Source organism: Gordonia sp. NB41Y (assembly GCF_030718915.1).
Classification (GTDB): Bacteria; Actinomycetota; Actinomycetes; order Mycobacteriales; family Mycobacteriaceae; genus Gordonia; species Gordonia desulfuricans.
This window is the reverse complement of sequence record NZ_CP132196.1, coordinates 4838345-4953687: the sequence shown is the minus strand read 5'-3', so window position 1 is coordinate 4953687 and position 115343 is coordinate 4838345. Positions and strand designations below refer to the sequence as shown.

Sequence of the window (115343 nt, the reverse complement as noted above, 5' to 3'; positions counted from 1 at the left end):
TGGGATTCCGGGGAATGTGCCACCAATGTTCAGCCGCGACTCAGGCGTCTGCCTCGTGACGGCCCGCACCGGCCGCGACCGGTGCGTGGTCACCACCGTTGTGGCCTGGACCCACGTGTGCTTCGGCACGCATCCGATCGATCATGTGCGGATAGTGCAACTCGAACGCCGGACGCTCCGAACGGATTCGGGGCAGCTCGGTGAAGTTGTGGCGCGGCGGCGGGCAGCTGGTGGCCCACTCGAGCGAGTTGCCGAAGCCCCACGGATCGTCGACGGTCACGACCTCGCCGTAGCGGTAGCTCTTGAAGACGTTCCACAGGAACGGCAGGGTCGACAGGCCGAGGATGAACGCACCGGTCGTGGACACGATGTTCAGCGTGGTGAACCCGTCCGACGGCAGGTAGTCGGCGTACCGACGCGGCATACCCTCGTTACCCAGCCAGTGCTGCACCAGGAAGGTGGTGTGGAAGCCGATGAAGGTCAGCCAGAAGTGCCACTTGCCGAGGCGCTCGTCGAGCATGCGTCCGGTCATCTTGGGGAACCAGAAGTACACGCCGGCGTAGGTCGCGAACACGATGGTGCCGAAGAGCACGTAGTGGAAGTGGGCGACGACGAAGTAGCTGTCGGACAGGTGGAAGTCCAGCGGCGGGCTGGCGAGCAGGACACCGGTCAGACCACCGAACAGGAAGGTGACGATGAAGCCCACCGAGAACAGCATCGGTGTCTCGAACGTCATATGACCTCTCCACATCGTTCCGATCCAGTTGAAGAACTTCACACCGGTCGGGACCGCGATCAAGAAGGTCATGAAGGAGAAGAACGGGAGCAGAACGGCACCGGTCACGTACATGTGGTGCGCCCACACGGCCACCGACAGGGCGGCGATCGCCAGGGTCGCGTAGACCAGACCGGAGTAACCGAAGATCGGCTTGCGTGCGAAGACCGGGAAGATCTCCGAGACGATGCCGAAGAACGGCAGCGCGATGACGTACACCTCGGGGTGACCGAAGAACCAGAACAGGTGCTGCCAGAGGATGACGCCACCGTTGGCCGGGTCGTAGAGGTGTGCACCGAACTGACGGTCGACCTCGAGGCCGAGCAGCGCCGCGGTCAGCAGCGGGAAGATCAGCAGGATCAGCACGGTGGTCACCAGGATGTTCCAGGTGAAGATCGGCATGCGGAACATCGTCATACCGGGCGCACGCAGGCAGACCACGGTGGTGACCATGTTGACGCCACCGAGGATGGTGCCGAGGCCCGAGACGCCGAGGCCCATGATCCAGAGGTCACCGCCGACGCCGGGCGAGTGGATCGCGTCGGTCAGCGGGGTGTAGGCGGTCCAGCCGAAGTCGGCGGCGCCACCGGGGGTGATGAAGCCGGCCAGGGCGACGGTCGAACCGAACACGAACAGCCAGAAGCCGAAGGCGTTGAGGCGCGGAAACGCCACGTCCGGTGCACCGATCTGCAGCGGCAGGACGAAGTTGGCGAAGCCGATCACGATCGGGGTCGCGTACATCAGCAGCATCACCGTGCCGTGCATGGTGAACAGCTGGTTGAACTGCTCCGTCGACAGGAACTGCATTCCCGGGTGGGCGAGCTCGGCGCGCATCAGCAGCGCCATCAGGCCACCGATCAAGAAGAACGCGAAGCACGCGACGATGTACATCATGCCGATCAGCTTGTGATCGGTCGTGGTGATCAGCTTGTAGATGAACGATCCCTTGGGCTGATAGCGCTCCGGGAATGGTCGCACTGGTGCCACTTGCGTGGCTGGCTGGTCTACCGCAGTCACAGATCCTCCTCTTGCCCGACCGGATCGGGACGCCTATTCCCGGGTCGGCACATGAAACAACCGAGCGCTGGTTACCGATCCTAAACCCTTCCCCCCGCCCCGGCCGAACGGGTCCTACGATCTGTCGTACTCAATTTTCCGTGCACCTCGTCAGGCCAGGTCAGGACCGGTGCCCGGGTGCGCCACGCCGTGCCGGAACGGCCTGTCGGGTGCTCCCGGAGGACGCATCGCACCGTCACGCCGAGGCACCACGGTCACCGACGGCTCCCCTGCTAGGTTGTCCACGTGCAGGACGGTGGCGAGAAGCAGGGTGCGACGGGCATGCGACGCGGTGGCAGGACAGGTCGCGGACGTGCGGTGCTCGTGACCGCGGGGGCGGCATGCGCCGTTGCGCTGGCGCTGAGCGGATGCTCCGACGAGCAGACCGCACTGACCACCCCGGACGGCAAGACCATCTCCACCTCCACCACCCGGGTGGCCGAGGTCAACATCGTCTCCGCCGACCGTGACTACGCGCGCACGTGCCTGGCACCGACCGCGGTGGACGATGCCCGCGCCGATGCCGCCCGGATCGTCGTCACCGATCCGGCACTGCTCGACGACCTGTGTGCGCTCGGCCTGGGCCCGCGGGTCACCGCGGTGACCGCCGCACCCGGGTCGATCCCGGCCTATCTCGGGCCGCAGCTGACGGCGGTGCCCACGATCGGCACCTCCCCCGACGCCGCGGCGGTGCGCTCGGCAGCACCCGATCTGGTGCTGACCACCGCGCAGACCGCCGGATCCGCCGGTGCGTTCACCGGCACCCGGTCGGTGACCATCCCGGCCGGCGACTGGCGGTCCCGGTTCCAGTCGGTCGCCGACGCCGTCGGCCGGTCCGACGAGGCCAGGCGGCTGCTGGGCGAGTTCGACACCGAGGCCACCAAGACCGGTCGCCGGATGGATGCCGCGCACACCCAGGTCTCGCTGGTGCGGTTCACCGCCGACGCCGAGAAGATCGCCGGTACCGGCAGCTTCGCCGGCCAGATCCTGGCGCAGGTCGGGGTGCAGCGTCCGGCATCGCAGCGTGGCGCGGAGGGCTTCACCGTCACCGACGCCGACTTCACCGACGCCGACGCCGACCTCATCTATGTGAGCTTCGAGGGCGAGGGCGGACTCGAACACGGCAAACAGGTGCTGCTCAGCGACCGCTGGCTGGACATGGGCGCACCCACCTGGAAGCGCGTGCTGTCGGTGGACGACGAGGTCTGGTACGGCGGCGACGGGCTCGCCGCGGCATGGCTGGTGCTCAACGACATCAAGGGATCGTTGAACGGCAACTCCTGAGTCCGGGTGCCGGCCTCACCACCGGTGACCGGACCAATGGCCCGACGCGCATGAATCGGCCGGGCACGCCAGCATTGTGGTCCCGGCGAATCCAACCCTCACCGGACCCCGCCCGGCTCGGCACGGTGGAACCATGACCGTCACCGACGAATACCTGGCCAACAACGCCGAATACGCCACGACCTTCACCGGTCCCCTCCCCCTGCCGCCGAGCCGCCACGTCGCCGTCGTGGCATGCATGGACGCACGCCTCGACGTCTACCGCATCCTCGGTCTCGCCGACGGTGAGGCGCACGTCATCCGCAATGCGGGCGGCGTCGTCACCGACGACGAGATCCGATCACTGGCGATCAGCCAACGTCTGCTCGGCACCACCGAGATCATCCTGATCCACCACACCGACTGCGGCATGCTCACCTTCACCGACGATGCCTTCAAGCGGGAGATCCAGAACGAGACCGGACAGAAGCCGGCCTGGTCGGCCGAGTCGTTCCCCGACGTCGACGAGGACGTGCGACAGTCGCTGACCCGGATCCGCACCAGCCCGTTCATCACCAAGACCAGTTCGCTGCGCGGCTTCGTCTTCGACGTGGCCACCGGCAGGCTGAACGAGGTCGCCGGCTAGGACGACGCGGCCTGGCGGCGGCCCGTCGCGATCACGGCCAGCCGGGTGCCGACGGGATGGACCCGTCGGCCACGGCAGCCGCCAGCTGCGCATGGTCGCGCTCGGTCTGATCGGCGTAGGCGTGGGCGAACCCCACCACCGACTCCTCGGCCTTCACGGACTTGCCGAGGTAGTCCGCGATCGCGCGGGCGTCACCGCTGCGGGCATGGGCGCGCGCCAGCACGTGCCCGCAGGCGGTGGCGAACTGTGCCAGGATCCCGGACACCAGGGGACCGTTGGGGATGAGCTTGCCGTCGCGGAACTGCCGGACGTAGAAGTCGAGGTCGCCGATCCGGGTCCACCCCAGGAACCGGTCGGAGGCACTCTGGATGAGCTGCTGTCCGTTGACCACGCGCTGACCGTGGTTCTCGTAGCCAATGGGTGCCAGGAACTGCTCGTAGACCGACGGCCCGGCCTGCTTGACCTGGAAGAACAGCGGATCACCGGTGGCATGCTCCTCCACCAGGTTGAGGAAGACACGCATCCCCACACTGCCCACGCCCACCACCTGCTGGACGGCGTCGACCAGGTCGAAACGACGCAGCAGGGCGGCGACGTTCTCCGGGACCGAGGAGTAGTAGGCCACGATCACGTCGTCGAGCAGTTCGCCGTAGTCGCTCAGCGCGTGCACCCGGTACGGCGGCGCCTCGATGATCTGGCGGCGGCCGTCGACGAGATGGGTCAGCTTCTTCGACGCCCCGCGGCTGGTCCGCTTCTTGGCGCGCTTCTCCAGGTAGGTGTCGATCCGGTCCTCGTTGTCGGGGGTGGAGAGATAGGTGACGAGTTCGTCGACGGCGATCTTCTCCCCCCAGACGTCGAGGATGGGCCAGTCGGCATAGGTGCGGATCCACGTGCGGTAGCCGCGGAATCCGGCACGCACGGCGTCGGTCGCGGTGGCGGCGTCGACGCCGTTGTCGCGGGCGAGCACCACCAGGCTGGCCAGGAAGCGCAGGAGGTCCCACTCGAACGGACCGGGCAGCGTCTCGTCGAAGTCGCGCAGATCGAAGGCGAGGGTGCGTTCGGGGGTGTTCCAGAGACCGAAGTTGAGTACGTGTGCGTCACCACACATCTGGACGGTGATCCCGGTGTTCGGGCGCGACGCGAGATCGGCGGCCATGACCGCCGCGGCACCCCGGTAGTAGGTCCATGGCGACGCCGACATCCGGCCGTGCCGGATCGGCAGCAGACGCTCGTCACGAATGTCGTTCTGCGCCAGGATGGTCTGCAATGCGTCGTGTCCGCGCGCGTCCGGGTTCCAGTCTCCGAGTGCCGAACGCGGCACGATCTTGCGGGCGGCGCGCCCCGCCGAACGCTCCTCGTCCGGGTACTCCGTGGGACCGGCGGCGAGGGCCTCGCCGTAGGTCGGCGGCGGCGGTACGAGCGGATCGGTGATCGTCATCCCGACAGTCTTACCCGCCCCGGTCCCGCTCGCGACGCAACCCGGCCCCGTGTCCCGGGGTCGTGTCGGGGTCGGTCGCTAATCTGGATGCCATGCCGACACCGCTCCCGACGACGCAGGTCGGCCTGCACGCACTGTGGCGCCCGGGGGTCGGACTGGCGGTGTGGACCACATCCTCACCCGACCCCGGGTCCGAGCCCGATCCCCGGCCGGAGTCCGAGTCCGGCCGGGTCACCGGGCCGGGGCCCGAGCCGGGTCCTGACGAGATCCCGGAGCCACTGCGGTCGCTGTTGTCGGGCAAGCGATTTCGCCGTCAGGTGGGAGTCATCGACGCCGACGGCCGGCGGCGGTTCGTCGCGACCCTCACCCTGGGCACCGCGTCGGCGGTGTCGTTCCTCGATGCGACCCGCTCGGTGGCGGTGCCCGGTGACATCGTCTGGTATCGGCATCTGCTCGACGGCGTCCGGCGCTTCGTGGTGTCCGGGTCGGTGGTGCCCACCCTGGCCGAGGTGGCCGGCGAGACCGTGATGCGGTGGCAACCCGCGACCACCTCGGCGTGGCGGGCGTGGTCGGCGGTGATCACCGGTGGCGCGCCTGCCGCGCTCACCGAGAACGGCGGTGCCGCAGCGCTGATGGACTTCGCGGTGGAGCTCACCGACCACGAGTGCCGGGCCCGGATCGCCGCGTCGCCGGCCGCCCTGGGACCGATCGGGGTCACCGCGCCCCTGCTGCGTGCACTGGTCGCCGACGCCACGGTGCCCGCCGAGGCCACCGCCCCGGCGGCGATCGCGGCCTGGGCGGCCTGGGCGGCGAGCGTCCCCGCCGCCGACTCGGCCCTGGTCTTCCGGCTGCACGAGCCGGACGACCCGGATGCACCCGATGCCCGGTTCGACGATGACGACGACTTCATCTCGGCGGCACGGCCTTCCGTTCCGGTCGACCCGGAGGTGCTGCGCTGGCGGCTGCAGGTGTGCCGCCGCGCGGTGGACGGGCATGTCGAGCCGGTTGCACCTCAACGTCTCGACGCCGAGGCCCTCGACGAGATCACCACCGATCTGGCCTCGGCCGTGCGCGCCTTCCCCGATCTCGCCCGCGCCGATCCCGATCGTGCGACGCTCGACTTCCTGCTGCCGACCCCGATGGCCGAGACACTGTTCGCCACCGGCGCCAGTGCGCTCGCCGATGCCGGATTCCCGGTTCTCCTGCCGCGCACCATCGCCGAGGTACGCCCCACCCTCGGGGTGCGCGCGCGGCCGGTCCCGGGCGGCGGCGCCCCCGCCCGCATGGTGGGGCTGCGGGAGATCCGCGAGTTCGAATGGCGGCTGGCACTGGGCGACGGACCCGACGCCCTCACCCTCGGTGAGGCCGATCTGGACGAACTGTCCAGGCAGAAAGGCGATCTCGTCCGCATCCGAGGTGTCTGGGTGCGGGCCGAGGGGGCTGCGCTCACCCGAGCCGCGTCGTTCGTCACCGCGCAGCGGGCACTCTCGGGCAACGGACACGAGGTCGACATGGGTGAGCTGTTCGGCATGATCACCCATGACAGCGAGAAGCCCCCGGTGCCGGTCACCTCGGTACAGGGCCTCACCTGGCTCGACGAGATCGCCGAATCCGGTGCGCTACGACCGGTTCCGATCCCCCGGCCGCACCTGCTGCACGCCTCGCTGCGCCCCTATCAACAGCGCGGACTGGAATGGCTGGCGCATCTGTCCGGACTGGGGATCGGCGGTGTCCTCGCCGACGACATGGGTCTGGGCAAGACGGTGCAGGTGATCGCCCTGCTGTGCCACGAGGCCGGGCCCGACGACGGACCCGTGGACACATCCGATCCCCGGTCGGCGCCGCCCTCCCGCCCCGACGGGCTCGCGCCGCACCGGCCCACGCTGATCGTGTGCCCGATGTCGGTGGTGGGCAACTGGGCGGCCGAGATCGCACGCTTCGCACCGTCGTTGCGGGTGGCGGTACACCACGGCGCCGACCGCGCGAAGGGTGAACGGTTCCGCGAGGTCCACCACGCCCACGACGTGGTGCTGACCACCTTCGCCCTGGTCACCCGCGACCGCGATGCGCTGGCGGCGCAGGCGTGGCACCGCGTCGTCGTCGACGAGGCGCAGCATGTCAAGAACGTGAGAACCGCTGCGGCACGGGCTCTCCGGGCGATCCCGGCCGACCATCGGATCGCGTTGACCGGTACGCCGGTGGAGAACCGGCTGGAGGATCTCCGGGCGGTGATCGATCTGGTCAACCCGGGTCTGCTCGGGTCGGCCTCCACCTTCCGCAACCGGTTCGCCGAACCGATCGAACGCGACCGCGATCCGGCGACGATCCGACGGCTGGCCGGGTTGACCCGACCGTTCATCCTGCGGCGCGAGAAATCGGATCCGAGCATCATCTCCGACCTGCCGGAGAAGAACGAGATCACCGTCCGCGCCAACCTGACCGTCGAGCAGGCCGCGCTCTATCGTGCCGTGATCGACGACCTGATGGAGGCGCTGCGCGACCGGCAGCAACGCGCGCTGCGGCGCCGGACCGTGCTCGCCGCGCTCACCCGGCTCAAGCAGATCTGCAATCATCCCGCGCACTATCTCGCCGACGGAACGCCGGTGACCCGCCGCGGCCGACACCGCTCGGGGAAGCTGGAGTTGCTCGAGGACATCGTCACCACCCTGGTCGCCGAGGGCGATCAGGCGTTGATCTTCACCCAGTTCGCCGCGTTCGGGGAACTGTTGTCGGGGTGGCTGACCGAGTTGCTCGACACCGAGGTCCCGCTGCTGCACGGCGGTGTGTCGCGCGCCGACCGCGATGCGCTGGTGCAACGCTTCCAGCACGGTACGGGTGGCGCCCGCCCGCCGGTGCTGCTGGCCACCCTGAAGGCCGGGGGCACCGGACTGAACCTGACCGCCGCCAATCATGTGGTGCACGTGGACCGGTGGTGGAATCCGGCGGTCGAGGACCAGGCCACCGACCGTGCCTACCGGATCGGGCAGAAGCAGCGGGTGCACGTGCGGCGTTTCGTGTGCGTGGGAACCCTCGAGGAGCGGGTCGACGACCTGATCGCCAAGAAACGGGAACTGTCGCGTCTGACGGTGTCCACCGGGGAGAACTGGATGGGTGATCTCGGCGACGAGGAGCTGTTCGACCTGTTCCGGCTGCGCGAGGAGGCGGTGAGCGAGTGAGCGCCCGGCGCGGCACGGTCCCGGTGCGGGGATACGCGGTGACCCCCTGGTCACGCGCCCTGATCGACGTGGTGGAGGGCCGCAACACCGGAGACGGCGGCGTACCGGTGGTGGACAGCACCCGGATCACCAAGGCCCGCAGATACTTCCGGGATCGCCATGTCCACCAGCTGACCATCCGGCCGGGAACCGTGACGTCGTCGGTGCAGGGCAGCCAACTCGACCCGTTCGAGGTGATCGTGTCGATGCGGACCGTCGACACCCCGACGGTGGTCACCCTGCTCAGCGCCCGCGACGGGGTCACCGAGGTGATGTCGCTGGCACGGGGTGAGCAGCCCCGCACGCTCGGTGAGCTGATCCTGCCGACCGAGTCGGCCGACGTCGCCGGCGACTGCACCTGCCCGGACGATTCGGGGCGCTGTATCCACGTGCTGTCGACGATGTTCGAGGTGGCCGCCGAGATCGACCGCTCCCCCACCACCCTGCTCACCGTGATGGGGACGTCGTTGCCGGAGTTGCTCGATGCGATCGAGGATCTGTCACCGACGCGCCCGCCCGCCCCGGCCGAATCCGGGCGCACCGAATCGGAGGGCTCCCGCTCGGCAGAGCCCGCCGGGACGCCGCCGCGCGTCGACTTCTTCGGCACCGGCGCCACGGCCCCGTCGCTGCCGTCGCCGCCGCGGATGAGTCCCCTGACCGACCTCGACGGCACCGCCCTGCGCGCCGCGCTGCGGGCCTCGGGTATCGCACCCGGTGACATCGCCGAGGCGATCGACGATCTCACCGACCTGTACGACCGGATCATCGAGGACTGACCCCGCCGGCGCCCCGGAGCATCCGCGGTGTCGTACCAACAGACGATATCTGCCGTCGGAACGGCGATTCCGGTTTGCGTCCATCGACCGCGATGCCCGGCTTGTGCATAATGTTCCTCTGCCGTCGAGGAGGAAACATGGGACAGACCGCTCCCCGGGTGGGTGAGGTGTTCGGGCCGTATCGGCTCGAATCGCTGCTCGGACGTGGCGGGATGGGCGAGGTGTATCGCGCCCACGACACGACCCGTGACCGTGACGTCGCACTGAAGCTGCTCCCGGCCCACCTCGCCGCGGACCCGTCCTTCCAGGAACGGTTCCGACGTGAATGCCAGAAGCTGGCCCGACTCGGTGAACCGCACATCATCCCGATCCACGACTACGGGGAGATCGACTCCACCCTGTTCCTGGACATGCGGCTGGTCGACGGACGCGACCTGCGGGCCATCCTGACCGACCGCGGTCGCCTCGACCCGGCTGCGGCGATCGGCCTGATCGAGCAGGTCGCCGCCGCGCTCGACGCCGCGCACGCCGCCGGTCTGGTACACCGCGACATCAAACCCGACAACGTCCTGGTGACCGACTCGGGGTTCGCCTACCTCATCGACTTCGGGGTCGCCCACGCCGACAACGAGGCCCACCTCACCAAGACCGGTACCGCGATCGGCTCGCTCGCCTACATGTCGCCCGAACAGTTCGAGAACGCGCCGGTCACCTCGGTGTCGGACGTGTACAGCCTGGCCGCGGTGCTGTTCGAGCTGCTGACCGGCCGACAGCCCTACCCGGGCGATTCGGTGTCGGCGGTGACCCGTGGCGTGCTCTTCGACGAGGTCCCGGTCCCGAGCCAGGTCGTTCCGTCGATCGAGCCGGCCCTCGACGAGGTGGTGGCCTGGGGACTGTGCAAGACACCCGCGCAACGATGCCCTTCGGCCCTGGAGTTCGCCGCTGCCGCCCGGGCCGCGCTGTCGGGTGAACGGCCGCGGGCCGGGGCCGACAACCCGATGGTGTCGTTGTCCAAGGCGCCTCCCACCCTTGCACCCCCGACGCCGGCAGTTCCGGTCGGCGACGGCGCACCGGCCGGCACCGCCGAGCGCGCGCCCGAGACCATCACGGCAGGCTCCCCGCCGGCACCGTCGGCGATCGACCCGACGCTGATCCGTCCGCATCCGCTCCCCGCCCACCAGGTCACCGAGGTCGCCGGACATCTCGCCGCCGGCCACTCGGCGCCCCACCAGGTCCCACCGCCGCGCGTGCCGACGGGTCCGGTTGCCGCCGGGATACCGCCCGCCGGATACCCGCAGGGCGGTTACCCGCCATGGTCGCCGCCGCCGGCATCCGGGGGACGCAGCACCGCGGTGATCGTCCTGGCGACCCTGCTCGGCGTGCTCGTGGTGGGCATTCTCGGGGTGGGCGGCTGGGTGCTCGCCGACTCCCTCGGCAGTTCCGACGACGACGCGACCGCGGCGACCCAGACCCTCGACCAACCGGTTGCCGACCAGCAGACCGGGACCGTGACGGCGCCACCGCTCACCACGATCACCTCCACACCCACCTATGTTCCGGCGGCACCCCCGCCGGACAACCAGCAATGCGCCCCGGGTGTGGGGACCGGCTACCCCCAGTGGACCGGCTGCGAGTTCGCGATCAACGTCCGCGACGCCTACGTGTCCGGCGGGCCACTCGGTTCGGCACGTGTGGTGAACGGATGGGCTCCGCAACAACGGAAGTGGTACGCGATGTCGTGTGACCCGTACGCCGGGATCATCGCCTGCCGCGGCGGCAACCAGGCCGTCGTCTACGTCTACTGATCGCCGCATCCACCCCGGCCGGTGCGAATCCCTTCCGGCCGAACCGAATCCACCCCACCCATCGGGTCGACTCCAGTCGGGAGAACCGTGAAGTTCCTTGAATCGGCCGGTGTCGGTCGCACGGTCGCGACGATCGCGGCCACCGTCGCCCTCGCGACCACGGCCGGATGTTCGTCGACCGCCGACGAGCCCGCCCCCATCGCGCAATCCACGGCGCCGACACCGGTTGCCGCCGCATCCTCGTCCCTGCGACTCGACGACCAGCCGGTGACACCGGCGGCGGCGAAGCTGGCCAACGGATTCCGCCGCCAGGGTTTCGGCCCGGGGGTGGGTGTGGTTCTGGTCCCGGTCGGCGGCTCCGCCACCATCGCCCTCGGCAGCCAGACCCCGGCACGGGTGGCGTGGTCGACGATCAAGGTCCCGTTGGCGATCGCCGCGCACCGCAACGCCGCCGACGACGACGCGGAGATCGGCGAGCTGGTGGAGAGCGCGATCATCAACTCCGACAACTCCGCCGCCCTTCGGCTCCGCAAGTCCCTGGGTTCGCCGACCGAAGCACGCAAGAAGGTGACCGCGGTCCTGCGTGACGGCGGTGACGACACCACCGAGGTCGTCACGATCACCCAGCCCGACGAGACCTTCGGGTTGACCGTCTGGCCGTTGACCGGTTCGGCCCAGTTCACCGCCGGACTCCCCTGCCTCGCGGACAGCGCCCAGGTGGTGCGGTACATGGGGCAGGTCGCAGGCGTCCAGCAATGGGGTGTGGAGGTGATGCGCGGCCCGAAATCCACTGCGGTCAAGGGCGGTTGGGGTCCGAGCGACGACGGCGGCGAGGAGGTCCGGCAGATCGGGCTGATCACCCACGCCGACGGGCAGCGCACCGCGGTGGCCATGAGCAGCTATGTGACCGGCCAGACGATGGGCGAGGGAACCGCAACCCTCGACCGCGTCGCGCGGTGGCTGAACCAGAATCTGGCCCTGCTGCCCCGCGGCCGGTGCTGACGCGCCGTCCGTCGCTGTTGGTCACCGTTGTCGTCGTTGGTCACGGTTGTCGCGATCATTCCCGACGGTGTTGCCGACAGATGAGAGGCGGCCGGTGGGGTGATCCCCACCGGCCGCCTCTCATCTGTCGTCTGGTGACTAGAAGTCCCAGTCCTCGTCTTCGGTGTTGACGGCCTTGCCGATCACATACGAGCTGCCCGAGCCGGAGAAGAAGTCGTGGTTCTCGTCGGCGTTGGGCGAGAGTGCCGACAGGATCGCCGGGTTCACGTCGGTCTCGTCCTTCGGGAACATCGCCTCGTATCCGAGGTTCATCAGCGCCTTGTTGGCGTTGTACCGCAGGAACTTCTTGACGTCCTCGGTCAGGCCGACCTCGTCGTAGAGGGCCTCGGTGTAGTCGGACTCGTTGTCGTAGAGCTCGAAGAGCAACTCGAAGGTGTAGTCCTTGAGTTCCTGCCGGCGCTCGGGCGACTGGGTCTCGAGTGCGCGCTGGTACTTGTACCCGATGTAGTAGCCGTGCACCGCCTCGTCACGGATGATCAGGCGGATCAGGTCGGCGGTGTTGGTGAGCTTGGCGCGGCTCGACCAGTACATCGGCAGGTAGAAGCCCGAGTAGAACAGGAACGATTCGAGGAGCGTCGAGGCCACCTTGCGCTTGAGCGGGTCGTCGCCACGGTAGTAGTCCATGACAATGCGCGCCTTGCGCTGGAGGTTCTCGTTCTCCTCCGACCAGCGGAATGCCTCGTCGATCTCCTTGGTGGAGCACAGGGTGGAGAAGATCGAGCTGTAGCTCTTGGCGTGCACCGACTCCATGAACGCGATGTTGGTGAGCACCGCCTCCTCGTGCGGGGTGACCGCATCGGGGATCAGCGACACCGCACCGACGGTGCCCTGGATGGTGTCGAGCAGCGTCAGGCCGGTGAAGACCCGCATGGTGAGCTGCTTCTCGTACTCGGTCAGGGTGCCCCACGACGGGATGTCGTTGGACACCGGCACCTTCTCCGGCAGCCAGAAGTTCCCGGTCAGGCGATCCCAGACCTCGGCGTCCTTCTCGTCGGGGACGCGGTTCCAGTTGATCGCCGAGACCCGGCTCACCAGCTTGATCGGCGCACCGTCGGCCGGACTATGGCTCTCGGTGGATGTCATCGGTCTTCCCCTACTCGTTCGCTGATTCGGAAAGTGTTGTCGGTCTGTGAGAATCGCATGCCCATCACCTGCTCACAGCATGCAGGACACGCAGCCCTCGACCTCGGTGCCCTCGAGCGCCATCTGCCGCAGGCGGATGTAGTAGAGCGTCTTGATGCCCTTGCGCCATGCGTAGATCTGCGCCTTGTTGACGTCGCGGGTGGTGGCGGTGTCCTTGAAGAACAGCGTCAGACTCAGTCCCTGATCGACGTGCTGGGTGGCCGCGGCATAGGTGTCGATGACCTTCTCGTACCCGATCTCGTACGCGTCCTGGTAGTAGTCCAGGTTGTCGTTGGTCATGTACGGCGCCGGGTAGTAGACGCGACCGATCTTGCCTTCCTTGCGGATCTCGATCTTCGCCGCGACCGGGTGGATCGAGCTCGTCGAGTGGTTGATGTAGCTGATCGAGCCGGTCGGCGGTACGGCCTGCAGGTTCTGGTTGTAGATGCCGTCACGCTGCACGTCGGCCTTCAGCGCACGCCAGTCGTCCTGGGTCGGGATGTGGATCCCGGCCTGCGTGAACAGCTCTCGCACCCGCTCGGTGGCCGGCACCCACTCCTGATCGGTGTAGCGGTCGAAGAACTCACCGGAGGCGTACGTCGAGTCGGCGAACCCGGCGAAGGCGGTGCCCCGCTCGCGCGCGATGGTGTTCGATGCGCGCAGGCAGTGGTAGAGCACCGTGTAGAAGTAGATGTTGGTGAAGTCGACGCCCTCGTCGCTGCCGTAGTAGATCCGTTCGCGCGCAAGGTATCCGTGCAGGTTCATCTGACCGAGGCCGATGGCGTGGGACTCGTTGTTGCCCCGCTCGATGGACGGCACCGAGGTGATGTCGGTCTGGTCGCTCACCGCGGTCAGGCCGCGGATGGCGGTCTCGATGGTCTGGCCCATGTCGGGCGAGTCCATCGTCTTGGCGATGTTGAGCGATCCCAGGTTGCACGAGATGTCCTTGCCCACATGGGAGTAGGACAGATCGTCGTTGAACTCCGACGCGGTGGAGACCTGCAGGATCTCCGAGCACAGGTTGGAGTGGGTGATCTTCCCGGCGACCGGGTTGGCCCGGTTCACCGTGTCCTCGAACATGATGTACGGGTAGCCCGACTCGAACTGCAGCTCGGCGAGGGTCTGGAAGAACTCGCGGGCCTTGATCTTGGTCTTGCGAATCCGCCTGTCCTCCACCATCTCGTGATACTTCTCGGTCACGTTGATGTCGGCGAACGGCACCCCGTAGACGCGCTCGACGTCGTACGGGGAGAACAGGTACATGTCGTCGTTGGCCTTGGCCAGCGCGAAGGTGATGTCCGGGATCACCACACCCAGGCTCAGCGTCTTGATGCGGATCTTCTCGTCGGCATTCTCCCGCTTGGTGTCGAGGAAGCGGTAGATGTCGGGGTGATGGGCGTGCAGGTACACCGCACCGGCGCCCTGACGCGCACCGAGCTGGTTGGCGTAGGAGAACGAGTCCTCGAGCAGCTTCATGATCGGGATGACACCCGAGCTCTGGTTCTCGATCTTCTTGATCGGGGCACCGTGCTCACGGATGTTGCTGAGCAACAAGGCAACTCCGCCACCGCGCTTGGACAGCTGCAGTGCCGAGTTGATGGACCGGCCGATCGACTCCATGTTGTCCTCGATGCGCAGCAGGAAGCAGCTGACCGGCTCGCCGCGCTGCTTCTTGCCCGAGTTGAGGAAGGTGGGGGTGGCCGGCTGGAACCGGCCCGACATGATCTCGTCGACGAGATTGCGGGCGAGTGCGGTGTCGCCGTCGGCCAGCGTCAGCGCCACCATGCAGACCCGGTCCTCGAAGCGCTCGAGGTACCGCTTGCCGTCGAAGGTCTTCAGTGTGTAGCTGGTGTAGTACTTGAACGCGCCCAGGAAGGTCGGGAACCGGAACTTCTTGGCGTAGGCGTGCCCGAAGAGCAGCTTGACGAACTCCCGGTCGTACTTGGCGAGCACCTCGGGCTCGTAGTAGTTCTCCTCGACGAGGTAGTCGAGCTTCTCGTCGAGGTCGTGGAAGAACACCGTGTTCTGGTTGACGTGCTGCAGGAAGTACTGCCGCGCCGCCTCGCGGTCCTTCTCGAACTGGATGTTGCCGTCCCGGTCGTACAGGTTCAGCATCGCGTTGAGCGCGTGATAGTCGAGATCGCTCGGATCGTGGCCCGCCGGACTCACGTGCACGCCCGACTTGCTGGCCGAGGTGGTCGAATCGGTGGTCACGTCGGAAACGGAGGCGGTGGGCGACACGAAGACTTCTCCTGTGCTCGATGGAACTGAGATGTTTGGCGGGATCAGGGCGTATGTCGTTCGGACGACGTGCGGACGGTTCCGAAGACCGACGTTACGCCGGGTGTCCGACAGATCGGCCGCCGCTCGGTGCCGCGGCATCGCGATCACCGAACCGGACCGAGTCGGGATCGTCGAATGCGGGACTGTCGGCGAACTCGGCGAGACCGTCCCGGACCCGGGTGACGTCGTGTTCGGTACCCATCAACTCGAATCGGTAGAGGTAGGGCACGGCGCACTTGCGGGACACGATGTCACCGGCGAGACAGTATTCCTCGCCGAAGTTGGTGTTCCCCGCCGCGATCACGGCACGGATCAGCCCGCGGTTGTGCCGATTGTTCAGGAACTTGATGACCTGCTTCGGCACAAAGCCTCCACCGACCGCCGCCGACGACTTGCCGCCGCCGTAGGTCGGGCAGATCAGGACATAGGGTTCATCGACCTCGAAGGACCCCTCGCGGTCCACCAGCGGGATGCGGCTCGATCGGAGACCGAGCTTCTGGACGAATCGGTGCGTGTTCTCCGACACCGAGGAGAAGTAGACGACCAGTGGTGCCGTCACCATCTCAATCACCTGCCGAAATCAGCTGTTCTCGCTACGCGTATACGGGTCGTCGTCCTCGACGTCTGCCGGATCGGTCCCGACTTCCCCTCCGGACCGATCCCTCGCCTCGACGGGGTGCGACGGTTGAGATGTTCAGGCAGCGGCGGTGGCGAGTGCCTTGATGCGATCCGGGCGGAAACCGGACCAGTGGTCGTCACCGGAGACCACGACCGGGGCCTGCAGGTAGCCGAGCGCCATCACGTAGTCGCGGGCGTCGTCGTCCATGCTGATGTCGACGACCTCGTAGGACAGACCGGCCTTGTCGAGGGCCTTGTAGGTGGCATTGCACTGGACGCATGCGGGCTTGGTGTAGACGGTGATGGCCATCGGTAACGCTCCTGTGGTCGCGGGATGATCAACGGTGCCGCACTGGCGGTCTGTACTGGCTTGTCTGGGTGTCGGATATCGGGCCGGGCGAACGTCGCGTTCGAGAGGACGTCGCCGTCTGTTCTCGGGTCGTCGGACGTGCTCGGCGACCGATTTCCCAGCGTGAAGAACGTGATCCAGGTCACCCCCAGACCCTCCTCCACCGACCCGGCGGAGTCTCGCTCCCCCTCGGTCCTGCCGGTGCTCAGAACACTACACCTAGTGGCCGACGTTTGCCCAAACCACTAGAACTTGTGAATCACATTCATGAAACTCGCAGGTCGCGGGGGTGCAGAATCACAAATCCCGGCGTGTCTCGGCGTGTCGTCTCCGACCACACCGGGAAACGCCGGGATGTCAGTTCGTGAGGGTTCGGTCACACCGATGGCGACCGGGTTGTCGTCACACTCCGACGGCCACCTGTGAGGCCAGCACCGACACCGCAGAACGGACGCCGTCGACGACCTCGGTGGGCAGCGCACCGTCGGCGATCTCGGCGGTCCGCAGACCGAAATCGATGTCCTCCACCACGCGGCCGCCGGCGATACCCACCGACTTGCGGGTGTCCTCGCGCGACCAGGTGCCCGCGTACTGCCCCAGGGCCGCACTCACCACGCCGACCGGCTTGTCCTTGATGGCGCCGGTTCCGTACGGCCGCGAGAGCCAGTCGATGGCGTTCTTCAGGACGGCCGGGGTGGAACCGTTGTACTCGGGGGTGAAGATCAGCACGGCGTCGGCGGCACCGACGCGCTCACGCAGTGCGGCGACGGTCTCCGGAGCCCCGTCGGCGCCCCCACCGTCGATGTCCTCGCTGTAGAAGGGGAGCTTCTCCAGACCCTCGACCAGGGTCACCGTCACACCCTCGGGAGCATTGTCTGCGGCGGCCTGCGCGAGGCGGCGGTTGATCGAAGCCTGACGAAGACTGCCCACGAGAGCCACGACGTCCACGGTCGAATCGGTCACGATGTTCCTCCTGTTGTCGATGAACGAACTGATAAAATAAACCGGACCACGGTCCGAATATTTCCCACCCCGGCTCAGAGTTAGGTAAGTCACGTGTCCGACGAACAGCGCAATGCCATCCCCCTGCGGATCAGTGGCAACGGTGAGGGCGAACGCGCCGACGCCGCGCGCAACCGTCGGCTCCTGCTCGCCGCCGCCAAGCAGCTCATCGACACCCACGGCGCCGCCGCGGTCACGATGGACGCCGTGGCCGCCGCCGCCGGAGTGGGCAAGGGCACGGTGTTCCGCCGGTTCGGTAGCCGCAGCGGTCTGATGCACGCCCTGCTCGACCACTCCGAGTCGGAGCTGCAGCAGGCCTTTCTCTCCGGCCCCGAGCCCCTCGGCCCCGGCGCACCACCGCTCGAACGCCTCGTCGCCTACGGTCGCGAACGCCTCAAACTCACCGCCGACCACCTCGACATCCTGCTCGAGGCAGGTGCCGACAGCGGCGAGTTCATGACCCACCCGGTCTGGCGCGCCTCCACCGTGCATGTGCAGATCCTGTTGCGGCAGATGGGTTTTGCCGATCAGATCGAAGCCGCGGCGATCGCCGTCCAGGCCCCGATCGGCGCGTCGGCGGTCTCCCACCTGGTCAACGTCGTCGGTCTCGACATCGCCGTCATCGGTGATCAGTGGGAGCGGATGGTCCGTACCCTCGCCGCGGGTGCCGCCGACCGCTGAATGCCACACCGGCGTGGGCCCCTGGGCGCACCAGTGTGTGCGCCACCACCGTCCCCACGCCCGCCCTCGCCGCGCACGATGTCCGGATCCGTCCTAGCCTGAGTTGAACTCAGCGGGAAGGAATGTTTACGTGAAGGCTGTCATCGTGGGCGCCGGGATGGGCGGGCTCTCCGCGGCAATCGCACTCAAGCAGATCGGCGTCGACGTCGAGGTCTACGAGCAGGTGACCGAGAACAAGCCGGTCGGTGCCGCGATCTCGGTCTGGTCGAATGGCGTCAAGTGCCTCAACCATCTCGGCCTCGAGAAGGAGGTCGCCGCACTGGGCGGCATCGTCGACACCATGAGTTACGTCGACGCGCACACCGGAGACACATTGTGTCGCTTCTCGATGCAGCCGCTGATCGACGAGGTGGGCCAGCGCCCGTACCCGGTGGCCCGCGCCGAACTGCAGCTCATGCTGATGAACGCATACGGCATCGACGACATCCACTTCGGCAAGAAGATGGTGTCGGTGACCGACGGACCCGACCACGCCACAGTCGAATTCGCCGACGGCACCACCGCCACCGCCGACCTGGTGATCGGCGCCGACGGCGCGAAGTCACTCACCCGCGAGTACGTCCTGGGCGGACCGGTCACCCGGCGCTACGCCGGCTACGTCAACTTCAACGGCCTCGTCCCGATCGATCCGGCGATCGGTCCGGCCACCGAATGGACCACCTACGTCGGCGACCACCGCCGGGTGTCGGTGATGCCGGTCGCCGGAGACCGCTTCTACTTCTTCTTCGACGTCCCGATGCCCGAGGGCGAGCCGTTCGAGCGGGGAACCGCCGGTGCGGTCCTCGCCGAGGAGTTCGCCGACTGGGCACCCGGTGTGCAGAAACTGATCGCCGCACTCGACCCGTCCACCACCAACCGCGTCGAGATCCTCGACCTCGACCCGTTCCACACCTGGGTCAAGGGTCGGGTCGCGGTCCTCGGCGACGCCGCCCACAACACCACCCCCGACATCGGCCAGGGCGGATGCTCGGCGATGGAGGACGCGGTCGCGCTGCAGTTCGCCGTCCAGGATCATCCCGACGACGTCCACGCCGCGCTGGCGGCCTACGCGGCCGCCCGCACCGAGCGTGCCGGCGAGCTCGTGCTCCGTGCCCGCAAGCGCTGCGACGTCACCCACGGCAAGGACCCGGAGAAGACCGCCGCCTGGTACGCCGAACTCCAGGGCGAGGACGGGACCAACATCCTCCGCGGGATCGTCGGCAACATCCTGGGCGGCCCGCTCACCTCCTGACCCCGGACGGTTCACGAGCACACCCGGCCAGAACGCCCCCACCGGCCGCGCCACCCGGCACTCCTCACTCGTCGGGTGGCGCGATCATCTGTCCGTCGGGGTCGGCACCGATGCCGTCATGCGACACCAGCGCCGCGTGCCGGCTCAGGGTGGGCCCGGCCACGAGCAGCGACACCACCGACCACGGCGCGGCATGCGGTGAGTCGCCGAGGCCGAGCACCTGCGCCGTCCCGGTGTCCGGGATTCCGAAACGCACTCCCGAATCACTCAGGTAGAACAGCGATTCCGCACGCGCACTCTCGGCCTCGTCGCCGGTCACCTGCAGATACTCCCCCGATCCCGGCCGGAGATACACCTGGTCGACACCCGGGCCGGCGCCGTCGGCCGCACTGACCCGCACCGGCCGGGCACCCGGCGCCAGCGGCAACCCCGTCCCGACGAGCAGCGCGGTCTCGGCCGGAGGCCGGGCCCCGGAAAGATCTCCGCCTCCGGTCCGCGACCACACCGAGCAGACCGTCGACGACTCACCCGACCCCACCAGATGCGGTGGGTGCGCCGGGAACTCACCGACCGGCAGCGCCTGGGTGCGCGGCACCGACGTGAGGTCCGCCGGCGCCACGGTCACCACGCGTTCGGCGTCGTCGCGTCCGGCCAGCCGCAGCATCTCGGCGGCCACCTCCCCGACTTCTTGCACGCCGTCCGGCAGGACCACGAAGAACGTTGTGGCGTCGTCGATCCCGACGGTGCGGATCACCGACCCCACCCGCACGCCGGGCACCGGGAGCGCCGACGGGGTCCCGACCCGGTCGATCACCGGTACCGCGAGCGGATCGACCTCCGGAAAGGTGTTGAGCAGTCCGCGACTGATCGCCCGGGCGCGGTGATCTTCCAGCCCCAGTGCGCGCATCACCGCGACGTCGTCGGTGTCGACCTCGGCGCGCACCGGCGTCCGGTGTTGTCCGCGCGGCACGGTGTACACCAGAAACGTTGCCGCGCCGTCGGTCACGAGGACGGCGTCGTCGGGACCGGCCTCCGCGATCGGATCGCCGGTCTCCGGTCGCTCGCCGATCACGGTCAACTCCACCGGGGCGGCCGCGGCGTCACCGGCCGACCGGTCGCAGACCGTCCACACCGACTGGCCGGGATGTGCCGAACCGGGCAGCGCGCCCGGTGCGCCCGGGATCCCGAGCAACGGTCCACGCGGATACTTCGCGAGCTTGGCATCGCTCACCGAATTCGGTTGGGCGGCAGTGCCCGTCACCAGCCGCGCCGACGCGAGATTCATCGCCGGATGCAGGGTGCCGTCGAGCAGGACATAGAGCCCGCCGCTGCCCTTGCCCACCAGGATCGTCGAGTCGCCGACCGATCCCTGCGGGCGCACGAGCCCCCAGATCCCGCAACCGGCGAGGACCAGCACGGCCAGCACCGCACCGATCATCAGCCCGCGCGCCTGTCCGCGCATCGGATCGTGCAGCATCCGGACGTCCCGACGGACGAGTGCATGCTCGAGACGCCGCAACAGGAATCGATACCCGTTGACCTGTGCACGCGTCGTCAGCTGACGTGCCACCGCCACCCCCTCCCCATCCGGCGCGATCGGCCGGCACCGAACCCACGCCGGTCACCACATCAGACGCAGCGCAGCCCCCGGCGGTTCCCCAACAGACGAGAATTCCCCACACCCCGCGATCGACGGTGATCAGCGGCAGTGCAGGGGTAGCCTAACCGATACATCGCATCCGCCGGGGGCCGTTGACGTCCCCGGATGCGCTGCCGGCGACGACGATACGGGGGGACCGTGACGATCGGCATCACAGACGAGCGCTCGACCGACGCGCCTGTCACAGACGACACCGACGACGGCCGCACCCGCGGCACCGGTCCCGGCGACCGCCGTGCGGGCGGTCCCGGCCCCACCGGCCGTCTCCGGCCGACCGCACGGCGCCGTGCGGCCACCCCCGGGCTCGCCACCCTCGTCGTGATCGAGGTGCTGCTCGGCGCCGGATTGACCGTCGGGGTGATGCTGAGGTCACCGATCGGGGTGGCCGCACCGCTGATCGCCGCGATCGCGGCACTGACCCTGATCCGGTGGTCCGACCGCGGTTCGCTGCTCGGCCGGCTGGGCCGGCGCGTCGCCTTCACCGCCTCGCGTCTGCACCGACCGCCGGCGACTGTGCCCGCCCCGTTCGACATCCCCACCGACACCCGTCCGGTACCGGGCCGTTCACCACGCACCGGTTCGGGCACCGGTTCGGGCATCGGTCCGGTCATCGGTGCCCGGTGGGCGGGCGACACCCTGATCACGGTTCTGCGGGTGAGTCCCCGGGGCACCGCGCCGGTGTTCCTGACACCGCACGCTGCGGTCACCGAATCAGCACGGGGACAGTCGATTCCACTCGATGTGCTCGCCGGGTGCCTCGACCCGTTCGACATCCCCCTACGGAGCGTCGACGTCGTCTCGGCCGCCCACGCCGTCGGCGGGAACGGCGGACTCGCCCAGACCTACCGGCAGTTGCTCGGGCCACTGCCCGCAACCGCCCATCGCAGCGTGCTGGTGATCCTGCGGCTCGATCCGCGGGACTGCCCGGACGCCGTCGCACGACGCGGTGGCGGCGCGGTCGGGGCGCTGCGCGCGGCCACCATCACCACCACCCGGGTGGCCCGCCGCCTGTCGGCGCACGGGCTGTCGGCGACGCCGCTGACCGCAGGTGAGATCACCACCGCCACACGACGACTCCTCGACGGCACCGAGCCCGGAGATGTCGTCGAGAACTGGGACCGTCTGGCGGTGGGGTCGCGGCAATCGCGGATGTTCGCCGTCGATCCGGCTGCACTGGAGGCGGTACTCGCCGGGGCCTGGACCTCGACGGTACCGTCGGCCACCGTCATCACCCGTCTGACCCGGTCCGCCGAGGGCCGGCTCCGGGTGGCCGCACTGGTACGGCTCGATCACCTGAACGGCCCGGCCACGGGCGTCACCGTCCCGTCGATCATCCCGGGGAACCGGCTGCGCCCGTTGCCGGGTCGGCAACTCGACGCGCTCAACGCCGGATTGCCGGTCGCATCACCGGCCCGTCTCGACCGGCATCTGCCGGGCGTCGACGGCCCCGCCGCCCACCGGCTCCTGCAGCGGGTCCGCATGCCCGCGGCGGGCTGCGGGCAACTCGTCGGCGCCGATGCGGCCGGCCGTGCGGTGTCGGTACGACTCAACGGACCCGACGTCGGGACGGTGGTGGTGATCGGGACGGTGGCGTTCGCGATGCAGACCGTCGCCCGCGCGGTGGCCATCGGGGTCCCGGTGGCGATCCGTACCGCCGACCACCGCCGGTGGCGCACCCTGGTCGCATCCGTCGGCGACCCACACCGACTCGCCTTTGCCGAACAGTCGCCGGTCACCCCCGCGCAGCGGGTCGAGGTGTACGACGATCATGCCCCGGTCGGTCCGCCCGCCCCCGGCCCGTCCGCAGGCACGATGATCGTCGCCCCGGACCCGGCCGCGGCCACCCGCCATCCCGCGGCCACGGTGATCCTCGAGCAGGATTCGGTGTCACCCCAACGGATCTCGATCACGAGCCCGAGCGGCCGGGTGGACGTCACGATGGTCACGACCCCACAGGAATGGGCGTTGGTGGGCGCCCCGGCGGCCGAACCCGCCCAGCGCCGCTGATCGCGTGCCGGGTCGGCCACGCGGCCACCGGTCCACCGCCGCGGTCCGAGCCCGCGGTCTGCGGCGTCAGTCGGTGATCGGTACCAGCGCGCGGAAGAAGACCGCGCGTGCGGAGTCCGCCCGCACCACGACGTCCGGGTCGGCGTCGGTCAGCCACGCCGCCTGACCGCAGGGCACCCGGATCGGTGCACCGCCGACGGGGCGGATCTCGATGGTGCCGGACAGCACCGCCAGGATCTGCGGCCCGGGCATGTCGAAGGAGATCGACGACGGGCCGGTCATCCCGGTGCCGTCGAGTTCGACACGGGAGAGCCGGAACTCGGGGGCCGGTGTCAGGTAGACGCGTTCGGCACCGACCGTACGGATCCGCGGGACCAGATCGGCGACCGCGACCGGGGTGAAGTCCAGGACCCGCAACAGTTCCGGGACGTCGATGTGTTTCGGGGTCAGGCCACCGCGCAGGACGTTGTCGGAGTTGGCCATGACCTCCACGCCGGTCCCGTTCAGGTAGGCGTGCAGATTGCCTGCCGACAGGTACAGCCCCTCACCCGGGCTCAGCCGGACCCGGTTGAGCAGCAGGGACGCCAGCACCCCCGGGTCGTTCGGATACATCTCACCGAGTTCGAGCAGGGTCCGCATCTCCGCGTCGAAGCCACCGGCCCCCTTCTCCAACGACGACACCGCCGCAGCGAGGACCGGCGGCATCAACCGCGCGATCGTGCCCTCGGGCAGGGTCAGCCAGGTGGTGAACAACGCCCGCAGGCCATTCGCATCGGGTTGACCGGCCAGCATCCCCAGATAGGGATCGAGTTCTGCCACTTGCAGTTCCCGCAGCAACGCGATGGTGTCGGCGGGCTCCCGGAACCCGGCGAGGGCGTCGAACTCCGACAACGCGACGATCAACTCGGGTTTGTGCCACGGATCGCGGTAGTTGCGGTGCAGCGCATCGAGGCTCAGGCCGGCGGCGTTCTCCCGCTCGAATCCCTCACGGGCCTGTTCCGACGACGGATGGGCCTGCAACGACAACGGCTCCTCGGCGGCGAGCACCTTGAGCAGGAACGGCAGCCGACCGTCGAACCGGGACGCGGTGGCCGTCCCCAACGCCCGTGCCGGGTCGGCGTCGATCGCCGCCAGCAGATCGGTCGCCGGAGACCCGGACCCGCCGTCGGCGATCCGGGCGGGACCCGCGGCATGGGCACCGAACCACAGTTCGGCCTCCGGATGTGGTGACGGGACGGGTTTCCCCCGCAACGAGGCGATCGCCGTGCGCGACCCCCAGGCATAGGGACGCACGACTCCGTCGAGCACTCTCATTACTGTCCGGCTCCGATCAGACGCAGGTAGACCGCCGCCATCTCGATACGCACCATCAGCACGAGCATCGAGGTGAGGTCGGCGGGAACATCGGTGAGATCCTCGATCCCACCCCATCCCGGCCCGCCACCATCGGGCACAGGGGATGTGGACGACAGGTCGACGTCGGCGACGACCGTCTCGGCCGTCGAGATCGCCGCGATCCGCCTGCGGGTCTGCCATTCCCGGGCCGGAGTGCTCACCATCAGCACCCGCGGCGGCACCTCGCCGATCGGGCCGTCGAGCTCGGGATCGTGGAAGATCGAGTCCACTGCCGTCGTGGCACCCGACCATCGCCGATGCCATCCGCGGAGCAGGTCGGGCAGGTCGAGGGCGGCGCCGGGCGTGCCGGTGAGCGAGAAGACGACGGCCGCGGCCCGGGCCGCGAGCGCCGACGCGGCCGGGGTGTCGCCCGACCAGAGGACCGCGTTCTCGTCGAGCCGTGCGGCCAGCGACTTGGCCTGGTTGTGGAAGCTGTCGTGGGAGGGATGCCCGGCCATGGCCTCGGTGTCCAGGGCGCCGGCGAGATCACCCAGGTCGGGCGGGTTGCCGGTGAACCGGACCGCGCGCAGTGCGGTGAGCGTCGCCAGCAGGGCCGCGACGAACCCCGCGAACCGGAACCGCGGGTCGACGTCGATCCGCGGCGACAGATCGATCCCGTTGCCACCGAGCGCATCCCGCAGCGGACCCTCGATCGGTGCGGCCACCACGACCTCGGCACGCCGACGCAGGGCGCGGGCCGCGGCATCGGCCAGGACCATGTCGCCGCCGTCGACACCGGCGACGACCACCACGTCGAGCGGACCGATCCAGCCGGGGAGCCCGGGGGTACAGACGATCGGGACGTCGATCCCGGTGGCGACCGAAGCAGAGACCACCGCCACCGCGGCCGCGGCCGGGCCCGCCGAAGGGCACACGATGACCACGCTGCGGGGCCGGAGGTCGGCCAGGGGTTCGGTGACGCCCTCACGGACCGCCTCGGCCACCGAGCGCACCTGCGCCCCGGCCATCGCCACGGCGTGGAGCAGTCCGTCGGAATCGGCGGCGATCAGCTCCTCGACGTCGTCGAGATCGGGTGCTCCGGTTCGCATGACACCTACAGTAGTCAGCGGCCCCGACGTCCGCCCGGAGACCACGGAGGCAATTCCCGTGGCGCCGGATCCGGTGGCGGCCGAACTCGTGGAGCCCGCCTCACCGAGTTGCTCGGCCAGAGCGGTCAGTCCACCGGGTCGGGCAGCACGCGCAGATGTCCGCGGCGCCCTGGTCGTGGTTTGGTGGCACCGCGGCGACCGGTCAGTCCCTCACCCGGCGTCGGGGTCACCTCGGGCCGTACCGGCGCGCGATGGCGTCCGGGGGTCATGTCGTCGAAGCCGTCGAAGGCATCCGCGCGGGACCGTTCGGCACCCCGGCGATCCGCGCCGATCCAGTCGGCTCCCATGCGGTCGGCGCCCAGTCGGCTGCGCCCACCGGCACCGACCTCGCGCACGGCCTCGGCCAGTGCGGTCAGTTCGTAGTCCTCGGCCGGAGGTGCGGAGAATCCCCGCTCACTCCGCAGCATCTCCCAGCCGCGCGGCACCGTGATGCGACGGGCATGGTCGTCGCACAGGTCCCAGGAATGCGGTTCGGCCGAACTCGCGAGCGGCCCGATCACGGCGGTCGACTCCGCATACACGAAGGTCAGCGTGGCCACCGCGGAACGCGCACAGCCTGGCCTACAGCACTGACGGGGAAGCTTCACGCCATCGAGGTTATCCCCCCGGGTGCCGATCCCCCGAGTCGACACGCGCGCCGGGCTCCCCGGAGCGAGACATCGGGCCGTCGGGCTCCTACACTCACGCCATGCGCATCGATGGGCTCCGACGATCCCGGAGCGGCGGTTCGGGACGTCCGACGGGTGGCACCGGCACACCCGGCCGTCAGGGTGGGCGCCGGCGTGACCGCCGGGGACGCGGTCTGCGCGCCCCGCTGCTGCCGCCGCAGGTGCCGGCCTGGCGCAGCCGCTCCGACGAGTTCGACGCGGTGGTCCTCGACGCATTCGGCGAGATCGACGTCCGGTGGCATGACGAGCTCGCCGGGCTCGACATCGCGGTGGACGAGATCCCACGGATGCTGCCGCGTGATCCCGACACGATCCAGTGGCCCGACGAGGTGACCGCCGACGGTGCCGTTCCGCTGGCCCGGCTGATCCCGGCGGGCGTGGACGTCCACGGACAGCCGACCCGCGCACGGGTGGTGCTGTTCCGGCGGCCGCTGGAGAGCCGGGCCCGCCGCGACATCGAGCTGGTGGAACTCATCCACGAGGTGCTGGTGCAACAGGTCGCCACCTATCTCGGCGTGGACGAGGACACCATCGACCGCGGACTCGACTGACCCGTCCCCGCCCATCCCGGACCGCCGACGGTGACAGCGCAGCACCCGGTGACATCGCACGCAACCGGTGACAGCGAATGCACGAAGCCGCGGGAACGCAAGAAGCCGCGGGTCGGTGTGTACCGATCCCCGCGGCGTCGGCGAGAAGAATTCCTCTGATCGAAACGTTCAGGCGCGGTGCCGGCCGACGTTCGACAAAGCCGATTGGCTCGAAAAACCGTTGTGGATCAAATGATCCCGCGCTTGAGGCGACGGCGTTCCCGCTCGGAGAGCCCGCCCCAGATACCGAACCGCTCGTCATTGGCCAGCGCGTACTCGAGGCACTCGGCCTTGACCTCGCACCCGGAACAGATCCGCTTGGCCTCGCGGGTCGAGCCACCCTTCTCCGGGAAGAATGCCTCGGGATCGGTCTGCGCACAGAGCGCACGGTCCTGCCACTGCTCCTCGACGGTGTCGAAGAGCTCCTCGAACTCGTTGGAGACCAACGACAGATGCCGCCGTCGGTCCTCGTCCGCATCCGCCTGCGTCGCCTCCGGCGCCGGGATCAGGGCCGACTCGTCCACCGGACCCATGGTCCGATAGAAATCGTCGGACGTGAAGTCGGAATGACCTTGTGATTCAAGGGGATTGCCGATCGGGTCGCTGAATGCCATCGTCGGCGCCTCCTGCCTGGGAAGTCGTTCTTGGTCTACCGTCTCGCGCCACGGCACCACCGCCGCGTCACCCCACTCATCCGCACTCGTTCGATCTTCAACCCAGTGTCCCCGCAGGACGGACTCCATACCCCCGAAATCCGGAGCGACGCCGTTCGAACATGCTGTCGAAGCACCTTCGGGTACAACGATTCTCGATCTCGAACGGAAATGACACTGATGTGATTACACACGGTCACGCCCGCCGGGGTCAAGCCGAGAGACGAATTCCCCTAATACCATCGACCGACACAAACGTGCGCTGCGACACGTCACGTCGGCATTTCGTCGGCAATCTCACACTGCGACATCGTCCGCCACACTCGGTGGCGGATGGTCGGGGAAGGGTATGCATCGCATCGGCGATGCACGTGGACCGGTATACCCGACCACAGGCCACCCCGCCACCTCCGGGCCACTACAGTTGGCGGACGTGAAGGTGACCGTTCTCGTCGGCGGCGTCGGTGGCGCCCGTTTCCTGTTGGGTGTGCGCGAATTGCTGGGCCCGACACCGTTTCCGCCGCCGGCCGACCCCGGCCCGGCCGATGTCGCCGCCGACCACGAGATCACGGCGATCGTCAATGTCGGCGACGACGCCTGGATGCACGGCGTGCGGATCTGCCCGGATCTCGACACCTGTATGTACACCCTGGGTGGCGGGATCGATCCCGAGCGCGGGTGGGGACGACGCAACGAGACGTGGAACGCCAAGGAAGAACTGGCGAACTACGGCGCCGACCCGGACTGGTTCGGCCTCGGCGACCGCGACCTCGCCACCCATCTGATCCGCACCCAGATGCTCGACGCCGGGTACCGGCTCTCCGATGTCACCGCCGCCCTGTGCCGGCGGTGGCAACCGGGCGTGCGACTGATCCCCGCCACCGACGATCGGCACGAGACCCACGTGGTGGTCGCCAAACCCGACGGCGACGAGGGCGACCGCGTCGCCATCCACTTCCAGGAGTGGTGGGTCCGCCACCGAGCGAAGATACCCACTTTCGGTTTCGCGCAGGTCGGTTCGGACGAGACCGCCGCCGCCCCCGGAGTCCTCGAGGCCATCGCCGAGGCCGACGTCGTACTGCTGGCGCCGAGCAATCCGGTGGTCAGCATCGGGGCGATCATCAACGTCCCCGGGGTGCGCAGTGCGCTACGGACCACCACCGCACGCGTCGTCGGCGTCTCGCCGGTGATCGACAACCGGCCGCTGCGCGGCATGGCCGACGAGTGCCTGTCGGTGATCGGGGTCGAGACCACCGCCGAGGCGATCGCCGCCCACTACGGGGCGCGCAGTGCCAACGGAATCCTCGACGGGTGGCTGATCGCCGAGGGTGATCACGCCGCCGTGGACGGTATCGCGATCGGCGCCGCACCCCTGCTGATGTCCGATCCGGTCACCACGGCACAGATGGTGCGTGACGCCTGCGCCCTCGTCGGCGTCGACACCCCCGCGGCGAGCGCATGAGCACCGCGGGGATCGGCGATCACCGCGCGCCCGGCAACATCGAGATCCGCCCGGTCACCGGGCTTCCCGAGTTCGACACGTCCAGCGATCTCGCCGCCGAGATCCTGCGCGCCGCACCGTGGTTGACCTCCGGTGACGTCGTGGTGGTGACCAGCAAGGTGTTCTCCAAGACCGAGGGCCGGATGGTGGTCTCCCCCACCGATCCAGATGAGCGGGATGCGTTGCGGCGCAAGCTGGTCGAGCAGGAATCGGTCCGGGTGGTGGCCCGCAGGAACCGCACCCTGATCACCGAGAACCGGCTGGGCATCGTGCAGGCGGCCTCCGGGATCGACGGCTCCAACGTGCCCGGCGACAGCCTGGCCCTGCTGCCGGAGGACCCGGACGCCAGCGCGCGGGGCCTGCGCGCCGCACTCGCCGCGGCGGGGCGCGAGGTGGCCGTGATCGTCACCGACACGATGGGCCGGGCCTGGCGCACCGGACAGACCGATGTGGCGATCGGGGCCGCCGGTATCGCCGTCAGCCACCCGTACGAGGGCGGTGTGGACGCGCACGGGAACCCGTTGATCGTCACCGACATCGCCGTCGCCGACGAGATCGCCGCCGCCGCCGATCTGGTGAAGGGCAAGCTCGCCGGTGTGCCGGTGGCGGTGGTGCGCGGCCTGACCGTGACCGACGACGACTCGTCGGCCACCGACCTCATCCGGCCGATCGCCGACGACCTGTTCCGGCTCGGTACCGAGGAGGCCATCGCGCAGGGCCGTCTCGAGGCCCTGCTGACGCGTCGGTCCATCCGGTCCTTCGCCGACACCCCGGTCGACGCCGACGACATCGTGGCCGCCTGTGCGGATGCGCTGACCGCCCCGGCGCCGCACCACACCCACCCGGTGCGCTTCGTGTGGGTCCGGGACGGCCGGCGCCGGCACGCCCTGCTCGATGCGATGGCCGCGCGGTGGCGCGCCGACCTGATCGCCGACGGCAAGTCCGCCGAGTCGGTGGACAAGCGTGTGGCACGCGGACAGATCCTCTACGACGCCCCGGAACTGGTGATCCCGTTCCTGGTCACCGAGGGCGCCCACACCTATCCCGACGCGCGGCGCAACGCGTGCGAGCACACCATGTTCACCGTCGCCGCCGGCGGAGCGGTCAACGCGCTGCTGGTGGCGCTGTCGGTGCGGGGGCTCGGTAGCTGCTGGATCGGTTCGACGATCTTCGCCGCCGACATCGTCGGCGATGTCCTCGATCTGGAGGACAACTGGGAGCCGTTGGGCGCCATCGCGATCGGGCATCCCGCCGAGCTACCGCCACTGCGCGCACCGGCGCCGGTCGACGAGTGGCTGGTGCAGCGATGAGCACCGTGTCGTTGCACGCCTCGGCGGTCGAGTTGCTCACCGGGTGGGCGGCCCCCAACGCCGAGCAGGATTCGTTGCGGCACGCCTATCTCGCGTTCCTGGCCGCCGCCCCCGATGCATGCCTGCGGGCCTCCGAACCCGGGCATCTGACCGCCTCGGCCATCGTGTTCGACGCCGACCGCACCCACGTGTTGCTCACCCTGCACCCGCGGGTGGGCCGATGGGTCCAGCTCGGCGGACACTGCGAACCCGACGACACCGACATCGCCGTCGCCGCACGCCGTGAGGCACGGGAGGAATCGGGGATCGCCGATCTCGAGCTGACCGGTGCCATCGCCCGGTTGCACACGCACCCGATCACCTGCTCGCTGGGCGTGCCGACCCGGCACCTCGACGTGCAGTTCGCCGTCGTCGCACCGCCGACCGCCGACGGGTCCCTGCCGGCCATCGAGCGCAGTTCGGAATCGGTGGACCTGCGGTGGTGGCCGGTCGACGGGCTCCCCGACGACGCCGACCTCGACACGCTCCCGGCACTGATCGAACTCGGGTTGGCGACCTAGGGCCTCGGGACACGCCACCGATCGGGTTCGGGTCGGTCACCGATATCGGCAGCTCGTCGCACCGGATCTCGACGGCGCCCCCGTCGATGCCCGGTCGGCGTGGTGCGGGCGCCGGTCGACTCCGGACGGGGCCGGCCCGACCGCGAACGAACGACGGTGCCCGGCCGTCGACACCTCCGCCGGCCGGGCGCACGCACGCGTTCACTGGCCGGTCAGATCTGCACTCCCTTGCCGATGGTGACGACCCCGCCGGCGCTGACCGCGAAGCGCTGGCGGTCGGACTCGAGATCCACACCGAGCTGTTCGCCGTCGCCGACGACGACGTTCTTGTCGAGGATCGCGTGCCGGACCACCGCGCCCTTGCCGATCCGGACGCCGGGCATCAGTACGCTGCCCTCCACGACGGCACCGTCCTCGACGTAGACGTTCGCCGACAGCACCGAGGTGCTCACCGAGGCCGCGGACACGATGCAGCCGGCGCCGACCACCGAGTCCTGGGCGTGGCCGCCCTGCACGAACTTGGCGGGCGGCAGGTGCAGCGTCTCGCTGCGGATCGGCCAGCGACGGTTGTAGAGGTTGAACACAGGGTGCACCGACACCAGATCCATGTGGGCGTCGTAGAACGCGTCGAGGGTTCCGACGTCACGCCAGTAGCCCTTGTCGCGCTCGGTGGCCCCGGGCACCTCGTTGTCCTGGAAGTCGTAGACGTAGGCACTGCCCTGCGCCACGAACGCCGGGATGATGTCGCCGCCCATGTCGTGGTCGGAATCGGCGTCGGCGGCGTCGGCGCGGATCGCCTCCACGAGTGCCTCGGTGGTGAACACGTAGTTGCCCATCGACGCGAACGTGACGTCCGGGTCGTCGGGGGTGCCGGGCGGGTCGGAGGGCTTCTCCAGGAACCGGGTGATGCGGTCGTCCTCGCCGGCGTCGATGCAGCCGAAGGCGCTCGCCTCCGCACGCGGCACGCGGATACCGGCGACGGTCACGTCGGCACCCGAGGCGATGTGCGCCTCGACCATCTGCGACGGATCCATGCGGTAGACGTGATCGGCACCGAACACCACGATGTACTCGGGCTCTTCGTCGTAGATCAGGTTCAGCGACTGGAAGATCGCGTCGGCGCTGCCGGTGTACCACCGCGGGCCCAGACGCTGCTGCGCCGGCACCGGGGTGATGTATTCGCCGTGAAATCCCGACGTCCACCAGGTTTGCGAGATGTGTCGGTCAAGTGAATGCGACTTGTACTGTGTCAGAACACAAATGCGCTCGTAGCCGGCATTCACCAGGTTGGACAGCACGAAGTCGATCAGCCGGTAGGCACCACCGAAGGGAACTGCGGGTTTCGCACGATCCATCGTCAGCGGGTAGAGCCTCTTACCCTCCCCGCCGGCGAGAACGATTCCGAGAACGTGCGGCTGAGATCTCACGCCTTCACGGTAACCGTGAAACAGCGACCGGGCCAGACGAACCGGCAAGGCGCGCCGGATGAGTCGCGAGACCCGCCGCACACCGACTCCGTCTGGCGAACTCGCCGCGCGCACACTAGCGTCTGTAGCCATGCGGGTGGCGATGATGACTCGGGAGTACCCACCCGAGGTCTATGGCGGTGCCGGCGTCCACGTCACCGAGCTGGTTCGGCATCTCGCCGACCTGATCGACGTCGACGTCGAGTGCATGGGAGTCGAACGTCCGGACGCACAGGTCTACGGTCCCGACCCCGGTCTCGCCGGCGCCAATCCGGCCATCACGATGCTGTCCACGGATCTGCGGATGGCCGTCGGTGCGGCCGGCGCCGACCTGGTGCACTCACACACCTGGTACACCGGACTCGCCGGGCACCTGGCCAAGGAACTGCACGGCGTTCCCCATGTCCTCACCGCACACTCCCTGGAACCCCGTCGGCCGTGGAAGGCCGAACAACTCGGCGGCGGATATCGGGTGTCGAGCTGGGTCGAACGCAATGCGGTGGAGTACGCCGACGCGGTGATCGCGGTCAGTTCCGGGATGCGCGACGACGTGTGCGACATCTACCCCCGCCTCGACCCGGACCGGGTTCATGTGGTGCGCAACGGAATCGACACCTCACAGTGGTATCCGGTGGACGATCCGTTCGGCCCCGACTCCGCGCTCGTCGCGCTGGGGGTCGACCCCGACCGGCCGATCGCGGCCTTCGTCGGCCGCATCACCCGTCAGAAGGGTGTCGCCCACCTGGTCGCCGCCGCCCACCACTTCTCCCCCGACGTACAGCTGATCCTGTGCGCCGGCGCCCCCGACACCCCCGAGATCGGCGCCGAAGTCGAGGCGGCGGTCGCCGAACTGTCGGCGGCACGCCCGGGCGTCTTCTGGGTGCGCGAGATGCTCCCACTCCCCCGAATCCGCGAGATTCTCACCGCAGCAACAGTTTTCGTCTGCCCGTCGGTGTACGAGCCGTTGGGGATCGTCAACCTCGAGGCGATGGCGTGCGGGACGGCCGTGGTGGCGTCGGCAGTCGGCGGGATCCCGGAGGTCGTCCAGGACGGCGTCACCGGCACCCTGGTCCCCTACACCCCCGACGACGCGGCGACCTTCGAGCGCACGCTGGCCGCGGCCGTCGACGCCGTCGCCGGTGACCCGGCCGCCGCATCGGCGATGGGTACCGCGGGTCGGGCGCGTGCGGCAGCGGAGTTCTCCTGGGCGACGATCGCCGAACAGACCGTCGCGGTGTACCGGACAGCGCTGGGTTGACCGGCGGTCCGGCCTAGTGCGTGCTCGCGGAACCGACGCGCGACACGGTGAGCGTGACGGCGACGGTGACCTGCACCCGGCCGCCGTGGGCATCGGCCAGTCGCCGCGCGGCCGCATCGATCTCGGCGCGGTCGTGGTGGAACGCCGACGGCCCCATGCCGACGAGGTCGGCGATGGTGGCCGCGTCGACGTCGACGGACGCGACGACCTCGCGGCGATCGATCAGCTCGAAGGCCGGGGCCATGGCCGCATCGAGCCGATCGGTCTTGTCCGGGGTCACCGACAGCATGCCGAGCGGTTCGATGAGTTCGGTGAGGTGCGACGGCAACGGTGTGACCACGAGCAGGTGCCCACCGGGGGCCAGCATGCGGACGATCTCGTCGACGTTGCGTGGTGCGAACACCGACAGCACGACCGCCGCGGCCCCGGATCGGACCGGCACCGCGCGCCAGGCGTCGGCGACGACGGCCGCCGCGGCCGGCTCGCCACGGGTCACCGCACGGGCACAGAACTTCGACAGGTCGATCACCAGGCCCCGCGCCGAGGGCCGGCGCCGCAGGCAGGCACGCAGATAGACGCCGGGACCACCGCCCAGATCCAGGATCAGGGGGTGGTCTCCGGAAGCGTCGGAAAGAACCCGATCGAGTGAATCGGCCAGCGCGTCCACGGCCGCGTCGAGGACTCCGGCCTCGTGCACCCGGAGCCGGGCGGCGACCATGTCCGCGGTGTCGGCGCGAAGGCCGCCGGAGCGGCCGTCGAGCAGCGTGACATGGCCCTGCCGGGCGAGGTCGAAGGTGTGACCCCGCGGGCACCGCAGGGCACCGTGTTCGATGTCTCCGACCAGCGGCTCGGTACAGACCGGGCACCGCAGGTCGTCGATGACGCCGGCCAGCGCCGACGCCCGTGGAGTCGCCGTCAGCCGGTGACCCCGCGCAGCTCTTCGCCGAGTGCGGCGGCCTCGTCGGGGGTCAGCTCGACCACCAGGCGTCCGCCACCCTCGATCGGAATGCGCACGACGATCCCACGTCCCTCCTTGGCCGCTTCGAGGGGCCCATCGCCAGTCCGTGGCTTCATCGCCGCCATTCTCAAACTCCCTTCAGAGTTCTCAGTCGCCGAGTGTTCAGCGCGGCCCCACCGGTCGGTGGCGCCCTGTGACGCCACCTTGTCCCCGGCCTCCCGGCCGGTCACGGTGGTTGCCGCCACAGTAATGATACGTGGCGTTGCGGCCGCAGAGTCGCCGCCGACACGCGGATCCGGTCGTCTACCGCGTCACCCTCGCCCCGTCGGGGGCTCCTCGGGCCCGGTGTCACCGGCCGCATCCTCGGCGTCGTCGGCCGGGAGACCGGTACCGGCCACCGGGATGTCGGGGTCACCGGCCCGGTCGGAACCCTCGCCGAGCGGTCCTTCGCCGGCCGGGCCCTGGTCGGCAGGCTCCTCACCGGCAGGTCCTTGATCGGCACGTTCCCCCTCGGTACGTTCCCCGTCGGCGGGAATCCCGGCCGGGGACACCGGCGACGTCTCCGGTGCCTCGTGCCGCCCGGAGTGGGCCGCGACCTCGGCACCGGCGACCGGCGCCGACACCGCGATGAGCGCGTCCCGCTCCTGGAGTTGCTGTACGAGGGCCCGCAGATCGTCGATCTCGTCGGCGAGCCGGGACAACGCCCAGTCGACCTCGCTCTGCTTGTAACCGCGCAGGGTGGATGCAAACCGCAGCGCCCGGACGTCGTATCCGTAGATACTGCTGCGCGGCAGGCGGGTGAGGGTGGTCGCGTCGTCGAGCGGCGGCAGCTCCTCCCCGCGCCCGAAGACGAACCACACCAGCGCGAACACCACCGCCACGACGACCGCCATGATCAGCAGGTACAGCAAGATGGTCTGCATGGGGACCGAGTCTAGTGCGGCCCGCGCCGTGGGCGCGGGCCGCGATGTCTCAGCGTCTCAGCTGGCCATCTCCTCGTCGTCGACGTCGATGCGGTAGCTGCTGACGGTCTTCATCGGCGGACGGTCCTCGAGATAGACCTCGGTGGTGTGCGGGGTGAAGGTGCCGTCGGATTCCGCGGTGAACTGGGTGAGGCCCACACCGCTGTCGACGATGCCGCAGCGACGCATCAGGGTGCCGACGATCTGGCGGCTCATCACGCCGAGTTCGACGAGCGGACGGTTGCGGTGGGTGCGGACACCGAGATTGACCTGGCCGATCCCGTTGAGCCCGTACATGTCGTAGGTGTCGATCAACAGACCGATCTCTACGCCGTACCCGGGTGCGAAGGGCACCGACGACAGCATCTCGCGGGTGCCGGCGTACTCGCCGCCGAGCGGCTGCAGCACGGCCGTCAGGTCGGGCTTCTGGGAGGCGAGCAGCGGGCGGGCGACGAGTTCGGTGACGCGACCGCCGCCATTGGCCTCCTGGGTGCCACCGGTCAGCAGCGGACGCCGGTAGTAGCCCTTGACCAGGTGGATCTCCGGATTGATCAGCAGCGGGCCGAGCATCTTGGGCACGAACATCGGGTCCGGGTCGATCAGGTCGGAGTCGACGAAGGCGATGATGTCACCGGTGGTGACGGCGATCGACCGCCAGAGCACCTCACCCTTGCCCTTGATCGGCTCGAGCTCGGGGACGGCCTCCTCACGGCTGATCACCTCGGCACCGGCGGCGCGGGCACGCTCGGCGGTGGCGTCGGTGGAGCCGGAGTCCAGGACGATCAGTTCGTCGACGAGGGTGCCGAGCAGTGGACGGATCGTGGCGATCACGTCGGCGACGGTCTCTTCCTCGTTGAGCGCGGGCAGGACCACCGAGACGGTGCGTCCGTCCTTGGCCGCGACGAGCTCGTCGACGGTCCAGTCCGGCTGCTCCCAGGTATGCGTCGTCGACCACGTGCCGCGGGTTCCGGAGGTGTCGGCGGCGGTGGGCCACATGGCGGCCTTGTCCCGGTTGTTGGCTGCGGACGCCTTGCGTCCGGCGACGACTGCCGCCTGTCGACGGGTTTGGGTTCCACGTACCTTCTTGGTCATGCGAGTCCCCTGACTGTTCTGGCTGGAGGCCGTGTGCCCGCTATCGCGGCGACCATGTCGACCACACGCCGGGTGGCGGCAACCTCGTGGACGCGGAAGATCCGCGCCCCGTGCTCTGCGGCCAGAGCTGTCGCCGCGAGGGTGCCCTCCACCCGGTGTTCGAGATCCACCCCCAGAGTCTCCCCCACGAAATCCTTGTTGCTCAGCGCCATCAGCACTGGCCAGCCGGTCTTAACAAGATCTTTCACGTGACGTAACAAGGCCAGCCCGTGGTGAGTGTTCTTGCCGAAATCGTGCGTCGGATCGATCACGATCGAGTCACGGGCCACGCCCGCGGCCTCGGCCTTGGCGGCCGCCGCGGTCACCGCGGCGAGCACGTCGTCGACCACCGCGTCCACCGAGTCGCCGTAGGCCACCCGATGCGGGCGGGTGCGCACCCGCGCCCCACCGGTGTGCGAGCAGACGATCCCGGCGCCGCGCGCGGCGGCGACCCCGACCAGGTCGGGGTCGGCACCGGCCCAGGTGTCGTTGATCAGGTCGGCACCGGCCGCACACGCGCGGTCGGCCACGTCCGCACGCCAGGTGTCCACGCTGATCAGCAGATCCGGGTAGGTGTCGCGGATCCAGCGGATCATCGGCACCACACGGGCCACCTCGGTGGCCGCGTCGACCTCGTCGCCGGGGCCGGCCTTCACCCCGCCGATGTCGACGATGTCGGCGCCCTCGGCCACCACCTGCGCGATCCGTGCCTGGGCAGCGTCGTCGGCGAAGCTGGCACCGCGGTCGTAGAACGAGTCGGGGGTGCGGTTGACGATCGCCATCACCAGGGCCCGGTCACCGGCCACCGGGCGGCCACACAGCGTCGACGGCCGTGTGATCGATGACATGCTCCCGAACCCGTTCCGGGCCGACCCGTTCGGGGCCGACTCCCCACCTGCCGCGACGTCCATGCGACCAGACTACGGAGCGGCGGGTCAGCCCCTGGGTGCACGTCCCGCCGCGACGTCGTCGACGTAGCCGTCGTAGGCCTTGACGTAGCCGTCGGCCCGGCCGGCGAGCACGTACAGCGGGTCGCCGCCGGTCGAGGAGTAGGCCTCCTCGCGCAGTTCCACCTTCCGGTTCTTGAACGTCGAGGTGGCCTCGAGGTGGTCGACCACCCGGATGAACAGCGGGATCGCATACGAGGGCAGCACCTCGTACAGGTGCGCGGCGAGTGCGGCGCCGTCGAGGGGTTCGCCGCCCCGGACGGTGACCGCCGCCATCCCTGCCTTGCCGTCGGTACCGGGGACCGCGACACCGAAGGCCACCGACTGCGAGATCTCGCCGTAACCGTCGAGCCCGGCCTCGACCTCGGTGGTGGCCACGTTCTCGCCCTTCCACCGGAAGGTGTCGCCGAGGCGGTCGACGAAGGCGATGTGGCTGAACCCCTGATCGCGCACCAGGTCACCGGAGTTGAACCAGGCGTCGCCGTCCTTGAAGGCGTCGCGCAGCAGCTTCTTCTCGGTCTCGGCGGGGTCGGTGTAGCCGTCGATCGGCACCCTGTCGTTGACCCCGGTGAGCAGCAGCCCGGTGCCACCGCGCTTGACCCGGGTGAGCCGGCCGGCGGCGTCACGCGCCGGTTTGCCCTCCTCGTCGTACTCGACGATGGCATACGGCAGCGGACAGAACCCGGCGGTGTGGTCGGCGCTGAAGACGTTGATGAAGACCAGGTTGAGTTCGCTGGCGCCGTAGAACTCGACGATCCGGTCGATCCCGAAGCGGTCCTTGAACTCGTCCCAGATGTCCGGGCGCATGCCGTTGCCGACGACCAGGCGCACACTGTGGGCCCGGTCGGTCGGCTTGGCCGGCTGGGCCAGCAGATAGCGGCACAGTTCGCCGATGTAGCAGAACGCGGTGGCCCGGTTGAGGATGACCTCGTCCCAGAATCGTGATGCGGAGAACTGCCTGCCGATCGCGATACACGCCCCGGATGCCAGCACCGACGACAGCGACACCGACAGTGCGTTGTTGTGGTAGAGCGGCAACGGGACGTACATGGTGTCGCTGGCACGCAACCGCACGGCCAGGCCGCCGATCCCCGACAGGCTCGCCAGCCAGCGGTTGTGGCTCATCACGCTCGCCTTGGGCATGCCGGTGGTACCGGAGGTGAAGATGTAGAACGCCTCGGTGGAGGCGGGCAGCGTCGCGGTGACCTCGGGATCGGTCTCGGGGCGGCCGGCGGCGGCGGCGTCGATCCCGGCGAAGTCGTACACGGTCTCGGGGAGCGCGGCGGCGGGGATCGACTCGAAGGCCTCGCGGCATTCGGGGTCGTGCACCAGCACGCGCGCACCGAGCAGCTTCATGCTGTGTTCGATGACGTCGCCGCGCTGGTTGTAGTTGAGCATGCCGGCGATCGCACCGAGTTTGACCGTGGCCAGCATCAGGAACAGGTCGGTCGGGCAGTTCTTGGACAGGATCGCCACGACGTCGCCGGTGCGGACCCCGTCGGCGGCGAGGACCGCGGCATACCGGTTGACGATCCGGTTGGCCTCACCGTATGTGGTGGACTTGCCCTCGAACCGGACGAACGGGCGATCCGGATGTGCCGCCGCGTGTTTCTGGAAGATCGATCCGATGGTCCGTTGCGCGTCGGCCGGTCGCCGGATCAGGCCGGGCGCATGCCGCAGCATCAGCGGCGCCTGCGGCGCCATCTTCAGAACGCCCTTGATCAGGTCGGTGAATCCGACGACCGATGGGGTGTCGTGGGTGGACATCGCGTTTCTCGCTCTCCGTCGCGACGACGACAACGTGTGTCGGGTGATGATGGTCACCGCCACCTTACCCACCGGTAGCCAGATCTCCTTACCCGCCGGTAGTGACCTCGATCGCCTCCTCCACCGTGGCCACCACCCGCAGCCGATCGAGCGACTCCGCGGTGACGAACCCTCGCTCGACAAGACCGCGCAGCCAGCTGAGCAACGGCTCGTAGAAGCCGTCGGGATCGAGCAGCACCACCGGCTTGGCGTGCATTCCGAGGTAGCCGCCGGTCCACGTCTCGAAGAGTTCCTCGAGGGTGCCGATCCCGCCAGGCAGGGTGATGAACGCGTCGGCGCGGGAATCCATGAGCCCCTTGCGTTCCCGCATGGTCTCGGTGACGACGAGCTCGTCGGCGTCGAGATCGGCGACCTCACGCTCCATCAGCGCGCGCGGGATGATGCCGAGGGTGTGCCCGCCGGCAGCGCGCGTCGCCGACGCCACCGCCCCCATCATCGACACATTGCCGCCACCGGACACCAGACTGTGCCCGCCCTTCCCGATCGCGGTGCCCAGCCGGGTGGCGAGGTCGAGATACTCCTCGGGCACGTGACGCCCCGACGCGCAGTACACACAGATCGCGGTCACGGCTACTCCTGTCCGATGTCGGCCCCGGCGTCGGCACGACCCCGGGTCGCGGCCGCGGCCGCGATGATCTCCACGGCCTCCTCCGGCTCGTCGACGACGTGCAACAGGTCCAGGTCGGCCTCGGAGATCACCCCCGCCGACAGCAGGGTCTCGCGCATCCAGTCCAGCAGCCCGGCCCAGTGCGCACGGCCGAGCAACACGATCGGGAACCGCACCACCTTCTTGGTCTGCACCAGGGTCAGCGCCTCGAACAGTTCGTCGAGGGTGCCGAAGCCACCCGGCAGACACACGAAGGCCTGCGCATACTTCACGAACATCGTCTTGCGGACGAAGAAGTAGCGGAAGTTCATCCCGACGTCGACCCACGGGTTCAGATGCTGTTCGAAGGGCAGCTCGATGTTCAGGCCGATCGAGCGTGACCGGGTCTCGTAGGCCCCGCGGTTGGCGGCCTCCATGGCGCCCGGTCCGCCGCCGGTGATCACCGCGTACCCGGCCGAACCCAGCACGCGACCGAGCCGCACGGCGAGGTCGTACTCCCGCGAATCGGGGCGGATGCGGGCCGAACCGAACACGGTGACCGCCTCGGCCACGTTGCTCATCGCGTCGAATCCGGCGACGAACTCCGACTGGATGCGCAACACCCGCCAGGAGTCGCGCATCGTCCGCTCGGCCCGCCGCTGGTCGTCGCGCGGATCGACCCACTCCAGCAGGCGCCGGTCGGTGGTGCGGGCGGTGTCGGTCTCACTGCGCCGCACCCGCATCGGACCGATGTAGGTGGTGCCGCTCTCGTCGTCGGGGATCGGCTCGTGTTCCTCGGTGTGCGGGGTGTCCATGTCCGCAACGCTAGTGCCCGTGACCGACGCCGATCACCTCACCGGGTCACCCGCGCGTGTCCGGCCCGTCATGTCCGGCCCGCCATGTCCCCGGCGCACCCCGGACGACCCGATGGTCAGGACAGGTAGGCGCGGAGCAGTTCGGTGACCTCCCGGATCTGCGACACCGGCACCCGCTCGTCGCGGCGGTGCGCCAGGCTCGGGTCACCCGGACCGAGGTTGACCGCGGGCACGCCGAGGGCGGAGAACCGCGACACATCGGTCCAGCCGTACTTCGCACGGAACCGGCCCGACGCCGCGGCGACCAGCGCCGCGGCCGCCGGATGCGAGAGCCCCGGCAGTGCCCCGGCGGCGGAATCGGTGAGCTCCATCGTGATCTCCCCGGACTCCAGCGGTCCGGCGAACACCTCGCGCAGATGGTCCAGGGCCGAGGTGATGCTGCGGTCGGGGGCGAACCGGAAGTTGACGGTGACCGCGGCGGCGTCGGGCACCACGTTGCCGGCCACACCGCCGTCGACACCCACCGCCGACAGCCCTTCCCGGTATTCGCATCCGTCGATGTCGACGTTGCGCGGGGTGTAGTCGGCGAGGACGGCAAGCACCGGTGCCAGCTTGTGGATCGCGTTGTCGCCCATCCACGATCGCGCCGAGTGTGCCCGGACTCCGGTCGCCGACAGCCGCACCCGCAAGGTGCCCTGGCAGCCGGCCTCGATCTGCCCGGCGGTGGGCTCGCCGAGGATCGCGACGTCGCCGTGCAGCCAGTCGGGCAGATCGCGTTCGATCGTGCCCAGCCCGTTGAACTCCGCGGAGATCTCCTCGCAGTCGTAGAAGATCAGGGTCAGATCGTGTGCGGGTGCGTCGAGGGTGGCCGCCAGATGCAGGAACACCGCGTCACCGGACTTCATGTCGACGGTGCCGCAGCCGTGCAGCACCTCACCCTCCGCGTCGTCGACCGTACGGCGATGCGGCACGTTGTCGGCGATCGGCACGGTGTCGAGGTGCCCGGCCAGGATCACCCGACTCGGCAGGCCGCGGTCGGTGCGGGCGAGTACCTGGTTGCCGTGGCGGACGATCTCGAAACCGGAGGTCTGCGCCCGCAGCGCGGCCTCCACCGCGTCGGCGATCGCGGTCTCGTCACGGGACTCGCTGCGGATGTCGACCAGCGCTGCGGTCAACTCGACGGGGTCGGCGTGCAGGTCGAGCAGGGGTGCATCGGTCACCGTCCCACCGTATCGCCCCGGCGCCCGGGCCCGGCAGCGTCCCGGTCCGGTGGCCGCGGGGCGGGTGCCGCCGGGACGTATGGTCGACGGCGGGGGCTCACCGCCGTCGAAAGGGCCGAACCGCATGCGCGCAACCATCATCCACGCCCCGGGCGACATCCGTCTCGAGGACGTCCCGGATCCCGTCATCGCCCATCCGACCGATGCGATCATCCGACTGTCGGCGACCTGCGTCTGCGGGTCGGATCTGTGGAACTACCGCGGTGTCAACGAGATCGCGAAGCCGTTCGCCATCGGTCACGAGTACGCCGGGGTGATCGAGGAGGTGGGTTCGGAGGTCACCTCGCTGCGGCCCGGACAGTTCGTCGTGGGTTCGTTCATCGCCTCGGACAACACCTGCGACATCTGCCGCGCGGGCTACCAGTCCGGATGCGAACACATGCGCCCGGTCCGTGGCGCGCAGGCGGAGTACCTGCGGGTCCCGCTGGCCGACGGCACGCTGGTGGCCACCCCGGAACCGCCCGATCCCGACCTCGTCCCCGACCTGCTCGCGGCGTCGGATGTCCTGGGTACCGGCTGGTTCGGTGCGACGGCCGCCGAGGTGGGCCCAGGTAAGACCGTCGCGGTGGTCGGCGACGGCGCGGTGGGCCTGCTCGCGATCCTCGCGGCCAAAGAGCTCGGCGCCGAACGGATCATCGCGATGAGCCGCCACGAATCGCGGACCGCACTGGCGCATGCGTTCGGTGCCACCGATGTCGTCGCCGAGCGCGGACCCGACGGGGTGGCCGCGATCAAGGAGCTCACCGGTGGGCTCGGCGCACACTCGGTCATCGAGGCGGTCGGTACCGACGAGTCGATGACCCAGGCGATCGACTCGACCCGGGCCGGCGGGCACGTCGGCTTCCTCGGTGTGGCACACGGCGTGGAGATCTCCGGCGACAAGCTGTTCCGCCGACTGGTGCACCTGCACGGCGGCCCGGCCCCGGTACGACGTTTCCTGCCCCATCTGATCGAGTTGATCCTCGACCGGAAGATCAACCCCGGCAAGGTCTTCGACCTCACTCTCCCGTTGTCGGAGGTGGCGCAGGGGTACGCCGCGATGGATTCACGACAGGCCGTCAAAACCCTGCTCGAGCCCTGAGGCCGCCGGACCGGGATCGGCTCAGGCCGCGGGGCCGGGTTCGGCTCACGCCGCCGGATGCAGTTCTGCCGCACCGAAGGACACGCTGAACCGCACACACCACAGCACCACCGCCGGGTACTCGGCGAGATCGGTGCCGGCGGGGATCGAATAGACCTGATCCCCGCGGTTGCCCTTGATCTTCCCGAGATCGACCCGCGCGGCGTCGCCTGCGGTGTGCCACCCGGACCGGCCCGGGATCACCTCCCCCGCCGACAACCACACGTGGACGTCGGGCCCGGTGGTGGTGTCGAGGTTCTCGATGGCGAGAACTCTCGAGCCGTCGGCCTTCTCGATCACCGACACCGACCCGCTGGTGTCGTGCTCGTGGCTGATGAGATCACCCTGCGACAGGAGTACCGGTGCCGCAACGGGTTCGGTGCCGGCCGGCACCGAGGTGACCGCGGTGGGTATCTCGTCGTCGATCTCGGTGTCGACGAACAGCAGCCACGGCTGGAACACCAGGCCGCCGACGACGATCGCGATCACCAGCGCCACGCCCACCCCGCCGGCGATCCACGGCCAGCGCCGCCGCGGCCGGGGCCCGGGAGTGGGCGTGGGCTGACCACCGGGCGCAGACGGAGGTGGACCGGGCTGATACATGCCCCGACCCTACGAAACCGGCATCGGCGCCGACCAGAGCTCTCCCCTGTTCGGATGATGCCGAGACCACGCCGGCCACCGCCCGCAACAGGGCCCTTGTACCCCTTTCGCCCACACCGGAACAGGGATATGGTCGCAGGTGTAGCGGATCTCACACCTAGGAGATGATCGTCATGACCGCTCACTTCATGCCCCATCACGTGTCGCACGGCGAGCATCCGATCGGCCTCGGCGCATTCTTCCTCGTCATGGTCGGATTCGGGTCCCTGGCCCTGTGGGTGGTGTCCATCGCCGGTGGGCACACCGCTGCGGCCATCACCTTCGGCATCATCACCGTCGCCGCGTTCACGACGTCGGCGATCACCATGACCATCATGGGCCGCAAGCTGCACCACAGCCCGGTGCTGCCGGACAACACTCCGCTCAACGAGCAGCACTACAAGGAGATGTACCGGCACTGACCCACGCCCCGGCACCGCACCAGCGGACCGTCGCGGCACAGGCGTCGGAGTCCACCGGCAGGACACGCGGAGATCGCGTGCGGCCGCTGTAGACTCGACGCCCGTGACGAACAATGGCGCGCATGCAGTTGGTATTGCCACCGTGACCGACGGGGCCGGTGACACCGGTGTGGTCCTCGACGTCTGGTACCCCGAACCGGCGCTGGGCTCCGACGCCCCGGCCGGCACCACCGAACTCGCCGCCGACGCGACGCCCGCGCACCTGCGCGAGCTCGTCGGTGCCGACGATGTCCGGCGGGTCAAGACGGTCGCCGTCGAGACCTCCATCGCCGACCTGTCCGAGGCGCCGGTCGACGCCCACGACGTCTACCTGCGTCTGCACCTGCTGTCGCACCGGCTGGTACAGCCCAACACGATCAACCTCGACGGCATCTTCGGGCTGCTCGCCAACGTCGTGTGGACCAACTACGGACCGTGCGCCGTCGACGGCTTCGAGACCACGCGTGCCGGGCTGAAGGCCCGCGGCGCGGTGACCGTCTACAGCATCGACAAGTTCCCGCGCATGGTCGACTACGTCGCGCCGACCGGTGTACGCATCGGCGACGCCGACCGCGTGCGCCTGGGCGCCCACCTCGCCTCCGGCACCACCGTGATGCACGAGGGATTCGTCAACTTCAACGCCGGCACCCTCGGCGACTCGATGGTGGAGGGTCGGATCTCGGCCGGTGTGGCGGTCGGTGACGGCTCCGACATCGGCGGCGGCGCATCCACCATGGGCACCCTGTCCGGCGGCGGCAAGGAGCGCATCTCGCTGGGCAAGCGCTGCCTGCTGGGCGCCAACTCCGGCTGCGGTATCGCACTCGGCGACGACTGCGTGATCGAGGCCGGCCTCTATGTGACCGCCGGTACCAAGGTCACCGGCCCCGACGGAACCAGCATCAAGGCGCGTGAGCTGTCGGGGCAGTCGAATCTGCTGTTCCGTCGCAACAGCATGACCGGCGCCGTCGAGGTGGTGCCGTGGAAGGGTGACGGGATCGCCCTGAACGCCGCACTGCACAAGAACTGACGTCCTCCGACGACCACTTCGGCCCCGGTGGCCGGCTCGGCGAGCCGGCCACCGGGGCCGAAGTGGTCGTCTGGGATCGAAATGGTCTGGCGTCGAGACGGTCTGGCGCCGAAAGTGTCTGGTCCCGGAACCGAGACGCGGCGCAGGTCAGGACCGGTCAGGCACCGAGGCGTGCGACGGCGGCGTCGATGCGTTCGTCGGTGGCGGTCAGCGCCATCCGGACGTGGCGGACCCCGGTCGGACCGTAGAAATCCCCGGGTGCGGCGAGGATGCCGCGGTGGGCCAGCCACTCGACGGTGTCGCGGCAGGCCTCTCCGCGCGTGGCCCACAGGTACAGGCCCGCCTCGGAGTTGTCGACGGTGAACCCGGCGCCGGTCACCGCCGCCAGCAGCCGCTCACGTCGCGCACGGTAGCGCTCGCGCTGTGCGTCGACGTGTGCGTCGTCGTCGAGGGCGGCGGTCATCGCACCCTGGATCGGGAACGGCACGATCATCCCCGCGTGCTTGCGCACGGCGAGCAGTTCGGCGATCAGTGCCTCGTCACCGGCGAAGAACCCGGCGCGGTAGGACGCGAGGTTGGAGATCTTCGACAGCGAGTGCACCGCCAGCAGACCGGTGTGGTCGCCGTCGGAGACCCGCGGATCGAGAATCGAGATGGCCTCGGCATCCCAGGCGAGCCCGAGATAACACTCGTCGGAGACGACGATGGTGCCGCGTTCGCGGGCCCACTCGACCACCTTGCGCAGATGCTCGACGCCGAGCACCTTGCCGGTCGGGTTGGACGGCGAGTTCACGAACATCAACGCCGGACGGGACGGTCCGAGTTGCAGCACGGAATCGGCACGCACCGGGGTGGCGCCGGCCAGCAGCGCCCCCACCTCGTAGGTCGGGTAGGCGACCTCGGGGATCACCACCGTGTCCCCGGCACCGATGCCGAGCGTCGAACACACCGAGGCGATCGCCTCCTTGGTGCCGATCACCGGCAGGATGCCCGACGGTCCGAGACCGGTCACCCCGTAGCGGCGGCTCAACGCCCCTGCTGCGGCCGTTCGCAGCTCCGGGGTACCGATCGTCGTCGGATAACCCGGGAACTCCGAGGCGCCCGCGAGGGCCTCACGGATCAGCGGGTCCACCGGATCGACCGGGGTCCCCACCGACAGATCGACGATGCCGTCGGCATGCGAGGCGGCCAGCGCCTTGATGTCGGCGATGGTGTCCCAGGGGAAGTCCGGCAGGACCGAACTCAGGCGACGACGGCCCGCGGTGCGCTCAACTGTCACCGGACGGTCAGTCCTCGCCCTCGCCCATCGGGGGCAGGCCCTTGATGAACGCAGGATCGAAATCGGTCTTGCCGACCTTGCTGGCGCCGCCCGGCGATCCGAGATCGTCGAAGAAGTCGGCGTTGGCGCTCACGTAGGGCTCCCACTCGTCGGGGACGTCGTCCTCGTAGAAGATCGCCTCCACCGGGCACACCGGTTCGCAGGCCCCGCAGTCCACGCACTCATCCGGCTGGATGTAGAGACTGCGACCCCCCTCGTAGATGCAATCGACAGGGCACTCCTCGACACATGCCTTGTCCATCACGTCCACGCAGGGCTCCGCGATGATGTACGTCACCACTATCTCCTTCGTTGCAAGCACTCTGGTCGGCGCATCGCTGCGGATACGCACGAAACGGCACGAGGGCTGGTCGCGCCGGTCACGCGCATGTCGGCTCATCCCCGCAGTTCACGCCGCGCACACGCACCCCCTAGAGTATCCGCCCCGTCACCGGGGATTCGACACCCGCCCCTCGCCGACCATCGCGCCGGAGACGCAGATCACATCTGGGCGGCCTTGCGTTCACGGTGAGAACAACCCTGGCGGGGCGACGGCCCGCCCGCCACCCTGGCTTCGTGACCTCACTGCGACGCCGGTCGATCCCGCACTGTCGATGCACCTGCATCCCCGCGATCGACCAGCCGACCCATCGACTTGTGAGGAGACACCTGCCATGACCTCGACCATCTCGCGTCCCGAACCCGCCCTGCGACACACCGCCGCCAACCTGCCCACCCGACTGCGGCCCGCCGATCTGCTGCGGATCACCGACCAGGGTGTCGCCGACGTCCTCGACGGCCACTACGACCATCTGCTCCCGCCCACCTGGGATCCGGTGGAACGGTGGTCGGCCCGTCTGGAGTCCGACGACGATCTCGATCTGTGGCTGATCAGCTGGACCCCGGACCGGTCCACCGATCTCCACGATCACGCCGGGTCGCTCGGCGCGTTGACCGTGTTGTCGGGGGCATTGCGGGAGTACCGCTGGACCGGCCACGATCTGGCCGTGCGCATCCTGGCGGCCGGCGATCAGGCGGCCTTCCCGCTCGGCTGGGTGCACGATGTGCAGCATCACCGGAGCACGCCGCCCCCGGCCGGGCTGGGCGCACCGGACCTCGCCACCGCGCATCCCGCGCCCGGACCCACGCTGTCGGTGCACGCCTACTCCCCTCCGCTGACCGCCATGTCGTTCTACGAGGTGACCGACCAGCGTTCGCTGCGGCGCACCCGCACCGAACTCACCGACGAACCCGAATGAGCGACAGGCAGGTGCCCATGACGATCGACGACATGCTGCTGCGGGCCCGGGACGGACTGCAACGGCTACAACCCGAGCAGGTGGCCGGCGAGCTCGCCGACGGGGCGATCCTCGTCGACATCCGTCCGGCCGCCCAGCGTGCCGCCGAGGGCGAGGTACCCGAGGCGCTCGTCCTGGAACGCAATGTGCTCGAGTGGCGATGTGATCCGGCGAGCGATGCCCGGGTGTCTGCAGCCGTCGACCACGACGTCCGCTGGATCATCCTGTGCTCCCAGGGATACACCTCGAGCCTCGCCGCCGCATCGCTGCAACAGTTGGGCCTGCACCGCGCCACAGACGTTGTCGGGGGATATCAGGCCTTGACCCGGGTCCGACTCCACTCAGACCTCGTTCCGCAGTTCAGCGTCGACGGTTGATCCACCTCGAAGCGAGGCCTTCGACTCGATCACCAAGCACCAGTGGATGGTTGAGCCGATGAGGACCGCAGCGACCAATCGAGCCCTCAGACGGCCGATGTCGGAGCGCAAGCACCTCCGAGATGGTCGCCACCCGACGTCAGCTGCAGAGATTTCGACACGGGTCCTCGCTCCGCTCGGTCCCGGCTCAATCACCGGTGAAGAGCCCCTGCTCAATCTTCGGTGGAGCGTCCAGGATCAATCATCGTGCCGCAGAACAGCATTGATGGTTGAGCCGACGAGGAGCGCAGCGACAAGTCGAGTCGAAACCTCAGACGGCCGATGTCGGAGCGCAACCACCTCCGAGATGGTCACCACCCGACGTCAGCTGCAGAGATTTCGACACGGGTCCTCGCTCCGCTCGGTCCCGGCTCAATCACCGGTGAAGAGCCCCTGCTCAATCTTCGGTGGAGCGTCCAGGCTCAATCATCGTGCCGCAGAACAGCATTGATGGTTGAGCCGACGAGGAGCGCAGCGACAAGTCGAGTCGAAACCTCAGACAGCCGATGTCGGAGCGCAACCACCTCCGAGATGGTCACCACCCGACGTCAGCTGCAGAGATTTCGACACGGGTCCTCGCTCCGCTCGGTCCCGGCTCAATCATCAGTGGAGCGTCCAGGCTCAATCATCAGTGGAGAGCCCCGGCCCAATCATCAGTGGAGAGCCCCGGCTCAATCATCAGTGGGGCATCATCGGTGGAGCGTCGCGGATCGATCATCGAAGAAGTCCCGGCTCGAGAGCCGACCACCGCGCACCCGGGGCCGTCGGTCAGCAGCCGACCAGCGGACGTGCGGTGGGTTTGACGTCGGCGGCCAGACCGGTCTTCGGATCGCACAGTGCGGCGACATGATCGGTCAGAGCAGGGTCGATCCACCCCTGCGGGTCCAACAGGTAGCGGGGCTGGGCGGTCAACCGCTCGGTGAGGGTGAACCCACATCCGGCGGTGATCTCGGCCAGCACATCCAGGTTCGGCCAGGGACGCTCCGGGTTGACATGGTCGGGGGTCAGCGGGCTCACGCCGCCCCAGTCGTCGATCCCGGAGGCCACGAGGGCCTCACATTCGGCCGCCGACACCAGGTTCGGGGGTGCCTGCACTCGCATGTGCGCACCGAGCACCACCCGGGCGGTGGCCACGGCGGCCAGGAACTCGGTCATCTCGGCGTCCGGGGTACCCCGCATGGCGGTGTCGGGCTTGGCCCGGAAGTTCTGGATGATGACCTCTTGGATGTGACCGCCACCGCGCTGGATCTCGGCCAACGCCAACAACGACTCGGCCCGCTCGGTGAGGGTTTCGCCGATCCCGACCAGGATTCCGGTGGTGAACGGGACTCGTTCGGCACCGGCGTCCCGCAGCACCTGAAGACGCACCAGCGGATCCTTGTCGGGGCTGCCGTAGTGCGGTTGACCCTTGTCGGTGAACAGGCGCCTCGAGGTGGTCTCGAGCATCATGCCCATCGACGGTGCGACCGGCTTGAGCTCACGCATCTCCTGTGCGCTCATCACCCCGGGATTGAGGTGCGGCAGCAGGCCGGTCTCGGTGAGCACGGCGACCGCCGCAGCCCGCACATACTCCAGTGTGGAACCGAAACCGCGCTCGGCCAACCATTCCCGCGCCTGCGGCCATCGGTCCTCCGGGCGGTCACCCAACGTGAACAACGCTTCCTTGCAGCCGAGCGCGGCACCCTGCCGGGCCAGCGAGACCACCTCGTCGAGTTCGAGGTACATCCCCTGCCCCGCCCGGCTGAGCTTGCCCGGGATGGTGACGAAGGTGCAGTAGTGGCAGCGATCCCGGCACAGTCGGGTCAGCGGGATGAACACCTTGCGCGAGTAGGTGACCTGCCCGGCACGCCCGATAGCCTCCAGTCCTTCGTCCCGCAGCTGCGAGGCGAGAGCCTGCAAGGCCACGAGATCGTCACCGGCACTGGTCAACAGCGCGGTGACCGACTCGGTGTCCAGCGGCGCACCGCTGCGTGCCGACTCGAGTGCGGTTGCTGCAGAAAGAGTGTGGGTCATGATCCCTCATTCACCGATTCGGGGGTCACCGGGTCGAACTCGAACGGTCCCGGCTCGAACGTCCCGTTGCGAGCCCGGAACGACGCCGCCGTGCCCGGCCACAGCAATGTGAGCCGGCCACTGGCGGGGTCGAGATACCAACTGTTGCAGCCGGCCATCCAGACGGTCTGTGCACTGCGCTCGTCGATCTCACGGGTGTAGCCGGCCTCGGCGTCCGCCGACACCTCCAGCGACCGCACCCCGTCGGCCGCCATGTGATCGAGGGCGCCGATCACATAGTCGAGCTGGGTCTCGATCATGTAGATCGCCGAATTGTGGCCCAGTGCCGCATTCGGGCCGTCGAGGACGAACATGTTGGGGAACCCGGCGACCACCGTCGACGCATACGACGTCATGCCGTGCGACCAGTGATCGCTGAGCAGTTCTCCACCACGGCCACTGACATGCCGCGACACCGGTGGCCGTGCCGCCTCGAAACCCGTTGCCATCACGATCATGTCGAGGTCGTAGGTGGCACCACCGGCGGCACAGGCCTTGGACTCGACCACCGTCGACAAGGCATTCGGCTCGAACACGACGTTGTCACGCAGCAACGCCGGGTAGAAGTCGTCGCTGAGCAGGATTCGCTTGCACCCGATCTCGTAGTCGGGCGTCAGCTGGGCGCGAAGGACCGGGTCGGGTACCTGCCGTTCCAGATGGCCGCGTGCCCGGTCGCGGATCTCGTCGATGTCGGGATGCAGGCCCAGACGTTGCCGGAATGCCTGATCGGCGTTGTGCAACAACTCGTCCCGACGCCGCGCGGCGGTCTCCGGGTCGAGCAGGGCAGCACGTTCGTCGGCGTCGAGCAGCCGGTCGTCCCGCGGCACCACATACGGCGCGGTACGACTGAACACCACCACCTCGTCGGCGACCGCGGCGAGCTCGGGCACCAGCTGGACCGCCGACGCCCCGGTACCCACCACCCCGATCCGCGACCCGGCGAGCGGCAGATCGTCCCGCCAGCCGGCGGTGTGCACGACCGGTCCCGGGAAGGTGTCGAGACCGTCGATGGTGTCGGGGATCTTCGGCTCGGACAGCCGCCCGACCGCCAGCACCAGTACCTTCGCGTCGATCCGGTGCTCGCCGCCGGCCCCCGAGACCGTCAGGTGCCAGCACGCCGACCCCGAATCCCAGACCGCGCCGTCGAGTTCGGCACCGAAGCGGATGTGCGGGAGCAGTCCCTCCTCGGCGGCGGCGAGTTCGAGGTAGTCGCGGATCTCGGCACCGCTCGGATAGATCGACGACCAGTCCGCCGGTGGCCGGAACGAGAACGAGTACAGATGGGCCGGGATGTCGCAGGCGATGCCGGGATAGATGTTGTCGCGCCACGTCCCGCCGACCGCGTCGGCGCGTTCGAGCACCATGAACGATTCATTCCCGCGCCGGGCCAGATGGGTGGCCATGCCGATCCCGGCGAAACCGGCACCGACGATCGCCACGTCGACGTCGAGGTGTCCCGCGGTGGTGCCGGTACTCACCGGCCGACCCGGATGCGATCGAGGTCGAGACACCGATCGGGGTCGGGACGACCATGGGCGGTCGTGCGCTGGCGGGGAACCCGGCCGAGGCGCTCGGCCAGCGCGACGAGGGTCGCGGCGTCGAGCACCCGGCCGGCCTCGGCGCCGGCGGCCGGCATCAGCTCGCCGTCGAGCAGCAGTCCCCCGATGTCGTCGGCGCCGCCACGCAACAGGAGTTCGACGGTGGCCGGGTCGAGTTTGGTCCACGCGACCTGCAGATGGTCGAACGCTCCCAGGGTGATCAGCCGGGCCACGGCGTGGACGGCGCGGGTCTCGCGGGTGCTCACCGTCCGGACCGCCTGGGCCGCCAGATGCGGCGGGGCGTTGGCCGGGAGCATCGGCATCACGATCAACTCGCTGAAACCACCGGTCCGGGCCTGGACCTCGGTCAGGGTGCGGAGGTGGGCGATCTGCTGTGCCGGTGTCTCGAGATGTCCGTACAGCAGGGTCGCGGTGGTGAAGAGTCCGGCCGCGTGGACGGTCTCGATGGTCTCGACCCACGCGGAGACGGGCAGCGCGACACCGTCGGGGGCCAGTGCGGCACGGACATCGTCGTCGAGTACCTGCGCGGCGGTCCCGGGTGCCGACCCGAGCCCGGCGTCCTTGGCCCGTGCCACGAACTCGGCGACGGGGACACCCAGCCGTGCGGCCGCATCCCGCAGCTCCGGTACCCGGTAGGCATGCAGGTGCATCGGCGCCGCGGAGGTGATCCGCGCGATGAGTTCGAGATAGGTCTCGGCCGGCGCATCCGCGGGCACCGGACCCTGCATGCAGATCTCGGTGGCGCCGAGTTCGGCGGCCTCCATCACGAGTTCTTCGAGGGTCGGGCCCGGTCGTGACAGGCCCGCGACGACGGGGGTGTCGAGATTGCGGTTGACCACGAAGGTCAGCGCATCGGGGTCGGTGACCCGACGGCGGGCGTCGTCGGCGAGGGCACACAGTCGCTCGAGTTGCTCGGCGTCGGCGTGCAGCAGGGCGATCCACTCGGGGTCGGTCAGGGCTGCGGGGTCGGCGGCGGCCCGGTCCAGAGCTGCCGTGATCTCATCGGTGCCGACCGGATCGGCGGAGACCACAGAGTCCTCCGCCCATGCGCGCATCACCATTCCCACACTCTAGCCGCGCGGTGTAGACGGCGTGATCGGGCTCTCGCCAGAGGGGCGCCGACGCTCAGTCCGGTTGCGGTAGACGGCCACTCCACACCAGCGCCATCGGGATGCCGAGTCCGAGTAGCACCAGGAACAGGGTTGCGATCGCGGTGGTTCCGTCGATCGACAGGGCCGCGTTGGTGCCCGGGCCCGGGAAGGAGGCGACCAGTAGGACCGCAGCCCAGGCGACGAGCGGCCCGAAACGCAGCGGCGAGTCGGTACTGCGCGCGGCCAGCCACAGCAGTCCGGCGTTGACCAGCCCGGCGGCGAGCGCCACGAACGGCACCGGCTGATCCCAGAACCGCAGGTAGGCGAAGCCGACCGAGAGCAGGCCGACCACCGCACCGTCGAGGACGAGGAAGGCCAGCAGGATCCGGTCGGCCGGGTACATCATCCCGCTGCCCCGCCCGTGGCCCCGCTCACCACCGCACGGGTCACCGGCGCGAACAGGTCGGTGCCGCGGCCCTCACCCGGCGCGAACTCCGGGCTGCGCTGGATGAAGTGTTCGTGGCCGAAGATCGGCTGCAGGATGTTGTTCGACAACGCGTACTCGGTGCCCGACGCCGCGACGGTCACCTGGGTGGCGTGAGCCGCCAGTCCCGCGGCCTTGCGGGCGCCGAAGGCCGCGACGTCGATCTCGGTGGTCACCTCGTCGTCGGGGTAGCTCGGCAACTCGCCGTCGGCGGGCATCCGCCAGCCGTCCGGGACGCGGCCGGCACCTGCGGCCAGTCCCGCGACCAGCGCGCTGTGCTCGGTGACCGACTCGTAGACGACGTAGTCGCGGCCGGAGCGTTCCCGTGCGATCGGCACCGCGGCCACCGACGCCTCGTGCACCGTCTTGTGGTCGGGGTGACCGTAGGTGCCCGCGTTGTCGTAGGTGACGATGACCTGCGGGTCGAAGGCCACGATCTCGTCGACGAGTGCGGCGACCACCGCGTCGAACGGCCCCTGCGCCAGGGCCCGCGGATGGTTCGCCGACGGGGTTCCGGCCATGCCGGAGTCACGCCAGCGGCCCGCCCCACCGAGGAACCGCGGCCGCAGCGGTGCGCGGCCGTCGGGGGTCAGTGCCGACAGTGCCCGGGTGAGTTCGGCGATGCGGTACCCGCCGAGCTGGTCGGCACCGCCGTCGGCGATCAGCCGCGACCATTCGTCGCCGATCACCTCGCCCTCCTCACCGAGGGTGAACGTCACCACCCGCACGTCGACCCCCTCGGCGAGGTAGCGCGCGATGGTGCCGCCGGTCATGATCGTCTCGTCGTCGGGGTGCGCGTGCAGCAGCAACAGCCGCCGGTCGTCGGCGCCGCTCATCGCTGCTCCCACGTCGCCGCGGTCCCGTAGATCGACACCTGGATGGGCCCCGACAACGGGACGCCGGTCACCGAACGGGTCACGCCGACCACCATCGAATCCTGGTAGAGCGGCAGGTAGATGGCCTGTGCGGCCAGCAGCGGTTCTGCTTCATCGAGTAACTCCTCCGGATCCGGGGCCGAGAGTGCCTGCCGCGCCAGCTCGATGAGCTGCGGGTCGCACACCCCGGAGATGTTGCTGGCGTAGACGCTCTCGGCGCCCGCCTCGTCCTGCCCGGGTGCCACACTCGTCGGCGTCGGCGGTGTCGCCAGCGACGGGGCGGTACCCGGTTTGGGCTGATCACAGTCGACCTGCGAGGCCAGCGATGCCGCGGGCGGCACCCCGAGTCCGGTCCAGCCGACCACCAGGTCCACGCGCGACTCGGTGAGCGCGACACCGTAGAGGTCGCTGTTGGGCAGGCTGACCACCGCCGCCCGTACCCCGGCGTTGCGCAGCTGGTCGACGATGTTGGATGCGGCGGCGGTCGACCGCGGATCACCGCTGATCGCACCGACCCGCACCACCAGGTCCTGCCCGTCCTTGCGGTAGGGCTGTACCCCCTCGGGTACCGGCTGCACCGACGGCGACGTCGAGGTCGAGGTCGAGGTCGACGGGACGCTGCTCGACGGGGCCGAACCCGACGGCGTCGCCTCTCCGGTGGTCGACGGCACTCCGGTCGTCGCTCCGCTCGTCGATCCGCTCGTCGACGGCTCCGACGGCGACGTCGACGGTATGCCCGGCTCGACACGCTGGTATCCGGCGTTCGCGAGCAGCCCGGTGATCTCCGCGGCGTTCGGGCGTACCCGGTCGACCGGGGTGTAGCCCGGGTCGGTGGGGGCGAACACCGTGTTGGCGTACTGCTGCACCACCCCGTCCCCGGCACCGGCCTGCGTCGCCAGATGGGTGTCGATCATGCCCAGCACCGCACGCCGCACGTCGATCTGCTGCATCACCCCGGTGCGCGCGTTGACGCTGACGGTCAGCGCACGCGAGGTGGGTCCGCGCTGGGTGGCGATCCCCGGCACCGCCGCGAGTTCGGCGGCGGTCGCCGGACCGGCACCGACCGTGGTGATCGCCGATCCGCCGGAGCGCACCGAATCGATCATCTGCGATGCGGTGCCCGCCCGCCGGAGCACCACCTGGTCGAGTTTCGACGGTGTCATCCAGTAGCGGTCGTTGCGGATCAGCCGCACCTCGTCGCGGGTGGTGTCGATCGAGAACACCGAGAACGGGCCCGCCGACACCGGCTTGCCCGAGTCCATCCCGGTCTGGAATCCGGCGGGCGCCCCACGCAGTACGTGGCTGGGCAACAGCCCGGAGAACAGTTCCGGCCAGCGCGGATAGGGCTGGGCGAACCGCACCTGCACCACCTTGCCGCCGGAGCTCGACGTGACCGAGTCGATCAGTCGGTATCCCGCCGGCGCGACGGTGTTGGGCTGCCGCGACATCTGCTGCCACAGGTACGCGAAGTCGTCACCGGTGACCGGCAACCCGTCGGACCACTGCGCGTTGGTGTGGATCTTGTAGGTGACCGTGAACGGTTCGGTCGAGCTGACCTCGGCGGAGGTGAGCAGCGCATCCTGGCGCTGCCACACCACCTGACCGTTGGGCAGCTGCACGGGTGCGAAGGCACTCGGCAGCGTCATCGCCGCGATTGCCGTCGTCACCGGACTCTGATCGGCACCGATGTGCGGATTGAAACCGGAACCGATCGAGTCGGTGGCGACGTAGATCGTCTTCTCGTTCGGGTACTCCGCGGGTGTCGGCGGCTCCACCGTCTCCCGGACGGGTGGCGGCGGGTTGGCGGTGCACGCCGACACGGCGAGCACCGCGGCCACCACACTCACCGCCGGCCACAGCCGGTGTCGGCGAGCACCTCCACGACCCCGACGGTCACGAGCACGTCTCTGACGCCGTGTCGCCTCGTCGTTCACGTACGGTCTCACCCCCTGCGGTCACTCACCCGATCAGCTGACGGACGCATCGCGTGTCTTGGCGCGCGAACGCTCCCGGGCGCGTGTCGTCGAATCCAGGTGCACCTTACGCACCCGGACCACCTCGGGGGTCGCCTCGACACACTCGTCGGCGGCGCAGAACTCCATCGCACCCTCGAGTTCGAGGTGCATCGGCTTGGCGAGGGTCTCCATCACGTCGGCCGAGGACTGCCGCATGTTGGTGAGCTTCTTCTCGCGGGTGACGTTGATGTCGAGGTCCTCGGCGCGCGGGTTGATGCCCACGACGTGGCCCTCGTAGGTGTCGTCGCCGGGGTTGACGAAGAAGGTTCCGCGGTCGGCGAGCTGGATCATCGCGAACGGGGTGACGGTGCCGGCGCGGTCGCTGACCAGCGATCCGGTGTGGCGGGCGCGGATCTCGCCGGCCCACGACGCGTAGCCGTCGAACACCGCGTTGGCGATGCCGGTGCCGCGGGTCTCGGTGAGGAAGTCGGTGCGGAAACCGATCAGGCCGCGCGAGGGCACGGTGAACTCCATGCGCACCCAGCCCGACCCGTGGTTGTTCATCTGGTCCATGCGTCCCTTGCGGGCGGCCAGGAGCTGGGTGACCGCACCGAGGTACTCCTCGGGGACGTCGACGGTGAGGTGCTCGAACGGCTCGTGGACCTTGCCGTCGACCCGACGGGTGACCACCTGCGGCTTGCCGACGGTGAGCTCGAAGCCCTCACGACGCATCTGCTCGACGAGGATGGCCAGCGCCAGCTCACCACGGCCCTGCACCTCCCAGGCGTCGGGCCGGTTGATGTCGACCACGCGCAGCGACACGTTGCCGATGAGTTCGGAGTCGAGGCGGTCCTTGACCATGCGGGCGGTGAGCTTGTGGCCCTTCACCCGGCCGGCCAGCGGCGAGGTGTTGGTGCCGATGATCACCGAGATGGCGGGCTCGTCGACGGTGATGCGCGGCAGGGCCACCGGGTTCTCGGCGTCGGCGAGGGTGTCGCCGATCATGATCTCGGGGATACCGGCGATGGCGACGATGTCACCGGCGACGGCGGACTCGGCCGGGGCGCGGTCGACGCCGACGGTGGCCAGCAGTTCGGTGATCTTGGCGCGCTCGATGACGGGCTCGCCGTCGACCTCACGGCACCACGAGACGGTCTGACCCTTGCGCAGGGTGCCGTTGTGGATGCGCACCAGGCCGAGGCGGCCGAGGAACGGCGACGCGTCGAGGTTGGTGACGTGGGCCTGCAGCGGCGCCTCCGGATCGCCCTTGGGCGCCGGGACGTGCTCGAGCAGGATGTCGAAGAAGGAGTCGAGGTTCCCGCCCTCGGGCACCTGACCGTTCTCGGGCTGGGTGGTGCTGGCGATGCCGGCGCGGCCGGAGGCGTAGAGCACCGGCAGGTCGAGGACCTGCTCGGCGGCTGCGGCGGCGTCCTCGTCGAGATCGGAGGCCAGGTCGAGCAGCAGGTCGTGGGTCTCCTCGACGACCTCGGCGATGCGGGCGTCGGGGCGGTCGGTCTTGTTGACCACCAGGATCACCGGCAGCGACGCCGACAGCGCCTTGCGCAGGACGAAGCGGGTCTGGGGCAGCGGGCCCTCGGAGGAGTCGACCAGCAGCACGACGCCGTCGACCATCGACAGGCCGCGCTCGACCTCGCCACCGAAGTCGGCGTGGCCGGGGGTGTCGATGACGTTGATGACGACCTCGGTGCCGTCGGGCTGGCGACGGTGCACCGCGGTGTTCTTGGCGAGAATCGTGATGCCCTTCTCGCGCTCGAGGTCACCGGAGTCCATGACGCGGTCGACGAGTTCGGCCCGCTCGCCGAAGACACCGGACTGGCGGAGCATCGCGTCGACCAACGTGGTCTTGCCGTGATCGACATGCGCGACGATCGCGACGTTGCGGAAGTTGGGAGCAGAGCTCACTACGGTTTCTTCTTTCGTGTGCGGAGCGGCGGCTCGACACACTGGGGGCCTACGCTCCCCACCGCCGGTGGCCACCGGTGGACTGACAACGCATAACAGGGTATCGGTTCGGCGAGAGAGACGCCGATCACAATGCCCCGAGTGGGTGCTACGGTCTGTTCATGGGCAAGGTGAAACCGGAGAAAGTACGCGATCTGAAGCCCAAGAAGAAGTGCTGCCGTTCCTCCACCCGATGCCTGCGCTGCCCTGTGGTGATCCATCGGATGCAGAAGCTCGACACCAAGCATCTGAGCAAGAAGGAACTCGGGAAGGCACTCAAGAAGGCCCGCGCCGCCTGATACCCGTCAGGCCCTGATCACCGTTGCGGCAGAGCCGTGTCGACGATGCTGTCCAGCAGGTCGTCGACGTCGATCACGGTCAGTTCCGCGACTGGATCGAGGGCACGATTGGCGACCAGCACCGCCACCCCGTGGATCGCCGACCACAGTCGAATGGTGTTCTGCCACAACGGTTTCGCATCCTGTTGCGCATCGTTCTCCGCAGCCACCACGGCATGTAGTGCCTGCAGCAGCGGCAGCGACAGCCCGCGGAGGTCTCCCCCGGCGCCGTCGAGGATGTCGTGCCGGAACATCAGCTCGAACATGGCGCGGCGCGACCGGGCGAGGCCGACGTAGGCGCGAGCGGCCGCACGCAACCGGTCACGCGGATCGCCGTCGGCCTCGAGCGCCGGCCGGACCGCCGCACCGAGGTCGATCAGCCCCTCTCGCGCAATGGCCGCGAGCAGCGACCGATGCGTCGGAAAGTAGCGCCGGGGTGCACCGTGCGACACGCCGGCCCGCCGGGCGATGGCCCGCAGTCCCACCGCATCGATTCCCTCCTCGTCGAGCAGCGCGACGCCCGCGGCGACGATGCGCGTGCGCGTGTCGTCCACGGCACCCGATGTCGAACTCATGCAGACAGTGTCTACCATCGGACACGTAGACATTGTCTACGGAGGTTGTCGGCGGACGGGGAGGCAGCGATCGATGTGGTGGTACCGGTTCTTCAAACACGTGGTGATCGGCCCGGCCCTGCGGCTGGCCTGCCGTCCTCGCGTGGTGGGCGCCGAGCACATCCCGACGCGCGGGCCGGCGGTGCTGGCCGCCAACCACAGCGCCGTCGTCGACTCGCTGCTGCTGTGCCTCGTCTCGCGGCGGCCGGTGCACTTCCTGGCCAAGCAGGAGTACTTCGACGGCGCCGGGGCCACCGGACGGGCCCGCCGATGGTTCTTCTCGGCCGTCGGGCAGATCCCGGTCGACCGTGACGGCGGCGACCGCGCCGGCGCGGCCCTCGACGCCGCCGCCGCATTGCTGGCCGACGGCCATCTGTGGGCAGTTCATCCGGAGGGCACCCGGTGTGCCGACGGTGCGGTGCATCGCGGCCACACCGGGGCGATCCGGGTCGCGGCGGCGACCGGGGCGCCGGTCATCCCGATCGCGCTGCGCGGGACCGATCGGGTCAACCCACCCGGGTCGGCATGGTGGCGTCCACATCGGGTGTCGGTGGTGATCGGCCGTCCGCTCGAATTCACCGGGACCGACGTCCGAGCCGACACCGACCGCCTGATGGGCGAGATCTCGATCCTCGCCGGGCAGCCCTACGTCGACGCGTACGCGACGCGGTCACGACGGTGACCGGTTCGCAGCGGTTGCGTCGGCGACATCGGCCGCCGGAGGTCTCGACGGCCGTTCCTCGGCTATCGCCTCGTCACTGCTCGACCAGCACAGGGAGCCGCCGGTTCGGGGTCGACACAAACTCCACGCACACAACACAATCGATGGTTGAGCCCGGACCGATCTCGAAGGGCGAGGACCCGTGTCGAAACCCGGCGAGACGAGAATATCCGTCCCCGACACCCGACACAAACCCCACGCACACAACACAATCGATGGTTGAGCCGGGACCGAGCCCGAAGGGCGAGGACCCGTGTCGAAACCCGGCGAGACGAGAATATCCGTCCCCGACACCCGACACAAACCCCACGCACACAACACAATCGATGGTTGAGCCGGGACCGAGCCCGAAGGGCGAGGACCCGTGTCGAAACCCGGCGAGACGAGAATGTCGGTTACCGATCGCCTCGATCTGTCCGTCAGACGGTGAGCGCCGCGAGAAGTTCGGGTACCCAGCCGGTGTCGGCGGGGACGAGTTCCCCGGCGTCGGCCATCCGGACGAGTTCGGTGGCGTCCACCCAGCGCAGCGCACGATGATCATGGGCGACCGGTTCACCGTCGACGATCCGCGCCCACCGTGCCACCAGGACGAGTTCGGCCGACAGGATCACCTGTCCGGTGAGCGGTTCACCCACTTCGGTCTGTACGCCGAGTTCCTCGACGAGTTCGCGGTGCAGCGCCTGGGCATCGGTCTCACCCGCCTCGACCTTGCCGCCGGGCAGTTCCCACAGCCCGGCCACCGCAGCGGGCCGGTCGCGTTGCGCCAGGAGCAGTTTCCCGGCGGTGTCGCCGACACCGAGGACGGCACCGGCCACCACATGCCGCCGGCCCCCATCGTCTCCGGTCCCCCCATCGCGTCCGATCCCCCCATCCCGTCCGATCCCCCCATCCCGTCCGATCACCGTCCGACCACCGCAACCCTTTCCGGGACCAGGCGCAGGCCGACGCGGTCGCCGAGCGCCACCGACCCCGACGCACTCGCATCGATCTCGCCGATCGGTGAGGCCACCCGCAGTCGGGCGCCGGTGGGCAGGTCCGCGACGGCCAGCACGGTTCCCGTGACACCGCCGTCGTGATCGGTCACCGGCTGCACCGCCACCGACTCGGCGCGCAGCCCCAGCCGCGCCATCGTGCCGGGGAGATCGATGGCCACCGGCCCGAGGTCGGTGTGAACGGTGCCGTCGGCATCACGTCGTGCGTCGATCACGGTGGCGCAGCCCAGGAATCGTGCCGTCCACTCGTCGGCGGGCGCCGCCCAGAGCGTGCCGGGCCGCGCGGTCTGCACGATGGCCCCCTCGCGCATCACCGAGATCGAGTCCGCCATCAGCGCGGCCTCACCGTGGTCGTGGGTGACGACGATGGTGGGAGTGCCGGTGGCGCGGACGATCTCGGCGATCTCGATCGCGAGGCTGTCACGCAGGCGCCGGTCGAGTGCCGCGAGCGGCTCGTCGAGCAGCAACAGCCGCGGACGCGGGGCGAGGGCCCGGGCGAGGGCGACGCGCTGCGCCTGCCCACCGGAGAGTTCGTCGACGCGCCGCGACTGCATCCCGGGGAGGTGTACCAGTTCCAGGAGTTCGTCGATCCGAGCCGCGATCTCGGCGCGGGAGCGACGGCGGATACGCAGCCCGTAGGCGATGTTGGCGGCGACGGTGCGCCCGGTGAACAACTGGCCGTCCTGGAACACCACGCCGAAATCGCGCCGGTGCGCCGGGATCGGTGCCAGGTCCTGTCCGGCGAAGCGGATGGCCCCCGCGGCGGGTCGTTCGAGTCCGGCGACCGCACGGATCAGCGTCGACTTGCCGCAGCCCGACGGGCCGAGCAAGGCGGTGACCAGCGAGTCGGTGCCACCGGCGGCCCAGGTCAGATCGTCGATGACGACATCGGAGCCGTAGGCCACGCGGAGTCGGTCGGTCTCGAGCACTAGATCAGTGTCCCCGATCGCGGTCGGAAGACCTCCACGGCCACCACCGCGGCGGTGGTCACCGCGACCAGCAGCATGGACGCCGCCATCGCGGTGGCCAGCGCGTCGGCGCCCGGCCGGTTGAGTGCCGAACCGATCAGCACCGGCATGGTGGTGGTGTCGGCCCGGGCGAGGAAGCTGGTGGCACCGAACTCGCCGAGTGCCATCACGAAGGCGAAACCGCCTGCGGCGGTGACGGATCTGCCGATCATCGGGAGGTCGACGGTGACGAAGACGCGCACCGGACCGGCCCCCAGGGTGGCCGCGGCCTCGCGCAGACGCGGCGGTACCGATTCGAGCGCGGGGATGATGATGCGGATCACCACCGGCACCGCGATCAGCGCCTGCACGCACGGGATCACCAGGGGTGATGCCGCCACGTCGGACGGCAGTGAGGCCAGCACGATGAGATAGCCGAAGCCGAGGGTCACGGCACTGACGCCGAGCGGGATCATCGCGATCAGGTTGCCGATCGCACCGGCGACCCCGTGGGTGTGGTGCAGGGCGATCGCCGCGAGCAGCCCCACCACCACGGCGATCAGCATGGCGAGCACGGCGGTGGTGAGCGAGTAGCGCAGCGTCTCGAGTGGGGTCACCCCGTTGACCGGGTCGGCCAGCGAACGGTATCCGGCGAGGGTCCACGACCCGCCCGCACTCGGTCGTACCGACCGCAACGCGAGCACCACGACCGGTCCGGCGAGGGCGAGGACCGCCCAGATCGTCGCGGCGCCCACCGCGATCCACTCGACGCCGCGGACGGGGGCCGGGCGACGTCCCTCCCCCGACGTACCGCCGGCGGCCCCGCCGACGACGCGCGTCATCACCAGCACCGCCACCACGACGACGATCTGCAGCAACGACAGCGCCACCGCCTCGGGGATGCGGAAGTACCCGATCGCCTGGGTGTAGATCTCGGTCTCCAGCGTCCGCAGGCGGCCGCCGCCGAGGATGATGATCACGCCGAAGCTGGTGGAGCAGAACAAGAACACCAGGGCCGCGGCACCGGCGATCGACGGGATCAGCCGTGGCAGGATCACCGTCCGCCAGGCGCGCCATCGCGTGGCACCCAGAGTGCGGGCGGCCTCGGCGGTCCGGGTGTCGAGCGACCGCCACGTCGCCCCCACCACCCGCACCACCACGGCCACGTTGAGGAAGGCGTGTGCGGCGAGTACCGCGCCCCATCCGTCGCCGATCCCCAGACCGGCGAGCGGACCGGAGAACAGTGCACGGAAGGCCACCCCCACCACCACGGTCGGCAGCACGAACGGCACCGTGACGAGCACGGTGAGCACCACCGAACCCGCTCCGGGCAGGCGCGCGGCCAGCCACACGATCGGTGCGGCGAGGAGGAGGGCGGCCACCGTCGACGCGCCGGCCTGGGCGAGTGTCACCCCCAGCAGATCGAGGGCGCGGGTTCGCCGGAGGAGTTCGGGAACCGAGTCACCGGCACCGGCGACCTCGACGGCCCGGTGGACGAGCGCGCCGACCGGCCAGCAGAACAGGACCCCCAGGAACAGTGCGGGGATCAGCACCAGTGCGGCGTGACCCAGTCGCGCGGACGTCGACGTGCGGCCCACCGGGCCCGACCGACGACGCGCAAGCACCGACCGACGGCGCAGGGTCACCGACCGACGGCGTCGCGCCACTGCCGTAGCCAGGCCTCACGGTTCTGCGCGATGTAGGCCGGCGGGAGGCTCACCGTCCACTGCGGCACCGGCGCCCGCTGCGCCCAGCCGTCGGGCAGCGGGGTCTTCTTCTGCACGGGGTAGACATACATCGATGACGGCAGTGCGCGCTGCACGGTCTGGCCGAGCATGAAGTCGACCACCTTGCGCGCGCCGTCCTCGTTGCGGGCGCCGCGCAGGATGCCGACGTATTCGACCTGCCGGAAGCAGCTGTCGAGCAGCGCGCTGGTTCCCGGGGTGGCCGCGGGCGACGACGCATACGACAGCACGATCGGCTTGGGCCCTTTGCCCTCGCCCGCGCTGAACAGCTGGTTGTAGGCGATCTCCCAGCCGGCGACGATGGCCGCGCCACCGGCGGAGACCTGACGCCAGTAGTTCTCCCAGTCGTCCCCGAAGACGCCGACGGTGGTGAGCAGGAAGGCCATGCCCGGCGAGGAGGTCCCCGGATCCATCAGGGCGGCCTGTTCGGCATAGGTGGGATCGCGCAGGTCCCGCAGGCTGGTCGGTGCCTTCAGATTGCGGCTGGAGTACCAGTTGTCGTCGACGTTGAGGCACACGTCACCGCGGTCGACGGCGGTCAGTTCGTGATTGGAATCAGGGATCGCATATTCCGCCGCACCATCGGCGGCGGCCGGCGCCTCGTACGGTTCCAGCGCTCCCGCCTCGATCGGACGGGACGCGAAGGTGTTGTCGATACCGAACACGACGTCGGCCTTGGGCGAACCCGGTGTCAGCGAGATCGTCGACGCGAGCTGCCCGGCGTCACCGGACTTGACGATCTTGAGGGTGAGGCCGGTCTCCTTGGTGAAGGCGTCGAGCACGTCCTGCGGCAGTTCGAAGGAGTCGTGGGTGAGCATCGTGACCTCGGTGGTCGAGCTCGTGTCGTCCCCACAGGCGGTCAGCAGACCGGCGCCGATCGCGAGTGCGCCGGCGAGCACCCCGACCCTGATGCCGAACCGGGCGGCGGCCGCGCGGGCCGGACGGACCATGGACTGTGGTGCGCTCACTGGACTCCCTGGACGGTGAAGTTTGCGGACGGGTTCATCGGGACGCGCGTCCTGTCGAACGGGCCCCGACCTTCGAACGTGGTCGGTCTGTCGAACTTGCTCCGTCGATCTAACCAGGTGGTCCGATCGGGCGGGTGTCGCCGTCGCGCCGGAACCCGGAGACGAAAAACCCCCTGCATAACAATTGCATCACCAGTCACATCCGTAACACGATGGCGGCGTTAGGCTGCCTGGACAGCGACCCTCCCGCGGGGCTTAGAATGACCCGCGACGTCCGCGGTGTGCCCATCCGGGCACAGGACCGGGTGACCGGGACCGCCGATGTGCTCTCAGGGTGTCGGGGGGACGTCCGCAGTATGGAGAACGCCAGCGTGCGCCGCGAAGCCCGCGGTACACAACGACAATCGATAGGACGAGACCTCGTGCGCCTGCAAGCACCGATGAGCCGATCACGCCGCCTGATCGCCGCAACCGCGGCCGTCGCAGCGTTCGCCATCCCCGCCGTCGCCCTGCCGTCGACCGCCTCCGCGGCCCCGGCGTCGACCGCGCCCGCGGCAACGACCTCCCCCGCCGACCAGGGCCTCACCCCGAGCACGGTGCCCGCCCCGGACCAGCGCACCCTCGACTCGCTGGGTGCGCTCGCGCCGGCCATCATCGGCTCGGTGACCACCCCCGGACCCGACGGCCGGGTGAACTCGGACCTGCTGCGCCAGGCCTCCACCCTCGCCGAGAACCCCACGCTGCCGACCGAGGTCCAGCAGATCTGGAAGTCGGTGATCGACTTCCTCGGCGAACCCGGCAAGCAGCAGCTCGCCGCCCATCAGGTCGCCGAGCGCAAGGTGGTCAAGCCCGGCGAACCCGAGATCCCCAGCGGCCCGAATGCCCCGAAGATCCAGGAGTTCCTGTACCCGACGCTCGGCTTCGGCTGCATGCCCGGCAACGGCAGCCAGACCGGCGGCAACTCGCTGGGCCGCGCCCTGGTGACCGCGGGCCCGCAGCAGGCACCCGCCCCGGGCCCCAAGCGCGGCCAGGCCGGGTACGTCTACACCAGCCTGGGTACCGGTCCCGCGGTGAACAACTCGGCCCGCGCACTGTGGGTGAGCTGGCTGAACATCGACAACGGCCGCACCGGCCAGCTGCAGCTCAAGCGCAACGCCAAGGTCAACGCCACCTCCGGTCCGGGAACCTTCACCGGTATCGCGACCACCGGCAAGGGCCGCGTGATCTCGACCATCTACGGCGATGTGACCACCAAGAACAAGGGCAAGGTGACCTCCTGCCCGATCGCGCCGACGATCGGCATCGCGATCATCTGATCCGCGCCCACCCGTTTTCCGACGAGACCCCGGCCCCACGGCCGGGGTCTTGTCGTCTCGGCAGCATCGGCGTCCGACGGCACCGCCCCCGAGGAGGCTGCCCGAGGCCCGGCCGCCGCGGTCCCGTCCCCGAGACACGCCCGGTCCCGGCACACCGCAGTCCCTGGCGCCACAGCCCCTGCGGGCCCATAGGCCCTGTACGCCATCGGCCCCGCAGACCACAAGCGCTGGGCACCAAGGGGTCTCCCGCTGATCGCGGGGATGTCACAGCTCGGACACTCGGCTTGCCAGGCTCGCATCAAACATGTTCTCGTTTAACACAAGCAACATCTGTCACATCCGTCCCACCCTGCCCGGTGGGACGATTTGCCGTTGAGGAGACATCATGGCCGCCGCACCGAACACCCCGTCGACGGGGATGCCGCAGACCCGCCGACCACGGCCCGGGCGCCTCGGTGTGGGCATCGTCGGACTCGCCGTGGCCACCGGCGTCGCATTCGGTGGCGGGTTCGCACACGCGGCACCCACGGCCCCCGCCTCCCCGGCCGCTCCCGCCACACCCTCGACGCCGGCCACCCCGAGCTCCCCCGAGTCGCTGCTCGAGCAGATCCAGCTCGGTGCGGTCCCCCTCGACAGCCAGCTCGCCGAGGCCGTCCGTTCCCTCAAGGCCGCCGGCGCCGACCAGATGCTGATCCAGGCCGCCCAACTGGTGCAGGGCAGCATCGGCCAGATCTCCCCCGACCAGATCACCGGCCTGCTCGGCCAGCTGGGCCTCGGCTCGGGAACCACGGTGTCCGCCGCGACCGCCGCCCACCCCGTCGCCGAGACCGATCCGCTGGCCCTGCTCAAACTGGCCGGGATCCAGACCTTCACCCCGTCGGTCGCACCGTTCTGCACCACCCCCACCGACGACAACCCGCTCGGCATCGTCACCGCCGGCGCCGGCGCGGTGGCCGGACCGTGGCCCCTGCAACAGGACCCCACCACCCCGCTCAACGATCTGCTCGGCATGATCGGCCTCAAGCCGGTCGCACCGCTCAACATCGTCGACGACGGTGAGACCGGCTATGCGTTCGTGCCCGCCTCCGCCACCACCGGCGGCAAGATGCAGGTCGCGTGGTTCAACGTGAACACCTTCCAGGGCGGCGCGGTCGATCTCGAGCCGCTCCCCGGCACTGAGAACGCCGCGCTCACCAGGATCTTCCCCGCGCTCGGAGCGATCCGGCTGGCGCCGGTGAAGACCGGTAACGGCACCATCCTGTCCGCGGTCTACGGCACCGCGCAGAACGGCGACCGCACCTGCTACTTCCTGCCCGCGATCGGCGTGGTCGACGCACAATGATCACCGTCAACAGACGCCCTCGGCAGGTCGCCGCCCGCCTCCGCCTCGCCGGCGCGATCCTGGCCGTCACCGTGGTGGCCGCCGCGGCGGTCACCGGGACCGTGATCGCATCCGCCGATCCCACCACACCGTCGGAGACCACCCCCGACACCACCACACCTCCGTCGACCTCGACCACCACCACCCCGAGCACCACCGCCCGGTCGGCGGCGCAGTCGGCGGGTTCGGTGTTCGCCAACCGCCCCATCCCCGGCAACGGCCTGCTCGCCGGCGCCCGCTCGGGCAATCAGTTCACCTACTGGTCCACCGGCGCGGACGGACAGCCGCATCTGACCACCGGATCGTTGTATCTGCCGCCCGGCGCAGCACCGCGCGGCGGCTATCCCGTCGTCGCCTGGGCGCACGGCTCCCGCGGCCTGGCCGACGACTGCGCACCGTCGGTCCGCCCGACCGATGTCGACGTCGACCAGTTGCGCACCTGGCTCTCGCGGGGCTATGCCGTGGTCAGCACCGACTACAGCGGTCTCGGCACCCCGGGAACCCCGCAGTACTACGACCTTCCGACCACCGCACAGAACATCCTCGACGCCGTCCGGGCCAGCAGTGACATCTCCGACGAACTGTCGAAGGCGTGGGTCGCGGTCGGCGAAGGACAGGGCGCCTCTGCCGCAATTCTCCTGGCGCGCAACGCGACCGCGAACCAGGGTCCGAAGCTCGACTTCCGGGGCTCGGCGGCGACGTCGATCCCCGCCGAACTCGCCGCACTGCTGGGCAACCTCGGCCCCAGCACCTCCAACCTGCCTGCCGGACTGGAGACCGAGGCGCTCTACACCCTCGCCGCCATCCGCACCGCCCATCCGACGGTGGGTCTCGACGACTACCTCACCGACGCGGGACGCACCTGGATGACCAAGGCCACCAGCCTGTGTGCCGCCGATCTGACGCGCGCCGTCGGCGGTGTGTCGCTCGGTACGCTGTTCAGCAAGCCGTTGTCGGGGAACCGTGAGCTCACCACGATCCTGAACTCGGCGTCGGAGCTGCCGACCCGCGGCTTCACCCGGCCGGTGTTGATGAGCCAGACGTTGCAGGACCCGAATGTGGTGGTGCCGGTGACCCTGAAGTACCTCAACGACGCCCGGGTCGCCGACCGCCGGGTGACCGCCCGGACCTATCTGACTCCGGATGCGGCGCAGGCACAGACCATGGCCGACAACGACATCCGAGGGTTCGTGGCACGGGTGACGAAGTGAATCGACTGCTCTTCGGTGCGGTGACGGCCGCCGCCACCGCAGCCGGCGCGCTCGGCTCCCGCCGTGCCGCCTCGCTCACCAAGCCCCTGCCGATGCTGCTGGTGGCGGGGGCTGCGGCCCGCGGTTGGCGGGACCGCTCCGTTCTCGACAACGCATTGCTGGCCACGGCGATCGGGACGTCGATGATCGGCGACCGCGCGATGCTGCTCGAAGAGTTCTCCCCCGTCGAATCCGACGACGAGGTACGTCGTCGACCGGTGTCGGCACCGCTGACCGCCAAGGACAGCCGGCTGGCCTGGGGCGCAACGTTCTTCGCCGGTGCGCAGTTGTCGTACTGTGCGCTGATGGCTCGTCGGGGCGCGCGTATCCGTGGACGATCACTCGCACCGCGGATGGCCGCGCTCGGCGAGTCCGCGGCGATCGTCGCCTACCACCGGCCCCGGCTGTTGCCGGTACTCGGCCCCTACGGCAACACCCTGGCGACGATGTCGGCGTTGGCCGCCGACCTCGACCACCGCGGCGATCCGTCGGGCCGGCAACTGCGTATCGGCGGGCTGCTGTTCCTGGCGTCGGATCTGACGATCCTCAACCGACGGCACCTGATCGATCACCCGACACTGCGCATCGCCGGCGAGGTCTGGGTGCTGGCAAGCTATTTCACCGCGCAGGCGCTGTTGATCGACGGGTTGTCGAAGGAGACGCGTCCCGGCCGTTGAGCGTGGACGCCACACGATGGCCGAGTAGCGACGTGGTCGGGCAGAGACGAGGCGGCCGTCCCTACCCCGCGCGCTTCCCGGTGATGTGGGTCAGCTCGGACTCGGCCACCGCGTCCATCTCCTCGAGTTCCATCCCCTTGGTCTCGTGCACCTTGGCACGGACGTAGAAGAACGACGCCGCCGCACAGAAGGCGAAGAAGCCGTAGATCCAGCCGAGCCCGAGCACCTTGGACATCTGTGGGAACAGCATGGAGATGGTGAAGTTCGCCAGCCAGTTGAACGCGGTGCAGACACCCAGTGCCACACCGCGGATGCGGTTGGGGAACATCTCGCCGAGCATCACCCACATGACCGGTCCCCACGTCGCGGCAAAGGCGATCACGAACAGGTTGGCACCGATCAGGGCGATCACCCCCCACGGATCGGGCAGCGTCGTCATGGGTTCGCCCTCGGCGCTGGTGGTGGTGACCGACTGGGTGAACGCCACACACGCCAGGACCAGGCCGATGAACATACCGATCGACCCGCCCAAGAGCAGGATTCGCCGGCCGATCCGGTCGACGAACAGGATCGCCACGAAGGTCATCGCGACATTGATCGCGGCGGTGATCACCGAGGTGGTGAAGGCATCGTCGGTGCTGAATCCGACCGACTCCCACAGTGTCGTCGAATAGTAGAAGATCGCGTTGATCCCGACGAACTGCTGCAGGATCGCCAGCCAGATGCCCACCCACACCAGCGGATGCAGGCCGAACGACGGACCGCGGATGTCGGCGAGCCTCGCCGAGGACTCGCGCTTGACGGTCAGCCGGATCTCCTTGACGCGGTCGAGCGGGTTCGGCTCGCCGGTGACCTCCTGCAGGATGCGGGCGGCCTCCTCATCACGGTTGCGGCCCACCAGATATCGCGGCGACTCCGGGATGGACAGGGCGAGCAGGCCGTACACGACGGCCGGGACCACACCGACGAGGAACATCCACCGCCAGGCCTCCAGGCCCCACCACAGATCCTTCTCCGGGCCGCCCGCGGTGTTCTGCAGCAACGTGTCGGAGAGCAGTGCGGCGAAGATGCCGAGGGTGATCGCGAGCTGCTGCATCGAGGCGAGGGCGCCGCGGTAGCGTGCGGGCGCGATCTCGGAGATGTAGGCCGGTGCGATCACCGAGGCGATGCCGATTCCGAGACCGCCGAGTACACGCCACAGCAACAGATCCCACAGCGTCTGGGTGTAGGCGGTGCCGATGGCGGAGATGATGAACAGCGCCGAGCCGAGCAGCATGACGCGCTTGCGACCCCAGAGGTCGGCCAGCCGGCCGGCGAACCACGCGCCCAGCGCACAGCCGAGCAGGGCGATCGCGACGGCGAATCCGTTGAGCAGGAAGCCCAGACCGAAGGTGTCCTGGATGGAGCTGACCGCTCCGTTGATCACCGAACTGTCGAATCCGAACAGGAATCCGCCGACGGCCGCCGCCACCGACACCCCGATCACCTTGGCGGTGTGCTGGGCCGCGATCTCCGCCCGATGCTGCTCGGATCTGTTGTGCGCTTCTGACATCGAGTTGACCTCATCTGCACGGGCCCGACGTCGGGTGGTCGGACGACTAGGGGTCACGCTACTCGGTGGCCCTGCTCATACCGGGCAGAATCGGCGCACACGCCGGGGCGAGTTGTGGTACGCGGGTTCCACCGAGGGTCGCTACCGGACAGCGGTCAGGCGAGGGCGCGTCCCGAACAGCTCGAATACTGCGGATTGACCATCGGGACGAAGGCGAGTGCCCCGATCTTCTGATGGATGGTGAAGGCCACCGGACCCGAACCCGGATGCAGGACCACCTGCCAGGTGACGACGGGCCCCCGACTCGGCACGGTCACCGTGCCCTGCCGTCCGGTGCGCAGATTGCGCCAGGTGACCCGCACCTCGACGGTGAACTCGAGGACCGCCTGCTTGGCCCGGGACGAGCCGATCAGCGCGATGGCCGGTCCGGGCAGACCGTCGGACGGGAAGGCGATCTGGTTGTAGACGTCCACCCACACCGGAATCCGCGGCGCCGGCCACGGATTGGCACTGTCGCAGCGGATCGTGGCGACATAGTTCGGTTCCGGATTCGGCAACGCCGACGCGGGAGTCGCGGTGGTACCGAGCAGCGCCGACACCGCGGCCACGACCGTCACGAGCACCATGAGCATCCGGTGGCGCCGGCGCCCTGCCGATGACGGATGTGCGACGGCGGACGGCGACGACCCCAGGGACCCGGACTGCGGCATGGGCCACAGTGTAGGGGCCCTAGGATGGAGCTCATGGCGAAACTGCAGATTGCCCAGGATCCCGTCGCCGACGAGTTGCTGTCCACCGACGCGTTCGCACTCCTCGCCGGAATGCTGCTCGACCAGCAGTTCCCGATGGAACGTGCGTTCGCCGGACCCGCGAAGATCAAGGAACGCTTCGGCACCCTCGATCCGGCCGCGATCGCCGACGCCGAACCCGATGCCTTCGCCGACCTGTGCGCCACACCGCCGGCCATCCACCGGTACGGGCGGTCGATGGCCGGACGTATCCAGCAGCTGGCCCGCGTCGTCGTCGACACCTATGACGGTGACGCCGCGAAGATCTGGACCGAGGCCACCAGCGGCAAGGACCTGTTCACCCGGATCCGCGATCTGCCGGGATTCGGCGAGCAGAAGGCCAAGATCTTCACCGCACTGGTCGCCAAGCAGCTCGGGGTCAAGCCTGCGGGCTGGACCACCGTCGTCGGCGACTACGGCAAGAAGGGATACCGGTCGGTGGCCGACGTGACCGACGTGGAGTCGCTGCAGAAGGTGCGCGAGTTCAAGAAGTCGGCCAAGGCGGCGGCCAAAGCCGCCAAGGACGCCGGCGGCAAGGGTTAGGGTTCGGCCATGGGCTCAGACTCCGGTTCCGCCACCCCGAACCGCGGCGGGATCGACATCCGCAAGCTCGCCGAGTTCCCGTTCCAGCTCGGATTCGCCGTCACCGGGGTGACCCTGACCGCGGCCGAGTCGGCGCTCAACATCGCCCGGCTGACCACGAGCAACGTGCAGTACGAGGTCAACCATGCGCTCGGGATCTCCGACGACGAGCTCGCCAACGTCCGGGCGCCGCTGGCCCTGCTCGCCCAGCTCGCCGAGCTCCTCGGCCCGGACCGGCCGTTCGGCCGGATCATCGCCTCGGGCGGTCCGCTGGAGCGGCTGTTGGTGGCCGGCGGTGTGATCGATCGTCTCACCGCCAGCGACGGTCTACTCGAAAAGCTCACCGCCCCAGGCGGAATCCTCGATCGGATGACCGAGGACAACGGCATCCTGGAGCGGCTGACGTCGGAGGGCGGCATCGTCGACAAGCTCACCGCACCCGACGGCGTGCTCGACAAGCTGACCGCACCGGGTGGCGTGCTGGACCGCGCGGCCGAGGACGACGGCCTGCTCGACCAGCTACTCGGTGCCGAGGGTGCCGTGGAGCGGGCCATCGCACCGGGCGGTCCGCTCGACCGGATCACCGAGCTCACCGAGGTGATCGGTCAGCTCGCACCGAGCCTGGTCGCGATGCAGGACACCGTGCACGAGTTGTCGGCGACGGTGGAACTGCTCAACCAGACGGTGTCACCGCTCGGCGGTCTCGCCGACCGCCTGCCCAAGAGGTTGACCCGCGCCCCCAAGGGCCCCAACGAGGTGGTACCCCCGCATGTGGCCGGGCGCACCACCAACCGAGAGCTGCCCTGAGCCGACGCCGGAACCGTTCACCGGGCCCACGATCACGCCGGCCGGGCGCACGAACCCGTCCGCCGGGCACCGGCTACCGTGTCGGTGTGCAACGGATGGAACCGGTGGATGCGCGGGTGCACTGGATGGCGTCGCGGATCGCCTCCGATCAGTTCCTGCTGTACGTCTTCGACCTTCCCGATGCACCGCTCGACGTCGTCGCCGAGATACTCGTGCACCGCGCATCCCGCGTCCCCGACCTCACCCTGCGGATCGGTGAGGTGCCGGGCAACCTCGACCGCCCGTACTGGGTCGACGCGCGACCCGACGCCGGGCAGGTGCGGGTGCATCGCGGCCCGTGGACGTGGCAGGGATGCCTCGATCGGCTCGGCGAACTGATGGCAGATCACCTCGACGCCACCCGATCCGCGTGGCGGATCCACCTGTTCGGTCCGGTCGACGACGAGCACTGCGTGCTGGTCCTGCAGATCGCCCACGCCGTCGGCGACGGCCGGCGGACCTCGTCGATCGCACGAGAGCTGTTGACGCCCGATCCCGCTCCCCGACCCGACGCCCCACGCGAACGCGGCGTCCCCGGGATCGCCACCGCCGCACTCGGCCTGACACGATTCCCGTTCGCCTTGGCCGACAACGTGTTCCGTGGTATCGCCGCCGCCCGGATGGCGTCGTCCCGCACCGCACCGTCGTCAGGTGTGGCACCGGGGGTCCTCAATCGTCCGCCGGGACCGGATCGGCTCCTGCGGACCGTCACCGTCGGGCGTGCCGACCTCACCGCGGGTGGCCACAGCGTCACCGTCGCAGCGCTGCAGGCGATCTCGACCGCCCTGCGAGCCTATCTCGGCGACCCGGGTCCATCCCCCGTCGTCGAGCTCACCATCGGAGAAACCCCGAACGGTGCGTGCCGCAACAACTTCCACAACACCGGTATCGACCTGTCGGCCGACATCGTGGAGCAGATCCGGCGGGCCCGGGTCGTCGATCCCGGACACCGGGCGGCCCGCCGGGCCGAGGACGCCACCCCGGCACCCCTGACCCGGTGGGGTATCGCACTGTTCGACCCGATGCGGCCGCCGACGACGATGACCGGGATCACCGTGGTGTCGTCGGTCGACCGGGGACCCGCCGATCTCGAACTCGCCGGCGCTCCCGTGCGGTTCACCGCCGGGTTCCCGGCGCTGTCCCCCGCCCAGGGGCTCACCCACGGAATCCATGGACTCGGCGACACGGTGACCATCTCGGTGACGACATCACCGCAGATCTGTCCCGACGTCGACCGTTACCTCGCCCTGCTCACCGATGCGCTCTCGGCCACGAACGACGCCGCGCCGACCGAAACCGGCGCCCGGCCGAGGTGATCGAGCGCCGGGCCGACGGAGTTCGGCACCCGCTGAACGGAATTCGGGTCCCGACCGGCGGATGCTACCGCTTACCCGCGCTCCACGCATACGGCAGGTCGGTGCCGTTGAGGACATGGTCGCCGATCGCCTGCAGCTTGTAGATCAGCGGATTGTGCGCGGAGATGGTGCGCGCATTGCGCCAGTGGCGGTCGAGCCGCAACCGCTCGGAGGTGATCGATGCGCCGCCGACCTCGAACAACTGGGTGGTGGCGTCGAGGACGGTGGTGATCACCGCATGCTGGGCGCGGGCGACGTCGAACTCCACCTCGTCGAGCAGCGCCTCGTCGGTGGCCCCCCGGTCGAGGATCCGATCGAGCTTCTCGGCGATGTCGAGGACCAGCGTCCGCGAGGTGTACGCGGCCGCCGACAGCCGGCCGATCACCTGCTGCACCAACGGATCCTCGCGCGGCAGGTCGGCTGCGGCGTGGGTGAAGGTGCGGGTGCGGGCCCGCACCCAGCCGGCGACATCGTCGAGTGCGCGCTGGGCGATCCCGGCGAGAACGGCCAGCTGGACGAGCTGCAGATACGACGTCGAGTACGTGCGACCGGGGGCGCCGTAGCCCGCGCCGAGCACACGGTCGGCGGGCACGTCCACGCCGGCGAACTCGGTGGTGCCGCTGGCCGTGAGACGCTGCCCGAATCCGTCCCAGTCGTCGTGCTGGGTGACGCCGTCGGCGTCGGCGTCGACGAGCACCGACACCCGCTCGCCGTCGCGGTCGGCGGCCACCAGGATGTGATCGGAGTAGAGGCTGCCGGTGCTGTAGTACTTGGTGCCGTCCAGTTTGAGTCCGCCGTCGACCTCGGTGACGGTGGTGCGGTAGCGGTCGACCGCACCCACCCCGGGCTCGGTGATGGCGTTGCCGACCAGCGTGCCGTCGGCCACCGCCCGCAGCCACTGCTCGCGGGCCGGGGTGTCGGTGGACAGCAACTGGTCCTCGACGAACGACCAGTGCACCCGAAGTGCCTGCGGCAGATTCGATTCGGCGGCCGCCAGGTCGATCAGCAGACGGAACAGGGTGCGTACCGACGCGCCGTAGCCACCGAGTTCGACGGGCACACGCAGCGCACCGAACCGCACGTCCTTGAGCCAGCCGATCTCCTCGCGGGCCAGTTCGCGCGTGGACTCCCGGCGCACCGCGCCCTCGGCGATGCGGTCGAAGACCGGACGGAAGATCTCGTCGAGGTCGGTGTCGGTGTATTCACGGGTGGTCGTGGCGGTCACGGTGGTCCTTCCATCGGATTCGGCCACGACAGTCTGTCGATCCGCGGCGGCCCCGCCCACCCTTGAAACCACGCCGGGATTAAAGGCGCTCACCCGCCGAGGATGATTTCATCGCGGTGTACCCGCGATGCCACCTCCCAGGCCACGCACAGGAATTACGATCCAGCCGGGACCGCATCCTCGCGTACTGATCCGGGTTGTCCGGAGGTCCCTCGGACGAGAGGGAGACCATGGCGCGCAGCCGCAAGACCCCCGCCCCCACGGTGGTGCGGGAAGACCCGCCGGACTGGTCCATGCCGCGCGGCACCATCGTGCTGGTGACCCTCGCCGGTCTGGTGGTGGCCGTCGCCGGGATCAAGTCGGTGTCGTCGATCGTCGCCCCGGTGTTCCTCGCCCTCATGCTCACCGTCGCGGTGTCACCGGTGGCCGGATGGCTCCACAAGAAGGGCGCACCGACATGGGTGGCGTTCCTGACCACACTCCTGCTGGTCTACGGCATCCTGATCGGATTGTTCGCATCCCTGGTGTACTCGGCGGCCCGGCTCGCGACGATCCTGCCGACCTACAGCGACAAGTTCAACGATCTGGTGCACGACTTCCAGAACTTCCTCACCTCGCATGGCGTCAGCCACGACAAGGTGCAGGACATGCTCTCGCACGTCGACTCGAGCAAGGTGATCGGCGTGGTCAGCGATGTGCTGCAATCCACCCTCGGTGTCACCTCGGCGCTCATCCTGATCCTCGCCATCCTGTTGTTCATGGCCGCCGACAGCGTCGCCTTCGGCGACCGGATGGACATCCTGCGCGCCGAACGACCCGATGTCGCAGCGGCTTTCACATCCTTCGCGCAGGCCACCCGCAGCTACCTGTGGGTGTCGACGCTGTTCGGCCTGATCGTGGCGGTCTTCGATTCGGTGGCGCTGTGGATCATCGGCATCCCCCTGCCGATCCTGTGGGGTCTGTTGTCGTTCATCACCAACTACATCCCCAACATCGGCTTCGTGATCGGCGTCATCCCACCGGCGCTGCTCGGCCTGCTCGACGGCGGCGTGGGTCAGATGCTCCTCGTGATCGTGATCTACAGCGTGATCAACGTGATCATCCAGTCGGTCATCCAGCCGAAGTTCGTCGGCGATGCCGTCGGACTCTCCACCACGCTGACGTTCATCTCACTGATCTTCTGGGCCTGGGTGCTCGGCGGTCTGGGTGCGATCCTGGCGGTGCCGCTGACCATCATGTGCAAGGCACTGCTGATCGACATCGACCCGTCGACCCGCTGGGCCGATGTGCTGCTCACGTCGTCCACACCCAAACGCGACGCCCCGACGACCGACGACTCCGAGGCGCCCGGGCCGGAGGACGGCGGCTCGGGCACCGGAGGTTCGTCGGTGGCCACCGAGTCCACACCGCCACCGGGGCCCGACGACGGCCCCGACACAACCCCCGACGCCGGGCCCCCTCCTACCCCCGACGGCCCGACCGGCCCGGACACTCCGACAGAGAAGTGAGCCCGACAGAGAAGTGAGCCCGCCGGCCAGGGTGACCCGGGCTCAGCTGTCGGTCCACACCGGGTGACGCTTGGCGAGAAAGGCGCTCATCCCCTCCTGCGCATCGCAGGTCATGGCGTTGGTCGCCATCGTCTCCGACATCATCTGATAGGCGCGCGGCTCGGTCTCGTCGATCTGCCGGTAGAAGGCGCGCTTGCCGATGGCGAGGGTCGCCGCGCTCGACCCGGCGATCGACAGGGCCAGATCCCGCACCGTGCCCTCGAGATCGTCGGGGTCGACGACGTCGTTGACCAGTCCCCAGTCGGCGGCAGTCGCCGCGTCGATCGGGTCGCCGGTGAGCAGCATCTTCATGGCGCGTTTGCGCCCGATGGCCCGGGTGACCGCGACCATCGGGGTGGAACAGAACAGCCCGATCCGCACGCCGGGTGTGCTGAACGTGGCCGCCGACGATGCGACGGCGAGGTCGCAGGTCGCCACCAGCTGGCAGCCGGCGGCGAAGGCCATCCCGGACACCTCGGCGATCACCGGTTTGTCGAGGTCGTGGACGGCGGTCATCATCTCCACGCAGGTGTCGAAGACGGCCTGCTCGTCCTCGAGGGTCCGGTCGACGAGTTCACCCAGATCGTGTCCGGCGGAGAAGGCCGGACCGAGGGCGCGGATGATCACCACCCGTACCGCGGTGTCGTCGGCGAATCCGCGTAGCGCGGCGGTGATCGCCCGCATCGTCTCGCTCGACAACGGATTGCGCCGTCGGGCGTTCGCGAGGGTGATCACCCCCAGCGGCGCGGTGACACCGACCTCGATCGGCCCGGCCTGCTCGACGTTTGCGGTTTGTTCCACGACAATCTCCTCACCACTCGCACACGACGTCACCCAGTCTGCCGGTGCGGAGCCGCTCGACCGATCGGTTCGGCACCGAACCGGCCGGTCGGACAGGTGGGGGCACCCGGCGATCCGGTCGGCCCGTCCACGCGGGGTTTCGGGGCCGGCATCCGACGCCGGGTGACATCGCGGGCCTGGGCCGCACGCGCATTCCCCAGGTCGTCGCCACATCCGACACATTCATCACACGACACGGCAATTGACCAGTGATTCGGCTCACAGTTTATCCGTGGCTTTCCTCACAAATCGGACACTTTCACATTCTCTGCATTCTGGTCCGACACGCCGTAATACGCAGGTAATACACAGTAAATTAACGTTGTTATTCATCCGTGATACTTCCGGCGCAGGTCGCAATGTCGGAAGTGACCTGACCGTTACCAACCCCGTATGGTCGCCACCGGTCCGCGAATCACCCGAATTCGAGGGTGAATCAGAGGAGGAAAACGATGACGACCACCATGAAGAAGCTCGCCGTTCGCGCCGGCCTGATCGGTGCACTGGCAGTGGCACCCTTCGGTCTGGCCACCGCAACCGCCTCGGCCGACACCGGCCACAACTGGGACGCAGTCGCCCAGTGCGAGAGCGGCGGCGACTGGGGCATCAACACCGGCAACGGCTACTACGGCGGCCTGCAGTTCACCCCGAGCACCTGGGCCGCCAACGGCGGCACCGGCAGCCCGGACGGCGCCTCGCGCGAGGAGCAGATCCGCGTCGCCGAGAACACCCTGGCCACCCAGGGCCCCGGCGCCTGGCCGGTCTGCGGTCAGTACCTCTGACCGTCTGACGCAGCCGCGTCCGAATCCGTGTCACCGACGGCGGTGCTGTCTTTCCGGGTGAGCAACCGTGCCACCAGCGGGAAGATCAGCACCGTCGTCGCGCCGGCTGCGACCATGATCGATGCCAGCTGCGCACTCATCAGGTCACCGTCGACGGCGACACTGGTGACCGCCACGATGATCGGCAGGCCGGTCGCCGCATAGAACGCCACCTGCACACGTTGCCGCTCGTCCGGCGGTGTGGCAGCGTGCCCGACGAATCGTTCCGACACCCACACCGGAACCCCGCGGGCCACCCCGATCCCCACCACGAGGATCGCCCACAGTCCGGGATGTTGGGCGACGGCGCCCGGGTCGATGTTCATCCCCGACGTCACGAAGAACACCGGGATCAGCAACCCGAAGCCGATCACCTCGAGCCGACCGGCCACCCCGCTGCCCTCCGGGATCAGCCGACGCAGGATCAGACCGGCCGCGAAGGCGCCGAGAACCACATCGAGGTCGAACACCGCGGCCACCGCCATCAGCGATGCCAGCAGCAGGATCACCACCCGCACCGACAGCTGGAACGTCCCGGCGTCCATCTCGGTGATCGCCGACCGCAGCCCCGGTACCCGCGCCGCATGCTGCGGTACCCGTGCGATGAACACCACCGCGATGGCGAACAGCACCAGCACGATCACCGCACCGAGCAGGTTGCGACTCGTCAGCAACAACGACATCGCGAGGATCGGTCCCAGTTCGCCGATCGCGCCGTGCGCCATCACCGAACGCCCCAGCGGCAGTCGTAGCAGACCGTCGGCCTTGAGAATCGGCAGCAGCGTCCCGAGCGCGGTCGAGGTCATGGCGATCGCGATGGCCACGTGTGCGGTGAAATCCCCGGTGTCGACCAGCAGCGACAGCACCACCGTCGCGATCACCAGACTCACCAGCCACGTACCGCCGGCGACGGCTCCGGTTCGGCCGCGCAGCAACGACGAGTCGAGCTCGAATCCCGCGAGCAGGAACAGCATGCCCAGGCCCAGCTGGCTGACCGGCGCCACCGATCCGGGATCGGCGACGTCGAGGACGTAGGGGCCCACCAGCATGCCGAGGACCAGCAGCACCACCACCTCGGGCACGTAACGGCGGGTCAGGCGGGCCACCAGTGGGGCTAGGACGGCGGCGACGGCGATCCAGAACAGCGTCGTGGCACTGGATGCCTCCGAGGTTGCCTCGGCGAGAACGATCACCTCGATGATCTTGCCGTACCGCCGAGCCGATCAGCTGTCGGCGGGGTCCTCACCCGATTCCAGGGCGGAACCGTCGAGGGCGCTCACCGCGATGCCGTAGGGCAGGAACCGCACCCGACGACTCGGGTCGGTGTTGTACTGGTTGGCGCGCAGCGCGTCGAGTTCGGAGGCATAGACCTGCTCGACCCGCGCCCCGCCGGTGTCGTCGACGACGAACACCGCCCAGACGCCGGAGCCGGTCTGCCCGGTGGTCGCCGGTTCCCGCCGGGTCTCGGTACGGCGGCCGGAAGCGTCGACGAAGCTCGCCCACACACCGGGAGCGGCGTTGCCGGCGAACATCTTCCCGAACACCTCGCGCAGGCCCTCACCGGCCTCGCGAGCGAATCTGTCGAGGTCGTCCGGATCGAATCCGAAGGGCCCGTTCTCACCAGCCATCAGTGGCCTCCCATCGTCGGGTGCGGGCCGCGGGTGGGGCGGCCCTGCCCTCCAGTGTGCACTCGGTCACCGTCAGTGGCCGGTGCGCAAGCGCTCGGCGAGCAGGTCCAGTACACGGAAGGTGACCCGCAGGTCGTCCATGTCGATCGGTTGCGTCCCCGCCGGGGGCGTCTGGTCCAATGCCCCGCCGAGCATCTGGACCCAGAACGCACGCACCTTGGCGATCGAGTCGTCGGCGATCGGCGTGCCGTACAGCCGCACGGATCGGGCGTCGTCGGGGTCGGGGCGACGTTCGATCATCCCCTTGGCCTCCAGCGACCGCAGCGCCGCACTGAGATTGCTGCGTTTGAGCACCGTGGCATCGGCTGCCTCGGCGGGCGTGGTCCCCGGATTGCGGTCGATCCACCGCATCACCGACGCCTCGGTCCCGGACAATTCCACCGCCCCGACGACCCCCCGTGGACCATGCGGTTCCACCTCACGCCCGACCCGCAGGACTCGGTCGGCGATCTCGATGAGCAGATCGTTGCGGTCGACATCCGTCATGTAGATATGTTTTCATAACCAAATGCGCACGTCCACCTCCTCGACCGATTCCACCCGCGAGACCGCGGGTCCGCCGTCGACCGCTCGAGGTGGCGTCACCGGCCCCATCCTGCTGGTCCTGGCCCTGTTGTCGGCAGTGGCGCCGTTTGCCACCGATCTGTATCTGGCGGCATTCCCCGAGATGACCGAGGAACTGCACGCGTCGGAGACCGCGGTGCAGCTCTCGCTGACCGCATTCCTGATCGGTGTCACCGTCGGCCAGTTGACGTTCGGTCCGTTGTCGGACCGGTTCGGGCGGCGCACACCGCTGCTGGTGGGTTCGGTGCTGTGTGTGGCCGCGGGCGTGGTGACGGTGATGGCCCCGACGGTGGGTGTGCTGGTGGCGGCGCGCTTCGTCCAGGGACTCGGTGGTGCGGCCGGCATGGTGATCGGTCGGGCGATCATCGCCGATCTGGCCGTCGGCAAGCAGGCGGCACGCGCCTTCAGCCTGATGATGATCGTCGGTGGGGTGGCCCCGGTGGTGGCCCCGCTGATCGGCGGGTTCCTGGTCGGCCCGTTGGGATGGCGCGGCATCCTCGGTGTGGTGCTGGCGCTGTCGGTGGCCATGCTGGTGTCGATCGTCACCGTCATCCGCGAGACCCTGCCGCCGGAGAAGCGCTCCCGTCGCAAGGGCGACACGTCGAGCGCCGAACAGGCACCGTCGATCCTGCGGAACCGCCAGTTCGTCTCGTACAGTGTGGCCTTCGCTTTCGCCTTCGCCGTGCTGATGGGCTACATCTCGGCGTCACCGTTCCTGTACCAGGACATGATCGGGCTCAGCAGTTCGCAGTACGGCCTGACCTTCGGCGCCAACTCGTTGTGCCTGGTCTGTGTCAGCGCCTTGTCGGCGCGCCTCGTCGCCACCCACGCCGTCCGCGATCTGATGCGGATCGGCCTGCTCGTGATGTCCAGCGCCACCATCGTCTTCGCGATCCTGGTCGCGACCTCCGCACCGTCGTGGTCCTTGGCCATCCCGCTGGTCGCCGTGGTCGGCAGCCTCGGCCTGGTGTTCGGAAACGGCACCGCCCTCGCATTGTCGTCGGCGGGTGCACGGGCCGGCCGCGCGTCGGCCGTCCTCGGTGCATTGCAGTTCGGCATCGCCGCAGTGGTCTCCCCGTTGGTGAGTATCAAGGGTTCGGCCACGGCCGCTCCCCTGGCGATCGTCATGATCGTCGCCGCCGCGGTCTCGCTGTGCGCGTTCACCATCGCCGGCCGTAGCCAGACCGAGATCACCGAACAGCCGGTGTAACTGCGCCGTTCGGGCAGATCGCGGGCACCTCAGTAGGACAGGATCGATCAGCGACGCCCAGTTGATGGTTGTCGAGCCGTTGTCGGCCGAACTCGCCAGAGTGTCCAACTCGGACGTGGTCACCACCCAACGTCGGCTGCGGAGATTTCGACTCGGGTCCTCGCTACGCTCGGTCCCGGCTCAATCATCGTAGAAGTCCAGGCTCAATCAGCCACGCCCAGTTGATGGTTGAGCCGACGAGGAGCGAAGCGACGAGACGTGTCGAAACCTCAGACGGCCGAACTCGCCAACCCGACCACCTCCGACGTGGTCACCACCCAACACACGCTACGGAGATTTCGACTCGGGTCCTCGCTACGCTCGGTCCCGGCTCAATCATCGTAGAAGGCCTGGCTCAATTAGCAACGCCCAGTTGATGGTTGAGCCGACGAGGAGCGAAGCGACGAGACGTGTCGAAACCTCAGACGGCCGAACTCGCCAACCCGACCACCTCCGACGTGGTCACCACCCAACACACGCTACGGAGATTTCGACTCGGGTCCTCGCTACGCTCGGTCCCGGCTCAATCATCGTAGAAGGCCTGGCTCAATTAGCAACGCCCAGTTGATGGTTGAGCCGACGAGAAGCGAAGCGACGAGACGTGTCGAAACCTCAGACGGCCGACGTCGCCAACGCAACCACCTCCGAAGTGCTCACCGCCCAACACACGCTACGGAGATTTCGACACGGGTCCTCGCTACGCTCGGTCCCGGCTCAATCATCGTAGAAGTCCAGGCTCAATCAGCCACGCCCAGTTGATGGTTGAGCCGACGAGAAGCGAAGCGACGAGACGTGTCGAAACCTCAGACGGCCGACGTCGCCAACGCAACCACCTCCGAAGTGCTCACCGCCCAACACACGCTACGGAGATTTCGACACGGGTCCTCGCTACGCTCGGTCCCGGCTCAATCATCGTAGAAGTCCAGGCTCAATCAGCCACGCCCAGTTGATGGTTGAGCCGACGAGAAGCGAAGCGACGAGACGTGTCGAAACCTCAGACGGCCGAACTCGCCAACGCAACCAACGGAGGTCCCGACACACCACCATCTCTATGAAGTTCTCAAAGAACACAAGCTTCTACAAAAGGTCAGGCAGCATTCGGTAGTTCGTCGGCAAACCGCCGGTTATACGCCGGAATCGGACGACGACGCCGATCCACCACCTCCGGCGGGATCAACCACGGATGAGCATCCGGGCCCATATAGACATCCCACCCGTTGTGATGCACATCGGCATGACACGACGCACACAACAAACACCCGTTCGCAAGGTCGGTGGCACCACCCTCCGACCAATGCGCAATGTGATGGGCCTGAGTCCGTGATGCCGGGGCACCGCACTTGATACAACACCGATCCCGCTCGAACAACGCACGCCGCTGCGAGGCGGTGAACAACCGTTTCGACCGGCCCATATCCAACGGAACCCGCTCACCGTCGACGATCGTCATCACCACCACACCGTCACAACTGGTTTCCAGCAAGGTGCTGTGAGTGATCGACCCACCAAACGCCAACCCCGACTTGTCGGGTGCGTCCGCGGGGACCGACAGATTGATCAGCGCCGACGGTAGCGCGGCCACCGACCGTTCCCCCGCACCAGCGGCCATATCCAACACCATCTCCAGGGCGTCAGCCCGACGTCGAGGCGCTTCACGCGGGTCCTTCGAACCATCCGGCTGGGGCACTGGGGCTGAGAGTTTTTCGATCGCCGTCGCCAACTTCTCCCCGACAACAACATCCAGACTCCCGGACACAGCGACCCGCCCATCATCTGTCCGTCCGATATCCAGGGCATTCAGATTGCGGTCCTCTTTCGCCGGTCGTCCACCCTCGGTATCCGACGAGTGATGGTCCCCCAACTGATGTGCTCGTGCCATCACCTCGGACGGTTTCGCCCCCGACAACACTTGCGCCAGCAGATCACCCTCGAACTCGGCCCAGGTCTCGGCAGTCGGCGGTTCCCCGGCACGTAACCCGATCTGGTTGAGTCCGCGCACGATCGCATCCACATGCTCACCCGAGATCGCACCGTCGGCGGCGTGTTTCAGTGTGCGTTCCACGACCGCTGAGGTGCCGATCCGCTGCATCCGCGCGGCGACGGCGGGCGCGTACCCCATCTCTATCAGCAACGCGATCGGTTTGTGCCCGTGCCGTTGTGCCAAACCCAGCCTGTCGAGATGCCCGGCGCCGGCGGCGGTGAGTGAGTCGACGAGGTTGCGTATGGTGACCAGTTTCCGCATGTCCGCGAAGACGATCTGCCCGGTCTGATCGTCGTCGAAACAACAATCCGTGAGTATGTCGATAACGGTGTCCAGATCCCCCTGCATGTGTTCCATTGTAGCGAACGTATAGGCGATGATTTCTCGAATTGGCAAGTAGAACAAGATTTGTGGATAAGTTGTGAAAGCCGTTCACCCTGGGGGTTCGGGTTCACCTGTGGGGCTGTTGGGATGCCGACATCGTCAGCTCACCGGATTGGTTTCGACGTCCGCCCCGTCGTCATTGCTCAACCCAAGCGACGACCGGCCTGGCAGCGAGAGGGTGCCCTGGCCCGCCGGTTGGACATGTCGAAACCAACCAGCGACCCGTTGGTTGCGTTGAGTACCTCGGCCGGCGGTGGTTTCGACACGACTCGTCGCTCCGCTCCACATCGGGCTCAACACCCTGACGCAACAATCACTTTCGAAGACAGAGCAGGGGCCGAGCCGACGTCAGACGAGACCCGCGTCGTGGACGAGGATCGCGACCTGCACGCGATTGGTGGCGTCGAGTTTGGTGAAGATGTGCGAGATGTGGGCCTTGACGGTGGCGACGGACAGGTGCAGGTCGGCGGCGATCTCGGCGTTGGACGCGCCGCGAGCCAGGGCGATGGCGACGTCGCGCTCGCGGTCGGTGAGCGCCGACAACGCATCCTGCGCCGCCGCGGTCCCGCCGGTGTCACCACCGTCGACCACCTGCCGGATGAGGGCGGCGGTGATCGAGGGACTCAATGCGGGCCGACCGTCGAGGACGCCGGTGATGGCGTCGACGATCTCGCCGGGCGGTGTGTCCTTGAGCAGGAAGCCGTCGGCGCCGACGGCGAGCGCCCGGACCACGTAGTCGTCGGCGTCGAAGGTGGTCAGCACGATCACCGCCGGCGGATTCGCCCCTGACTTCAGGGCAGCGGTCGCAGCGATCCCGTCCATCACCGGCATGCGCAGATCCATCAGGACCAGTTCCACCGGTTCGGCGGTATGTGTCTCCAGGGCGGCGCGCCCGTCTGCGGCCTCGGCCACGATCTGCAAGCCGGGGGTTCCGCCGAGCAGCAGTTTCAGTCCGGAACGGACCAACGGGTCGTCGTCGACGATCATGATGCGTGCACTCACCGCGTGCATTCTCCTCTCAGTCCTGCGCCGGTAGCCAGACGTGCAGGATGAACATCGCGTCGTCGGTGCGGGTCACCGAATGCCGGCCACCGCTCAGCGCGACCCGTTCGCCGAGGCCGATCAACCCCAGACCGGACGGCGGCAACGACGTCCGTGCGTCGCCGATCGGCAGCGGATTGACCACCAGCAGGTCGATCCCGGATGCGCGGGCCGGTTCGATCCGCACGGTCACCGTCGACGCCGGCGCGTGTTTGCGTGCGTTGGTCAGGCCCTCCTGGACGCAGCGATACAGGGTGCGGACGGTACTCGCCGACACCGCGTCGAGGTCGGCCGATCGGGTGTACCCGACGCGCATACCGGCATCCCGGTTCTCCTCGATGAGCGCATCGATGTCGGCCGGACGAACCTGCGGGACTTCGGGATCGGCGTCGCCGGGGCCTTCACGCAACACCCCGAGTACCTCCCGAAGCTCGGTCAACGCGAGCCGGGAGTTCTCCTCGATGGTGCGGGCGGTCTGGGCGATCTCCTCCGACGACAGGTCGTCGCGGAACGCCAGCGCACCGGCATACATGCTGACCGTCGAGATCCGATGCGCGAGAACATCGTGCATCTCGCGGGCGATGCGGGCCCGCTCCACCGACCGCGCCTGCGAGATCTTTGCCTGCTGTTCCTGCTCGGCGAGCATCGCCCGCGATTGCCAGCTCGCGAGAAGCTCACGGCGCGAACCGATGTAGAGGCCCCAGGCGATCAGCGCGCCGACGATCGCCACGGTCAGCACCACGATCAGGAACATCGGTTCCGGCGACGGCGCCGTCGGTCCCGGGACGATCCGCTCGGCCAACACCCCTGCGCCGATACCGATGACCGCCTGCGGCACGATCTCTCGCCATCGCCGTCGCGTCGACAACGACACCAGCGCCAGCGCGGCCGGCCCCGACACCGTGATCGACACCGCACTGGCCAGCGCGGTGAAGGTGCACACCACCACCGGATGGGCCCGGCGCCACCACACCGCGATCAGACCGACGACCCCGAGTAAGAGGTCGATCGCCAACCACCACCGTGCATGCTCGATCTGGTACTCGAGCCGACCGGCGGTGGCGACCGCCGAGATCACCAGCATCAGCAGCAGCCGCCAGAGATGCCCCCATCTGGTCAATGGTGGCTGATAGTCCTCCGGGCGCATGCCCCTCACCGTAATGGGGGTCAACCCGGATACGCCTCATCCCCGGGGTGGGGGTGGTATCCGACTTTCGGCTGATCCCGATTCGAGCCTCGTGGCCGATGTGGTGGACCGGCCACCCGCGAAACCATGAATGCCATGATCACCGTGGAGAACCTCACCAAACGATACGGCGACTACGTCGCAGTGGACGACATCTCGTTCGCATGCCGGGCAGGGCAGGTCACCGGCTTCCTCGGGCCGAACGGTGCCGGCAAGTCGACGACCATGCGCATCATGGCCGGATTGACCCCCGCCACCGCCGGCCGGGCCACCATCGACGGCAGCACCTACCGCGATCTGGACAACCCGGCCACCGAGGTGGGCGTGCTGCTCGACGCCTCCGCCCAGCACGCCGGACGCACCGGCGAAGAGATCCTGCGGCTGAGCGCCATGACGATCGGGGTGCCGCGCAGCCGCGTCGACGACATGCTCGAGCTGGTCAGCCTCACCCCCGAGGAGGCCGGGCGCCGTGTGCGCAACTACTCCCTCGGCATGCGGCAGCGGCTCGGCCTGGCCAACGCGCTCATGGGCGATCCGCACATCCTGATCCTCGACGAACCGGCCAACGGTCTCGACCCGGCGGGTATCCACTGGATGCGTGGTCTGCTCCGCGACTACGCCGACCGCGGCGGAACGGTACTGCTGTCTTCGCATCTGCTGCACGAGATCGAGATCGTCGCCGACGACCTCGTCGTGATCGGCAACGGCCGGATCGTCGCGCAGGGCACCAAGGCCGAACTGCTCGCGGGCACCGGCACCGTCGTCCGGTCCACCGACGACACCGCCCTCGCCACCGCCCTCATCACCGCCGGACTCCGGGCACAGGCCGCGACCGGCGGAGGGCTCAACGTGGACGCGCAGCCCGCTGATGTCGGCGCTGTCGCCGCCGTACAGGGCATCGCCCTCACCGAACTACGCGCAGGTGACGGCGCCCGCCTGGAGGAGATGTTCCTGTCCCTCACCGCAGCCGACCAACGTGAACAACCGCTGACCGCAGGAGCCCTGTGATGACCACCCTGACCAACACACGTGATCTGCCCGCCACACCGCGGGCATCCCGGGCGGGCGCGATCCCGATGAGCCGCCTGGTCACCGTCGAACTGCGCAAGCTCACCGACACCCGGGCCGGCTTCTGGCTGGCCGCATCCATCGGTGTGATCTCGGTGGTCGTGGCGGTGGCGATGCTGATCGCCAACCGCAACGACCCCGGCAACCTGTACTTCGGCCAGTTCTTCGGGATGATGAACATCCCCACCGGGATCATCCTGCCGGTCATGGCGATCCTGCTGGTGACCGGAGAATGGAGCCAGCGCACCGCCCTGACGACGTTCACGATGGAACCCCGCCGACAGCGCATCGTGATCGCCAAGCTGCTGACGATGCTGATCGCCGCGGTCGTCGCGGTGGCGCTGTCCCTGCTGCTCGGTGCGGTCGCCAATGTGGTCGCCGGGATCATCGCCGCCGACCCCGCCGGCGCGTGGACGTTCACCGGTGCCGGTCTGGTCAACGCCCTTGTCCTGCAACTGTTCGGGTTGCTGCTCGGGTTCGGGTTCGCCGCGCTGATCCTGAGCACACCTGGTGCGATCGTCGCCTACTTCGCGCTCCCGACGGCATTGTCGCTGGTCACCGAGCTGGTGCCGTGGTTCGGCCGCAACATCGGCGCCTGGGTCGACGTCAGTTCCACCAATGCCGCGTTCCAGACCGAGGACTGGGCCACCGGTGGTGAGTGGACCAAACTGATCGTCTCCGGCATCATCTGGATCGCACTACCGCTGGCGTTCGGGATCGCGCGGATTCTGCGCAGCGAGGTCAAGTAGCCGCCACGGTGAGGCGGCCGGCGACGCCGAGGACACGGTTTGCCCACCGTGCGGGTGGTCGTCAGGAAAAGGTCAGCCGATTCTGTGGACTTCACTGGGATTCTTCTCAGCGACCGTCGGCACCGTGGTGGAGTGACTCATCCCACTCCCCCGGTGCCGCCGTCGTCGTTTCCCCCGCCGCACCCGCAACAGCCGAACCCCGACCAGCCCGACCCGCAGCCCGGCGACCGCGAAGCGCCCGGACCGCAGGCGGCGCAACCGCATCCCGGGCAACCCGGTCCTGGGCAGCCCGGTCCTGGGCAGCCCGGTCCTGGACAACCACGGCCGGGACATCCCTATCCAGGGCAACCACATCCGGGGCAACCACACCCGGGCCGGCCGAACGCCACCCAGCCGATCCCCGGATATCCGACACCCCCGCCGGGATCGCAGCGGACCGGCCGACGCTCGGCCACCCCGATCGTCGCCACAGCGCTGATCGCCGGACTCCTCGGCGGGGCGGTCGCCCTCGGTGGGCAGGCCGTCCTGGACCACACCGCGGTCGGCACGTCGTCGACCGCACCGACCCTCACCACCGCGGCGCCCACCCCGGCCGCACCGTCACAGCCGGGCTCGATCACCTATGCGGCACAGGCGGCGTCGAAGTACACCGCCGACATCCAGGTGACCGGCGCCCAGGGAGTCGCGGTGGGTAGCGGGATCGTGTTGAGCCAGGACGGATATGTCCTCACCAACAATCACGTGGTCTCCGCGCTCGGTTCCGGGGCCACCATCTCGGCGACCACCGCCGACCAGAACTCGCATCCGGCCACCGTGGTCGGTACCGCACCGTCCTATGACCTCGCGGTGATCAAGCTCGGCGGGGTCAGCGGTCTCACCCCCGCACCGATCGGCTCGTCGGCCGATCTCCAGGTCGGCGAACAGGTGGTGGCGGTGGGGAGTCCGGAGAGCCTGTCCAACACGGTGACGTCGGGGATCATCAGTGCCCTGTCGCGGACGGTGACCGCCGGCGACGGGCAGGGATCGCAGGTCACCGTCTACAACGGGCTGCAGACCGACACCCCGATCAATCCCGGCAATTCCGGTGGGCCACTGGTCAATCTGCAAGGGCAGGTGATCGGGGTGAACTCGGCGGTCGACACCGGTTCGGGTGCCTCCGACGGCGTGCAGGCATTCGGCTTGGGCTTCGCCATCCCGATCGACACCGCCAGCCGGGTGGCCAACGAACTGCTGCACAACGGGCAGGCCACCAAACCCGTTCTGGGCGTGACCGGTTCGATCGCCGCCACCAACGCGGCGGCCACCACCCAGACCTCCGGTGCGCAGATCACCGACGTACAGGCCAATGGTCCGGCCGCTGCGGCGGGGCTCTCGTCGGGCGATGTGATCACCAAGGTCGGCGACCAGCGGATCAGTTCCTACGCCGATCTGATGGCGGCGGTGCTGGGCTACTCGCCCGGCCAGAGTGTGCCGCTGACGGTGCGCAGCGGCGGCTCCGAGCACACCGTGACGGTGACGTTGGGCAGTGTGGTGGACACCGAGCAGACCACCGTTCCCCAGAGCACGCTCCCGCAGCGCGGCCTGCACTGATCCGGCCAGGCCCGGTGATCGCGCCGTTCCGGCGATCGGTTGGGGCGCAGAAACGGACCTGCCCTGTGCAACTCGTCCGCGGCGGGTGCTTAGGTGTTGTCCATGAGTCCCGCCCCGCTGCGCAGCCCCGGCGACCCGTTGCGTGCGATGTCCGAGGATGCCGACGACATCGTCGCCGACGCCGGCCGTCTGCGCGCCGCCGTCGCCCAGGCCGACGGTGCCGCGCCGTCCGCGCTCACCGCGGCATCGATCGCCGACGCTGTGGTCGCGGTCCGGCGGACACGGCTCGTTCTCGCGCAAGCCCTCGACGCCGTCGGTGACGTCGTCGGCGGTGACGACGACCCGACCTCCCCACTCGGCCATGCCCGCATGGCCGCCCGACGGCTGGTCGCACGGACCGGGAGCGAGGTGGGTCATGTCTTCGGCGACCGGCCCCATTCGATCCTGATCCGGGTGGTCATCACCCTCGCCACCAGCCTGGCGCTGGTCGTGTTCTACCGGCTGACCGGGTGGGCCGACTACGCCGAACGCGGTTCGCTGTCGCTGTATCTGTTCGGCGCGGTGATCGGCAGTGTGGTGTGCACCAATGCCCTGTGTTTCGAGGCCGACCGCGTGCTCGGTGAGCTCGCCGACGGGGAACGGTTGTGGCGCATCCTGATCGCCAAGAACCTCACCATGGGCGGGCTGGTGACGGTGGCCGCCGCGCCGGTGATCGCCCTGCTCGCGGTGACCACCGATCTCGAGACGATCGCCGTCATCGACCAGTTCGTGGTGATGGTGCTCATCTGGCTCGGGGTGGGCAATCTGCTGTCGGTGATCAGCCCGCTGCGGCACGAGCCGCTCGGCGCCCGCCTGCACGACGGCACCTGGCGGGCCTACCTGCTCTCGTTCGGCATCTCCTACGGGGTCGGCCTGACGGTCAACCTGATGATCTACTGGCGTCTCTGGGCCCGGGAATCGGCGACGGAACGGTTCGGCGCACCGTCGTGGTCGTTGCAGTTGCTGATGCTCGCCAGCGGCGCACTCATCTGGATCCTGTTGTCGGTACTGGCCGTCTCCAGTTCGCGACTGCCGTCGGTCCGGCAGCTCCTGGGTCGGGAGATGCTCAGCCGCGGCGCACTGCCGACGACGGCCGACTAGAGCGCCCCGGCGTCAGGCGCGCGCCAGCCGCTCGAACCGTGCCAGATGTGCATCCGCCGAACCGAATTCGTTCTCGATGACGGTCAGGCGCCGGAAGTAGTGGCCGATCGCGAGTTCTTCGGTCATCCCCATGCCGCCGTGCAGTTGCACCGAGTTCTGCCCGATGAACCGTGCCGCGCGGCTGATCGTGGCCTTGGCCGCCGACACCGCCGATGCCCGCTCGGCAGCCGGGGCGTCGAGGCTCAGCACCGCGAGATACTGTGCGGCCACGGCCTGTTCGAGTTCGATGTACATGTCCACCATGCGGTGTGCGAGGGCCTGGAATCCGGCGAGCGGACGTCCGAACTGCTGGCGCTGCTTGGTGTACTCGACGGTGTCGGCGAGCACCTTGCGCATCAGTCCGACCGCCTCGGACACCACGGCCGCAGTGCCCTCGTCCCAGGCTTGCTCGAGCAGTGCGGTGGCCTGCTCCCCCGACACCACCAGCGCATCGGCCCCCACGCGGACGCCGTCGAAGGCCACATCGGCGGCGCGCCGGTCGTCGACGGTGCGGAAGACCTGAATACCCAGACCGGCCGGGGCGTCGTCGCCGGCCGGCACCAGGAACAGCCCGAGGTCATCGGTGTCGGCCAACCGGGCCACGACGATGAGGTGTGAGGCCAGCGGCGCGGTGGTCACCACCGGCTTGGCGCCGTCGAGCACCCAGCCGTCGTCGGCGCGGGTGGCGGTGGTGGTCACCCGGGTCGGCACACCGCCGGAACCGTCCTCGAGGGCGGCCAGCGCGAGCAGCGCATCCCCGTCGACGACGCGGCGGGCGAGCTGGAGTGCGCCGGGATGCCCGGTGCGGGCCAGCAGGCGCGCCCCGAGGACGACGGTGTCGACGAACGGTTCGACGACCAGCGCCGCGCCGAGCGCCTCGGTCACCACCATCAGTTCCTCGGGTCCGCCGGCGTCGCCGCCCACCGATTCGGGCAGGCAGGCCCCGAGTACCCCGAGTTCGTCGGCGAAGGCACGCCACACCTCGGGCTGCCACCCGGCACCGATCTTGGCGGCCTTGCGGCTCTCCTCGAGACCGTAGCGGGTGGCCAGAAAACGGGAGAGTCCGTCGGCGAGCAGTTGCTGTTCGGCGGTGAGATCGAAATCCATCGGAGGTCCTGTTCGATTCGTGGACGGTGCGGATCAGGCGGGGAGAGACCAGGGTTCGGCGATGGGCGCCGGGATCAGAACTGGGGCAGGCCGAGTGCGGCCTTGGCCAGGATGTTGCGTTGGATCTCGTTGCTGCCGGCGTAGATCGAGCCCGCCCTGTCGTTGAGGTAGAGCAGCGGGGCCACGGCCTGCCAGTCGGCGCCGCTGACATGACCGTCGGCCGGCGGGGTGTAGTCCTCGATCGGTCCGCCGGGTTTGGTGGCGTGCGGCTGGTAGACGCGTCCCCGGGGGCCGGCCGCCTCGACGCCCAGCTCGGTGATGTGCTGACTCAGTTCGGTGGACAGGATCTTGAGCATCGACGAGATGGCGCCGGCATTGCGGCCGGCGTTCATGTCGGCCAGGGCACGGTATTCCAGGATCTCGAGCACCTTGGCCCGGGCCCGGTCGTCGGCGAGTTTCGCGGCGAAGGCCGGCTCGTCGACCATCGGAGCGCCGGACGGGCCGGTGACGGTCGCGGCATGCTCGGCGAGGTTCTCCACCATCACCTGCAGTGCCGGGGCCGCCGCGCCGCCACCGCGCTCGAAGACGAGCAGATACTTGGCGACGGTCCAGCCGTCGTCGATCGACCCGAGCACGTTCTTCTTGGGCACGCGTACCCCGTCGAAGAAGACCTGTGCCTGCACCTTCTCCCCGGAGGCCATCACCAGCGGCTGCACCTCGATCCCCGGTGAGGTCATGTCGATCAGCAGGAAGGTGATCCCCTCCTGCTTCTTGCCCGTGCGAGAGGTGCGGACCAGGCAGAACATCCAGTTCGCCTCGGTCGCATGGGTGGTCCAGATCTTGCTGCCGGTGCACACCAGATCGTCGCCGTCGTCGACGGCGGCCATCGACAGCGACGCGAGGTCGGAGCCGGACTCCGGTTCCGAATAGCCCTGACAGAAGAAGACATCGCCGGTGAGGATTCCGGGCAGGAAGAACGCCTTCTGTTCCGGGGTACCGAACGCCACGATCGCGTGGGCGACCATCCGGATTCCCATGGGCGACAACGCCGGAGCGCCGGCGAGGACCGATTCGCGGCTGAAGATGTAGTGCTGGGTGAGCGTCCAGTCGCAGCCGCCGTGTTCCACCGGCCAGGCCGGTGCGGCCCAGCCCCGGCGGTGCAGGACCTCCTGCCACTGCATGGATGCCTCGTGGTCGGTGTAGACGCTGGTGCGCAGGCGTCCCGCCGACCGCAGTTCCGGGGTGAGTTCGGCGTCCAGGAAGGCGCGCACCTCATCGCGGAACGCGATGTCCTCGTCTGACCACGTCACGTCCATCCCGTGCCACCTCTCATCGCTTCCCGCGCCGATCTATCAAATATATGATCTGCACCAATGTACGACACAGGTCACGTACCGGACAGGGGTGACCCCTCGGATCAGCGACGCCGCGCCTGCGACGGGCTCTGGCCGTACCGACGGCGGTACGCCGCGGCGAACCGGCTGGCACTGCTGAAACCCCAGCGCGCGGCCACATCCGAGACCGTCGCGACCCCGGCCTCGATGTCGGCATGGGCACGGGCGAGCCGGATGTCGCGCAGGGTTGCCGTCGGACTGGCGCCCACGTACTCGGCGAAGGCCTCCTGCAATCGGCGCACACTCGTCTGCGCCAGCCCGGCCATCTCGGCCAGGGTCCACGCCCGGGTCGGATCCGCCTCGATCGCATCGAGCACCCGCTTGACCGTACGAGGCCGCAACGCCCTGGTGGCATCCACCGGTTCGGGGTCCACCGCGAGCAGGAACGCCACAGTCACCGCGCTCGCGATCTGCGGTCCCACAAGTGGATTCGCCAGCACATCCGAGGGCTCGCCGGGCTCGCAGCGGCGGGCGGTGAGCGCCTCGATGAGACTCACCCACGACTTCCCGGCCGGATCTGCGACGTCGACCTGCGCGGGCAGGGACAGCCGGCCGGCAGCGGGCCGGGCATGGATGCGCTCGGCCTCCCGCTCGAGGTGGTCGGCGTCGAACTTCACCCCGAGCACCTCACAGTCGGCGGTCCACCGGCTGATCAGCGAGGCGCGACCGGCGGCGAAGACCGTCGCCGTGCCCGGTACGGACACGATCTCGCCGGCCTCCCCCGTCGAGTGCAGCCGGCCCGACAGCGGGATGTTGACCTCGTAGGCGCCCGGATACTCGCAGGCGATCGACACATCGGCACCCCAGGACAGACGGCCGATGGTGACCGGCCCCAACTCGACGGTCCGCAGCGAGAGATCGAGCTCCTCGGAACCGTCGAGTCCGGTGAGCTCATGCGGGAAGTACGCCTCGGCGACGGCGCGGTGTGCGCCGTCCCAGTCGCGTTCGGTGGACATCGAGTACGCGTCTTTCGGTCGGTCAGGGCCGACGGGCTGGGTCGGCCATCTCCTGTCTACCTCACACGACACACCGAGTGCGACGCCCGTCACATCTCGACCGCGCAGAACGTCCCGACGTCGCGCAATCGGTGTCGAAATGCCGCCTCGCCGAGCCCTACCGTCAGCTCACCAGTCCATCGGAACCCACCGACACCCCGCCGATCGACACCACACCGAGGAGAGGAAGGGTCGCCATGACCGCGACACTGAGCTGGATCGACGAGATCACGATGAGCCAACTCGAGCGCAACCCCTACCCGATCTACGAGCGGCTGCGCGCCGAGTCGCCACTGGCCTACCTGCCGGTGCTCGGGTCGTATGTGGCCACCACCACCGACATCTGCCGCGAGATCGCCACCAGCGACGACTTCGAGGCCGTGATCACCAAGGCGGGTGGGCGGACCTTCGGCCATCCCGCGGTGATCGGCGTGAACGGACCGATCCACGAGGACCTGCGGTCGATGGTCGACCCGGCGCTGCAGCCGCAGGAGGTGGACCGCTGGATCGACGACCTGGTGCGACCGATCGCCCGCCGGTTCCTGGAGACCTTCGAGGACGACGGGAACGTCGAACTGGTCTCGCAGTACTGCGAGCCGGTCAGCGTCCGCGCACTCGGCGATCTGCTGGGACTCGCCGACGTCGACTCCGACACCCTGCGCGACTGGTTCCACAAGCTGTCACGCTCGTTCACCAATGCCGGCGTGGACGAGAACGGCGAGTTCACCAATCCCGACGGTTTCCGCGAAGGCGACGAGGCCAAGGCGGAGATCCGGGCCATCGTCGACCCCAAGATCGACCACTGGATCGAGCACCCCGACGACACCGCCATCTCGCACTGGCTGCACGACGGTATGCCGGCGGGCCAGACCCGCGACCGCGAGTACATCTACCCCACGCTCTACGTGTATCTGCTGGGCGCGATGCAGGAGCCGGGACACGCGATGGCGTCGACGCTGGTGGGTCTGTTCACCCGCCCGGACCAGATGGAGCAGGTGGTCGACGAGCCGCAGCTGATCCCGCGGGCGATCTCCGAGGGCATGCGGTGGACCTCGCCGATCTGGTCGGCGACCGCCCGCATCTCCACCGCCGACGTCGAGGTGGCCGGGGTGGCCTTGCCCAAGGGCACCGTGGTGCTGCTGTCTTACGGCTCGGCCAACCACGACACCGCCACCTACGCCGCGCCGTCGGAGTACGACATCTCCCGGCCGCCGTTGCCGCATCTGGCCTTCGGTGCGGGCAAGCACGCGTGCGCCGGGATCTACTTCGCCAATCACGTGTGCCGGATCGGCCTGGAGGAGTTGTTCGACTCGATCCCGAGCCTCGAGCGCGATCTGACCACCGACGTCGAGTTCTGGGGCTGGGGCTTCCGCGGTCCCACGGCGCTGAACGTCACCTGGGAGGTGTGAGATGTCCACTCCCACCGAGCATCCGGTGCAGGTGTCGGGATCGGCGACGGCCACCGTCGGCTGCCGCGACGACCAGACCCTGCTCGATGCCTTCCTCCGCAACGGGGTGTACCTGCCGAACTCCTGCAACCAGGGCACGTGCGGGACCTGCAAGGTGCGCCTGACCGCCGGTGACGTCGCCGCCCCGCCGGTGTCGGAGACGGTGCTCGGCGCCGACGACCAGGCTCGCGGTTACGTCCTCGCCTGCCAGACGCGCCCGTGCTCACCCACGCAGATCGAGGTCGACGCCCCCGAAGTTGCTGCACCGCAGCATGTCCTGCGGGATCTGCAGGGCAGGGTCGGTGAGATCCGCAGCGTCGCCGACGACACCGTGGCCGTCCATGTGGAACTCGATGAGCCGCTGGACTTCTCGGCCGGTCAGTACATGGAGCTGCGTGTCCCGCATTGCGGCGAGATGCGACAGTATTCGATGGCCAATCCGCCGGCGTCGTCGACGCGGCTGGAGTTCCACATCCGGCGGGTGCCGTCGGGGGCGGCGACCGACCGCTGGATCTTTGCCGATCTCACCGCCGGCGACGAGGTGGCGCTGCGCGGACCATGGGGTGACTTCACCTACGCCGAGTGCACCAGCCCGCTGCTCCTGCTGGCCGGCGGTACCGGCTTGGCCCCGCTGAAATCCATCGCGTTGCAAGCACTCGCCGACAACCCGGACCGGGAGATCCACCTCTATCACGGGGTGCGTCACGAGTCGGATCTCTACGACGTCGAGTTCTGGACCGAGCTGGCCCGCACCCATCCGGGAGTGAGCTACATCCGGTGCCTGAGCCGGTCCGACGGCGGTGATCGCCACGGCTACGTCGGCGACGCGGTCGCCGAGGACTTCGCGTCGCTGCGCGGCTTCACGGCCTACCTCTGCGGTCCGCCGGCGATGGTGGACGCGGGGGTCAAGGTGTGCAAGCGCCGTCGCATGTCGGCCCGCAACATCCATCGCGAACGATTCACCGCCGCGGTGACCGACGCCCCGGCCGTCCTCAGTGCGTGATCTCGGACATATCAGGCATCCACCCGCAGCGTACCGACGCGGTACGCTGCGGGTATGGATCTACTACGCAGCGTAATAGTTCTCGTCCACATCCTCGGGTTCGGCGTGACGTTCGGCGCCCTCGTGGCCGCCGCGGCGTCGCGCAGGTTCGAGTTCACCCGGATCATGGACTACGGCATCGTCGTCTCCCTGATCACCGGACTCGCCCTGGCCGCGCCGTGGGGCGGCTTCGAGCCCAACTACCCCAAGATCGCGGTCAAGCTGGTCTTGCTGGTGATCCTCGGTGGCGTCCTGGGCATGGGCAGCGCCTTCCAGAAGCGCGACGGAAAGCCCGTCGGACCGGTCTGGGTCACGATCGCGGCAGTGCTGTCGGCGGCGGCCACGGCCGTCGCGGTCATCTGGTAGTCGCGGACAGGGATGGCCGGGCACAGGTGATGGTGCTCAGGTGGCGCTGGTGGCACGCAGCGTCGCATGCACCCCGGCCGGGCCCACACCCCGATCGAGCGCGAGGACCATCACCGCGCAGCCGATCGCCGACGCCACCACACTCGTGGCGAACAGCATCGGGTAACCCGCGAGATCGCCGATCAGCCCGGCCGCGAGACCCGCGACCCCCTGCACCACCACGATCGAACAGGCCAGGAGCGTGTAATCACTTCCGGCGTGCGCGATCTCGGCGGCGTCCATCATCACGGTGAACACCGCGACGGTGGCGACACCGCCGAAGACATGCTCGGCCAGACATGCGGTGACGATCAGCCCGAAGCCGCCGATCTCCATCGACGACGCGAGGTACAGCCCCAGGCTCGCCGTCTGCGAGATCCCGCCGATCAGCAGCGCCGAACGGCGGCCGTACCGGTAGGCCACCCAGCCTCCGGCGGCGGCCCCGGCCAGCGCGCCGAGTGACGAGAGCACGCCCTTGACCAGGGCGATCTGCGACAGACTCAACCCCGAGTCGGTCAGGAACGGCCCGATCAGCGACGACCCCATCGAATCGCCGAACTTGTATGCGCCGATCAGCAGGATCAGCGCCACGATCCCGGGCCGGCGGAGCCTGCTCCACCACGCGACCGCCGTCGTCGCCGGTGACGCCGCCGGGCGCGGCGCTCTCGATTCGCCTGTGCGCGGCAGCCACCACACCGGGATCGTGCACGCCAGCAAGGCGATCGCCATCGCGACGAACAGTCCACGCCAGCCCGCGATCGAGAACAGATACAGCAGTCCCCCGCCACCGGCGATCATGCCGACGCGGTAGGCGCCCACCTGGATTGCGTTGCCCGGGCCCCGTTGCCGGGGCCCGATGCGTTCGACGGCGAGGCCGTCGGTCGCAACGTCCTGGGTCGCCGACAGCACGTTCATCATCGCGATCCCGACGAACAGCCACCGCAGCGTCGAGTCGAGGTCGAGGCAGGCCATGCCCAGGGCCAGCGCCGACGACGACAGTTGCAGGGTCAGCAGCCACCGACGGCGGGTGCCGTATCTGTCGACGACGGGCGCCCACAGGAATTTCAGGGCCCACGGGGCGAACAGGATGCCGGTCGCCGAGATCGCGAACAGCGAGAACCCCGAGTCGCGCAACACCACCGGCAGCGCCTGGGTGAAGAAGCCGAACGGGAGTCCCTGCGCGAAGTAGAGCGCCGTCAGGATCGAGAACGTGCCCATTCCCACAGCGCACGTTCCCACGGCCGAGGTGGGCGCCTTTCCCGAGGTGGTCATGGCGGTCATGGTGTCAGATCCCTCACCGGCCCGCCCCCGGCGCGTCACCTCCGGCCATCGCCGCCGCAGACGATAGCGTCGGTCGGGTTGCCACCCCGAACCGTTCCCGCGCCAACCGCTATGCCCGTCGTCGTCGCAAGCGGGTGGCCGCCGCCGACAACGATCTCACCGATCTGCAGTGGGACCGCCTGCGCAGCCTGTGGGCGGGGTGCGCCTACTGCGGCGCCGAAGATGTTGCCCTGCAGAAGGATTGCGTACTCGCGATCTCCCGGGGCGGCCGCTACACCGTGACCAACGTGGTGCCGTGCTGCCGGTCGTGCAATGCCGGTAAATGCAATGCCGAGGTGACCGGCTGGATGCGCCGCAAGAAGCTCGACGAGAAGCGGTTCCTGTTGCGCTATGCCGAGATCCGCGCACTGCTCGCCGATGAGGACATCTGAGTACGCCGCACTCTCGACGACTTCCCCACCGCCGGCACCTTGCGCTGCCCGGCGACGGCTCCTATGTTCGGGAGAAGGCCTGACTCGGCGAGCATCCGGACATCACCACCGTCAGAGAGGAAGTTCCGATGGCTCAGGACACGCAGGACCGCAACCCGACACCGGATCCGGCCGAGGAGAACGCATTCTTCCCCTCGCCGTACTCGTTGTCCCAATACACCTCCGACAAAACCGATTTCGATGGTCTGGCAACTCAGGACCGCTACACCGGCAACCGGTGGAAGGTGCTGGTGATCGCGACCGACGAGCGCTACATGCTGATGCGGAACGGCCGTTTCTTCTCCACCGGCAACCATCCGGTGGAGACACTGCTACCCATCCACCACATCGCGCAGGCCGGCTACGGTATCGATGTCGCGACCGTCAGCGGCGGTCCCGGCAAGTTCGAGTGGTGGGCGTATCCGAAGGACGACGCCGCGACGCGCACCGCCCTGGACGCCACCCGCGAGGCCTTCAGGTCCCCCAGGCGACTCGCCGACGTCATCGCCGGCGGCCTCGACGACTACGCAGCGATCTTCATCCCCGGTGGCCACGGCGCGATGAACACCATCCCGGCGCACACCGATGTGCGTGATGCGCTGGACTTCTTCCTCGACGGCCGGCTCATCATCACCCTCTGCCACGGGCCGGCCGCATTGCTGGCGGCCGGCGTCGGCCGTGACGCCAATCCGTTCGCCGGATACCGGATCGTCGCCTTCCCGGACTCCCTGGACCTCGGGGCCAACATCGACATCGGATACCTTCCCGGTCAGATGCCGTGGAATCTCGGTGAGCGACTGCGGGAGGCCGGCATCGAGATCAGCAACGACGACATGTCCGGTGCCACCACCCGCGACCGCAACCTGCTCACCGGCGACAGCCCGCTGGCCGCGAACCGACTCGGCAAGGAGTCGGTACTCGCCTTGCTCGAGGAGTTCGGCAGCTGATCGGGCGCTCCCGACCCTCACCCACCATGCACTGGTCGAGCAGGTCAACCGCGCACACCCCGGACACCCAACCCGATCAGCACCCCCGGCAGGTCGACCGAACACAGCGACGACGCCGGCCGTCGAAACCGACGCCGGCCGACATCGACACGTCTCGACGCTCGTCCGCCGTCACGGCCGGATGTCATCGCGCGGGCACATCAGCGCTCGCTCGACTCCTGCGCCGGCATCCTCGACGTGTTCTGGCCGTATTCGCCTGCGGCCCAGGAGGCGAGCAGTTGCATGCGTTCGGCCGACGCCGAACCCGGTTCGGCCGCATACACGGTGATCGACAGACCCGGCTCCGATTCCATCTCCATGCCCTCGTAGGCCAGGGTCATCTCGCCGACGACAGGATGGTGGAAGGTCTTGGTGCCCGTCCCGTGGTGGCGGACATCGTGCGATCCCCACCGGGTACGGAATTCGCTGCTGCGGGTGGACAGTTCACCGATCAGATCGTGGAGTTCCTTGTTGTGCGGGTCGCGGCCGGCCTCGGTCCGCAGGATCGCCACCGTGATGTCGGCGAACTTCTCCCAGTCGGGATAGAAGTCCTGGGCCCGGGCGTCGAGGAAGGTGAACCGGGCGATGTTGGGTGGCTGCCCCGGCATGTCGAAGGTGTCCTTGTAGAACGCCCGGGCGAGGGTGTTGGTGGCCAGGATGTCGAGGCGACCGTTGCGCACGAACGCCGGGCCGTCGGTGATGGCGTCGAGAATCCACTGCAGACTCTCGTGCGGCCGCCAGCTCTTCGGGTTGCGCCGACGCGGCCGGGCAACGGGACTCGCGGCATGCGCCAGGTCGAACAGGTGCGCCCGTTCGGCGTCGTCGAGGAGCAGTGCCTTGGCCAGCGCATCGAGGATCTCCGGTGATGCACCGCTGATCGAGCCGCGCTCGATCCTCGTGTAGTACTCGACGCTGACCCCGGCCAGGATGGCGACCTCGGTGCGCCGCAGTCCCGCCACACGCCTGTTGGTTCCGGCAGGCAGACCGACGTCGTCCGGGGTCACCCGAGCCCGCCGCGAGGTCAGGAACTCCCGCACCTCTGCTCGATTGTCCACGTGTCCCACGGTAGGCCGAGGCCCGCCGGTGTGGGAGGTACCCGCAGTACCTGCATCCGGCGGGGCTCCCACGCATGCGCGAGCGGGGCCACCATGGTCTCCGGAGGGTCGGCACAGCCCCCGGCCGAAGACACCACGCCGACCGCCAACCGTATGCAGAAGGAATTGACATGACAGACAACACCTTCGACCCGGTGTTCCCGCGGGGAGAGAAGAACGACGCCTTTGCGCAGTACTTCATCGGACAGAGCTACCTCGCTCCGCTGACCACCGAGGGGGTCGCGGTGAGCAATGTGACCTTCGAGCCGGGATGCCGCAACAACTGGCACATCCACCACAGCGATGGCGCCGGTGGCGACCAGATCCTGCTGTGTACCGCGGGCAGTGGCTGGTACCAGGCCCAGGGCGAACCGCCGATCAGCCTGGACCCGGGCACCGTCATCCGGGTCCCGGCCGGGACCACACACTGGCACGGCGCGAAGGCCGACTCGTGGTTCAGTCATCTCGCCTTCATCGTGCCGGGCGAGGGCCTACGCAACGAGTGGCTCGACCCCGTCGCCGATGTGGAGTACCACCGACTGCCGAAGAACGGAGAGACCGTATGAGCATCCTGACCGAGACCTACACCCTGTCCAACGGGGTCGAGATCCCCAAGCTGGGGCTGGGCACCTGGTTCATCGACGACGACAAGGCCGCGCAGGCCGTCCGTGACGCCGTCGAGATCGGGTACCGCAACATCGACACCGCCCAGGCCTACGGCAACGAACGCGGTGTCGGCGAGGGGGTGCGGACGTCCGGGGTCCCCCGCGACCGGTTGTTCGTGTCGACCAAGCTCGCCGCGGAGATCAAGGATTTCGACGACGCGGTGGCCGCCATCGACGGTTCGCTCGAGACCCTCGGGCTCGACTACGTCGACCTGATGCTCATCCACAGTCCGCAGCCCTGGAACGACTTTCGCGGCGGTGACTACGCCGACGGCAATCGTGCGGCGTGGCGTGCACTCGAAAAGGCCTACACGGAAGGCAAACTGCGCGCTGTCGGCGTCTCCAACTTCCTGCCCGCCGATCTCGCGAACCTCGACGGCGCCACGGTGACGCCCCACGTGAACCAGATCCTGGTGCACGCCGGCAACACCCCCGACGATCTGCTCGACCACTGCCGCACCAAAGAGATCCTGGTGGAGGCATATTCACCAATCGCGCACGGTGAGATCCTGGACAACGAGGCGGTGGCGGCGATCGCGGACCGATACGGTGTGAGCGTGCCGCAGCTGTGCATCCGATACACCCTGCAGCTCGGCACCGTGTCGCTACCGAAGACCGCGAACCCCGAGCACATGCGCGCCAACGCCCGCGTCGACTTCGTGATCTCCGACGACGACATGGATGCCCTGCGAACCCTGCGTGAGCGCGACTACGGCGACTCGAGCGCATTCCCGGTGTACAGCGGTCGGTGACCCAGCGGCCGCCATCTCGGCCGACCACCACGATGATTGAGCCGACGCGGAGCGCAGCGACAAGTCGAGTCGAAATCCCCGCAGCCCGAACCCGGGCGGTGACCACCTTCAAGGCGCCCACTACCCAGCGTCGGCTACGGAGGTTTCGACAACCGGGCGTCCTCGCTACGCTCGGTCGACCTGCTCAACCAGCCACCACTCTCAACCAGCCACCGCACCCGGCCGACCAGCCACGATGATTGAGCCGACGCGGAGCGCAGCGACAAGTCGAGTCGAAATCTCCGTGGGCCGAACTCGATACGCAACCAGAAGCGGACAGACCGTACCCGACTCTTCGCCCTATGCCTCGATCGGGTCGTACCAGTCGGCGTTCCTGAGCAGGACCCGGGTGTCGAGGTCACGGTTCCACTCGGGCTCGATGCCGTGCCTGCGGAGGACGGGGAAGACGACGTCGTCGAGCAGGCGGATCACGTCGGCCTTGTACCGGTTCTCCTGCTCGGCTTCGGTGAGTTTGTTGTAGGTCTCCTCGTCGAAGTCCTCGGGAGGGAATGCGCCGTAACCGATGTAGGTCTCGCCGGTCTCGACGAGTCGTTCGGTGTCCTGCTGATGGAAGTAGGCGTAGCCCTTCCAATGTCGGGTGTCGTCGCGCTCGTCCCAGATCTCACCCGATGCGCAGTTGCCGCAGCAGGAGAAGTCGGCACGGGCGACGACGCCGTTGTCGATGAGTTCCTCGAACGCGGTGATCGTGCGGGCGGTGTACTCGCCGATCTCCTTTCTGCTGACGCAGCCGGGCGTCGCGTAGCGCGGTGTGCGCAGCGGTGAGCTGGTCTTCGGTGAGCTCGTAGTCGTCGCCGTAGATGTCGATGAACTCGTCGACGTCACCCTGGCCGGTGATCAGCAGGTCCCAGATCTCCTGGGTCAGGTCGGTGCGGGCTTCCTCGTCGAGCGGCAGTTCGGGGAGAACGGCGTACGGCGGGATCTCGTTCGGGTTCTTCGACTCAGCGCTCATGGCGCCACCTCCGGACAGTGAGCGGAAGCCGGGCCGATTCACCCGACGGCGACGATGATAGCCATGCTTCCGGCACACGGACCGTTGCCGGACCGTCAGAAGTCGATGAATCCGGCGACGACATCCTCGACGACGCCACCGGCGCCAGATGTTCCGTAGAAGTACACCGACCCGTACCCCCACAGATACTCGTCGATCACGTCATCGAGCTCGCCGCCGACCGGCCATCCCTCCTCGTCGATCTGGAAGAGGAAGCGATGTCCCGCGGCTCGCACGGCGTCGCCGTAGCCGGGTTCGTTCTGGATGAGGACGGGCTCGTCGTCGATCCGCACCAACGGCACCACGCCGCCGCCGCCACCCGGGACGGTGAGACCGGCCGATCGCAGTCCGGGCCACCCGAGATCAGGCCGGACCCCTCGCGGAGAGGGGCTGTGCACAAGCGCTCGCATGGCCATGTCCGGGTACACGAGATCGTCGTCGCCGATGTCGAATCCGTCCCGCAACAGCACCGACACCTCGATGCCCGTCGCCCACCCGGCACAACCGGCGGGCAGCGTCAGCAGGTAGCGATGGGTGCTCAGCAGCGGATGGGTCTCGATCGCCACCGGCGGAGCGCCACCCAGCCGTCCACCGTCGCGGGCATCGGGCAGGGACGGGACGAAGAACGTGGACATGGCCGGAATCCTAGGACGACGCGTGACGCCGCACCGCCGAGGACACGTGGTGCCCCGTGCTCAATCCCAGAACCCGCCCTTGGTGTATTCGGTGATCGGCCGGAACCCCATGCCGAGCAACCGGGCATCCTCGCATGCCCGTTTGAAGTCGTCGTCACAGACGAGTTCATGGCCGAGGTCGAGGTACAGAAATGCCGCGGCCGCAGGTACCTTCGTCTCGTCGACGACGAACCGTTCCACCGACTCGAGCACCGGAATGTTCTGAAAGTGCTTGTGGTAGGCGGGTTCTCCGCTCGGGTATATCTTGTCGGCCTCGTAGGACGAGGCCTCGAGGTCGATCACCGATGCCCACTCCGACCATCGGAGGTAGGAGTACGGCTTGACCGTCGGCGTCCCACCGGACTGGATGATCTGCACCGGCACCGGATGCACGCCGATGCCGAAGTCCCGGCAGATCTGCAGGAATCGTTCCGACGCCAGCCAGTTGATGCCCCAGTAGTCGAGGTCGATCACCGGATGCCGGGTGGTCAGCACGTACTCCGACGGGATCTCCCCCATCGGCGGGGTGGGCGCGAACGCATCCCATTCCCACCGACGGTCGAGCTCACCCTTGAGCACCACCGGGCATCCGCGCGCCCCGGCCACGTAATCGACGATCCAGAGCGTCAACTCGTCCTCCACCCACGTCTGTGCACGGTCGGCATACCCGACCGGGTCGATCCACCGTATCGGTCACCTACGACCCGGCACCGCCAGCAGGCCCGGACACCGGCCCCACGAAGGGGACCACGAGCGAACATGTGACATTCGCCGTCGGATTCCGGTCCCCACGCAGAACATTCACGACGATGTCCACGGCGGCGGGGTCAAACGGGAATGCGAAATGATCCGTGGTGTCGACTCGGCGCGTCCTGGATGAGGATGTTCTGGACGCCGGCCTCCTCCCCCGGTGCGGATCTGCATCGAACCGGGCGGACCGGACTCAGATCTGCCGTCGCCAGTCGTCGCCGTCCCGATCGAAGACGATGCGGAGGTGGCGTCGGTCAGATGACCCCTGCCAGAACTCGACCCGGCTGGGCACGACCCGCCACAGGGTCCAGTCGTCGGGGTCGACGTCGGCGCGTGCCGCTGCACTGCGGGCCGCAAGGTCGGCCAGGCTCTCGTCTCGGGAGGCCTCGACCACATGCCCGCGCACTCGGACCGACCGGACGACCGGCTGCCACCAGAACGTGAGCGCCGCGTGCGCATTCGCGGCGAGCTGACCGCCTTTCGCGCTCGTCCTGGTGCTCGCGAACGCCCAGCCGCGCGCATCGACGTCCTTGAGCACCAGGACCAGCGCATCGGGCAGACCGGTGGCATCCACCGTCGACATCGTCATCGCGTGCAGTTCGGGCACGGCATGGCGCATCGCGACGTCCAGCCAGTCGAGGAACAGTGTCACCGGATGGTCCGGCACGGCGTCGAGGTCGAGCGGCGGAGCGACACCCGCCAGCGCCGGCAGTGCTCGCAGTAGCGACCGCGTGTCGCCCGGTCTGGTGTCGTCTGTTGTCACGCCGGTCTCTCCTGCCGCAGCCACGGATAGTGCCCCACATGGTTTCCTGCGCCTCACACCCTGCGGCACATGAACACCAGGTGGTAGTCGCCGATGTTCTCGCGTCGCGTCTCGATGTATCCCAGGCGTCGGTAGAGGCCGATGTTGGCGACGCTGCGTTCCCCGGTGAACAGTTCGACCCGATCGATCTCCTCGGGCAGGTGATCGTCGATCGCCGTCAGCAGCCGGGTTCCCAGCCCGCGCCCCTGCAGGTCCGGCACGACCGTCAGGCGCCCCAGTTCGGCGGTGTCACCCCGAGTTCGGAGCCGGACAGCGGCGACGAGGCGACCATCGCGGCGAATCCCGAGCGCGGTGACGTCCGGATCGGACAGTTCGGCCGTCAGCTCGTCGAGGGTCTGCACCAGTGGCGGGAGCGTGAGGTCGTCGTGCAGGATCGCCTCGCTGACGTACGCCGCGCGCTGCAGGGTGAGTATCTCGCCCGCATCGTCGGGTCCCAGCCGCACGACATCGGGCACACCGTTGTCCACGCTCACGCCTTCCGCTCTCCGTCGTCGATTCCTGGAGACTGGCAGCTTGTTTCGCCTGCGGCAAACCATTTTCCGGTGATGGTTACGCCGGCTGTCCGCGAAACGATGGTTGCCCCCCGGTGTTTAGATGAGAGCCACGGTCGACGAGCGGAACGGGGTGAACGGTATGGCGCTGCTGGCTGCCGGTCGGCGGCACTCGCTGGCTTGCCGAGGCGACGGCACCGTCCTCGCGTGCGGCGACGGCCGCGCCGGTGAATGCGATGTCGGCGGCTGGTCGGATGTCGTGGCGGTCGCGGCCGGGAATGTCCACGCGGGCCGCAACACCGGCCGCTCCCACACTGTCGGTCTGCGTGCCGACGGCACCGTCGTCGCCACCGGATGGAACGGTGACGGCCAGACCGATGTCGCCGGATGGACTGCAATCGCCGCGGTCGCCGCAGGATGGCGGACGACCCTGGGCCTGCGTGGCGACGGCACCGTGGTGGCCGGCGGACGTCGACGCGAAGGCCAGTGCGACGTCGATGCGTGGCGAGAGATCGTGTGGATCGCGGCCGGAGATTGGCATTCGGTCGGAGTCCGTGCCGATGGAAGTGCCTGCGCCACCGGCAACAATGCTCGCGGGCAATGCGACGTCGGCCTGTGGCGGCATCTGACCGCCGTCTCCGCGGGCCATCTGCACACGGTCGGCCTGCGGCGTGATGGGATGGTCGTCGCCGCCGGAGACCGCCGCAGCGGCGCGTGCGACGTCGAGGACTGGCGCGATGTCTCGGCGGTGGCGGCCGGTAGCCGCCACACCGTCGCCCTCTATGCCGACGGCACCGTACATGCTGTCGGGGACAACGACTTCGGGCAGTGTGATGTCCACGAGTGGAAGAACATCACCGCGATCGCCGCGGGATCGGCGCACACGATCGGGCTACGCGTCGACGGGACCGTGGTGGCGACCGGCGCCGACACCGACGGCCAGTGCGATGTGGCGGACTGGGATCGGGGCGACTGATCGTCTCGGGTCCGCTGCCCGAACCGTCGCCTGGTCGAATCGAGAGCCCGGCGATGACAAGCACTCCGGTGACATCAGCGGTCATCCTCACCGCACGACGCCGACGATCAGGATGATCGTGGCCGCCATCATGGCGGGCGCGAGCGACACCAGCAGGAAGTCGACGGCACCCTCCCTCGCCCGCGTCGAGGTGTGGGCCCCCGCCGCGCCGGCGCGAACCTGTGACCGGCACCCCAGATCGCCGCCAGTTGCGTTGCCAGCCAGTTGGCATAGGTGCCATACGCGAGCAGCACCACCGTGACGACCTGCCACACGTGAGGCAGTTCCAGATACGGCCAGAGCAGGCCGACGACGATGAGGAACGGTCCGTTCGTCATACCTTGCAGGTGACTGGCCAGTCCCATCCGTGGGTTCTTCACCGCCGGGACCGCGAGTCCGGTGACCAAACCCAGGAGGAACAGCACCAAGCCCAGGACGAACAGTACTGTCTGCACGATCTGATCGTAGGAAGCAGGGCTGCCGGCCCTCCCGCTGTTCGCCGATGTTGCCCCGACCTGGAACGCTGCCGTGACCTGACCGTCGTTCAGCGCAGATCCGCGTCGGTCAGCGGGCACGTCGAACGGATTCCGGCCGCGTGTGATCCGTCGACGGCCATCTAGGCACTTCCCCAGTGGCGCAAGGAAGTCGGACGATCAGACCGGCCGGTCGCACACCAGAAGGTGGAAGGCCCCCGGCTTGTCACCCACGCGCCTGTCGTCGATCGGATCGAAACCCGCGTCGCGCAGGGCCGACACGAGTCGGTCGATCGGCCGCAGCCGAAACCCGGTGCGGGTAAAGGGCATTGTGGACATCTGGTCGGGGTCACCGACTCCGAGTACCAATCGCCCGCCCGGCCGCAGGACCCTGGCCAGTTCACGCAGCGCGGTGGCGAGATCGGACACGAAGTAGATCGTGTTCGTCGAGATGATCGCGTCCAACGCGGAATCGGCGAGAGGCAGACTCTCCATCCGGCCGGACTGCAGATGTAGCCGCCCGTGAGCGATGTCCGAGGAGAAGCGGTGCCGTGCTTCGGCGAGCATCGTCTCCGACATCTCGACACCGTGAACAACCGTGCCATCGCATTCGAGCAGGGCCTCGAGTCCGACGCCGCCGCCGAAACCGATGTCGGCGACGTGGGCCGCCGGTCCGCACTCTGTGGCGGCGACTGCCGCGATGACGATCGACCGATTGGTCCGATTGAGCAACCGTCCGACGATTCGGCCTGCGAACCCGGTCGGTTCACCGAGCTGGCGAGCCAACGCGGTGAGCGCACGGTCGACGAGCGACATGCCCATCATTAGAGCAGCTATCGGAAGCCGCGTCGTCCGAATCTCGGTCACGCCGTCGACCAGTGGACCGACATCACCGTGATCGCCACGCTCCGGTCACCGTTCTCGGTCGGTCCCCGCTGCTAGATTCTGAGCACTCATGACGCCTTTCGGGAAGGGCACGATGGACCAGGCCACTCTCTGCCTCACTCGCTACTACCGCGACGTCCAGGAGCGGGCGAATCTTCAAGACTTCGACTTCGGTTCGTCCTCGCCGTTCGACGAGACCTCGCTCGACGAGGTCACCTCCGGCCGGTTGGGCCCCGCCACCACGGCTGCACTCTTCCACCAGGCGAACGAACGCAAGTCCGGGCCCGGACGGCGGTCCGGCAGTGGCCGGACATCGACGCCGGAGATGCCACCCGAGGATTCGAAACCCATCGATGTGGTGATCTCGCTCGTGACCCTGGAGGGAGTGAAGAAGAACGGCCTTCTACTGCTGCCTGCCTCCGTGCGACCTGATGGCACGCTCGACGCCGACCTCGAGTCGAAGCCACCCTGGATTCCGGCCGGCCGGTTGAGCTCCGCCAAGGTGGCAGACCTCGAGGTCATGGTCGGCCCGTTGGCGTCGTTCTGGAGCCACCGGCTGAAGACGTGGCCGCGGGAGGTGTCGAAAGCCGACTCCTGGGCTGCCGCGGTGCAGGCGACACAGCGGACGTTTGCCGCGGTCGCGGCTCCCGACCTCGACCGGATGGCCGCCGATGCCGGTACCGAGGTCATCCGCGACAGGTGCTTCATCTCCACGCAGGAGGTGATCATCGCCAACGGGGCGATCCTCGATCTCTACAAGTTCCTCTCGGACAAGCAACCGAAGGTTCCGGCTTATGAACGGCTGGTCTCGCTCACCGGGACACAACGACGACCCTCGGACACGATCGACAGCGATCTCACCACGCTCGTGCCCGCCGCCCTGGCGTCCTGCGGCAGCATGAGTGATCGGCATCCGCTGACGCCGTCCCAGCGCCGGGCGGTGCATGGGTTCGCCCTCGACACTCTCGGCCAGAACCCGCTGACCGCGGTGAGCGGTCCTCCGGGAACCGGGAAGACGACGATGCTGCAGTCGGTCGTCGCCAGCACCATCGTCCGACATGCTCTCGACGGTCTTCGGGCGCCGCTGATCGTCGGAACGTCGACCAACAACCAGGCCGTCACCAACATCATCGACTCGTTCAACTCGGTCGCCAAGGACATGCCCGGACCGCTGGACCGTCGGTGGCTTCCGCGGGCCGACGAGAACGGGGCCACCGGCGAGTCGTTGTCGGGGTTGGCCACCTACTGCCCTTCCCAACAGAAGGCGCGAGAGGCTCGGGCCAACGGATATCTGGTCGAGGACAGCCGGAAACGCGGTGTGTACTCGGAGTATTCGGAGCCTGAGTACGTGGCCCAGGCAACGGGGTTCTTTCTCACGAGGCTTCGCGAGTATGCCGATTCCTCCGGCGGGATGGTGCGGGTGGCAACATCGCTCGCCGATGCGATCAGCGCGCTGCGCACTGCACTCTCCCGGGTCGATCACAGTCGCAGGGTGCTGATCACCACGCGGGCGAAGGCCGAAGGATCACCCGCTGCCAGGGACAGGGTCGTTCTCGAAGGTCAGATCGAGCACATCGAACGCGAACGGGAGCACTACCGGTCCCGGTTGGAGTTCTGGGCCGAAACCCGTTCTCGGGCAGCGGCCTATCCGAACAGTCGCCCCGACGACGAGCGCTTCGTCATCGAGGCGAACCACGATCCGAAGGAACCCGCGGGCCGCCGGCAGAGCCTTTCGGACTACGTCTCGTTCTACGACTACTGGGTGACGGAATGGTCCATGCGCGTCGACGACGCTCGCGGTCGGCACAGAATGGCCGCGGACCAGGTCATCAGAGAATCGGCTCCGACACCCGAGGTGCACGATGCGGTTCGGTGGATCCAGCGCCTCGGCAATATCGACGACGCCACCGGCGCTCAGATCGCCTACGCCACAAGCCTTCTTCAGCTCGACAGACTCCTCGATACCACCGCCCGGTACACGGAGTTCTGGCTCGCGATCCACCTGTACGAGGCCGAGTGGTTACGGGCAGCCGCCGGTGAGTCACTCATCCGGAAGGACGATCGCTGGCGGACGACCGCAGAAGTGATGGGCCGGTATTGGGAGCAGATTCCTGCGCTGACGCCATGCTTCGTCATGACCGCCTACCAATTGCCCAAGTATTTCAAGCTGTCCAGGAAGGGCGGCGGCCACACCTTCGACCACGGGCGCGCCGATCTGCTGATCGTCGACGAAGCGGGCCAGGTGGACACCTCGGTCGGTGCCGCAGCCTTCGCCGTGACCAAGCGGGCCCTGGTGGTCGGCGATGTTCGGCAGCTGGCGCCGGTATGGAGCATCGACCCGGTTTCCGATTCGGAGATCGCAGCGGTTCATGGACTTTCAGAGCGATGGACCGCACTGGAGGAGCGCGGGCTCACATCGTCGGATCATTCGTCGGTGATGGCCGCCGCGAGTACGGCCGGTATCTGGTCTTATGGCGGGGACGAGCTGCCCGGGCTGTTCCTGTCCGAGCACTTCCGTTGCCACCCCGGCATCGTCGACTACTGCAATGCATTGCTGTACAAAGGACTGCTCGTCCCGAGCCGTCCCCTCGACGGGTACAAGCTCGACGGCAAGACGCCGAGCCCGTTCTTGTTCTGCGAGGTGTCCGGGTCGCAGGACAAGAGAAGCGGCTCGAGTCGGGTGAACGAGCGTGAAGCGGTCGCAGTCGCCGAGTGGGTCGTCGCGAACTACGACTACTTCGACGACATCTACAACGCCGACGGCACCAGCCCGGGCGCCGTCATCGGAGTCGTCACCCCCTTCGCTGCGCAGGCCAGGCTCATCTCACGCAAGATCCGCGAGATCGGCGACGCGAGCCTGTCGAAGAAGATCACCGTGGGCACCGCGCATCGGCTTCAGGGCGCCGAGCGCCCGGTGGTGCTCTTCTCATCGGTGTACGGCGACAACTCGCCCCAGGCATCCTTCGTCGACGCCACCCTCGAACTCATGAACGTCGCCGTCTCCCGAGCCAAGGATCTGTTCATCGTCTTCGGCGGAGCGGTCCGACGCAAGGACGACGGACCGGTGTTCTCCCTGGTCCGCAAGCTCGCGACCGTGGACGCCTGCGAGTTCGCGCATCCGACGGCGACGGCCCCCAGCGCCGCACCCAACCACCCGACCCCGCCGGTAGCGGCTGCCGAGACGGTCGCCACCACAACACCGAGCGGCAGCGCTTTCGACGTCGTCGGTCGCGATCAACCCGGCTACATGATCGGCAGGGACCTTGTCGCGCACTGGGATACGGCCCACGGGATTCCGAAGCACCAGAACCTCTCGGTCGTCGCGCTCAACCGCGCGCTGGAGAATGCCGGCCTGATCGAACGCACCGCCGATGGCACGACGCCGACCGCCGCCGGCTCCGTGTTGGGAATCGCCGCCTACGAGGGAACCGGCACGAACGGCCGGTACGTGAATGTCATCTACTCGCCCCGAGCCCAGGAAGCGCTCACCGCGATGATGAAAGACGGGGGAATCGGCTGACCGGTTCGACGTGAGCGAAGGACGCGGCGCCACCGATGTCCGGAGGTGCGCCGACCGGCGTCAGTGCCTCCACCGTTGCACTGTCGACGAATGCGAGTGGTCCCGACGATGCGTTGCCGTTCATTCGCGGCTACCGGCCCTCACCGTTAGTGCCAATCGTCCGACCATGCCGCGCCGCGATTCGACGCCGACCGTTCCACCGCTTCACAAGCGGCAACAACTACACATTGAACCGAAACTCGACCACGTCGCCGTCCCTGCATGCCAGGGTGAGTTGAGTCCAGCACTTCACAGCAACTCCGCCAGCAGGGCGAGATACGGATCAACCCCACCATGACGATCTCCACCATCATTCCGGTCGAGGACAATGACCACATGGTCTCCACCCACCCTCGAGCCGACGGCCCCCGCCGCCGACGCGTGTTCAGCCCCTCCGACAAGCTCGCGCACCTGGCCGCGTACGAGCAGGCATGCGAAGACGGCCGCGGCGGGGCCTACCTGCGACGCGAAGGCCTCTACTCGTCGTTGATCAGCGAGTGGCGCAAGCAACGCGACGCCGGGGTCCTCGCCGGCAAACCCGCCGGCACGAAGGTCGGCAAGCTCACCGCCGAACAGGCCGAGATCGCCCGCCTCACACGGGAGCTCGCCCAGGCAAACAAACGGCTCACCACCACCGAAGCTGCCCTGGATATCATGGGAAAAGCACACGCTCTCTTGGAATCACTTTCCGAGAGAGCGGACTCGGACGACAAGCCGACCACGCGTTGACAGCGGCGTGGAACGAATTGACCGAGGCAGGGGTGTCGACGAGAACGGCCAGCGCGTTGACCGGTGTGGTCCGTTCAACGGCGGTCCGGCACCGCACTGCCGCGACCGCACCGACACCGCCGGCGACGCCCACACCCACACCCGCAGTCGAGCCGCCGAACAAGCTCACCGCACTCGAACGCCTGCGCATCCTCGAGGTGCTCAACAGTGATCGGTTCGTCGACCAGGCGCCGCTCGAGATCTACGCCCAGCTACTCGACGAGGGCATCTACCTGTGCTCGGTGTCGACGATGTACCGCATCCTGCGTGAGAATGCCCAGGTCAACGAACGTCGCAGGGTTGCCAGGCATCCAGCGAAGGCATGCCCCGAACTGGTCGCGACCGCGCCCCGGCAGGTGTACTCGTGGGACATCACGAAACTCGCCGGGCCGGTGAAGGGCCAGTACTTCGACGCGTACGTGATGATCGACATCTACTCGCGTTACATCGTCGGCGTGCACGTTCACGCGCACGAATCAGGTGTACTGGCAAGAGAACTGATGGAACAGATCTTTGCGGTACACGGCATCCCGCAGGTGGTGCACGCCGACCGCGGTACGTCGATGACCAGCAAGTCCGTCGCGACGTTGCTCGCGGACCTCGAGGTCACCCGATCGCATTCACGGCCACGGGTCTCGAACGACAACCCGTATTCGGAGGCGGTGTTCAAGACCCTCAAGTACGGTCCCGGTTTCCCGGAACGGTTCGGATCACTCGGTGCGGCAAGGGAATTCATGATGCAGTTCGCCGAATGGTACAACCACGAGCATCGCCACAGCGGTATCGGGCTGCATACCCCGGCCGACGTCCATTTCGGTCTGGCGGCCGGCAAGGCCGCTGATCGCCGGCAGGTGCTCGATGCGGCCCGTGTGCGGTACCCGCACCGCTTCGGCACCACGGCGCTGCCGAAGATCCTGGCCCTGCCCGATGCAGTGTGGATCAATCAGCCGGCCGAGGATTCTCTGGCCGCTGTGGAGGCTGAAATGACAGTCGCGTAACACCTGCTGGACTCAACTCCCTTGACAAGTTCCGCAGTTCGGTCATCGAGACCTCGGACAGGTAGCGGCGCCCGACCTGCCATTCGTCGTGCTGGTCGATCACCACGGCGGTCGCCAACCACAGGAACGCGGCATCGTTGGGGAAGGTCTCGACGACGTCAGCGCAGCGCTTGATCTCCTTGTTCAGTCGCTCGATCGGGTTGTTGGACCAGATCTTCTGCCAGTGAGCCTTCGGGAAATCCGCGAACGCGAGCACATCGGGTTTCGCTCCGCGCATCATGGCGGCGACTTTCGGGAACTGGTTCTCAAGCATGTCTGCAACCGAATCCCACTGTGCTGCAACATCGTCCTTCTCCGTATGCGCGAAGATCGTTGTGATCGCCGCCATCACCGGCGGTATGTTCTTCGCCGAGACCTTCGCTCCGATGTTGCGCATGAAGTGCACCCGGCACCGTTGCCACGCTGCGCCGGTGAACTGACGGCTGATCGCCGCTTTGTGGGCATCGGAGATCACCAGATGCACCCCGGATATGCCCCGCTCACGCAGACTGGCCAGGAATTCATTCCAGTACTCGTAGGACTCGCTGTCACCGACCGAGGTGCCGAGCACCTCCCGAGTGCCGTCCATCGTCACGCCGATCGCCACGACCACCGCGCGGGAGACCACGTGCGCGCCGACACGCACCTTGCAGTAGGTGGCGTCGGGGAACA

At 68.6% G+C, this 115343-nt stretch carries 102 protein-coding genes and 3 pseudogenes (1 of these 105 cut by a window edge); 45 read left to right on the top strand and 60 right to left on the bottom strand.

Annotated elements, in window-relative coordinates; all coding sequences use genetic code 11:
- Positions 1 to 40: 40 nt before the first annotated feature.
- Positions 41 to 1792, bottom strand: coding sequence for a cytochrome c oxidase subunit I (ctaD, locus tag Q9K23_RS21465; protein WP_053778648.1), 1752 nt, complete (start codon positions 1790 to 1792; stop codon positions 41 to 43).
- Between the two features lie 285 nt (positions 1793 to 2077).
- Between ctaD and Q9K23_RS21460 the strand changes: the two genes are divergently transcribed.
- Together Q9K23_RS21460 and Q9K23_RS21455 are read left to right on the top strand one after the other, a co-directional pair.
- A complete protein-coding gene (locus Q9K23_RS21460; protein ID WP_053778649.1) occupies positions 2078 to 3115 on the top strand; it encodes an ABC transporter substrate-binding protein in 1038 nt (345 codons plus the stop codon).
- A 133-nt stretch (positions 3116 to 3248) separates the two neighbouring features.
- Positions 3249 to 3740, top strand: coding sequence for a carbonic anhydrase (locus Q9K23_RS21455; RefSeq protein ID WP_020793060.1), 492 nt, complete (start codon positions 3249 to 3251; stop codon positions 3738 to 3740).
- 31 nt (positions 3741 to 3771) lie between these two features.
- Here the strand turns inward: Q9K23_RS21455 and Q9K23_RS21450 are convergent, their stop codons facing one another.
- Complete coding sequence (locus tag Q9K23_RS21450) at positions 3772 to 5178, bottom strand: DUF2252 domain-containing protein (RefSeq protein ID WP_053778650.1); 1407 nt, start codon at positions 5176 to 5178, stop codon at positions 3772 to 3774.
- A gap of 92 nt (positions 5179 to 5270) precedes the next feature.
- On the opposite strand from Q9K23_RS21450, the gene Q9K23_RS21445 reads away from it, so the two are divergent.
- The 4 genes from Q9K23_RS21445 to Q9K23_RS21430 all read left to right on the top strand — a co-directional run bounded on the left by Q9K23_RS21445 (position 5271) and on the right by Q9K23_RS21430 (position 11976).
- Positions 5271 to 8354 (top strand): SNF2-related protein, encoded by a 3084-nt coding sequence (locus Q9K23_RS21445; protein WP_152972917.1) that lies wholly within the window; start codon positions 5271 to 5273, stop codon positions 8352 to 8354.
- Positions 8351 to 9169 (top strand): hypothetical protein, encoded by an 819-nt coding sequence (locus Q9K23_RS21440; protein ID WP_053778652.1) that lies wholly within the window; start codon positions 8351 to 8353, stop codon positions 9167 to 9169. Before Q9K23_RS21445 ends, Q9K23_RS21440 begins: the two co-directional genes overlap by 4 nt.
- Positions 9170 to 9306: 137 nt before the next feature.
- A complete protein-coding gene (locus tag Q9K23_RS21435; protein WP_305950272.1) occupies positions 9307 to 10974 on the top strand; it encodes a serine/threonine-protein kinase in 1668 nt (555 codons plus the stop codon).
- A gap of 87 nt (positions 10975 to 11061) precedes the next feature.
- Complete coding sequence (locus tag Q9K23_RS21430) at positions 11062 to 11976, top strand: hypothetical protein (RefSeq protein WP_261978107.1); 915 nt, start codon at positions 11062 to 11064, stop codon at positions 11974 to 11976.
- Positions 11977 to 12114: 138 nt separating this feature from the next.
- On the opposite strand, the gene nrdF is transcribed toward Q9K23_RS21430, so the two are convergent.
- The 5 genes from nrdF to Q9K23_RS21405 all read right to left on the bottom strand — a co-directional run bounded on the left by nrdF (position 12115) and on the right by Q9K23_RS21405 (position 17371).
- On the bottom strand, positions 12115 to 13119 hold the full coding sequence (nrdF, locus tag Q9K23_RS21425) for a class 1b ribonucleoside-diphosphate reductase subunit beta (protein ID WP_053778654.1): 1005 nt from the start codon (positions 13117 to 13119) through the stop codon (positions 12115 to 12117).
- Positions 13120 to 13191: 72 nt separating this feature from the next.
- A complete protein-coding gene (gene nrdE, locus Q9K23_RS21420) occupies positions 13192 to 15399 on the bottom strand; it encodes a class 1b ribonucleoside-diphosphate reductase subunit alpha (protein WP_053778655.1) in 2208 nt (735 codons plus the stop codon).
- 94 nt (positions 15400 to 15493) lie between these two features.
- Positions 15494 to 16003, bottom strand: a complete 510-nt coding sequence (nrdI, locus tag Q9K23_RS21415) for a class Ib ribonucleoside-diphosphate reductase assembly flavoprotein NrdI (RefSeq protein WP_020791810.1) — start codon at positions 16001 to 16003, stop codon at positions 15494 to 15496.
- Positions 16004 to 16135: 132 nt separating this feature from the next.
- The gene (nrdH, locus tag Q9K23_RS21410; RefSeq protein ID WP_020791814.1) at positions 16136 to 16369 is read right to left on the bottom strand and encodes a glutaredoxin-like protein NrdH; all 234 of its coding nucleotides are present in this window, start codon (positions 16367 to 16369) and stop codon (positions 16136 to 16138) included.
- 441 nt (positions 16370 to 16810) lie between these two features.
- Entirely contained in the window at positions 16811 to 17371 is a 561-nt protein-coding gene (locus Q9K23_RS21405) for an NAD(P)H-dependent oxidoreductase (RefSeq protein ID WP_053778656.1), read from the bottom strand.
- Between the two features lie 93 nt (positions 17372 to 17464).
- On the opposite strand from Q9K23_RS21405, the gene Q9K23_RS21400 reads away from it, so the two are divergent.
- Positions 17465 to 18091 (top strand): TetR/AcrR family transcriptional regulator, encoded by a 627-nt coding sequence (locus Q9K23_RS21400; RefSeq protein WP_053778657.1) that lies wholly within the window; start codon positions 17465 to 17467, stop codon positions 18089 to 18091.
- 130 nt (positions 18092 to 18221) lie between these two features.
- The gene (hpxO, locus tag Q9K23_RS21395; RefSeq protein ID WP_053778658.1) at positions 18222 to 19382 is read left to right on the top strand and encodes an FAD-dependent urate hydroxylase HpxO; all 1161 of its coding nucleotides are present in this window, start codon (positions 18222 to 18224) and stop codon (positions 19380 to 19382) included.
- A 64-nt stretch (positions 19383 to 19446) separates the two neighbouring features.
- On the opposite strand, the gene eccB is transcribed toward hpxO, so the two are convergent.
- Complete coding sequence (eccB, locus tag Q9K23_RS21390) at positions 19447 to 20952, bottom strand: type VII secretion protein EccB (protein ID WP_053778675.1); 1506 nt, start codon at positions 20950 to 20952, stop codon at positions 19447 to 19449.
- 228 nt (positions 20953 to 21180) lie between these two features.
- Here eccB and eccE point away from each other — a divergent pair, with 228 nt between their 5' ends.
- Positions 21181 to 23049, top strand: coding sequence for a type VII secretion protein EccE (gene eccE, locus Q9K23_RS21385; protein ID WP_305950271.1), 1869 nt, complete (start codon positions 21181 to 21183; stop codon positions 23047 to 23049).
- 66 nt (positions 23050 to 23115) lie between these two features.
- On the opposite strand, the gene manA is transcribed toward eccE, so the two are convergent.
- From manA to Q9K23_RS21370, 3 genes are all read right to left on the bottom strand, one after another.
- On the bottom strand, positions 23116 to 24363 hold the full coding sequence (manA, locus tag Q9K23_RS21380; protein ID WP_053778661.1) for a mannose-6-phosphate isomerase, class I: 1248 nt from the start codon (positions 24361 to 24363) through the stop codon (positions 23116 to 23118).
- Complete coding sequence (locus Q9K23_RS21375; protein ID WP_305950270.1) at positions 24363 to 25493, bottom strand: hypothetical protein; 1131 nt, start codon at positions 25491 to 25493, stop codon at positions 24363 to 24365. The genes manA and Q9K23_RS21375 overlap by 1 nt, the downstream gene beginning before the upstream one ends.
- Positions 25494 to 25618: 125 nt before the next feature.
- Positions 25619 to 26140, bottom strand: a complete 522-nt coding sequence (locus tag Q9K23_RS21370; protein ID WP_082366114.1) for a DUF3499 domain-containing protein — start codon at positions 26138 to 26140, stop codon at positions 25619 to 25621.
- Positions 26141 to 26241: 101 nt separating this feature from the next.
- Here Q9K23_RS21370 and Q9K23_RS21365 point away from each other — a divergent pair, with 101 nt between their 5' ends.
- Positions 26242 to 26772: a metallopeptidase family protein gene (locus Q9K23_RS21365; protein WP_082366115.1), complete on the top strand. Its 531-nt coding sequence runs from the start codon at positions 26242 to 26244 to the stop codon at positions 26770 to 26772.
- A gap of 227 nt (positions 26773 to 26999) precedes the next feature.
- Here Q9K23_RS21365 and Q9K23_RS21360 read toward each other — a convergent pair whose 3' ends face one another.
- Positions 27000 to 27263: a WhiB family transcriptional regulator gene (locus Q9K23_RS21360; RefSeq protein WP_169798189.1), complete on the bottom strand. Its 264-nt coding sequence runs from the start codon at positions 27261 to 27263 to the stop codon at positions 27000 to 27002.
- Between the two features lie 634 nt (positions 27264 to 27897).
- Here Q9K23_RS21360 and cofD point away from each other — a divergent pair.
- The 3 genes from cofD to Q9K23_RS21345 are packed head-to-tail and all read left to right on the top strand — an operon-like array spanning position 27898 to position 30835.
- Positions 27898 to 28926 carry a 2-phospho-L-lactate transferase gene (cofD, locus tag Q9K23_RS21355; protein WP_053778677.1) on the top strand — a complete coding sequence of 343 codons (1029 nt, stop codon included), beginning with the start codon at positions 27898 to 27900 and terminating at the stop codon, positions 28924 to 28926.
- Positions 28923 to 30275: a coenzyme F420-0:L-glutamate ligase gene (locus Q9K23_RS21350; protein ID WP_053778664.1), complete on the top strand. Its 1353-nt coding sequence runs from the start codon at positions 28923 to 28925 to the stop codon at positions 30273 to 30275. The genes cofD and Q9K23_RS21350 overlap by 4 nt, the downstream gene beginning before the upstream one ends.
- Positions 30272 to 30835 carry an NUDIX domain-containing protein gene (locus tag Q9K23_RS21345; protein WP_053778665.1) on the top strand — a complete coding sequence of 188 codons (564 nt, stop codon included), beginning with the start codon at positions 30272 to 30274 and terminating at the stop codon, positions 30833 to 30835. Before Q9K23_RS21350 ends, Q9K23_RS21345 begins: the two co-directional genes overlap by 4 nt.
- A gap of 212 nt (positions 30836 to 31047) precedes the next feature.
- On the opposite strand, the gene glgC is transcribed toward Q9K23_RS21345, so the two are convergent.
- Complete coding sequence (gene glgC, locus Q9K23_RS21340; RefSeq protein ID WP_082366120.1) at positions 31048 to 32262, bottom strand: glucose-1-phosphate adenylyltransferase; 1215 nt, start codon at positions 32260 to 32262, stop codon at positions 31048 to 31050.
- Positions 32263 to 32392: 130 nt separating this feature from the next.
- Here glgC and glgA point away from each other — a divergent pair, with 130 nt between their 5' ends.
- Positions 32393 to 33559, top strand: coding sequence for a glycogen synthase (gene glgA, locus Q9K23_RS21335; protein ID WP_222838397.1), 1167 nt, complete (start codon positions 32393 to 32395; stop codon positions 33557 to 33559).
- A gap of 13 nt (positions 33560 to 33572) precedes the next feature.
- On the opposite strand, the gene Q9K23_RS21330 is transcribed toward glgA, so the two are convergent.
- From Q9K23_RS21330 to dapE, 9 genes and pseudogenes are all read right to left on the bottom strand, one after another.
- Entirely contained in the window at positions 33573 to 34430 is an 858-nt protein-coding gene (locus Q9K23_RS21330; protein WP_348533966.1) for a putative RNA methyltransferase, read from the bottom strand.
- Positions 34431 to 34474: 44 nt separating this feature from the next.
- A complete protein-coding gene (locus tag Q9K23_RS21325) occupies positions 34475 to 34642 on the bottom strand; it encodes a DUF3117 domain-containing protein (protein ID WP_006367626.1) in 168 nt (55 codons plus the stop codon).
- A 507-nt stretch (positions 34643 to 35149) separates the two neighbouring features.
- Positions 35150 to 35440, bottom strand: a pseudogene (locus tag Q9K23_RS21320) (DivIVA domain-containing protein); the annotation flags it as partial.
- Between the two features lie 57 nt (positions 35441 to 35497).
- Positions 35498 to 36571 carry a glucosyl-3-phosphoglycerate synthase gene (locus tag Q9K23_RS21315; protein WP_053778667.1) on the bottom strand — a complete coding sequence of 358 codons (1074 nt, stop codon included), beginning with the start codon at positions 36569 to 36571 and terminating at the stop codon, positions 35498 to 35500.
- Entirely contained in the window at positions 36568 to 37458 is an 891-nt protein-coding gene (gene folP, locus Q9K23_RS21310; protein ID WP_059036965.1) for a dihydropteroate synthase, read from the bottom strand. The genes Q9K23_RS21315 and folP overlap by 4 nt, the downstream gene beginning before the upstream one ends.
- An 87-nt stretch (positions 37459 to 37545) precedes the next feature.
- Positions 37546 to 39324: a long-chain-acyl-CoA synthetase gene (locus Q9K23_RS21305; protein WP_053778668.1), complete on the bottom strand. Its 1779-nt coding sequence runs from the start codon at positions 39322 to 39324 to the stop codon at positions 37546 to 37548.
- Positions 39325 to 39412: 88 nt separating this feature from the next.
- Complete coding sequence (locus Q9K23_RS21300; RefSeq protein ID WP_053778669.1) at positions 39413 to 39952, bottom strand: TIGR00730 family Rossman fold protein; 540 nt, start codon at positions 39950 to 39952, stop codon at positions 39413 to 39415.
- A 2-nt stretch (positions 39953 to 39954) separates the two neighbouring features.
- Positions 39955 to 40785 (bottom strand): TIGR00730 family Rossman fold protein, encoded by an 831-nt coding sequence (locus Q9K23_RS21295; protein ID WP_053778670.1) that lies wholly within the window; start codon positions 40783 to 40785, stop codon positions 39955 to 39957.
- 116 nt (positions 40786 to 40901) lie between these two features.
- Positions 40902 to 42005, bottom strand: a complete 1104-nt coding sequence (dapE, locus tag Q9K23_RS21290; protein WP_261978109.1) for a succinyl-diaminopimelate desuccinylase — start codon at positions 42003 to 42005, stop codon at positions 40902 to 40904.
- A gap of 124 nt (positions 42006 to 42129) precedes the next feature.
- On the opposite strand from dapE, the gene Q9K23_RS21285 reads away from it, so the two are divergent.
- Positions 42130 to 43146, top strand: a complete 1017-nt coding sequence (locus Q9K23_RS21285; protein ID WP_053778671.1) for a zinc-dependent alcohol dehydrogenase family protein — start codon at positions 42130 to 42132, stop codon at positions 43144 to 43146.
- A gap of 45 nt (positions 43147 to 43191) precedes the next feature.
- Here the strand turns inward: Q9K23_RS21285 and Q9K23_RS21280 are convergent, their stop codons facing one another.
- Entirely contained in the window at positions 43192 to 43701 is a 510-nt protein-coding gene (locus Q9K23_RS21280) for a DM13 domain-containing protein (protein ID WP_053778681.1), read from the bottom strand.
- Positions 43702 to 43961: 260 nt separating this feature from the next.
- Here Q9K23_RS21280 and Q9K23_RS21275 point away from each other — a divergent pair, with 260 nt between their 5' ends.
- Positions 43962 to 44249: a hypothetical protein gene (locus Q9K23_RS21275; RefSeq protein WP_053778682.1), complete on the top strand. Its 288-nt coding sequence runs from the start codon at positions 43962 to 43964 to the stop codon at positions 44247 to 44249.
- Positions 44250 to 44352: 103 nt separating this feature from the next.
- Positions 44353 to 45315, top strand: a complete 963-nt coding sequence (gene dapD, locus Q9K23_RS21270; RefSeq protein WP_082366118.1) for a 2,3,4,5-tetrahydropyridine-2,6-dicarboxylate N-succinyltransferase — start codon at positions 44353 to 44355, stop codon at positions 45313 to 45315.
- Positions 45316 to 45472: 157 nt separating this feature from the next.
- On the opposite strand, the gene dapC is transcribed toward dapD, so the two are convergent.
- Positions 45473 to 46594, bottom strand: a complete 1122-nt coding sequence (gene dapC / locus Q9K23_RS21265) for a succinyldiaminopimelate transaminase (protein ID WP_020790602.1) — start codon at positions 46592 to 46594, stop codon at positions 45473 to 45475.
- Between the two features lie 7 nt (positions 46595 to 46601).
- Positions 46602 to 46934, bottom strand: coding sequence for a ferredoxin (gene fdxA / locus Q9K23_RS21260; RefSeq protein ID WP_020790603.1), 333 nt, complete (start codon positions 46932 to 46934; stop codon positions 46602 to 46604).
- 373 nt (positions 46935 to 47307) lie between these two features.
- On the opposite strand from fdxA, the gene Q9K23_RS21255 reads away from it, so the two are divergent.
- Both Q9K23_RS21255 and Q9K23_RS21250 read left to right on the top strand, forming a co-directional pair.
- Positions 47308 to 47892: a cysteine dioxygenase gene (locus Q9K23_RS21255; protein ID WP_053776057.1), complete on the top strand. Its 585-nt coding sequence runs from the start codon at positions 47308 to 47310 to the stop codon at positions 47890 to 47892.
- Positions 47889 to 48308, top strand: coding sequence for a rhodanese-like domain-containing protein (locus tag Q9K23_RS21250; RefSeq protein ID WP_174519039.1), 420 nt, complete (start codon positions 47889 to 47891; stop codon positions 48306 to 48308). Before Q9K23_RS21255 ends, Q9K23_RS21250 begins: the two co-directional genes overlap by 4 nt.
- An 807-nt stretch (positions 48309 to 49115) precedes the next feature.
- Here Q9K23_RS21250 and cofG read toward each other — a convergent pair.
- The 7 genes from cofG to typA form a co-directional block, all read right to left on the bottom strand.
- The gene (gene cofG / locus Q9K23_RS21245; protein WP_305950269.1) at positions 49116 to 50360 is read right to left on the bottom strand and encodes a 7,8-didemethyl-8-hydroxy-5-deazariboflavin synthase CofG; all 1245 of its coding nucleotides are present in this window, start codon (positions 50358 to 50360) and stop codon (positions 49116 to 49118) included.
- Positions 50357 to 51877, bottom strand: a complete 1521-nt coding sequence (locus Q9K23_RS21240) for an NAD(P)/FAD-dependent oxidoreductase (RefSeq protein WP_053776058.1) — start codon at positions 51875 to 51877, stop codon at positions 50357 to 50359. Before Q9K23_RS21240 ends, cofG begins: the two co-directional genes overlap by 4 nt.
- Entirely contained in the window at positions 51874 to 53019 is a 1146-nt protein-coding gene (locus Q9K23_RS21235) for an FO synthase (protein ID WP_053776059.1), read from the bottom strand. The genes Q9K23_RS21240 and Q9K23_RS21235 overlap by 4 nt, the downstream gene beginning before the upstream one ends.
- A 64-nt stretch (positions 53020 to 53083) precedes the next feature.
- Entirely contained in the window at positions 53084 to 53452 is a 369-nt protein-coding gene (locus Q9K23_RS21230) for a facilitated glucose transporter (protein WP_152972574.1), read from the bottom strand.
- Positions 53452 to 54369, bottom strand: coding sequence for an N-acetyl-1-D-myo-inositol-2-amino-2-deoxy-alpha-D-glucopyranoside deacetylase (gene mshB / locus Q9K23_RS21225; RefSeq protein ID WP_305950268.1), 918 nt, complete (start codon positions 54367 to 54369; stop codon positions 53452 to 53454). Before mshB ends, Q9K23_RS21230 begins: the two co-directional genes overlap by 1 nt.
- Entirely contained in the window at positions 54366 to 56255 is a 1890-nt protein-coding gene (locus Q9K23_RS21220) for an ABC transporter family substrate-binding protein (RefSeq protein ID WP_261977619.1), read from the bottom strand. Before Q9K23_RS21220 ends, mshB begins: the two co-directional genes overlap by 4 nt.
- Before the next feature lie 120 nt (positions 56256 to 56375).
- Positions 56376 to 58286, bottom strand: a complete 1911-nt coding sequence (typA, locus tag Q9K23_RS21215) for a translational GTPase TypA (protein WP_020792980.1) — start codon at positions 58284 to 58286, stop codon at positions 56376 to 56378.
- A 161-nt stretch (positions 58287 to 58447) separates the two neighbouring features.
- Between typA and Q9K23_RS21210 the strand changes: the two genes are divergently transcribed.
- Positions 58448 to 58624: a hypothetical protein gene (locus Q9K23_RS21210; RefSeq protein ID WP_020792977.1), complete on the top strand. Its 177-nt coding sequence runs from the start codon at positions 58448 to 58450 to the stop codon at positions 58622 to 58624.
- A 17-nt stretch (positions 58625 to 58641) separates the two neighbouring features.
- Here the strand turns inward: Q9K23_RS21210 and Q9K23_RS21205 are convergent, their stop codons facing one another.
- A complete protein-coding gene (locus tag Q9K23_RS21205; RefSeq protein WP_261977620.1) occupies positions 58642 to 59238 on the bottom strand; it encodes a TetR/AcrR family transcriptional regulator in 597 nt (198 codons plus the stop codon).
- Positions 59239 to 59311: 73 nt separating this feature from the next.
- On the opposite strand from Q9K23_RS21205, the gene Q9K23_RS21200 reads away from it, so the two are divergent.
- Positions 59312 to 59959, top strand: coding sequence for a lysophospholipid acyltransferase family protein (locus tag Q9K23_RS21200; protein WP_053776061.1), 648 nt, complete (start codon positions 59312 to 59314; stop codon positions 59957 to 59959).
- A 458-nt stretch (positions 59960 to 60417) separates the two neighbouring features.
- Here the strand turns inward: Q9K23_RS21200 and Q9K23_RS21195 are convergent, their stop codons facing one another.
- The 4 genes from Q9K23_RS21195 to Q9K23_RS21180 form a co-directional block, all read right to left on the bottom strand.
- Complete coding sequence (locus tag Q9K23_RS21195) at positions 60418 to 60816, bottom strand: NUDIX domain-containing protein (RefSeq protein WP_059038333.1); 399 nt, start codon at positions 60814 to 60816, stop codon at positions 60418 to 60420.
- Between the two features lie 80 nt (positions 60817 to 60896).
- Entirely contained in the window at positions 60897 to 61919 is a 1023-nt protein-coding gene (locus tag Q9K23_RS21190) for an ABC transporter ATP-binding protein (protein ID WP_305950267.1), read from the bottom strand.
- On the bottom strand, positions 61919 to 63535 hold the full coding sequence (locus tag Q9K23_RS21185) for an iron ABC transporter permease (protein WP_261978106.1): 1617 nt from the start codon (positions 63533 to 63535) through the stop codon (positions 61919 to 61921). The genes Q9K23_RS21190 and Q9K23_RS21185 overlap by 1 nt, the downstream gene beginning before the upstream one ends.
- A 44-nt stretch (positions 63536 to 63579) precedes the next feature.
- A complete protein-coding gene (locus Q9K23_RS21180; protein ID WP_305950564.1) occupies positions 63580 to 64632 on the bottom strand; it encodes a thiamine ABC transporter substrate-binding protein in 1053 nt (350 codons plus the stop codon).
- 440 nt (positions 64633 to 65072) lie between these two features.
- Here Q9K23_RS21180 and Q9K23_RS21175 point away from each other — a divergent pair, with 440 nt between their 5' ends.
- The 4 genes from Q9K23_RS21175 to Q9K23_RS21160 all read left to right on the top strand — a co-directional run bounded on the left by Q9K23_RS21175 (position 65073) and on the right by Q9K23_RS21160 (position 69274).
- Complete coding sequence (locus tag Q9K23_RS21175) at positions 65073 to 65966, top strand: hypothetical protein (RefSeq protein ID WP_305950266.1); 894 nt, start codon at positions 65073 to 65075, stop codon at positions 65964 to 65966.
- A gap of 385 nt (positions 65967 to 66351) precedes the next feature.
- Positions 66352 to 67308, top strand: coding sequence for a hypothetical protein (locus tag Q9K23_RS21170; protein ID WP_082366110.1), 957 nt, complete (start codon positions 66352 to 66354; stop codon positions 67306 to 67308).
- Positions 67305 to 68558 carry a lipase family protein gene (locus Q9K23_RS21165; RefSeq protein WP_305950265.1) on the top strand — a complete coding sequence of 418 codons (1254 nt, stop codon included), beginning with the start codon at positions 67305 to 67307 and terminating at the stop codon, positions 68556 to 68558. Before Q9K23_RS21170 ends, Q9K23_RS21165 begins: the two co-directional genes overlap by 4 nt.
- Positions 68555 to 69274, top strand: coding sequence for a lysoplasmalogenase family protein (locus Q9K23_RS21160; protein ID WP_053778600.1), 720 nt, complete (start codon positions 68555 to 68557; stop codon positions 69272 to 69274). Before Q9K23_RS21165 ends, Q9K23_RS21160 begins: the two co-directional genes overlap by 4 nt.
- A gap of 61 nt (positions 69275 to 69335) precedes the next feature.
- Here Q9K23_RS21160 and Q9K23_RS21155 read toward each other — a convergent pair whose 3' ends face one another.
- Positions 69336 to 70883 (bottom strand): sugar porter family MFS transporter, encoded by a 1548-nt coding sequence (locus tag Q9K23_RS21155; RefSeq protein WP_020790543.1) that lies wholly within the window; start codon positions 70881 to 70883, stop codon positions 69336 to 69338.
- A gap of 98 nt (positions 70884 to 70981) precedes the next feature.
- Positions 70982 to 71452, bottom strand: coding sequence for a hypothetical protein (locus Q9K23_RS21150; protein ID WP_053778612.1), 471 nt, complete (start codon positions 71450 to 71452; stop codon positions 70982 to 70984).
- A 117-nt stretch (positions 71453 to 71569) separates the two neighbouring features.
- Between Q9K23_RS21150 and Q9K23_RS21145 the strand changes: the two genes are divergently transcribed.
- The 3 genes from Q9K23_RS21145 to Q9K23_RS21135 all read left to right on the top strand — a co-directional run bounded on the left by Q9K23_RS21145 (position 71570) and on the right by Q9K23_RS21135 (position 74358).
- Positions 71570 to 72157 carry an HhH-GPD-type base excision DNA repair protein gene (locus Q9K23_RS21145; protein ID WP_053778611.1) on the top strand — a complete coding sequence of 196 codons (588 nt, stop codon included), beginning with the start codon at positions 71570 to 71572 and terminating at the stop codon, positions 72155 to 72157.
- Positions 72158 to 72166: 9 nt separating this feature from the next.
- Positions 72167 to 73003, top strand: coding sequence for a hypothetical protein (locus Q9K23_RS21140; RefSeq protein WP_053778598.1), 837 nt, complete (start codon positions 72167 to 72169; stop codon positions 73001 to 73003).
- 95 nt (positions 73004 to 73098) lie between these two features.
- The gene (locus Q9K23_RS21135) at positions 73099 to 74358 is read left to right on the top strand and encodes a wax ester/triacylglycerol synthase domain-containing protein (protein WP_315972034.1); all 1260 of its coding nucleotides are present in this window, start codon (positions 73099 to 73101) and stop codon (positions 74356 to 74358) included.
- 64 nt (positions 74359 to 74422) lie between these two features.
- Here Q9K23_RS21135 and Q9K23_RS21130 read toward each other — a convergent pair whose 3' ends face one another.
- Positions 74423 to 75622: an acyl-CoA dehydrogenase family protein gene (locus tag Q9K23_RS21130; RefSeq protein ID WP_305950264.1), complete on the bottom strand. Its 1200-nt coding sequence runs from the start codon at positions 75620 to 75622 to the stop codon at positions 74423 to 74425.
- Positions 75623 to 75852: 230 nt separating this feature from the next.
- Here Q9K23_RS21130 and Q9K23_RS21125 point away from each other — a divergent pair, with 230 nt between their 5' ends.
- Positions 75853 to 77130, top strand: a complete 1278-nt coding sequence (locus Q9K23_RS21125; RefSeq protein WP_152972904.1) for an AI-2E family transporter — start codon at positions 75853 to 75855, stop codon at positions 77128 to 77130.
- 42 nt (positions 77131 to 77172) lie between these two features.
- On the opposite strand, the gene Q9K23_RS21120 is transcribed toward Q9K23_RS21125, so the two are convergent.
- On the bottom strand, positions 77173 to 77970 hold the full coding sequence (locus tag Q9K23_RS21120) for an enoyl-CoA hydratase (RefSeq protein ID WP_020790850.1): 798 nt from the start codon (positions 77968 to 77970) through the stop codon (positions 77173 to 77175).
- Positions 77971 to 78461: 491 nt separating this feature from the next.
- Between Q9K23_RS21120 and Q9K23_RS21115 the strand changes: the two genes are divergently transcribed.
- On the top strand, positions 78462 to 78791 hold the full coding sequence (locus tag Q9K23_RS21115; RefSeq protein WP_020790847.1) for a transglycosylase family protein: 330 nt from the start codon (positions 78462 to 78464) through the stop codon (positions 78789 to 78791).
- Here Q9K23_RS21115 and Q9K23_RS21110 read toward each other — a convergent pair.
- The 3 genes from Q9K23_RS21110 to Q9K23_RS21100 all read right to left on the bottom strand — a co-directional run bounded on the left by Q9K23_RS21110 (position 78779) and on the right by Q9K23_RS21100 (position 81004).
- Positions 78779 to 80023, bottom strand: a complete 1245-nt coding sequence (locus tag Q9K23_RS21110) for a cation:proton antiporter (protein WP_020790846.1) — start codon at positions 80021 to 80023, stop codon at positions 78779 to 78781. The two genes, Q9K23_RS21115 and Q9K23_RS21110, sit on opposite strands and share 13 nt — an antisense overlap.
- A gap of 30 nt (positions 80024 to 80053) precedes the next feature.
- On the bottom strand, positions 80054 to 80458 hold the full coding sequence (locus Q9K23_RS21105; RefSeq protein WP_020790844.1) for a hypothetical protein: 405 nt from the start codon (positions 80456 to 80458) through the stop codon (positions 80054 to 80056).
- 72 nt (positions 80459 to 80530) lie between these two features.
- Complete coding sequence (locus Q9K23_RS21100; RefSeq protein WP_020790848.1) at positions 80531 to 81004, bottom strand: helix-turn-helix domain-containing protein; 474 nt, start codon at positions 81002 to 81004, stop codon at positions 80531 to 80533.
- A gap of 22 nt (positions 81005 to 81026) precedes the next feature.
- On the opposite strand from Q9K23_RS21100, the gene Q9K23_RS21095 reads away from it, so the two are divergent.
- Positions 81027 to 82292: a multidrug effflux MFS transporter gene (locus tag Q9K23_RS21095; protein ID WP_020790843.1), complete on the top strand. Its 1266-nt coding sequence runs from the start codon at positions 81027 to 81029 to the stop codon at positions 82290 to 82292.
- Between the two features lie 1126 nt (positions 82293 to 83418).
- Here Q9K23_RS21095 and Q9K23_RS21090 read toward each other — a convergent pair.
- The 3 genes from Q9K23_RS21090 to Q9K23_RS21080 form a co-directional block, all read right to left on the bottom strand.
- On the bottom strand, positions 83419 to 84660 hold the full coding sequence (locus Q9K23_RS21090) for an HNH endonuclease signature motif containing protein (RefSeq protein WP_152972903.1): 1242 nt from the start codon (positions 84658 to 84660) through the stop codon (positions 83419 to 83421).
- 384 nt (positions 84661 to 85044) lie between these two features.
- Positions 85045 to 85698, bottom strand: coding sequence for a response regulator transcription factor (locus Q9K23_RS21085; protein WP_053778609.1), 654 nt, complete (start codon positions 85696 to 85698; stop codon positions 85045 to 85047).
- Between the two features lie 16 nt (positions 85699 to 85714).
- Positions 85715 to 86884 (bottom strand): histidine kinase, encoded by a 1170-nt coding sequence (locus Q9K23_RS21080; protein ID WP_020792213.1) that lies wholly within the window; start codon positions 86882 to 86884, stop codon positions 85715 to 85717.
- A 126-nt stretch (positions 86885 to 87010) separates the two neighbouring features.
- Between Q9K23_RS21080 and Q9K23_RS21075 the strand changes: the two genes are divergently transcribed.
- The 4 genes from Q9K23_RS21075 (at position 87011) to Q9K23_RS21060 (ending at position 91470) form a co-directional block, all read left to right on the top strand.
- The gene (locus tag Q9K23_RS21075; RefSeq protein ID WP_020792215.1) at positions 87011 to 87931 is read left to right on the top strand and encodes an ATP-binding cassette domain-containing protein; all 921 of its coding nucleotides are present in this window, start codon (positions 87011 to 87013) and stop codon (positions 87929 to 87931) included.
- The gene (locus Q9K23_RS21070) at positions 87931 to 88740 is read left to right on the top strand and encodes an ABC transporter permease (protein WP_053778608.1); all 810 of its coding nucleotides are present in this window, start codon (positions 87931 to 87933) and stop codon (positions 88738 to 88740) included. The genes Q9K23_RS21075 and Q9K23_RS21070 overlap by 1 nt, the downstream gene beginning before the upstream one ends.
- Before the next feature lie 132 nt (positions 88741 to 88872).
- Positions 88873 to 90330: a trypsin-like peptidase domain-containing protein gene (locus Q9K23_RS21065; RefSeq protein ID WP_261978099.1), complete on the top strand. Its 1458-nt coding sequence runs from the start codon at positions 88873 to 88875 to the stop codon at positions 90328 to 90330.
- 102 nt (positions 90331 to 90432) lie between these two features.
- A complete protein-coding gene (locus Q9K23_RS21060) occupies positions 90433 to 91470 on the top strand; it encodes a hypothetical protein (RefSeq protein WP_053778594.1) in 1038 nt (345 codons plus the stop codon).
- 12 nt (positions 91471 to 91482) lie between these two features.
- Here the strand turns inward: Q9K23_RS21060 and Q9K23_RS21055 are convergent, their stop codons facing one another.
- From Q9K23_RS21055 to Q9K23_RS21045, 3 genes are all read right to left on the bottom strand, one after another.
- Entirely contained in the window at positions 91483 to 92616 is a 1134-nt protein-coding gene (locus tag Q9K23_RS21055; RefSeq protein ID WP_305950263.1) for an acyl-CoA dehydrogenase family protein, read from the bottom strand.
- A 74-nt stretch (positions 92617 to 92690) separates the two neighbouring features.
- Complete coding sequence (locus Q9K23_RS21050; RefSeq protein ID WP_020789998.1) at positions 92691 to 93932, bottom strand: acyl-CoA dehydrogenase family protein; 1242 nt, start codon at positions 93930 to 93932, stop codon at positions 92691 to 92693.
- Between the two features lie 101 nt (positions 93933 to 94033).
- Positions 94034 to 94966 (bottom strand): AraC family transcriptional regulator, encoded by a 933-nt coding sequence (locus tag Q9K23_RS21045; RefSeq protein WP_053778593.1) that lies wholly within the window; start codon positions 94964 to 94966, stop codon positions 94034 to 94036.
- Between the two features lie 236 nt (positions 94967 to 95202).
- Between Q9K23_RS21045 and Q9K23_RS21040 the strand changes: the two genes are divergently transcribed.
- The 3 genes from Q9K23_RS21040 to Q9K23_RS21030 are packed head-to-tail and all read left to right on the top strand — an operon-like array spanning position 95203 to position 97861.
- Positions 95203 to 96414 (top strand): cytochrome P450, encoded by a 1212-nt coding sequence (locus Q9K23_RS21040; protein WP_020789996.1) that lies wholly within the window; start codon positions 95203 to 95205, stop codon positions 96412 to 96414.
- A 1-nt stretch (position 96415) separates the two neighbouring features.
- The gene (locus Q9K23_RS21035; RefSeq protein WP_020789994.1) at positions 96416 to 97456 is read left to right on the top strand and encodes a 2Fe-2S iron-sulfur cluster-binding protein; all 1041 of its coding nucleotides are present in this window, start codon (positions 96416 to 96418) and stop codon (positions 97454 to 97456) included.
- Between the two features lie 54 nt (positions 97457 to 97510).
- Entirely contained in the window at positions 97511 to 97861 is a 351-nt protein-coding gene (locus tag Q9K23_RS21030; protein WP_053778592.1) for a hypothetical protein, read from the top strand.
- A 36-nt stretch (positions 97862 to 97897) separates the two neighbouring features.
- On the opposite strand, the gene Q9K23_RS21025 is transcribed toward Q9K23_RS21030, so the two are convergent.
- Complete coding sequence (locus Q9K23_RS21025) at positions 97898 to 99172, bottom strand: MFS transporter (RefSeq protein ID WP_053778606.1); 1275 nt, start codon at positions 99170 to 99172, stop codon at positions 97898 to 97900.
- Positions 99173 to 99228: 56 nt separating this feature from the next.
- Between Q9K23_RS21025 and Q9K23_RS21020 the strand changes: the two genes are divergently transcribed.
- Both Q9K23_RS21020 and hchA read left to right on the top strand, forming a co-directional pair.
- A complete protein-coding gene (locus Q9K23_RS21020) occupies positions 99229 to 99612 on the top strand; it encodes an HNH endonuclease (RefSeq protein WP_053778591.1) in 384 nt (127 codons plus the stop codon).
- A gap of 128 nt (positions 99613 to 99740) precedes the next feature.
- Positions 99741 to 100598, top strand: coding sequence for a glyoxalase III HchA (hchA, locus tag Q9K23_RS21015; RefSeq protein ID WP_020789518.1), 858 nt, complete (start codon positions 99741 to 99743; stop codon positions 100596 to 100598).
- A 200-nt stretch (positions 100599 to 100798) separates the two neighbouring features.
- Here the strand turns inward: hchA and Q9K23_RS21010 are convergent, their stop codons facing one another.
- Complete coding sequence (locus Q9K23_RS21010; RefSeq protein WP_020789521.1) at positions 100799 to 101692, bottom strand: helix-turn-helix transcriptional regulator; 894 nt, start codon at positions 101690 to 101692, stop codon at positions 100799 to 100801.
- Positions 101693 to 101862: 170 nt separating this feature from the next.
- On the opposite strand from Q9K23_RS21010, the gene Q9K23_RS21005 reads away from it, so the two are divergent.
- Positions 101863 to 102297, top strand: a complete 435-nt coding sequence (locus tag Q9K23_RS21005) for a cupin domain-containing protein (protein WP_053778590.1) — start codon at positions 101863 to 101865, stop codon at positions 102295 to 102297.
- The gene (locus Q9K23_RS21000) at positions 102294 to 103148 is read left to right on the top strand and encodes an aldo/keto reductase (RefSeq protein WP_020789526.1); all 855 of its coding nucleotides are present in this window, start codon (positions 102294 to 102296) and stop codon (positions 103146 to 103148) included. Before Q9K23_RS21005 ends, Q9K23_RS21000 begins: the two co-directional genes overlap by 4 nt.
- 339 nt (positions 103149 to 103487) lie before the next feature.
- Here Q9K23_RS21000 and Q9K23_RS20995 read toward each other — a convergent pair whose 3' ends face one another.
- The 5 genes from Q9K23_RS20995 to Q9K23_RS20975 form a co-directional block, all read right to left on the bottom strand.
- Positions 103488 to 104030: a hypothetical protein gene (locus Q9K23_RS20995; RefSeq protein WP_020789522.1), complete on the bottom strand. Its 543-nt coding sequence runs from the start codon at positions 104028 to 104030 to the stop codon at positions 103488 to 103490.
- Between the two features lie 222 nt (positions 104031 to 104252).
- Positions 104253 to 104831, bottom strand: a complete 579-nt coding sequence (locus tag Q9K23_RS20990; RefSeq protein ID WP_020789523.1) for a hypothetical protein — start codon at positions 104829 to 104831, stop codon at positions 104253 to 104255.
- Between the two features lie 60 nt (positions 104832 to 104891).
- Positions 104892 to 105500: a DUF1629 domain-containing protein gene (locus Q9K23_RS20985; RefSeq protein ID WP_152972902.1), complete on the bottom strand. Its 609-nt coding sequence runs from the start codon at positions 105498 to 105500 to the stop codon at positions 104892 to 104894.
- A 313-nt stretch (positions 105501 to 105813) separates the two neighbouring features.
- On the bottom strand, positions 105814 to 106383 hold the full coding sequence (locus Q9K23_RS20980) for a pyridoxamine 5'-phosphate oxidase family protein (RefSeq protein ID WP_020794047.1): 570 nt from the start codon (positions 106381 to 106383) through the stop codon (positions 105814 to 105816).
- 53 nt (positions 106384 to 106436) lie between these two features.
- On the bottom strand, positions 106437 to 106916 hold the full coding sequence (locus Q9K23_RS20975) for a GNAT family N-acetyltransferase (RefSeq protein WP_261978098.1): 480 nt from the start codon (positions 106914 to 106916) through the stop codon (positions 106437 to 106439).
- A gap of 121 nt (positions 106917 to 107037) precedes the next feature.
- Here Q9K23_RS20975 and Q9K23_RS20970 point away from each other — a divergent pair, with 121 nt between their 5' ends.
- Entirely contained in the window at positions 107038 to 107910 is an 873-nt protein-coding gene (locus Q9K23_RS20970; protein WP_261978097.1) for a chromosome condensation regulator, read from the top strand.
- 87 nt (positions 107911 to 107997) lie between these two features.
- Here Q9K23_RS20970 and Q9K23_RS20965 read toward each other — a convergent pair.
- Positions 107998 to 108404: pseudogene (locus Q9K23_RS20965) on the bottom strand (hydrogenase).
- Between the two features lie 198 nt (positions 108405 to 108602).
- Positions 108603 to 109289, bottom strand: a complete 687-nt coding sequence (locus Q9K23_RS20960) for a methyltransferase domain-containing protein (RefSeq protein ID WP_348533950.1) — start codon at positions 109287 to 109289, stop codon at positions 108603 to 108605.
- A gap of 88 nt (positions 109290 to 109377) precedes the next feature.
- Between Q9K23_RS20960 and Q9K23_RS20955 the strand changes: the two genes are divergently transcribed.
- Together Q9K23_RS20955 and Q9K23_RS20950 are read left to right on the top strand one after the other, a co-directional pair.
- Complete coding sequence (locus Q9K23_RS20955) at positions 109378 to 112827, top strand: AAA domain-containing protein (protein ID WP_305950262.1); 3450 nt, start codon at positions 109378 to 109380, stop codon at positions 112825 to 112827.
- A 333-nt stretch (positions 112828 to 113160) separates the two neighbouring features.
- Positions 113161 to 114632, top strand: a protein-coding gene (locus tag Q9K23_RS20950; protein WP_305950258.1) for an IS3 family transposase whose coding sequence is annotated in 2 segments (ribosomal slippage) — positions 113161 to 113530 and positions 113530 to 114632 — 1473 coding nt in all. Because the reading frame shifts where the segments join, the coding sequence is not laid out codon by codon here.
- On the opposite strand, the pseudogene Q9K23_RS20945 reads toward Q9K23_RS20950, so the two are convergent.
- A pseudogene (locus Q9K23_RS20945) lies at positions 114574 to 115343 on the bottom strand (IS256 family transposase); its annotated part runs 379 nt beyond the window's last position; the annotation flags it as partial. The gene Q9K23_RS20950 and the pseudogene Q9K23_RS20945 overlap by 59 nt on opposite strands.

Excerpts from the sequence above, each read along its gene's own strand:
- Q9K23_RS21315 (WP_053778667.1), bottom strand. The coding sequence starts at position 36,571 with ATGACCAAGAAGGTACGTGGAACCCAAACCCGTCGACAGGCGGCAGTC.
- Q9K23_RS21230 (WP_152972574.1), bottom strand. The coding sequence starts at position 53,452 with ATGTACCCGGCCGACCGGATCCTGCTGGCCTTCCTCGTCCTCGACGGT.
- Q9K23_RS21140 (WP_053778598.1), top strand. The coding sequence starts at position 72,167 with ATGGGCTCAGACTCCGGTTCCGCCACCCCGAACCGCGGCGGGATCGAC.
- manA (WP_053778661.1), bottom strand. The coding sequence starts at position 24,363 with ATGAGAGTGCTCGACGGAGTCGTGCGTCCCTATGCCTGGGGGTCGCGC.
- Q9K23_RS21125 (WP_152972904.1), top strand. The coding sequence starts at position 75,853 with ATGGCGCGCAGCCGCAAGACCCCCGCCCCCACGGTGGTGCGGGAAGAC.
- Q9K23_RS21025 (WP_053778606.1), bottom strand. The coding sequence starts at position 99,172 with ATGACCACCTCGGGAAAGGCGCCCACCTCGGCCGTGGGAACGTGCGCT.
- Q9K23_RS21090 (WP_152972903.1), bottom strand. The coding sequence starts at position 84,660 with ATGCAGGGGGATCTGGACACCGTTATCGACATACTCACGGATTGTTGT.
- Q9K23_RS21005 (WP_053778590.1), top strand. The coding sequence starts at position 101,863 with ATGACAGACAACACCTTCGACCCGGTGTTCCCGCGGGGAGAGAAGAAC.
- Q9K23_RS20970 (WP_261978097.1), top strand. The coding sequence starts at position 107,038 with ATGAGAGCCACGGTCGACGAGCGGAACGGGGTGAACGGTATGGCGCTG.
- Q9K23_RS21350 (WP_053778664.1), top strand. The coding sequence starts at position 28,923 with ATGAGCACCGCGGGGATCGGCGATCACCGCGCGCCCGGCAACATCGAG.
- nrdF (WP_053778654.1), bottom strand. The coding sequence starts at position 13,119 with ATGACATCCACCGAGAGCCATAGTCCGGCCGACGGTGCGCCGATCAAG.
- mshB (WP_305950268.1), bottom strand. The coding sequence starts at position 54,369 with ATGAGCGGCGCCGACGACCGGCGGCTGTTGCTGCTGCACGCGCACCCC.
- Q9K23_RS21055 (WP_305950263.1), bottom strand. The coding sequence starts at position 92,616 with ATGGATTTCGATCTCACCGCCGAACAGCAACTGCTCGCCGACGGACTC.
- Q9K23_RS21145 (WP_053778611.1), top strand. The coding sequence starts at position 71,570 with ATGGCGAAACTGCAGATTGCCCAGGATCCCGTCGCCGACGAGTTGCTG.
- Q9K23_RS21325 (WP_006367626.1), bottom strand. The coding sequence starts at position 34,642 with ATGGCGGCGATGAAGCCACGGACTGGCGATGGGCCCCTCGAAGCGGCC.
- Q9K23_RS21035 (WP_020789994.1), top strand. The coding sequence starts at position 96,416 with ATGTCCACTCCCACCGAGCATCCGGTGCAGGTGTCGGGATCGGCGACG.
- Q9K23_RS21365 (WP_082366115.1), top strand. The coding sequence starts at position 26,242 with ATGCGCATCGATGGGCTCCGACGATCCCGGAGCGGCGGTTCGGGACGT.
- Q9K23_RS21000 (WP_020789526.1), top strand. The coding sequence starts at position 102,294 with ATGAGCATCCTGACCGAGACCTACACCCTGTCCAACGGGGTCGAGATC.
- Q9K23_RS21435 (WP_305950272.1), top strand. The coding sequence starts at position 9,307 with ATGGGACAGACCGCTCCCCGGGTGGGTGAGGTGTTCGGGCCGTATCGG.
- Q9K23_RS21105 (WP_020790844.1), bottom strand. The coding sequence starts at position 80,458 with ATGGCTGGTGAGAACGGGCCCTTCGGATTCGATCCGGACGACCTCGAC.
- Q9K23_RS21275 (WP_053778682.1), top strand. The coding sequence starts at position 43,962 with ATGACCGCTCACTTCATGCCCCATCACGTGTCGCACGGCGAGCATCCG.
- Q9K23_RS21075 (WP_020792215.1), top strand. The coding sequence starts at position 87,011 with ATGAATGCCATGATCACCGTGGAGAACCTCACCAAACGATACGGCGAC.
- Q9K23_RS21255 (WP_053776057.1), top strand. The coding sequence starts at position 47,308 with ATGACCTCGACCATCTCGCGTCCCGAACCCGCCCTGCGACACACCGCC.
- Q9K23_RS21250 (WP_174519039.1), top strand. The coding sequence starts at position 47,889 with ATGAGCGACAGGCAGGTGCCCATGACGATCGACGACATGCTGCTGCGG.
- nrdH (WP_020791814.1), bottom strand. The coding sequence starts at position 16,369 with ATGGCCATCACCGTCTACACCAAGCCCGCATGCGTCCAGTGCAATGCC.
- Q9K23_RS21180 (WP_305950564.1), bottom strand. The coding sequence starts at position 64,632 with ATGGTCCGTCCGGCCCGCGCGGCCGCCGCCCGGTTCGGCATCAGGGTC.
- Q9K23_RS21210 (WP_020792977.1), top strand. The coding sequence starts at position 58,448 with ATGGGCAAGGTGAAACCGGAGAAAGTACGCGATCTGAAGCCCAAGAAG.
- Q9K23_RS21445 (WP_152972917.1), top strand. The coding sequence starts at position 5,271 with ATGCCGACACCGCTCCCGACGACGCAGGTCGGCCTGCACGCACTGTGG.
- Q9K23_RS21050 (WP_020789998.1), bottom strand. The coding sequence starts at position 93,932 with ATGGACGTGACGTGGTCAGACGAGGACATCGCGTTCCGCGATGAGGTG.
- Q9K23_RS21115 (WP_020790847.1), top strand. The coding sequence starts at position 78,462 with ATGACGACCACCATGAAGAAGCTCGCCGTTCGCGCCGGCCTGATCGGT.
- Q9K23_RS21450 (WP_053778650.1), bottom strand. The coding sequence starts at position 5,178 with ATGACGATCACCGATCCGCTCGTACCGCCGCCGCCGACCTACGGCGAG.
- Q9K23_RS21095 (WP_020790843.1), top strand. The coding sequence starts at position 81,027 with ATGCGCACGTCCACCTCCTCGACCGATTCCACCCGCGAGACCGCGGGT.
- folP (WP_059036965.1), bottom strand. The coding sequence starts at position 37,458 with ATGTCATCGATCACACGGCCGTCGACGCTGTGTGGCCGCCCGGTGGCC.
- Q9K23_RS21150 (WP_053778612.1), bottom strand. The coding sequence starts at position 71,452 with ATGGTGCTCGTGACGGTCGTGGCCGCGGTGTCGGCGCTGCTCGGTACC.
- Q9K23_RS21030 (WP_053778592.1), top strand. The coding sequence starts at position 97,511 with ATGGATCTACTACGCAGCGTAATAGTTCTCGTCCACATCCTCGGGTTC.
- Q9K23_RS21045 (WP_053778593.1), bottom strand. The coding sequence starts at position 94,966 with ATGTCCACCGAACGCGACTGGGACGGCGCACACCGCGCCGTCGCCGAG.
- Q9K23_RS21080 (WP_020792213.1), bottom strand. The coding sequence starts at position 86,884 with ATGCGCCCGGAGGACTATCAGCCACCATTGACCAGATGGGGGCATCTC.
- Q9K23_RS21170 (WP_082366110.1), top strand. The coding sequence starts at position 66,352 with ATGGCCGCCGCACCGAACACCCCGTCGACGGGGATGCCGCAGACCCGC.
- glgA (WP_222838397.1), top strand. The coding sequence starts at position 32,393 with ATGCGGGTGGCGATGATGACTCGGGAGTACCCACCCGAGGTCTATGGC.
- Q9K23_RS21135 (WP_315972034.1), top strand. The coding sequence starts at position 73,099 with ATGGAACCGGTGGATGCGCGGGTGCACTGGATGGCGTCGCGGATCGCC.
- nrdI (WP_020791810.1), bottom strand. The coding sequence starts at position 16,003 with ATGGTGACGGCACCACTGGTCGTCTACTTCTCCTCGGTGTCGGAGAAC.
- Q9K23_RS21295 (WP_053778670.1), bottom strand. The coding sequence starts at position 40,785 with ATGGACACCCCGCACACCGAGGAACACGAGCCGATCCCCGACGACGAG.
- Q9K23_RS21305 (WP_053778668.1), bottom strand. The coding sequence starts at position 39,324 with ATGTCCACCCACGACACCCCATCGGTCGTCGGATTCACCGACCTGATC.
- Q9K23_RS21100 (WP_020790848.1), bottom strand. The coding sequence starts at position 81,004 with ATGACGGATGTCGACCGCAACGATCTGCTCATCGAGATCGCCGACCGA.
- Q9K23_RS21205 (WP_261977620.1), bottom strand. The coding sequence starts at position 59,238 with ATGAGTTCGACATCGGGTGCCGTGGACGACACGCGCACGCGCATCGTC.
- Q9K23_RS21455 (WP_020793060.1), top strand. The coding sequence starts at position 3,249 with ATGACCGTCACCGACGAATACCTGGCCAACAACGCCGAATACGCCACG.
- Q9K23_RS21345 (WP_053778665.1), top strand. The coding sequence starts at position 30,272 with ATGAGCACCGTGTCGTTGCACGCCTCGGCGGTCGAGTTGCTCACCGGG.
- Q9K23_RS21060 (WP_053778594.1), top strand. The coding sequence starts at position 90,433 with ATGAGTCCCGCCCCGCTGCGCAGCCCCGGCGACCCGTTGCGTGCGATG.
- Q9K23_RS21200 (WP_053776061.1), top strand. The coding sequence starts at position 59,312 with ATGTGGTGGTACCGGTTCTTCAAACACGTGGTGATCGGCCCGGCCCTG.
- Q9K23_RS20990 (WP_020789523.1), bottom strand. The coding sequence starts at position 104,831 with ATGTCCACGTTCTTCGTCCCGTCCCTGCCCGATGCCCGCGACGGTGGA.
- cofG (WP_305950269.1), bottom strand. The coding sequence starts at position 50,360 with ATGACCCACACTCTTTCTGCAGCAACCGCACTCGAGTCGGCACGCAGC.
- hchA (WP_020789518.1), top strand. The coding sequence starts at position 99,741 with ATGGCTCAGGACACGCAGGACCGCAACCCGACACCGGATCCGGCCGAG.
- Q9K23_RS21070 (WP_053778608.1), top strand. The coding sequence starts at position 87,931 with ATGACCACCCTGACCAACACACGTGATCTGCCCGCCACACCGCGGGCA.
- Q9K23_RS21040 (WP_020789996.1), top strand. The coding sequence starts at position 95,203 with ATGACCGCGACACTGAGCTGGATCGACGAGATCACGATGAGCCAACTC.
- Q9K23_RS21285 (WP_053778671.1), top strand. The coding sequence starts at position 42,130 with ATGCGCGCAACCATCATCCACGCCCCGGGCGACATCCGTCTCGAGGAC.
- Q9K23_RS21165 (WP_305950265.1), top strand. The coding sequence starts at position 67,305 with ATGATCACCGTCAACAGACGCCCTCGGCAGGTCGCCGCCCGCCTCCGC.
- Q9K23_RS20955 (WP_305950262.1), top strand. The coding sequence starts at position 109,378 with ATGACGCCTTTCGGGAAGGGCACGATGGACCAGGCCACTCTCTGCCTC.
- Q9K23_RS21235 (WP_053776059.1), bottom strand. The coding sequence starts at position 53,019 with ATGGTGATGCGCGCATGGGCGGAGGACTCTGTGGTCTCCGCCGATCCG.
- Q9K23_RS21375 (WP_305950270.1), bottom strand. The coding sequence starts at position 25,493 with ATGCGAACCGGAGCACCCGATCTCGACGACGTCGAGGAGCTGATCGCC.